The following is a 91033-nucleotide window of genomic DNA, read 5'->3' as shown; positions in this document are numbered from 1 at the left end:
TCTCGGATCGGATACCTTCCTGCATCTCGAGGTGTCAGGTATCGGACCGATCACCGCCCGCACTGACGGCGAGTTCGAATGCAGGCATGGCGATACCGTGTTCATCACCCCCGACGAGACCAAGATACACAGGTTTGATGAGAAGGGTATCGCAATATGACGGGAAGACTGGAGGGCAAATCCGCGCTGATAACCGGCTCGGCGCGCGGCATCGGCCGCGCCTTCGCTGAAGCCTATCTGCGCGAGGGTGCGACGGTCGCCATCGCCGATATCGATTTCGAGCGGGCGAGCAAGACCGCCCGCGAGATCGGCGAGAACGCCTATGCCGTCGAACTCGATGTGACCAAACAGCATTCCATCGACACCGCCATCCGCACCGTGGAAGGCCAGGCAGGCGGGCTCGATATCCTCATCAACAATGCCGCACTCTTTGACCTCGCACCGATTGTCGAGATCAAACGCGAGAGCTACGAGCGGCTGTTTTCGATTAACGTATCCGGCACGCTGTTCATGATGCAGGCCGCCGCAAAAACAATGATTGCTCGGGGAAAAGGCGGCAAGATCATCAACATGGCAAGCCAGGCGGGCCGGCGCGGTGAGGCCTTGGTGGCGGTTTATTGCGCCACCAAGGCCGCCGTCATCAGCCTCACGCAATCGGCCGGTCTCGACCTCATCAAACACGGCATCAACGTCAATGCCATCGCGCCCGGTGTGGTCGATGGCGAGCACTGGGACGGTGTGGATGCGCTGTTTGCGAAATATGAAAACCGCCCGGCCGGCGAAAAGAAGCGGCTGGTCGGCGAGGCGGTACCTTTCGGCCGTATGGGCCGTGCCGAAGACCTGACCGGCATGGCGGTCTTCCTTGCTTCTGATGAAGCCGAATACATCGTCGCCCAGACCTATAATGTCGATGGCGGCAACTGGATGAGCTGACCACCGGGGTTTCCCGGTGACCGGCACGAACAACGTTTCCCCTTTCGAGGATCGTGACATGACATGCAAACTCTCCCTCGCAACGCTTGACGAAGCCCAAAAAACGGCGGCGATTCCGGCCTATTCCCGTGCTGATCTCTCCGCCGGCATCGTGCATTTCGGCGTTGGTAATTTCCACCGCGCCCATCAGGCGGTCTATCTGGATGATCTGTTCAATACGGGCACGGACCATGACTTCGCCATCATCGGTGCGGGCGTGCTGCCGTCGGATGCGGTGATGCGCGAAAAGCTTGCGGCGCAGGATTTCCTGACCACCGTCGTGGAACAGGACAATAATCGCACCGGTGCGCGCGTTACCGGGCCGATGATCGACATTCTGCAGGTCGGCGACACAAAGACGATTATCAATACCCTTGCCGATCCGAAGATCCGCATCGTCTCGATGACGATTACCGAGGGCGGTTATTTCATCGATGCCTCCGGTTCCTTTAACCCGCAGCATCCGGCCATTGCCGACGACGGCAAGAACCCGGCTTCGCCGAAAACCGTGTTCGGCTTCATCGTCGCCGGGCTGAAGGCGCGGCGGGACAAAGGGCTGCAACCCTTTACCATCATGTCCTGCGACAACATTCCGCATAATGGCAAGGTCACGAAAAATGCCGTGGTTGGGCTCGCAGCCTTGTCGGATCCGGCCTTCGCCAACTGGATCGGCGAAAATGTCGCTTTCCCCAATTCCATGGTTGACCGCATTACGCCTGCTACCGGCGAGCGCGAACGCACTATCGCCCGCGACGATTTCGGCATCGAGGACAACTGGCCGGTCTTCTGCGAAGAGTTCAAGCAATGGGTGATGGAGGATAATTTCCCTGCAGGTCGCCCGGCGCTGGAAAAGGCCGGCGTGCAGTTCGTTTCTGATGTCGCGCCCTATGAGCACATGAAAATCCGCATCCTCAATGGCGGCCATGCGGCAATTGCCTATCCGGCGGCACTGCTCGATATTCATTTTGTGCATGAGGCGATGGAGCATCCGCTGATCCGGGCGTTTCTGGCAAAGCTTGAAAATGAAGAGATCATTCCGGTCATTCCACCCGTTCCCGACACAAATCTTGCCGACTATTTCGCACTCATCGAACGGCGTTTCCTCAATCCGAAAATCGGCGACACCATTCCACGTCTGGCGCAGGACGGCTCCAACCGCCAGCCGAAATTCATCCTGCCCTCCACCGCCGACCGGTTGGCGCGCGGCGAGGATATCGTCGGCCTTTCGCTGGTGTCTGCCCTGTGGTGCCGCTATTTTTACGGCACGTCCGACAGCGGCAAGGAAATCACCTTCAACGATGCGAGCGCCGAACGTTTGCAGGCGGCCGCCATCAATGCCAAGGATGATCCTGCGGCTTTCCTCGTCTTCGACGATATTTTCGGGGAGGTTGCCGAATCGGAACTTTTCCGTAAACGCTTTGCCCATGCATTGAAGACGCTTTGGCAAGAAGGTACGGCGAAGACCTTGCAGCTTTATCTGGATGACAAGTTGGCTGAAAAGTGACGTGAAATGGAAGACCGGACCGGGCCTCTGCTGATTTTCGATTGCGACGGCGTTCTCGTCGACAGCGAGCCGGTCTCGGTCTCGGTGCTCCTCGACATGCTCTCCCATCTCGGCGTGACGATGGAAGAGGAAGAGGCCTATGAGCGTTTTCTCGGCCGCAGCGTCGCCAGCATGACGGCGACGCTGTTTGAGGATTACGGCGTCGAAACCGACATTGATTTTCTCGATCATATGCGGGCGACGCTGTTCGAGCGCTTCCGCACCGAGCTTCGGCCGATCGACGGCATTGCGCAAACGCTGGACCGGCTTGTGCCCCTCAGACGCTGCGTGGCCTCTTCCAGCCAGCCGGAGCGCATTCGTTATTCGCTGGGGCTGACCGGCCTGATCGACCGCTTCGAGCCGCATGTGTTCAGCGCCACGATGGTGAAGAATGGCAAGCCGGCGCCTGATCTTTTCCTGCATGCGGCACAGGCGATGGGCGTTGAGCCGCGTCACTGCATCGTGATCGAAGACAGCCCGGCCGGTATTGCCGCGGCAAAAGCGGCCGGCATGGGCGTTTTTGCCTTCACGGGCGGTACGCATGCGCGCTTTCCCGCATTCCGCGAAAAGATCGCCGGGCTTGGGGCGGATGCCGTGTTTGACGCGATGCCGGATTTGGTCCAACTTGTCGGCAACTATGTGGGGAAGGGCGGTTTTGACGGCCAAGTGGAACGTGACGCAGGCTGAAGCGTATTTTGCCTGTCGTCGTCGGGTCGTTGCGCAAGGGATGGAATTACAGTCTTGATGCGTCAAAATCTCGTCGCTGTCGATGTCGGTACAGCCAGCGCGCGGGCTGGCATTTTCGATCCGACCGGCAGGCTTCTCGCCCGCTCCACCCACCCGATCCTGATGCAGCGGCCGCGTGAAAACCACGCCGAGCACGATTCCACCGATATATGGAATGCTGTCTGCATTGCCGTGAAAGCAGCCCTTGCCGATGCCGGCGTTCTGCCGCAAAGCATCGCCGCCATCGGTTTTGACGCCACCTGCTCGCTTGTCATTCGCGGTGCGCGGGGAGAGCCGGTTTCAGTTTCGGTGACGGGTGAGGACAGGTTCGATACCATTGTCTGGCTCGACCACCGTGCGATCTCGGAGGCCGACCGGCTGACGGCCTCGGGCCATCGGGTGCTGGATTTTGCCGGCAACAGCGTGTCGCCGGAAATGCAGATGCCGAAGCTGATGTGGTTGAAGACGCATATGCCGGTAAGCTGGGGACGCATGTCCTTCGCCTTTGATCTGGCGGATTTTCTGACATGGAAAGCAACCGGTTCAACCAAGCGCTCAAATTGCACGCAGACGGCGAAGTGGAATTTTCTGGCGCAGGAAAATCCCGGCTGGCAGGCGGATTATCTGGAGCTGGCGGGGCTTGCCGATCTGAAAGAGCGCGCCAGCCTTCCGGAAACCACTGTTATGCCGGGGGAAAGCATCGGCCCGCTTTCGCCCGAGGCGGCGATGGAACTCGGTCTCGACACCGGCTGCCAGGTGGCGGCGGGCATGATCGATGCCTATGCCGGAGCGCTCGGTGCGCTGGGCGGTTGCCTTTCGGACGATGTCGGTCGGCATGTGGCGCTGATCGCCGGCACTTCCAGCTGCCTCGTTGCCATGTCCGAGCGGCAGATGCCCGGCCACAGCCTCTGGGGTCCCTATTGGCAGGCGATCCTGCCCGGTCATTGGCTGGTGGAGGGTGGACAATCAGCCACCGGCGCGCTGCTTGATCATATCGTGCGCATGCATGCGGCGGGCGGTGAGCCGGATACGGCGTTGCATGCCCGCATCGTTGCCCGCGTCACTGAATTGCGCGCGCTTGAGGGGGAGGCCTTTGCCGAGCGGCTGCATGTGCTGCCGGATTTCCACGGCAACCGCTCGCCGCTCGCCGATCCGCATGCGGTTGGTGTCATCAGCGGGCTGACGCTGGATACGTCCTTCGACAGTCTTTGCCGCCTGTACTGGCGCACCGCCGTGGCGATTGCGCTCGGCGCGCGCCATGTGCTCGATGCCATGAAGCGCTTCGGTTATTCGGTCGAAAGCCTGCACGTCACCGGCGGTCATGTGAAGAACCCGCTTTTGATGGAGCTTTACGCCGATGTGACAGGCAAGCGCATCGTGATTCCCGCCACCGCCGATGCCGTGTTGCTCGGCACGGCGATGACGGCGGCCGCGGCCGGTGGGGTGCATGCGAGTATTGTGGCGGCTGGCGCGGCCATGTATCCGGGCAATGCGGAAATTTCCGGAAATCCGGAGCTCACACCCCGTTATCAGCGGGACTACCGCCGTTTTCTCGCCATGTACCGCCATCGCCAGGAACTGGAGAGCCTCTGATTTTTGCCGGCAAATGGCGGGGGCAAAATCAGGAGTGGGTGAACACAGCTTGTTTCTTCTCCCCGCCGGGGAGAAGGTGGCCCGAAGGGTCGGATGATGGGCAACGCTGCCGAATATCTCTACCGTCGCCCCCTCATCCCGCTGCCGCGGACTTCTCCCCGGCGGGGAGAAGAAACAAGCGGGAAGCGCTCGCTCGCTCTAGGCCCTGTTCAGAGCATGCTCCCAATCAGATGCCCAGCGAACGCTTCAGGCCTAAGAGGTTTTTCATCCGCGTTTTGCGCGTTTCATTGGCCTCCGCCATCAGGCTGCAGAGGGTAAATTCCATCAGGGAGACGAGCTGCAGCAGACCCTGGCCGCCATTATGGGCTTGAGGCAGCGCAAGACAGATGTCAGCGCTTTCAGGACCCCATTCGTAAAACCGGGTGGTGATCAACAGGGTTTTGTAGCCGCTTTTGCGTGCGGTTGCCGACAGGTGCTGCAGGGGTGAGAGGCTGCCGCCGCAATCCATGATGACGAGAAGCGTCTGTACCGGTTCGAAATCCCACAGGGCGACATAGGCGGCACTGTCGCTGCCGAGATAATGGACGTGGCCGCGACATTCCAGAAGCCGTCCGTGGAAGTGACGCGTGGCGCCAAGACCTTCCGGCGATGTTGCCAGGAAAACATCGGTTGCCGAGGTGATTTCGGTCATAGCCAGACGCCACATTGGCTGGGCGGTCATGTCGAATGCGGTCTGGATGGCCTGTATCTGCTGCGAGAGGAGTTGAGAAAACGGGTTGGACTGGCGCTCTCCGCTTTCGATCACCGTGGGCTGGTCCGGGCCAGCCGTCTGTTCCGCATGGCGCAGATCGGCGCGGATGTCGCTGAACTGCCGATATCCGAGCGAACGCAAGAAACGGCCGACCGTCATCGGGCTGAGGCCGAGCTTGGCAGCCAGCGTCTGCGCCGTTTCGAAAGGTAGCTCGTCCAGATGCTCGATCAGATATTTGGCGATCTTGCGCTCGGAAGGTGTGCCGGCCTTCATGGCACGGGTAAGATTCAACAGCAGCTTTTCCACCAACGCCTCATTTTTTATCATTATTGAACGATGATGCATCCGCGCGCCGAAAAGGGCGTGCGAACCACGATTTGACGGTGGGGGTAAGCTTTCCCGGCCTTGCCCTCCACCGGACAGGAATGCGAAATATTATAGATGGATTATTATATTTTAGAGATACCTTTTATTCAAGGGAAATTCCATCTCCGGTTTAATTTCAGACGTTTGGCGGCTTTCACCCTGTCTTGCAGAGCGCAGGCCCAGTTCTTATCTGTCGTCTGGTTAGAGAATTTCAACGCGAGAGGCCCCCGGGGAGTTCCGAATGATTCTTGATGCAGCGAGGCTGGCATTCCAAAATCTCTTTGCGACCGAGACCCGGTCGGTGTTCTGGAAGGTTTTGGGGCTCACGCTTCTCGTGCTGGCGGCACTGTGGTTCGCCATCCGCTCCATCTTTATCTATTTCGCCCTGCCATGGGTGGATACGCTTATCCCCGGCATACCCGATTGGGCGGGGTGGCTGACCTTCGTTTTCGCCATTTTTGCCGGCATAGGGCTGGCGCTGGCGTTGGCATTGCTGATTTCGCCGGTCACCGCCGTCATTGCCGGCCTGTTTCTCGATGATGTCGCCGAAGTGGTGGAGAAAAAGACCTATCCCGATGACCCGCCGGGCAAGGCAATGCCCATCGGCGAGGCCGTGCTGTCGTCGATCAAGTTCTTCGGTGTCGTTATTGCCGGCAACCTCATTGCGCTTTTGCTGCTCCTGGTGCCGGGCGTCAACCTCATCGCGTTTTTCCTGGTGAACGGTTATCTGCTCGGCCGAGAATTCTTCGAGTTTGCGGCAATGCGTTTCCGCTCCCCCGCCGAGGCACGGTTGTTCCGCTCCAAACACCGTACGACGGTGTTCATGGCCGGTCTGGTGATCGCCGCTTTCCTGGCCATCCCGTTCCTCAACCTTTTGACGCCGCTCTTCGCCGCCTCGATGATGGTCCATCTGCACAAGGCCGTCAGCCGGCGTGACCCCTCATTCGCCGCCGGCCGCACCGAACAGCTGCGCGGGTAGCTCCACCAGCGGGGCTGGAATGTCGAAGGTCTTTTCCGGCGACTTGCAGATATCGGCGATCACGCAGCGCTCGCATTCCGGCTTGCGCGCCTTGCAGCAATAACGTCCGTGCAGGATCAGCCAGTGATGGGCATGGAACAGATATTGCTCGGGAATGATGCGGACGAGCCGGTCTTCCACTTCGTCCGGGGTTTTCCCCGGCGCAAGACAGAGCCGGTTGGCGATGCGGAACACATGCGTGTCCACGGCAAGCGTGGGCACGCCGAAGGCCATCGACATCACCACATTGGCCGTCTTGCGGCCGACGCCGGGTAACATCACCAGCTCCTCGCGGGTCTTTGGCACTTCGCCGCCGAAGTTGTCGATCAACATCTGCGACAAGGCGATGACGTTTTTCGCCTTGTTGCGGTAAAGGCCGATGGTCTTGATATGGCCAATCAGTTGCTCTTCGCCGAGCGCCAGCATCTTTTCCGGCGTGTCGGCCACCTTGAACAGCGCTCGTGTCGCCCGGTTCACGCCGACATCGGTCGCCTGCGCCGAAAGCGCCACCGCGACCAGGAGGGTGAAGGGATTGGTGTGTTCCAGCTCGCCTTTCGGCTCCGGCCGCTGAATGGAAAAACGCCGAAAGATCTCGGTCAGCTCGTCCTTCGAATAGGCCGTCTTCACCCGCGCTGGCTTACGCGCGGATGCCGGATTTGACTTTTTCAAGGTTTGGGTGCTGGATCGTTTTTTGGCGACTGTCATGGTCTATCTATAGCCAGCCCGCCCGAAGGAAAGCAACGTGGATACGCTTAACGACCAACCGATTTTCGCGGCGGAACTTGTTCCGCACCGTTCGCTTGGAAGAAGGGGTTTCCGGCTGCTTCTTGCCCTGTCGGGGCTCGCCTGCCTAATCTATGGCGGCTTTTTCCTCGCCACCGGGGCGTGGCCGGTCGGCCTGTTCTTCGGGTTGGATTTTCTGCTGCTCTACTTCGCTTTTCGCGCCAATTATCGCGCCGCAAAAGCTCGGGAAGAGGTTCGCATCTCCCGCACCAGCCTGTCGATCCGCAAATTCTCTCCGGCCGGGCGCATGGTGGAACATCGCTTTAATCCCTTCTGGGCGCGCTTCAAGGTGCGGCGGCACGACGAGATCGGCATCGTTTCCATGCATGTGACGGGTGAGGGGCGGGCGACCGATGTCGGTTCGTTTCTCAACCCCGATGATCGGGAGAGTTTCGCCAAGGCTTTCGGCGGCGCGCTCGCTACCGTGCGACGACGGACGTGACAGCGCGGTGCCTCTCATTTTCCCTTATGCCCGTGACAAGCGCTGGGATGGCGTTGCATAGGGGGCGGGGCGGGGAATCTACCCGCAAATGAAATCGGTGTTTCGCTCGCTCCGTGGTCGGCCCTTCAGCCTTTGCTGCCCGTAAGTTTCAAGCTGCCGTCGTCGTTGATGCTGACATCCAGTTCACCATAACTGCCAATGGAAAGATGCGCCGTTTCGATGGGATGGGAATGGGTGGCGTTGATGACGACCACTGTCGCGCCCATGCTTTCTCCGGCCTGAATACCAGCGGGCGCGTCTTCAAAGACAACACAGCGTTCCGGCGAGACGCCGAGCTTTTCCGCCGCCTTTTTATATCCTTCCGGATCCGGCTTGCCGTTCACCACGTCTTCGGCGCAGATCATAATTGCGGGTGGTGTGAGGCCCGCCGCTGCCAGCCGGCGTTCGGCAAGCGCGCGGGCGGCCGACGTGACGATGGCCCATTTGCCGGCCGGCAACTTTGCGAGAAACACTGCCGCTTCGGGAATTTGAAGAATGCCGTCGACATCGTCCATTTCCTTCTGCAGCAGCATATCGGCCTCTGCCTGGACATCGAGACCTGGAACGGCCTCGCGGCGCACCACTTCCGAAGCGCGCATGCCGTGAATGCGCTGCAGGAAGGCGTTGGGCTCTATGCCATTATCCACGGCCCATTCGCGCCAGACCCGCTCCACCACAGCAATGGAATTGAGCAGCGTTCCATCCATGTCGAACAGGAAAGCGGCATAGTCTTGCGAAAATGTCTGGTTCTGCGGTGGGACTTTGCTGTGCATTTCATTCTTCCGTTGAAGGTGCCGGGCTTGCCCCTCGTGTCTATAGCATCGGACGGCATAACGAAATCGCTTTTTCCCGCTTGAAGCCCATGACAGGGACCTGGCTGACGGCGGATAGTGTCCCGGAATCGGACGGTTCGCGTCTTACCGACTCGGGCAAGATGGGTTAGGGATGCTGGCGATGGATGCGGCCTCACGGAGCGTCAGGTTGCAGCAAGGCTCAGTCGCTATCATGAGTTTTCACAAGCGACGGAAATACGCAAAATCAAAAGCTAATGGATGTTTTTGAATGTTTTGCATGAGATTTTTCCTGACGAAAATTTCTTAACGAAACCGTCGCCTGGAAGGCGTCGTTAACCATTTGTTAACCATATTCGAGGTACCTAATTGTCAACGATTTGTTTACCAAGATGACCAAAGTGCTAACAGACCAGCGTTCGATCCGTATCAAAGGCCGCTCCTTCCTCGCGGTCGTCCTGTCCCCCGAATCTCCGGTCGATCAATGGCTGGAGCGGCTTGATGATCTCGCCGCCCGCTCGGCCGGCTTCTTCCTGTCGCGTCCGGTTGTTCTAGATGTGTCGGAACTGTCACTCGACAAGGCGGGACTGAAGTCGCTTCTCTCGGCGCTGACGGAGCGCAATGTCGGCATCATGGGCATCGAGGGCGTTCGCCCTTCGATGATCGAGCCGGGCATGCCGCCGTCGCTGAAGGGCGGGAAGCCCGCTTCCGATGTCGAGGTGGAGCCGGTTGCGGTTGCTGCCGAATTGCCGGAAGAAAAGCCGCGTGCTGCGGGCGAGATCCGGGCCGTGGTGCAGTCGCTGATCATCAACGAGCCGGTTCGCTCCGGCCAGTCGATCATGTTTCCCGAAGGGGATGTAACCGTTATCGGTTCGGTCGCCTCGGGTGCGGAAATCATCGCCGGCGGTTCGGTGCATATCTACGGCGCCCTGCGTGGGCGTGCCATGGCCGGTTCGCTCGGCAACGTCTCGGCGCGCATCTTCTGCCGCAAGCTCGAGGCGGAGCTTCTGGCCATCGATGGCGTCTACAAGGTTGCCGAAGACATCGACGAAAAGCTGCGCGGCCAGCCGGTTCAGCTGTGGCTGGAAAACGATACGATCAGGGCCGAAAAACTTGGCTGATAAAACAGAGAAACAACTATTGGAACAGGAGAGCCATATGGGGAAGGTAGTCGTTGTTACTTCCGGCAAGGGCGGGGTTGGCAAGACCACCTCGACTGCAGCGCTTGGCGCCGCGCTGGCGCAGAACAAGCAGAAGGTCGTGGTCGTCGATTTTGATGTCGGCCTGCGTAACCTCGATCTCGTCATGGGTGCTGAACGCCGGGTGGTTTACGATCTCGTCAACGTCATTCAGGGCGATGCCAAGCTGACGCAGGCGCTGATCCGCGACAAGCGCCTCGAGACGCTGTTCCTGCTGCCTGCCTCGCAGACGCGCGACAAGGACAATCTTACGCCGGAAGGTGTCGAATGGGTCATCAACGAGTTGAAGAAACATTTCGACTGGGTGATCTGCGACAGTCCGGCCGGCATCGAACGCGGCGCGACGCTGGCCATGCGCCATGCGGATGTGGCCGTTGTCGTCACCAACCCGGAAGTCTCCTCGGTACGCGACAGCGACCGCATCATCGGCCTCCTGGATTCCAAGACGCTGAAGGCTGAACGCGGCGAGCGGATGGAAAAGCATCTGCTGCTGACGCGTTACGATTCCGCCCGCGCCGAACGCGGCGACATGCTGAAGGTGGATGACGTTCTGGAAATCCTCTCCATTCCACTGCTCGGCATCATTCCGGAAAGCACGGACGTGCTGCGTGCTTCCAACGTTGGCGCTCCGGTAACGCTGGCAGATGCCCGCTGCGCCCCGGCCATGGCCTATTTCGACGCCGCTCGCCGCCTCTCCGGCGAGGACATTCCGGTCGTCATCCCCGGCGAGAAGCGTGGCATCTTCTCCAAGATCTTTGCAAGGAGGGCTGCATGAGCATCTTCAGTCTCTTCCGCAAACAGAAGTCGGCACCGCTTGCGCGTGAACGGCTGCAGGTGTTGCTGGCCCACGAGCGGGCATCGTCGGGAACCGATCTCGTCGCTGTCCTGCGGGAAGAAATTCTTGCCGTGATTGCCAAGCATGTGCAGATCGACAGCGATAGGGTGCATGTGAAGATGGATCGCGACGAGCATGTCTCCATCTTGGAGATCGATGTCGAGATACCGTTGAGTGCGGACCTGCGCGCTGCATAAGATATTTTGCGAAAGACGCCGCCCTTCAACGGGCGGCGTTTTCATTTGTCTGTCGTCGTGTCGAAGGGCCTTCGGAATATCTCGGCCAGATCGCCGGGCATTGGGCGCTTCAGGTTGATGCCGTTCGGCGGGATTGGCGCATTGAACCACTTTTCGTAGATTTTTTCGATTTCGCCACTCTTGTAGATTTGCCCCAACGCTTCATTGACAGCATCCCGGAAACCGGTATCCCCGTGGCGGAGCATCAGGCCATAGGGCTGCGGCGGGGCGAGATATTCGTTGGATATGGAATAGTCGTCGGGCTTGCCTGTCTCGGCGACGAAGGACCTCAGAAGAATATCGTCCATGACAAAGGCGGAGGCACGGTTTTCCGTCACCATCTCGAAACCGCCTGCGGTGCTGTCATTCTGCAGAACGGCGATATTCAGGCCCAGCTTGCGGTTCAGCACATTCAACTGGCTGATGTTGATGGTTCCGGTCGTCACCACCACGGTGCGGCCAGCGAGATCGGCAACCGTGTTCAAGCGGCTGGATTTCAGCGCCACATAACGCGTGCCGGTGATGAAATGGCTGTAGGAAAACCACACCGCCTTGCGCCTTTCCTCCGTATTGGTACTCGCCACGCACTCAATGTCGATCGTGCCGTCATTGAGAAGCGTAATGCGGTTGCTGGGGGTGCGTTTGACGAAGTCGATCTTCAGGTCCGGCAAGCCCAGTTTCGTTTTGATGGAATCCGCCACCCTAAGGCAAAGCTCGATGCTGTAGCCGATCGGTTCTGCGCCGGTGCCGAGATAAGAAAAGGGAATATTGTGATCGGCATAACCCAGCCGGATGGTGCCGGTCCTCGCAATGGTTTCGAGGGTCGGCGGCTGGCTGTCTTCACTTGCCGCCTGGGTGGATAAAAGACTTAAAATTCCGAATGCAAGCCCCAATGTCGATCTCTGCATCGCGCATCTCCAGCTAAAATGATCTGTCAAAACATGTCTTCATAAAATGCAGGCGGGAGGGGGCGCCCTCAGTCACGATATTCACTCGGATGTTCGTAGGCCTGTTTCAAACTTGCCGCCATCGGCAGGTTCAGGTTCATGCCGTTGGGCGGAATGGGCTTGGTGAACCATTTTTCATAGAGGTCGTGAATGGCAGGACCGTCGAAAATCTGCTTGAGACTTTCATTGACCGCCGCCTTGAAGGCCGGGTCGTCGCGCCGGAAAACCAGCCCATAAGGTTCAGGTGCGCTCAGCGTTTCCTGTGAAAGCGCATAAAGGTTCGGATTTTCGGATGTGGCAGCCAGGGCGGCCAGCAGGATGCCGTCCATGACGAAGGCGGAAGCCTTGCCGGAAACGACGAGCGCGAAGGCTTCCTCATTGGTTTTCGTCGGCATGACCGAGATATTGAGGTTCTTTTCCCGGTTTATGGCATTCAGCTGTTCGATATTGACGGTACCAGAAGCGGAGGTGACGGAGCGGCCAGCCAGATCGGCAAGGTTTTTCAGATTGTCCTGTCTGCGCGATAGAAACTGCGTCGCGGTCATGAAGTTCGGATAGGAGAAATCGACGATTTTCCGGCGTTCGCTGTTGTTGGTCGTGGCGGCGCATTCGATATCGATCTGGCCGCTGCGGACAAGAATGAAGCGGGTGGCGGGCGTGGCCTTGACATATTCGAGCTCGAGCCTGTCGAGCTTCAGCTTCTTGCGGATATCCTCACTGATCGTCCGACAGAGATCGGTCGAGAAACCCGTCACCTCTCCATCCGGCAGCTGGTAGGAAAAAGGCGGCTCGGCTTCGCGGTAACCGATGCGGATTTTTGCGGTCCTGGCAATCTGCTGCAGCGTATCGCCTTCGCTGGCGGCCTGCAGCGGGGTGATGGGGGCAAAGCATGTGACGAAAAGGCAAAATACCGCAAGACGCATGTTATTTCCTTTTGGCCGGTGGCCGGTTTCTCATATCGCTTTTTGTGGCGGGTTATAGGTTTCCTGCATTGGACGCCCGGTGTCGCGCAGCGACTGGTCGCCTCCGCTGCCAAACCCGTCTTTCCCGGCCGGCGTGATGATGGCGCGATTTTTGAGGATATGCGCAAGTGGCGCCGGTTCAGCGAAATAATAACCCTGAGCCTCGTCGCAGCCGCAAAGTTTCAGTGCGGCAACCTGTTCGCTGTTTTCCACGCCCTCGGCGGTCACCTTCAGGCCGATCTGATCAGCCATGTCGATGATGGTGTTGACGATCGCCGAGCACATGGGATTGGCGGGCAGGCCGGAGACGAATTCGCGGTCGATCTTGATCTTGTCGAAGGCCACGTGGGTCAGCGTGCTCAAACCGGCATAGCCGGTGCCGAAATCGTCAAGGGCGAGACGGACGCCTCTTTCTTTCAACAGCTTCAGAGCTCTTGCGCTGCTGTCGCGTTCCAGCATTGCCGTTTCCGTCACTTCCAGCTCCAGCCGTTCCGCCAGGAAGCCGGAGGTTTCAAGGGCGCGATCGACAACGGGGACGATGTCGTCATTGCCGAGCTGGACAGCGGAGAGGTTGACGGCCAGCCTGATGTCCTTTGGCCAGGCCATGGCATCCATGCAGGCCTGCGCCAGAACCCATTCGCCGAGCGGCTTGATGAAGTTGTTTTCTTCGGCAATGGCGATGAAGCGGTCCGGCGTGATGAGGCCAAGCTTGCTGTGCCGCCAGCGGGCCAGCGCTTCATAGGCGACGATGCGGCCGCTCTGCAGGTTGACCACGGGCTGGTAATGCAGCTCGAATTCGTGGTTTTCGAGGGCGGATTTCATGTCTATTTCCAGCGCGTGCTTGTGCTGCGCGGCCATGTCCATGCCGGGCTCGTAAAATACGAAAAGGCCGCAGCCCATGGATTTCGCCCGGTAAAGTCCGAGATCGGCCTGCTGCAGAAGCTGGGTGGCGGAGGTGCCGTGGTCCGGTGCGCAGGCGATGCCGATGCTGGTATCGACGCTGATGTCGCTGCCTTCGAGATTGAAGCTGCGTGAGACCGCGTGCACCACCCGTTTTGCCAACAGGGCTGCATCTGTCCGGTAGTCGTTGCTTCCCGCCTGAATGATGGCGAATTCGTCGCCACCGAGCCGGCTCACCATGTCGTTTTCACCGAGCACGGCGGAAATCCGTGAAGCGACGGCCACCAGCAAAGCATCGCCGGCGGCGTGGCCCAGCGTATCGTTGACGGCCTTGAAGCGGTCGAGATCAAGCAGCATGACGTTGAATGGCTGGCCGGATACGGCAAGATGTTCGAGACGGTTCTCCAGCGTCTTCATCAGCAATACGCGGTTGGGAAGACCGGTCAGCGCATCGTGATGCGCCATATGTTCCAGCTGTTCGGCCATATCCCGTATCTGCCTGAGGCGCCCGCGTTCCAGAACCGCCTCCCGCAGCGTTTCGATGGCGGTTGCCATGTCGCCGATCTCGTCTCTGCGTTCCTGAAACGGCGTGACAATATCGGTTTCCTCGCGGGCGATCCGCAGCGTCGCCTGCACCAGGGCCGGAACGGGCTTCAGGAAATGCCTCGCGATCACCGTAACGAGCACGCCCGTGACCGTCAGCACCACGATCAGGGCGGCGAGCGAATTGTAGATCAGCTTGCGCTGCGCGCCGTAAAGTGCATCCGAACCGCCGATACTGACAGCGACCGCACCGATCGGTTTTTTTGTTTCCGTGCTGATGATCGGCAGTAGGCCAATATAATGGCTGGACTCACCAATGGTCGCAAAGCCGGTGGCAAAACGCGCCGCCACACCATCCTTCGCGAAAATGGGATCCGTCGCGAGCGGCTTTTCGGCGTCATCGGTGGCGTTGTCGAAGGCTGCCGCGATCTGCCTGAAGCCGGAATCGGTTTCGTCATAGCGGAAAAGCCAGACAGCATTTTTGGTCTGCGCGCCGATGAGGGCGAGAACATCGCTGGGATTGAAGCCGGTAACGAGGATGGATTCGTCGTCGCCGATCGGCTTGTCGGTCAATATGCCGTTGACCTGACCGCTCTCGTCGGCGGTAACGCTGACATAGGTGTAGATGCTGCGCAGCGTCGCGCTGGCGATCTGCGAATTGACGCGGGCCTGATTGAGCCATTGCTCGCTGGCGGCGGCAACGAACATGTACCAGCCAACGAGCGCACCGATGCTGTAGGAAAAGATCACGCCGCCCAGAAATATCAGGGTTATCTTGCTGGCAAGCGAACGGCGGCGCGAAAACCGTGCATTTTCCGGCTGCGTCGTTGAGTCAAGCGTGTGGCCGGGTTCAGTCTGTCTATCTATCCCCCGATAGGCAGTCTCTTCCATTCGCGATATTCCCCCGCGATGTCGCGTTATGATTGTTTTATGGAATTTTATAGGGCATGCATTTCAATGCTGTCTGCTAAATAATTCAACAAAGTTTAGATGCGATTAAGAATTAATCCGTCTTTTTATAGTCGTCGCTTATATAAGATGTTGCTTGCCTGCGCCCTGAGTTGAAAAAACCGGGTGCTGGTGATTATATTCTGGAGCGACACCACCAAGACTTTATGACACGCTTTACGTGTTCTTCAAGGTGGATTACCGGCTGCAGGGGGACGAGAATTGACCTTGCCAAGCAGCGGAGAAACGGCATGTTGTGCGCAACATGCCGGTTTCAGGGAAGATATCATGGCTCATAGGGGCAAAAACATCGCGCAACTTTCCGTTCTCATCCAGAGCGGCCATCTCGACCCGCGTAGTTTGGTGGAGGAGACGCTCGATGCGATTGGTCACGACGACGACCAGGCGATTTTTATCGGCCTGACGGCCGAGCGCGCCATGGCGGAGGCGGAAGCGGCATCGAAACGCATTCGCGACGGCCGTTCCTGTGGTGTACTTGATGGTATTCCGGTGGCTTGGAAGGACCTTTTCGATCTCGAGGGCATGGCGACCACGGCCGGATCGACAGTGCTTGCGGAGAGCACAACGGCGTCCCGCGATGCAGATGTGGTAACGGCGCTGAAACAGGCGGGCATGATCTCAATCGGCCGCACCAATATGAGCGAGTTTGCCTTTTCCGGTCTCGGCATCAATCCGCATTATGGCACGCCGCGTAACCCCGCCTCGCAGGATGGCCACCGTTTGCCCGGCGGTTCCTCCTCCGGCGCGGGTGCGGCTGTGGCCGCCGGTCTGGTGCCGGTGGCGATCGGTACGGATACCGGCGGATCCGTGCGCATTCCCGCCGCCTTCAACGGCGTGGTGGGCTACAAGGCAAGCCGCGGCCGTTATTCGATGCGCGGCGTCTATCCCCTGGCGAAAAGCCTTGATTCACTCGGGCCGCTCACCCGCACCGTGCAGGATGCCGTCTGGGTGGACGCGGCCATGCGCGGCAAGGCCACGGCTGATGTGGCGCACACACCTCTTTCCCGCCTGTCGCTGGTGGTGCCGGAGACAGTGTTTTTCGATGGCATCGAGGATGATGTTGCGGCCGCCTTCGAGCAGGCGGTGGAGCGGCTGGTGCGTGCCGGCGCTTCGGTGCGGTGGCAGGCATTCCCGATTTTCTCGGAACTGTTCGATCTTATCAGGCAAAAAGGCGCGCTGGTAACGGCGGAAGCCTTTGCCCTGCATAAAGCCCGGCTGGAAGGTGCGGATGCCGCGCGTATGGATCCGCGCGTCGTTGCCCGAACGAAGCTTGGTGCGAATATCTCCATGCCTAACTATATCGCCATTCTTGAGGCGCGCGAACGCATGACGGTGGCGTTTTCCGGCATGGTCGGCAGGCACGAGCTTCTAGTCTCGCCAACATTGCCGCATGTCGCGGCAAAGGTCGCGCCGCTCATCGATGATGACGATGCCTTTTTCTCCATGAATGCGAAAACCCTGCGCAACACCCAGATCGGTAATTTCTTCGATCTCTGTGGTGTTTCGATCCCCTGCGGAACAGGCGAGGCAGAAATGCCGGTCGGCCTGCTGCTTTCCGGCCTGCATGGGACGGATGATCACCTGCTGGGTGTGGCGATGGCTGCGGAAGAGATTGTTCGGGGCTAAAAGAGGGCTGTGGCTCACCCTACCAGTTTGTGAGCCTCTCCTCCGTCATCCTCGTGCCTGTCCCGAGGATCTGCGCCGGTCCATTTTGCGATATGTGATTGGATCCTCGGGACAGGCCCGAGGATGACGCCGAATGGGTGGATGGGGCAGGATGTATTTCGGCGCTTTGTAAGGCCGCTGCTCGAAAACCTTACCGAGCCGCCCAGTTGGCACCGCGGCGGAACATGGTTTTCATCTGCGGCACGGAAAATTCCTTGGCCTGATGGCCGAGCGCCGAATAGAAAACCCGGCCCTTGCCGTATTTGCGTTTCCACACCACCGGCATCACTACGCCGTCGATCCACCAGGCATGGTCGCCGGTGAATTTTGTCGTCGCCAGCACCTCGTTGGAGGGGTCGACATGCATGTAATATTGCTCCGACGTGTAGGGGAAATCGGAAATACCCTCCATCAGCGGGTCATCGGGGCGGGTGATGTTGACGTGATAGTCGATGATGTTGCCGGGATGGGCGACCCACTGGCCGCCAATCATGAACTGGTATTCGACGCATTCGCGGAAACTGTCGCCCGCGCCGCCATGGAAACCTGCAATGCCGACGCCGTTTTCGACGGCGGCCGTGAGGTTCTTGATCTCTTCCTTCTCGATCTTCGACATGGTGACGATGGGCACGACGAGGCTGAGATCATGTACCGAAGGATCGGCGAAGGCCTCGGTTGAATGCTCCACATAGACCTTGAAACCGTCCTCCTCCAGCATGTCCTTGACGATGGTGGCGCATTCCTGCGGCTCGTGGCCGCTCCAGCCGCCCCAGACGATGAGTGCTTCACGCATTTATTTTCTCCTCCGGATTATTTGCCGAGCTGGCCGTTGACCAGCGATGTTTCAAGCGGAGCAGGGCGCTCTGCCTTGGTGGTGATGGAAACGGTCGTGCCGCTGTCTGATGCCGTCTGGAAGGCTTCCATGACCTCCAGTACGTGCAAGGCCAGATCGCCATTGGCGCGGTGCGGGCGGTTCTCGCGGATCGCATGGGCCATGTCGGCGACGCCGATGGAACGGTAATTGCCGTCGGCATAGGGTGACCACAGCGCCTGCGGCTCGAACTGGCCGCCCTTTTTCAGCAATTGCACTTCGCCGCCGAAATGGTTGGGATCGGGCACGATCAACGTGCCTTCGGTGCCGTAGAGTTCCAGCGGCACGTGTTTGTGGCCCGCCACATCGAAGCTCATGCCCACCTGCACCACGGCGCCATTCTGGAACGCCAGCACGCCGGAGACATGGGTGGCAACATGAACGGGAATTTTTTCGCCGTTCTTCGGTTCGCTGGTGATGAGGCGTTCATTACGCGGGGCGATGGCGAAACCCGCAACCTTGGCGACCGGGCCGAACAGGTTGACGAGATCGGTGATGTAATAGGGGCCCATATCCAGCATCGGCCCGCCGCCGACCTCGTAATAAAAGGCGGGGTTGGGGTGCCAGCGCTCATGACCGGGGCACATGAAGGTGGCCGTGCCGCCAACCGGTTGGCCCAGCACACCCTCATCGATTAGCCGACGTGCGGTCTGGTGCCCGCCGCCGAGGAAGGTATCCGGGGCCGAGCCGATGCGCAGGCCCTTTGCCTTTGCCGCATCCGCAAGCCGTTTGCCCTCGGCGAAATTGATGCCGAGCGGCTTTTCGGAATAGGCATGTTTGCCGGCGTCAAGCGCGCGCAGCCCCACCTCCACATGTGCCTTGGGGATCGTCAGGTTGACGATGATCTCCACGGAAGGATCGGCGAGAAGCGCGTCGATGCTGGTTGCCTGAAGGCCGAATTCATCGGCGCGGGCTTTCGCCACCGCCTCGTTCATATCCGCAAGACCGCGAATGTCGAGAATGGGAAACGACGCCATGGCCTTGAGATAGGCGCTGGAGATGTTGCCGCAGCCGATGATGCCGATACCGACCCTGTTCATGTGATTTCCTCCCGTAAATCAGAAATTCTTAAAGCCTGCCGCTCTGCCCTTATGGCTAAAGCGCCGGCCCCGTCGTGTTCCATGGCGATTCGTAAAGTTCGTAGAGTGCTACGGCTGCAGCCCCCTGCGCCCACAACTCATCGCTCGCAATGTCGAAAACCAGCTCCGCGACGCCGGCCAGCGAAGGCGGCACGGCAGCGTTGTAGCTGTCGCGGATGCTGGTGATGAAGGGTTCGCCGAGCTCGAGGCTGGAGCCGGTGATGATGACCCGTGGCGGAGCAAACAGCGTGACGATATTGGCAAGTGTCAGGCCCAGCGCCGCGCCGGCGCGCAGGGCTGCGGCAATGAGATCGTGATCTTCAGCCGCAATCAGCGCATGGGCATGCTGCATGCCGCGACCGAGCCGGATCGCCTCGGCAAATCGCCCATCCACCGGGCGTGAGCCCAAAATGGCATTTTCGCCGGCCTGACTTGCCAGCCGCACTGTGCCTTCATTGGCAAGACCGATGACGAGGTCGCCGAGATTGTGGCTGAGGCCGCCGGCACCGCGAAACAGCTGGTTCTGGTGCAAAACGCCAAGCCCGAGCGTCTGTTCAAGCGAAATCAGCACCATGTCTTCCAGATCGCGCGCATGGCCGAACCAGTGGTGGGCAAGGGTAATGGCGTGAGCGTCGCTTTCGATGATGGTCGGCGAGCTCAGCCGCGCCGTCATTTCCTCGGCGAAATTGACGTTCACTTCGCGCAAAATCGGGCTGCTGCGGATTTTCCCGGTGCGATGCTCGATGACGCCGGGAAGGCCGAGACAGACCATGTCGACATCTTCCAGCGACAGCCCGGCATCGACCACGCAGCGGCGAACCCCGTCCTCCACCAGATCGGCGATGACGCCAATCGGCTGGCGGTCGACACGGATCGGCAGGGCGAGGGTGGAAAGCACATTACCGCAGAAATCGGTGACAACGAAAACCATGCGGCTTGCGGCGATCTTGGCGCCCACCACGCGGGCGGCATCCGGGTTCAGCTCCAGCATCACCCGCGGCCTGCCGCGTGCGCCTTCGGTGCGGATATCACCGAGATGACGGGTCAGTATAAGCCCGTCATCAAGCAGCGAGGCGGTAATCGCCGAAACGGTGGTGGTGGAAAGCTGCGTTCTTTCGCTGATTTCCACCCGCGAGATCGGCCCGTGGCGGCGGATGCTATCCAGCACGCTTAGCCTGTTGATCGCGCGCATCAATTCTGGGTCTGCGGTCTTCATGGTGTCCTGCTGCGATCAATGCCGGTTCGAGAACCGATTTATGTCGGGTTGCGGATTAAATAACGGTCTAGGGGAGGGGTGTGTCAAGCGGTTCGCGCAAAAAATCGGCATAGCGCCTTGACATTATGCGAGGGCTAATGTGAATTAATCCGCATTGGGGAATAAATGAGGAAATCCCCGAGGGAGGATCACCATCATGACGATTTGGCACGCAGGCGCAAGCCTGAGCGGCAGGCTGACAGGCTTTGCCACAAAGACAAGCATTGCTCTCATGCTCGGCACCGCCAGCGCCTCGGCCGCGACGGTGGTTAAATGGATGCATGTGGAACTGGACCCGAAAGCCGTGGCCGTCTGGGAGGAGATTGCCAAGGATTTCGAGGCCAAGCACCCTGATGTGGATGTGCAGCTGCAATTCCTGGAAAACGAAGCCTTCAAGGCGAAGTTGCCGACTTTGCTGCAATCCAATGACGTTCCGGATTTTTTCTATAGCTGGGGCGGCGGCGTTCTTGAGGAACAGTCCAAAACCGGCGCACTGAAGGATCTGACCGAGGTTTTCGACGCCGATGGCGGCAAGCTGCGGCAGGCCTATAATGCTTCGGCGATCGACGGATTGTCTTTCGATGGCAAGGTCTGGGCCGTGCCTTACAAGGTCAGTCTCGTCAGCTTCTTTTATAACAAGGAGCTGTTTGCCAAGGCCGGCGTGAAGGCGGAAGACATCAAGAGCTGGGATGATCTTGGCACAACGGTCAAAAAGATCAAGGAAGCCGGCATCGTGCCGATTGCCGGTGGCGGCGGTGAAAAATGGCCGATCCATTTCTACTGGAGCTACCTCGTCATGCGCAATGGCGGGCAGGCCGTGTTCGATGCCGCCCGCAAGGGCGAAGGTGAAGGTTTCATGGATCCGGCCATCATCAAGGCCGGCGAGCAGCTGGCCGCATTCGGCAAGCTGGAACCCTTCCAGCCCGGCTATCTCGGCTCCACCTGGCCGCAGGCGCTCGGCGTCTTCGGTGATGGCAAGGCGGCGATGATCCTCGGTTTCGACAATACCGAAGCCAACCAGCGCAAGAATGCCGGTGATGGCAAAGGACTTGCCGCCGACAATATTGGCCGCTTCGCATTCCCTGCTGTCGAAGGCGGTGCCGGTAAGGCAACCGATACGCTGGGCGGCCTGAATGGCTGGGCAGTCACGAAAAACGCTTCCAAGGAAGCGATCGATTTCGCGACATTCCTGACGAGCAAGGAAAGCGAAGAGAAGATGGCGGCCGCCGGCATGATCCTGCCCGTTGCGACGGGTGCTGACGGTGCGGTGAAAAACCCGCTGTTGGCGGATTCGGCCAAGCAGCTTGCCGGTTCCACCTGGCACCAGAACTTCTTCGACCAGACGCTGGGTGCTGCCGTCGGCCGCGTCGTCAATGATGTCTCCGTCGAGATCGTCTCCGGCCAGATGAGCGCGGAAGAGGGTGCCAAGCAAATTCAGGACGCTTTCGAGCTTCGCTGATTGTCACCTGCATTGCGGCCGCCGCACTAAAACGCGGCGCCGCGATATCTGCATAAAAGAAAGCGGATAGAGATGACGGATATTTCCATGACTTCTGCGTCCATACCGGCGCGCGGTGCGGCAAAGGCGAAGCGCAAGCAAAGTTCGGTTGCGCATGATCGGGCGCTGACCCTTCTGGTGTTTCTGCCGCCGGCATTGTTGCTCTTTACCCTGTTCGTCATCCTGCCCATGGGCGAGGCGGCGTGGTACAGCCTTTATCGCTGGAACGGCTATGGCACGCCGACGGATTTCGTCGGCTTAAGGAATTTTCAGGTCCTGTTCGGCAATGCCGCCTTCTCGCAGGCCCTGCTGAATAACGGCCTCATCATCCTGATTTCCATTCTGATCCAGATTCCATTGGCCATCTGGCTCGCCACGATGCTGGCGCACCGCATTCCGGGCGTCGTTGCCTTCCGGCTGGTGTTCTTTCTGCCCTATGTGCTGGCGGATGTGGCCGCGGGTCTGATCTGGCGTTTCGTTTATGACGGCGATTATGGCCTGTTTGCCGCCATTTCCAATTTCTTCGGCTTTGCCAACCCTTACGTGCTGGCCGACAAGGATGTGGCGATCTATGCCGTGCTCGGCGTCATCGTCTGGAAATATTTCGGTTTCCACATGATGCTGTTCATCGCCGGCCTTCAGTCCGTCGACAAGAACGTGCTGGAAGCTGCCGAAATCGATGGCGCTTCCGGCTGGCAGAAGTTCCGTTATGTCACCTTGCCGATGCTCGGCTCCACCGTTCGCTTGTCCGTCTTCTTCGCGGTTATCGGCTCATTGCAGCTGTTCGACATGATCATGCCGCTCACCGGTGGCGGTCCGTCCAACTCCACGCAGACCATGGTCACGTTCCTCTACACCTACGGCGTCATGCGCATGCAGGTGGGGCTTGGCAGTGCGGTCGGCGTCGTTCTTTTCGTCATCTGCGTGACGCTCGCCTTCGGTTACAAAAGGATTTTCATGCGCCATGACTGACACATCCACCTCCGTCCGCATGCCGCTGCAAACCAAGCTCTATCTTTATATATCGCTGAGCCTGATCGCGGCCATCGTGCTCATCCCGTTGCTCACCACCGCACTTGGCGGCTTCAAGACGCTGGGAGACCTGCGCGTCAACCCGTTCGGCATTCCGGCGGAATGGCAATGGGCCAATTACGGCGATATTCTCTTCGGCAAACGTTACTGGCTGCAGATTTTCAATTCGCTGGTCATCGCGCTGTTGACGGTGTTCCTGACGCTCACCGTTTCGGCCATGGCGGCCTTCACCTTCGCGCATGTGAAGTTCTTCGGCTCGTCCTTCCTGCTCAATTATTTCCTGCTGGGGCTGATGTTCCCGGCGGCCACCGCCATCCTGCCGCTGTTCATCCGCATCCGGGATCTCGGCCTGCTCGACACCTATTGGGGTGTGGTGCTGCCGCAGGTGGCCTTCGGGCTTGGCATGAGCATTCTTCTGTTTCGCAACTATTTCCGCAATCTGCCGGAGGAATTGTTTCAGGCCGCCTTCGTGGATGGCTGCGGGTATCTGCGCTTCTTCTGGCACATTTCCCTGCCGCTTTCGCGACCCATCGTCGCCACCGTGGGCATCGTTTCCTTCGTTGGCAGCTGGAACAGCTATATCCTGCCGCTGATCATGCTGAATTCGGAATCGAAATATCCCTGGCCGCTGGGCATCATGGTTTATCGTGGCGAATTCGGCACCGAGTGGCAGCTGGTGCTCGCCTTCATCACGCTGACGATCCTGCCGACCGTCATCGTCTTCTTCCTCGCACAGAAACACATCATCGCGGGCCTGACGGCCGGTGCCGTCAAATCGTGACCTGAAAGGAGCAAAACATGGCTTCCGTCGAACTTAAGGATATCACCAAGTCCTATGCCTCGCTCGATGTCATCCACGGCATCTCGCTTGATATAGCGGATGGTGAATTCATCGCGCTGGTCGGCCCTTCCGGTTGCGGCAAGTCCACGCTGCTGCGCATGATCGCCGGGCTGGAGGAAATCACTGGCGGGGATATCCTCATCGGCGACAGGGTGGTCAACGGCATGACGCCGCGCGAGCGCAACATCGCCATGGTGTTCCAGTCCTACGCGCTTTATCCGCATATGACGGTGGCCGAAAATATGGGCTTCAATCTGAAGCTCGCCGGCCAGCCGAAAAACGTCATAGAGGAACGCGTGGCGGAAGCCGCTCGCATGCTCGATCTCGGCAAGCTTCTGGATCGCAAGCCCTCGCAGCTTTCCGGTGGCCAGCGCCAGCGCGTCGCCATGGGCCGCGCCGTGGTGCGTAACCCGGCGGTCTTCCTGTTTGATGAGCCGCTCTCCAATCTGGACGCCAAGCTGCGCGTGCAGATGCGCAGCGAAATAAAGGCGCTGCATCAGAAAGTTGGCACGACGTCGATCTACGTCACCCATGACCAGATCGAGGCCATGACGCTGGCGGACCGGGTAGTGGTGCTTAATCACGGCCGCATCGAACAGCAGGGCACGCCGCTGGAACTTTACAAGACGCCCGCTAATCTCTTCGTTGCCGCCTTCATCGGCTCACCGGCCATGAACCTGATTGAAGGTGTGGTCGATGGCGAGGGCGACCAGCCCGCCGCCCGGCTGAAGGACGGCACCGCGATCCGCATTGCCGCGACACGCAAGGTCAAGCGCGGCCAGCCGGTGACGATCGGGCTTCGCCCCGAACATATCGGCTCGACCATTGGCGGTGATATCTCGCTTTCCGGCCGCACCGTACTGGTGGAACCAACCGGTGCGCAGACCCATGTGGTCTTTGAACTGGCGGGTGATCAGGTGACGGCCGTGGTGGATGGCGAGCAGCTGGTGAAGGTCAACGCACCCTTTGCCGCCACCGTGCATCATGAGCGCGTGCATGTGTTCGACAGGGCCAGCGGGCTGGCGCTTTAAACCTACTTCGCTTTTTTAGTGAAATAGCGAAATTCTCTCGCCCCTCCGCTTTTGGGGCTTGTCTGAAAATTACGAGCGGTTAGCTTGGCGCTGGGAGTCAAAGCGGTTTTACCGCTCAACTGTATCGATACAGGGAGGTTATTTTATGAGAACGATCAAGGGACCGGGTCTTTTTCTCGGCCAGTTTGCCGGTGATGCTGCCCCCTTCAATAGCTGGGATGGCATTACCAAATGGGCGGCGGAAAAGGGTTATGCCGGCGTGCAGGTGCCGACATGGGCCGGGCAATTGATCGATCTCAAAAAAGCGGCGGAATCGAAGGATTATTGCGATGAGTTCGCCGGCGTGGCGCGCCAGAACGGTGTTGAGGTAACCGAACTTTCCACCCATCTGCAGGGCCAGCTGGTTGCCGTTCACCCCGCTTATGACGAGGCCTTCGATGGCTTTGCAGCGCCTGAAGTGCGCGGCAACCCGAAGGCCCGGCAACAATGGGCCGTCGAACAGGTGAAGCTTGCGCTGAAAGCCTCGAAAAACCTCGGCATCAAGGCACATGCCACATTCTCCGGTGCGCTTGCCTGGCCGTTCGTTTATCCGTGGCCGCAGCGCCCGGCCGGGCTGGTGGAAGCCGCCTTTGACGAGCTGGCAAAACGCTGGACGCCTATCCTTGATTATGCCGATGAGCAGGGCGTGGATGTCTGCTACGAAATCCATCCGGGCGAAGACCTGCATGATGGCGTGACCTTCGAGATGTTCCTGGAACGCGTAAAAAACCACAGTCGCGCCAACATGCTCTACGATCCGTCGCATTACGTGCTGCAATGCCTCGATTATCTCGACAATATCGACATCTACAAAGACCGTATCAAGATGTTCCACGTCAAGGATGCGGAGTTCAACCCGACCGGCCGGCAGGGCGTTTATGGCGGTTATCAGGGCTGGGTGGAGCGCGCCGGTCGCTTCCGTTCGCTGGGCGACGGGCAGGTGGATTTCGGTGCGGTCTTCTCGAAAATGGCGGCCAATGATTTCGACGGCTGGGCCGTGGTCGAATGGGAATGCGCGCTGAAACATCCCGAAGACGGTGCCCGCGAAGGGGCGGAATTCGTCAAGGCGCATATCATCCGCGTCACGGACAAAGCCTTTGACGATTTCGCATCTGGTGGCACCGACGATGCGGCCAACCGCCGTATGCTTGGGCTTTGAAAGCATTTCAGGGGAGCTATTATGGCTATTGAAGGAAAGACAACCGACAAGGCGAACAAGCGGATTCGTCTTGGTATGGTGGGTGGCGGTTCGGGCGCATTTATCGGCGGTGTCCATCGTATGGCGGCAAGGCTGGACAATCGTTTCGATCTTGTGGCGGGGGCCCTGTCCTCCACGCCGGAAAAATCCCTCGCATCCGGCCGCGAGCTGGGGCTCGATCCCGAGCGTTGCTATGGCTCCTTCGAGGAAATGGCCGAGAAGGAAGCGCTGCGCGAGGATGGTATCGAGGCGGTGGCGATCGTCACGCCCAATCATGTGCATTATCCGGCCGCGAAAGCCTTTCTCGAGCGCGGCATCCATGTCATCTGCGACAAGCCGCTGACCTCCAATCTGGAAGACGCCAAAAAGCTGAAGGACGTGGCCGACAAGGCGGATGCACTGTTCATCCTCACCCATAACTATACCGGTTATCCGATGGTGCGGCATGCCCGGGAACTGGTACAGGCCGGTGCACTCGGCACAATCCGTCTGGTGCAGATGGAATATCCCCAGGACTGGCTGACGGAAGCGGTGGAACAGACCGGCGCGAAACAGGCCGTCTGGCGCACCGATCCGGCCCAATCCGGCGTCGGCGGCTCCACCGGCGATATCGGCACCCATGCCTATAATCTCGGTTGCTTCATTTCCGGTCTGGAAGCCGATGAACTGGCAGCGGATGTACATACATTCGTCGAAGGCCGTCGGCTGGATGACAATGCCCATGTAATGCTGCGGTTCAAGGCCAAGGACGGCAAGCAGGCCGCCAAGGGTTTGCTCTGGTGCAGCCAGGTTGCGGTCGGCCATGAAAACGGTCTGAAGATCCGTGTTTATGGTGACAAGGCGGGCATCGAGTGGACGCAGGCCGATCCGAACTATCTGTGGTTTACGAAGCTGGGCGAGCCGAAACAGCTGATCACCCGCGGTGGTGCTGGCGCCGGGGCCGCCGCCGCACGCGTCACCCGCATTCCGTCAGGCCATCCGGAAGGATATCTGGAAGCCTTCGCCACCATCTATACCGAGGCAGCCCATGCCATCGAGGCCCGCCGCACCGGCACAGCGCTGGACAAGGCGGTGATCTATCCGACCGTTGATGATGGGGTAAAGGGCGTTGCCTTCGTTACTGCCTGCATCGAATCCGGCAAAAACAATGGCGGCTGGGTGAAGCTGTAAGACTGGATATGACGTTACCGCGCCATCTTCTCTCCGCCCGGGGCAGGAAATGGCGCGGGGTCGATCAATAAACCGACCATATGTCCGTCGCCGATGGTTTACCGTCCCAGATGCTGCTCGCCGCGCTTTTTCGCCAGCTCGATCTGCTGCTGGCGATCACGGAAACGCTGGCGGTCCTCTTCCGTGCGGTCGTCGAAACAGCTCGGGCAGGAAACGCCTTCCTCGAATTTGGGTGACAGGCGTACTTCCGGCGTTATCGGGTTGCGGCAGGCATGGCAAAGCTGGTGGTTGCCTTCGGCAAGGCCGTGCACCACCGAAACGCGCTCGTCGAAGACGAAACAGGCGCCTTCCCAGAGGCTTTCTTCTTCCGGCACCTCTTCCAGATATTTCAGGATGCCGCCCTTGAGGTGATAGACCTCATCAAAACCCTGTTCTTTCATGAAGGCGGTGGCCTTCTCGCAGCGGATGCCGCCGGTGCAATACATGGCGATCTTCGGCTTGTTGTGCAGGCCGGGATTGTTCTTCACCCAGTCGGGAAACTCGCGGAAGGTCTTGGTCTTCGGATCGACCGCGCCCTTGAAGAGGCCGATGGCGGTCTCGTAGTCGTTGCGCGTATCGATGAGGATGGTGTCCGGATCGGAAATCAGCGCATTCCAGTCCTGTGGCTCGACATAGGTGCCGACGATGCGGTTCGGATCGATGTCAGGCACGCCCATGGTGACGATCTCTTTCTTGAGCTTCACCTTCAGCCGCACGAAAGGCATGTGCGAAGCGCGGCTTTCCTTGTGCTCCAGCGCGGCAAATTCCGGCTGGGCGCGCAGGAAGGCAAGCACCGTGTGAATGCCCGCATCCGGCCCGGCAATCGTGCCGTTGATACCTTCGGCGGCCAGCAGCAATGTGCCCTTGACGCCGTTTTTCTGGCAGAGCTCGAACAGCTGTTCGCGCAGGCTCTCGAACCGCGGCAGGCGGGCAAAATGGTAAAGTGCGGCCACAAGGAAATCACCAGAGACTTCCGGGCGGGGGAGAATGGTCGTGTCGGTCATGGGCGCTGAAATACAGCGACGGCGGCCGCAAAGCAATATTTATCCGCTGCGGCGAGCATTTTGAAAATCGTCAAATATCCAGGGGAAAGAGGCGAATGGCAGGCGGTTGGTGCCTCAAATCCGGCATGGGCGAGAGGATAAGACCTCGCTTCCGTCATGCTTGGGTTTGCCCCAAGGATCTAAGCACGGAGCATAAACCGACAGGTTGCAGATACTCGGGACAAGCCCGAGGATGACGCCGAATGTGGTGTGACGCCTTTTCCCAACATCGCCGTCGCCGGCCTATTTCGCCGCCTGCCGCCACAAAAGACCAACGATACGGCTTTCGGTACGGGGGGACTCGGAAAAGACTTCGTCCGCCAGTTCAAGACCTTCCGCGCGCAATGCCTGCTGCCTTACGATGATCGCATCGAGAAGAAGCGCCAGCCGCTCGCCATTGCCGAAACGGTCCGGCTCCCGGTCGGCAACGGCGGCGAGGACCGAAAGGTCATGCTCATGGCCGAGAATATCGACCAGCCGCTTGGTATCGGCACGCTTGGCGCGCATGGCGGAGGGCCAGAGGCGGCGCATGAGGCCAAGATGCATCCAGTGGGTCTGCCCCGCTTTGCGCAATTCGTGAAAATGTTCGACATCCGCCTGGTCGCGACAATCCGAGAGCGCTTTTCGTGCCTTCGCCCGTTGTTTTGCCCAGCTGCTTCTCACCAGCCTGACTGTCTTTTTCAGGTCATCCGGCAGGGAGAGAGATTCAAGCCTTTCGTGTCCCGCTTCGCAGCCGGCGATCGCCGCCGCTATGGCGTCGTCAAGATCCACCTCGTGGTTGAGGGCATCGTCGCGACGTTCGCGCAGCATTGCCGTGATCGATCGCAACGCCTCACCCTGCGCATCGGAGAGCGCAAAAGCCTCGAGATATTCCGCCGTTTCCACAAGCGCCGTCGCATCCCGCGCGAAGGCCAGTGAACGGGCGATATCGCGGAAACGGGCATTCTCCTCGCGGCTGAAATCGGGCGCCGCCTTGCGGATCAGGCGGTAGAGCGCCCGCAGCCGCTTGAAGCGCTTGCGCGCATCGTGCACCGCCTCGTGCGACCCGGAGGGCTGGTCGCGCAGAATGGTGATAGCATCCTCGATCAGTTCCAGCCCGGCGCGGCGGATCTCGTCGCCGAAGGGCTTTTTCGGATCAATCCTGAAGGGCATCCGGCAAGTCTCCACTCGAACAGTCCATGGCGAGCGACTGGTTGGAAAAGCGACGGTCACCCGTCACTTCTTTCCCGAGCCAAGCGGGCAGGTCCGGGTTGGCGTTCTCATCGTTCATTTCGACTTCGGCGACGACCAACCCCTGATACTGGCCTTCGAAAACATCGATTTCCCAGGTGAAGCCGCCATGATCAACGGTGTGCCGCGTCTTTTCTATCACCACACCCGGTGCGCTTGCCATCAGCTCTTCTGCGTCCTTGAGGGGAATGGAATATTCATATTCGTCCCGGACAAGTGCACTTGCGCCGATCTTGATGGTCAGTGTCGCATCACGCCCATTGACGATCCTGACCCGGACCGAGCGATTTTCCAGCGAAGCGACATATGCCTGCCGGAAAGCCATGCTATGCGTCACCTCATCGCGCCATTCACCGCCTGCAACAAGAAACTTCCGTTCAATTTCCTTGGCCATGCTGTCTCCGCAAACTGGTGCGCCAGATTATCGCAAGATGACGTCGCGAAGAAGCGAATTGATTGAAGTATCTGGATAAAAAATGGCCCTGCCATGCCTCGACATCATAGCCGGGGCAGGCTAATCGGTAAACGGGATTTCAATCGTTTCAATCGCGCAAGGGAGGCTCATCGTGGCCCAGGACTCCGAAAAACTTCTTTCCATCCTCAAACTTCAGCCGGTCGTGCCGGTGCTGATCGTGGATGATGCCGCTTCCGCCGTGCCGCTCGCGCGCGCTTTGGTCGCAGGCGGCCTGAAGGCAATCGAGATCACCATGCGCACACCGGCGGCACTGGATGCCATCCGCGCGGTTGCGGCGGAAGTGGAAGGCGCCAATGTCGGTGCCGGTACCATTCTCAACGCCCGGGATTTTGAAGCCGCTGCCGAAGCAGGCTCCACCTTCATCGTCAGCCCCGGCATCAATAAAAGCGTGCTGGAGGCGGCGCGCGGCTCCAACGTGCCGTTGCTTCCGGGCGCAGCCACCGCCAGCGAAGTCATGGCGCTGCGGGATGAGGGTTACAAGGTCCTGAAATTCTTCCCCGCCGAACAGGCTGGCGGTGCGCCTTACCTCAAGGCGCTGTCGTCGCCGCTCGCCGGCACGGTGTTCTGCCCGACCGGCAGCGTTTCGCTGAAGAATGCCAATGACTATCTGTCTCTGCCGAACGTCGTCTGCGTCGGCGGCTCCTGGGTTGCACCACGCGAACTGGTGGCGACCGGCGACTGGGCTGGCATCACCAAGCTCGCCGCTGAAGCAGCAGCACTGCGCGGCTGATTGACATTGCTTCAAACCCGTTCACGAAGGCGTGAGCGGGTTTGTCATTTATATTCGCGCCGCGGCTTCCTATCTCACCTGTAGATTTTGACCTCTACAGGAGATTTTGATGTTCGACGCCAAGAAGCTTCTTGAACAATTCCTCGGCTCGCAGGTGCCGGGCCTTTCGGGAAGCGTCCGTGACAGAGCCGGGCAGGCCGCCGATATCGCCAAGAACAATCCCCTCAAGGCTGGTGCTCTCGCCGCCGCCATTCTGGGCACCAAGACCGGCCGCAAGCTCGCCGGCAATGTTGCCACCATCGGCGGCGTCGCCGCCATCGCCGGCCTCGGTTATCTCGCCTACAAGAATTACAAGTCCGGTCAGGCGCCCGAAGTCGCGCCGAAACCCGAGCCGGAGCTGCTTGCTCCCCCCGCCGATTCCGCCTTCCATCCGCAATCGCCCGCTCTCTCCAATGATTTTGCCCTGAAACTCATCCAGGCGATGATCGCTGCCGCCAAGGCAGACGGTCATATCGATGAGAAGGAGCGCGCCAATATCATGGACAAGGTACAGGTCTCCGGCCTCGATACCGAGGCAGAGCGGTTCCTGGAAAAGGAACTGGCCGATCCGCTGGACATCGATGCACTGGTGGCTGCCGCTCGCACCGAAGAGCAGAAAGTGGAGCTTTATACCGCCTCGCGGCTTGCCATCGAGGCCGATACGCGTGCGGAGCGGGGTTATCTCGATCTTCTTGCCGGGCGGCTGGGGTTGCCGGATGCGCTCGTGGATCACATAGAGGCGACCGTGGTGGCGGCGAAGGTCTAGGTCGAAGTTGGGGCTCACCCCCTCTGCCCTGCCGGGCATCTCCCCCTCAAGGGGGGAGATCGACCCGAGGCGGCCTTTCGGCTATTTTCAACGTTGCGAGTGGGTGAGCGTTGCCTTCTGGCTGATCTCCCCCCTGAGGGGAGATGCCCGGCAGGGCAAAGGGGGGTGAACCACACCCACCAAAGCGGAAACGCGACCACTGCCGACATGTCCCACTTCCCGGTTGTCATCCCATCCCGCTTGCCCTAATCCTTGTCCCAGACAATGGGGAAGAGAATGCGCGATCTGAGTGATTTCAAGGGATGTCCGGCGCCAAAGCCGGTGGTGTTGAAGGGCCGTTACGTGACGGCGGAGCCGTTTGATCGTGGCAGCCATCTGACAAAGCTCTGGGCCGCACTTGGCGGTGAGGGCGTGAATGCACTTCTCAAATATTTCCCGCAAAACGCTTTTCCCGATGCCGACGCCTTTGGCGACTGGCTGATCGGCGCGGGGCAAAAACTCAACTGGGTGACGCTGGTCTTCGTGGAAAATGCCAGCGGTGATGTGGTCGGCATGGCGAGCTATATGCGGCCTGATCCTGCCAATGGCGTGGTCGAGGTCGGTTCCGTCGCCCATGGCGGCAAGATGAAGCGCTCGCCTTTGTCCACTGAGGCGCATTACCTGATGGCGAAACATGTTTTCGAGGATCTGGGTTACCGCCGCTATGAGTGGAAATGCCACAACGAAAACGAGCCCTCCAAGATCACCGCGAAACGTTATGGTTTCACCTTCGAGGGCGTTTTCCGTCAACATATGATCTCGAAAGGTGAGAACCGCGATACCGCGTGGTTTTCCATGATCGACGGCGAATGGCCGCTGATCGGCAAGGCCTTTGAAATCTGGCTTTCGCCGGAGAATTTTGCAGATGACGGAGCGCAGAAGCGTAAGCTTGAAGATATACGTGCGGAGCTTGCCAATGGCTGAGAAGAAGGATTGGTCGCCGGCTATAGCCGCCGCCCTCATCATCATCGGCTTCGGGCTGGTATTCTTCGTCATGCCGAAAATCATGCTGTGGCTGGGTGATTATTCGCCCTGGCTTGCGGCTGCATTCGGCACAGTGGCGGTGCTCTGTTTCTTCCTGCTGTTCTGGCTGCGCGCGCGTTACCAGCGCCGCCGCGACGGTTAGAGCACGCAGGTGCTCTAACTCTTTTGTTTTAAGGCATTTCCAGAACGTAAGCCGCGAAGCATTTTTACTGGAAACGCCCTAGAGACGAAGCGAAGCGCCGAGCAATAACAGCCCCATGATCAAAACGAACAGCGCACCGGCGATTTCGATCGCGTGGCTGATGCCGGCTGCCTTGCGGCTGCCGGGGCCGGCGAAACGCACCGCAAGCCCTTTGGCCGATACCGCCATGATGGCGAGAGCGGACACCATGATGGCGGTGCCGAGCGACATGGCCAGCACGGACAGCACACCGCCGAGATAAAGCCCGTTCAGAAGCGCGAAGCTCATGACGATGATGGCACCCGAGCAGGGCCGCAGCCCGACCGCAATGATGGCCGACCAGGCCTCATGCAGGCTGAAATTCTTGCTTTTCAAAAGCATGGGATCGGGTGCGTGGGATTTGCCGCAGGCCGAGCAGAGGTCGCCCGTGCCATCATGGTCGTGATCGGCAAAGACCGGCTTGCCCTGGAACCGCAGCCCTGTGCCCATGCCGCTCGTTCTGCCCGCCGATGTTTCGCCTGCCGTAGCGAAGACGGCGACGGGTTCACGCTTTATGCGCAGCGACCAGAGTTTGCGCACCAGAAGCCAGGCGCCGAACAGCGCCACCATGGCGAAACTGGCGATCTCCATCGCCTGTGTCGCCTTGGTCATGGTGATCGAGGTGCCGCGCAGCACGAGCCAGGCCGCGCCGACGAGGCCGATGGCGACTGCGCCCTGAATGAGCGCCGAGACGAAGGAAATCAGAATGCCGCGTCTCAGCTGTGTTTCATTGGCGATCATGTAGGACGAAATGACGGCCTTGCCATGGCCGGGCCCGGCGGCATGGAAAACGCCATAAGCAAAGGAGAGGCCGATCAGCGAGCCAAGCGCCCAGCCATCCTCGCGCATGGCTTTCAAAGCGCCGGTCAGCGCCCGGTAGAACATCTGCTGATGCACATTGATCCATTGCATTAACGGCGCAAATGGCCCGCCGACGGAAAAGGACGGTTCGGCCGAACCGATGCCAAGTGGCGATTGCGCATGTGCCGCGCCGGCAACGACAAGCAGGCCGATGGCCGCAATGGCCAGGGGGCCGGCCAGACGGCCGCTGCGGCTCAGCATGTCACCTCCAGCCGGGTGGCGAAGAGTTTCGTCATGTCGGTGCCGGTTGGATCATTGAAGAACGCATCGGTAAGCGAACTCTGGTTTTGCGAGATCACCTCGTCGGGATCAGGGCGAACGACATGGTGCTTGCAGGCATTCAGATCCTTGCCCTCGGTGGCAATATCGGCGTCCTTGGCAAAATCGATCGCCGTATACATGGTCGGATCCCAGGCGCCGAAACTCAGCTTGCCTTTCACCGCAAGCGGCTTGGCGGGTTTTACGGAAAAGAACATCAGGATCTGCTGATCCTTGTAATCCACGTGAATGGCGTCCGGTTTGGCAAACTCTACCGGTTTTCCGTTGGCGGTGATGAAGGTGTAATAGGAATATTCGGCAAGCGACTCCAGCACGGTTGTGCCGATTTCAGCCAGCTCGTCCTTGTCCAGCTTCAGATCGCTGTTCTTGTCGTAGTCCATCACCACGCTTGCCGAAAACATCTCGTCAAAACGCCAGATATTGCGCACTTCCTGAACGGTGCCGTTCGGCCCCTCGACAATTTCCATGCGCGCTTCGGCGAAGATATGTGGATGCGCCGATGCCGCGACGGGAATACAGGCAAGGCCAGCCGCGAGAAGCAAAAATCGTCTGTTCATTATCCGGTCTGTCCTGCCTTCGAATCTCGAAGGCCAGAGTCTAGCAGAAATTGGGACCGAATTTCGACCCGGGGCCGACCGACGGGATATTTCAGAAGGTGCCGGTGAAACGTGAGGTGACGCTGGAGCCGCTATAAGAGAAGTCGGTGTCGCGCTCGCCATGCAGAAGGCGGTTGAATTCCACTTCAAGCTTGCTGCTCTTGCCGGTATCGATTGACAATGTGGCCACAAGCCTGCGTTCGCTGGTGTCGTAGTTGTAGTAAATCCAGTCCTTGTGAACGCGTTGCAGGGCAAGGTTGAGCCCCACCTTGTCGGTGAGCTTGCTCTTCATGACCAACTGCCAGCGCCGATGGAATTCGGCAATCGGGTCATCAGGGTCGAAAAGCGCATAGTCCTGCGAAAAACCGGCGCCGAAGGTGATGCGGTCAGTGGCTTTTACCTCGGCCTCCGTTCGCAGATAGGGGCGGGTGCGTTTCACCTTGTCGCTGATCTCATCGCCGGAAATGGTTGTGAGGCCCGCCTCCGCCAGAACCGCGAAACGATCGGAGAACCTGTAACCATAGCCAAGCGAACCGCGCAGCGTATTGGCCTCGAACCGCTCGTATTTTTCCTGTTGGCTTTCCGGCACGATGATGCGGTCATAAGCGAGTGTCAGTCCGGCTTCGCCGCCGGCCAGCGGTCGTTCATGCTCAGCCTTGAAGGATAAAAGTGCCTCATTGGCCTCCAGCCGGGTGGGCAGGAAATAGGCCGGCCTGAAACGCGCCTTGCCTTTCATCAGGCTGGCGAGGCCTGCCGTCAGCGTGTTCTTGCCGCCCAAAGCGAGGATGCCGAGCTGGGAAGAGGCCTCCAGCTTGTGGTCCAGCCGCCGATAACCGATGTCTTCTTCTGGCAGGTGCACGAAGATATCACCGGCATCGCTGCGCGTGCCACGCAACTCGATCGCCCATTCCAGTTTTTCGGAAAACCGCCTGGTCAACCCCAAGGAGGCAATGGTGTTGTGTTCATTGGCAAAACCATACCGGGGGAGACGGACCTCTTCATGCTCGAGCGCATAACGCAATTCCGCCCCTTCCAGCGCGACCTTGCCGTTGAGCCCGAAGCCGGCGCGCAGCGAAATCGCGCTTAGACGATTGGTATCGGCAAAATAATTTGTGTCATAGGCGACGCCCGACTTATAGGTGACAGCGTGCTCATCCGCACTTTCACCCGCCTGTGCGCCGGAGCCACAGGCAAGCCCAAGAACAAGCGCGATACATCCCCCCAGTCGCATTCGCATCTCCGGTCTCTAATTAAGCAATATCTTATATTTAGATGGTTAATAAAGTTTCCGGGGATTTTTTACTGACGCAGCGGCAAATGATTACTCGCAGCAATCAGGTTCAGCGCGATGTGCGCAGCGCAAGATAGATAAAACCTTATTAAATTCACAAGTATTAGTGTTAATTGTTTATTGTAATATTAGCCTTTGCTTGAATTAGAATCCTCTAAATATACAGTTCAGTTACGCCAGATGGCGTGATCAAACATAAGAGGAGAGAGAAATGATTGCTAAATTTGCTTGCGTAGCCGCTATTCTTACTGTCGCTTCCGTTGGTCAGGCCAATGCCGGCGGTCTTCTGGGCGGTATCCTTTCCGGAAACAGCAACAAGGGTGGCGCGCTCGTTGTGGTGTCGCCAAGCATCGATCTGGGGCTCAACGGCATCCTGTCCAACAACGGGATCCTGAACGGCAACAAGACCGGTATCCTGAGCGGTATCCTGAACGGCAACAAGACCTCTGTCGACGTCATCGACAACAAGAATGACGGCGGCAAGAAGCGCCGGCACTAAAAGACTAGACCGAAGATCGACAGGGATTTTCGACGAACGATGCGCGCAGGACATAAGCCGGGAACGATCCGAGTTGCGTCTGTATGACGCATGGCGCTTCCGGCAACAACAAACGGCGCATCGCACAACTGAAAGGGGGCCTCGTGGCCCCCTTTTTTGTTCAGATTTTCTCGATCATACTTTCACAACATTGCATTCTGAACGCTACTTATGATGGATTTTGTAGATTGGACTTAGTCGTTATCGCTTAACTATGATCGCCCGGATTTATGTGTCAATTATCTAATTTATATATTGGAAAGTCTCGAAATATTAACGGATTTATATCGTTCATACTTATCTTTTCTTAAATTTTCACACGATGTTAACCTTGTTGAGCTTCAATCATAAGGTGCGTTCACCTTGTTAATTACGTTGTGTTTCGTGGCGGATTTGTTCGCGCCCCGCAGCGTGGTGGGTGAAGTTGTTTTTCAAGGAGCTATCGCATGTTGAAACAATCATTTCTGGCACTCGTCACTCTCGGCGTGTTTTCGGGTGCTGCCGTTGCCGCCGATGCGGTCAATGACATTCCGGCTGCACCGTATGTCAATGACGCCGCGCCTTCCTTTTCCTGGGACGGTTTTTACGCCGGTGCTTCGGCTGGCTACGGCTGGAACCGTGTGAAGTCGACCACTTTTGGCGTCACCACGAAGCATGAATTCGATGGCGCGCGTTTTTCCGGTTTTGCCGGTTATAATTTCGAGGTGGCACCATCCGTCGTTCTCGGCGTCGAGGGTGATCTTGGTTATGCCTGGGGCGACAAAACCATTGTTACCAGCAAGGTTTCCGCAGGCCTGAACGGCTCTGCACGTCTGCGTGCCGGTTATGCCATCGATCGTGCCCTGATCTATACCGCCGGCGGCTACACCGCGACCGACAGCGAAGTGGATGCACCGTTCGGCAAGGACAGCAAGGTGCTGCACGGCTGGACGGTTGGCGCCGGTATCGATTACGCTTTCACCAACAATTTGTTCGGCCGTGTCGAATATCGCTACAATGATTTTGGTAAGGCGACCTATAGAACGGGTGCGATCTCGTCTGTGGGCGATGTCAATGAACATGTCGTCAAGGTTGGTCTCGGCGTGAAGTTCTGACCAGGGGGGCTTCCGCTCTTCGGACAGAACGGAGTCGCTGATAGCGCCAACACCATGGGCAACCATGGATCATTTTATCCATCTTTACCGGCCCGGCGGGAGATGCTCTGCCGGGCCGAGCTATGCTTGCCGAGCGAAAAGAAAAAGCTGGCATAGTTCCGTTCGAAACCAAAAACGTGCGGTTCCTGACTTACGAGCTTGAACCGCGGTCGGTTTTGGTGAGATGGTGCAATCCTGTCCTATCTCCCAGCATCCAGTCGATTCCCCATGCTACAGAAAAGCACTTCGCCGGGCGCTTTTGATCGTCAGGCCTATATGATCGCGCTGCTGGTCTTCGTTGCCGGCGGCACCAATGCGGCTGTTGTGCCGTTTATCGGATTTTACATTATTCAGGTGCTCGGCCACGCGCCTGCGACACTTGGCATTTACAGTGTTACGGCAATGGTCGCCTCGATTATAGCCAGTCGTATGTATGGCGAACGTGTCGATGCTGGTGTGCGCATACGGCCCCTGCTGCTTCTTTCCGTTGCCGGGGCTTTTGTTGCGGCGGCGGCGGCGACGTTCGGTCATCTGGCGCTGCTGGTGGCGGTCACGGCCACCGGCATGGGGCTTTCCAACGCCGCCAGTACGCTCGTTTTCAGTTATGGTCGATATCACGGCCGGGTGCAGGCGCTCGATACGACCTCCTACAACGCTTTCCTGCGGATGATGGTATCGCTGGCATGGATGCTGCTTCCGGCCGCCGCCTATCTGATCGTTGATCTCGCCGGTGCAAAAGCCGTGTTCATGAACGCCATGCTGATGGCAGCCATCTGGGGTGGGCTGGCCTTGGCCATAGTGCCGCGTGGCCAGACTTGCCCTATGGAACGGCGACAGGACGGCGAGACCGATGAAGGGCGCAACCTGCCGCTGCTTATGGCGGCGGCGGCCAGTTTCTGCATGTCTTTCGCCCATTCCCTGTGCGCGTCGGCTCTGCCGGTGTTTCTTGTGCGCGAGGTTGGGTTGCCGGATTACGCGCCGGGCCTGTCGCTCAGCATCAAATGCGCCATGGAGGTTCTGCTGATCCTGCTTGCGCCGAGGATCATGCGGCGGGTCAGCGCCCGCCTGTTGTTGAGCGGGGCGGCGGTAACGGCGATTATAGCCTTCAACATCATCGCCTCGGTCACGACATTGCCCGCCATGCTATTCGGCGCAGCCATGGAGGGAGCTTATTATGGCCTTTTCGCGGGCACGAGCCTGACCTTCATTCAGGGCTTTGCGCGCGGGCGCACGGCGCGGGCGACTGCGCTTTATATGAATTCCATCTTCCTTGCCGCACTGTTTGCAGTGCCCTTGATGGGGTTCGTGGCGCAATATTCCAGCTTCGGTGTGTCGATCCGGCTTGCCTCGGTGGGCGCCGGCGCTGCCCTGCTGTTATTGTTCCTGACGCGGCGTCAGGTGAGCGAATAGACGGATTTTCGGCTTCATTCCCGTGATAGGCGCAGGGATGAGGAGAATAGGGCCAGTACATTGTCTGGCCCGTCGCCGCCTTAGGCCGAGATATCGATAATGCCGCAGTCGCCCGCTTCCGAGGCGAAGGCGAGCAGTTTGCCGGTGGCGCTCCAGTCCATGCTGGTAATGGCGCCCTTGCCGGGGCGGCGCAGCAGGGCTTCCTTGCCATCCGCCAGACGCACACCGAGGATCATGCCGTCGATGAAGCCGATGGCAAGCACGTCTTCCACCGGGTGGAAGGCGACATTGGTGACCATGATGTTGGCGCGGCTGCCGAGTTCTTCCGGTGCCTTGCCCATCGGGCCGTCCTTGCCGGCAAATGGCCAGACGATGGCGGCCGGCGCGCCGGAAGAGGCAAGCCATTTCCCCTTTGCCGACCAGGAAATGGATTTGACCTTTGCAGGATAGCCCGTCATGCGCATGTGGCGGGCTTCCATGCCGCCCTTGGTTGCTTCCATCTTCCAGCCGTGCAGGGCGTTTTCCTGCATGGTGGTGACGAGAAACTTGCCGTCGGGCGAGAATGCGACGCCGGTATGCGCGCCCTTCCATTCCAGATCGATCGGATCACCCGCGCTCGCCACCCAATGCAGCGTCACGCCGTTATAACGTGCGGCTGCGATGCGCAGGCCCTTGGGCGCAAAGGCAATCGCCTCCACCGTGCGCTCTTCCTTGAATTCCTTGACCGTGCCGTCTGACAGCCGCACGAAGCTGGACTTGCCGACACCGTAAGCGACCGCCTTCTGCGGCCCGCCGGCCACGACGCCCACCCATTTGCGCGGTACGTTGGCGATTTCGCTGATGCTGCCGTCATGGCCGATACGCAGCACACGCCCGTCTTCGCCACCAGAAAGCAGCGTGGCGCTGTAGGGATCGCGAATGCAGGTCAGAAGCCCCTCATGCGCCTCGGTTACCTTTTCGCCGCCATCCAGCCGGTGAATGGTGCCGGCGGCGGTGGCAAACAGGGGAATGTCGCCGAGAAAATGGGTCGAGACCACGTGGCCTTCGATATCAAGCGGGGCAACAGTCGGCATGGGGCATCGGTCTTTCGTCTATGTGTCTGATGGCGGGGCGTCATTCCCGCCGGCTGGCATGGTTCTAGAGCATTTTCGGCTAAAGCGGAACCGCTTTACATCCCCTCAGCCTCATTCCTGTGCTTGTCACAGGAATCCAGCCAACGCGCGTCTGCGCGGCGGGGACAGTCCTTTCAGCCCAGGGACTTGGGCTGGATCTCTGTGACGGGCATAGAGATGAGGAAGGAAGCGACGAAACCCCGGCTCGAGGCCGGGGTAACGGAAACAAAACGATCAGGCGGTCGCGAGGCAGGCGTTGAAGCTCTTTTCCAGCTTTTCGCGGTCCAGTTCGCGGCCGATGAAGACGAGGCGGCTTTCGCGCTTTTCGTCTTCCTTCCACGGGCGCTGGTGATCACCCTCGATGATCATGTGCACGCCCTGCACCACGTAACGCTCCGCATCGCCCTTGAAAGCGATGATGCCTTTCAGGCGCAGGATGTTCGGGCCGTCCGTCTGGGTAACCTTCTGGATCCACGGGAAGAACCGCTCGGGGTTCATCTCGCCGCCGCGCAGCGAGACCGACTGCACGGTCACATCATGGATCGGCGAAACCGCACCATGGTGGTGGTGATCGTGGCCATGGTCATGATCGTGGTGATGATGCCCGTGATCATGGTCATGGTCGTGATGATCATGATGATGATGCCCGTGATCGTGATTGTGGTTGCAATCAGGGCCGCAGACATGATCCTCATGGCCGTGTTCGAGGAAATGCGGATCGTTTTCCAGCGCGCGTTCCAGATTGAAGGCGCCTTGATCGAGAACCCGGGCGAGATCGACGCCAGAGCGGGTGGTCTTGTAGATGCGGGCGGAAGGATTGATGGCGCGCACGATATCCTCGATGCGGGCGACTTCCTCGGGCGAAACAAGATCGGTCTTGTTGACGACGACGACATCGGCAAAGGCGATCTGGTCTTCGGCCTCGCGGCTGTCCTTCAGGCGCAGCGGCAGGTGCTTGGCGTCAACCAGGGCAACGACGGCGTCAAGCTCGGTCTTGGCGCGCACGTCGTCATCCATGAAGAAGGTCTGGGCGACGGGAACCGGGTCGGCAAGACCTGTCGTCTCGACGATGATGCCGTCGAAACGGCCGGGCCGGCGCATCAGGCCTTCCACGACGCGGATCAGGTCGCCGCGCACCGTGCAGCACACGCAGCCATTGTTCATTTCGTAGATTTCTTCATCGGACTCGACGATCAGATCGTTGTCGATGCCGATCTCGCCGAATTCATTGACGATGACAGCGTATTTCTTGCCGTGGTTCTCGGAGAGAATGCGGTTGAGAAGCGTCGTCTTGCCGGCGCCGAGATATCCCGTCAGGACGGTGACTGGAATGGGCTTGGCTGGTGCTGTTTCGGTCATGGAAAACCCCGCGTGGAGACAAGGCCCGTAAAGGCCTGAAGGAAGAAGTGTCGACGTCCATATAGGCGCGACGTCCGGGCAGTTCAAAGAGATTTTGGCCTAAACCGGCCAAGTGGCTCAAATTTTGTTATGAAATAACGTTATGTCAAAAGCGTGGACATCTTCAAGCAGCTCGACAAGGCCTTTGACGGCGTGGGAGATGAGCCTCTCACCCTTTTCGGCCGTGGCCGCTGCGGCGTTTCCGGCAACACCATCGGGGTTGAGGTCGCTCATCAGCCAGCCGAAGGCGTGCGGGCCATAGGCGCGCAGATGCCGGAAGCGGCTGGCAAAATCCCTCTGGCGCGAGGGGAAGTCGGCTGCCTTTTCCACTCTCACCCGGTCCGGGCAGAGCGCCAGCATGACGGAGGTTTCGATATCGCCGCCATGAATGTCGACCGCCTTGTCTTCCGGCTTCACGATATCGGCGGGCACGCCGAAACGGGTCCAGCTTGTGGCGACCGCCAGCATGCCGAAACGGGCGCGGGCCTCGGTGGCGACGATGGTCATCAGCGGTGAATTGCCGCCATGGGCGTTCAGCATCACGAATTTGCGCACGCCTTTTTCATATTCGGCTTCAGCAATGCCGAGCCAGCGCTCAACGGCCTCGTCGTAACGCAGTGTCTTCGTGCCCGGCACATCCATGTGTTCGATGGAATATCCAACGGGTTCCACCGGCAGGAAAGAGACCGGCAGATGGGAGGGTAGGGCGGCAGCAAGACGGGCAACGATACCCTCGGCAATCAGCGTATCTGTCTCGAACGGCAGATGCGGACCGTGCTGTTCATGGGCACCCAGCGGCAGCACGGAAATTGCACCTGTTGCGCGAAGATGAGGGTCTGTTACGTTTTCGTCGTGATAATGCGTGTATGAGTTTGGCATCTGGCAGTCCGCGCGTGCATTCGGTAAGGATTTCCAGCAACATATATCGGTTCCGCCACAGGGTAAAAGGCACTCGCATATGAGCAAGGACAAAACTGGGCATAAGGACAAGGGCGCCAAGAAAGAAAAGGGCGGCAAGAAAATAAAGGACGCCAAAAAAAGGGATGAGAATTTCAACCCTGAAGAACTGGCGCAATCCATCACCCAGGCCGCCCGTTCCATGCGCACGGCACTAAGCCACAGCCTTGCCGAAAGCGGGCTTTATGCCGGCCAGGATGGCGTTATTCTGGCGCTGGCGCAGGAAGGCAGCCTCACACCGGGGCAGATCGCCCAGAAGCTCGGCGTCAAGGCGCCGACCATGACGCGCACCATCGGCCGCATGGAAGCCCAGGGTTTCGTGGAGCGCAGCGGCGACGACGAGGATGGCCGCGTGACACTGGTGAAGCTGACGGAGGCGGGCCTGAAAAGCGTCGAGCACATCAACATCTCGATAGCCGATTGTGGCGCAAGGGCCATAGAGGGGCTTTCCGCCAAGGATGTGCGCACCGTGGTTAAACTTCTCAAGGCAATCGATACCAATCTTCAATAATTTGTTGAAATTTTTAAAAATAAAACTCTGTTTTGTGGATATCTCTTAAACGGGTTGCGGATTTTGTTTAAATTGTTTAATTGCAATTTAAACAGGGACATCCGTCGCTGACATGCGTTTGGGAGGAATGCTGTGGCTCAAAAGGTCAAACTGTCCACGATTGCCGAAAGTCTTGGTCTTTCGACCGCCACCATTTCCCTTGCATTGCGTGACAGCCCGCTGGTTGCTTCCGATACACGCGACAAGATCAAGGAACAGGCGCGGGCGCTGGGTTATATTTACAACCGTCGCGCCGCCAGCCTGCGCACCTCGCGCTCGGGCATTGTTGGCGTGGTGTTCCACGATGTGATGAATCCGTTTTACGGTGAAATTCTCAAAGCCATCGAAAGCGAGCTGGATCGCAGCCGCCAGACCTTCATTCTTTCCAACCATTACGATTCGGTGGAAAAACAGCGCACCTTCATCGAAACGCTGCTGCAGCTCGGTTCCGACGGCATCATCATGTCGCCGGCCATCGGCACGCCGATCGAGGATATGACGCTGGCCGAAGAAAACGGCATGCCCGCAATTCTGGTGGCCCGCTCCATGGACGGCGTCGACATGCCGACCTATCGTGGCGATGACAGCTACGGCATTTCGCTTGCCACCAATCATCTGATCAGTCTCGGCCACCGCACCATCGCCATGGTTGGGGGCACCGATCAAACATCGACGGGGCGCGACCGTTATCAGGGTTACGTCAATGCGCTGCGCAAGGCGGGCATCGAGGTCGATCCGAACCTGCGCATTCCCGGCCCGCGCTCCAAGCAGGGCGGTTTCGAGGCGGCCGTGCATTTCCTGTCGCTGCCGCAGAAGCCGACTGCCGCCGTCTGCTGGAACGATCTCGTCGCCATCGGTCTCATGAACGGCATTTCGCGCGCCGGTCTGGTGCCGGGTGTGGATATTTCCGTCACCGGCTACGACGATCTGGAGGAAGCGGCGATTGCTACCCCGGCTCTGACCACGGTTTCCAACGGTCAGGCGGAGGTGGGGCGCCTGGCGGCGCGTGCGCTGCTGGACAGGCTGGCGGGCAGCCATGAGCCTGATGGCATTCACCTCATCAAGCCGGAAATGCGCATCCGGCAATCGACCGGGCCGGTGCGGCCGCGGGTGTGAGTACATCGCCCGGAAGTATGGATGCGGCAGGCTGCATGTTTCTGGTTGTTCGCGATATTTCCTTCTTCCGTCATTCCGGCCTTGAGCCGGAATCCAGCCACCGATGTCTACGCGGTGAAAAGACTCTCCCAGCCCAAGTCCTTGGGCTGACTGAATGCCGGATCAAGTCCGGCATGACGGTGATGGGCGCTTAAAAAAATCGACATGAAACTTCCGTCTGCCCCCATAGCATCCCCTTATTGCCCTTTTCACGGCCGCCTTTGTTTGAAAGGATCGCCGTCCAGGGGAGTGGTATGGCGAGCGGTTCGCCTGAAACCCGCTCCGGCTATTGGAATGTTATCAGGAGGAATATCCACTCATGTCTGACAAAAAGGCCGTCGTTCTCGTTCCCGGCAAGATAAACCCGCGCGTTCTCGAACGCCTCGAAGGCAAGGTCGAGATCGTGGCCGTGCCTGCCGGCGCCGAGCCGGTGCTGCCTGATGGTGCGGCGGAGCGCGTCAATGCCATCGCCGTTTCCGGCGTCGTCAACGCCAAATGGATCGATGCGCTGCCGAAGCTCGAGATCATCGCCAATTTCGGCGTGGGTTATGACGGCGTTGACGCCAAACATGCCGCCAAGCGCGGCATTGTGGTGACGAATACGCCTGATGTGCTGAACGACGAGGTGGCCGATACGACGATTGCGCTTTTGATAAACACCGTGCGCCGGCTTTATCAGGCCGAGACTTGGCTGCGTGACGGCAAATGGGTTGGCGAAGGCCCGTTCGCGCTGTCGCCGTTTTCGCTGCGCGGCCGCAAGGTGGGTCTCTTCGGCATGGGACGCATCGGCCAGGAAATCGCCAAGCGTCTGGAGCCCTTCAAGGTGGAGATTGGATACCAGACCCGCAGCAAGCGGGATGGCCTCTCCTACACCTATTACGGCTCGTTGAAGGAGATGGCGGAAGCCGTCGATATACTGATCTGCATCGTGCCCGGTACGCCGGAAACGCACAAGGCGATCAATGCCGAAATCCTGACGGCGCTTGGGGCTCAGGGCGTGTTCATCAATGTGGGCCGCGGTTCCAGCGTCGATGAGGATGCGCTGCTTGAGACGCTCAAGAGCGGCGCCTTGGGTGCTGCCGGTCTGGATGTGTTCTATGCCGAGCCGAAAGTGCCGGAAGCCTTCCTGTCGCTGCCGAACGTCTCCCTGCTGCCGCATGTCGCCTCCGCCTCGGTTCCGACGCGCAACGCCATGGCCGATCTGGTGGCCGACAATATTCTCGGCTGGTTCAGGGACGGCAAGGTGCTGACGCCGGTTCCGGAGACGCCGGTCAAGGGGTGAGGCCTGTTGGCAAGCCCTGACCAATATCCCCTGGTGAGGCGAATGGCTTTGTCCGCTCACAAATCCCGCGCACCGTCACCCCGGACTTGATCCGGGGTCCAGCGCGATCAAGTCTTTGATCGCAAAAGAATTGTTTCTCACGGCGCAGACGCGCGGTGGCTGGATGCCGGATCAAGTCCGGCATGACGGAAGATACGCTTCGCCCTTTGTCGGCGTCCTATTCCGCAATCTCCGAGCTTCCCACCCAACGCCCTTCGGCAAATGACCGGGCCATGGCGTGGATGCTGCGCTCGATCTTCAGGCCTTCCTCGAAATCGATGATATGCGCCTTTTTCCCCTCGATTGCCGCGATCAGTTCCCGGCATTCGATCACCTTCAGATCGTTGAAGCCGAGGCCGTGGCCGGGGGCGGGGATGAAGCGGTCATAGGGCTTGTGATGCGGTGCCGTGAGGATGGTTCTGAAACCCTGCTCTTCCGGGCGTCCATCCGTGGTGTAAAGCTGGAACTCGTTCATCCGCTCCTGATCGAACAGGATCGAGCCCGTGGAGCCATAAATCTGGATGGCAATGCGGCCCTTGCGGCCCCAGGCGGAGCGGTTGGCGATGAGCACGGCGGAAATGCCGCCTTCGAGCTTCAGCAGAACGCTGGCAAGATCGTGCGTCTCAACCGCGCGCTCGCCGCCGCCGGCAAGCGGGCGGGTCTCGTACGGTTTCACCATGTCGGTGATGGCGCTTTCGGCATGGCCGAACAGGGCATAGAGCAGTGACAACGGGTGCACGGCGAAATCATCTAGCGCGCCGTAACCGGAAGACGCCTCGCTCTTCCAGTAGAAGGGCTGAGTGGCATCGGCCATGAAGTCCTCGTCCATTTCGGCGCGGACGTGATAGACGTTGCCAATCGCGCCTTCGTCGATCAGGCGGCGGATGTGGCGGATGACGGGGTTCTGAATGTAATTATAACCCATCGCCGCGGCCTTGCCGGACCGGCGGGCGGCATCGCGCATCTTCACCGCGTCGGCAAAGGCGGGCGCCATCGGCTTTTCGCACCAGACATGTTTGCCGGCCTCAAGGGCGGCAATCGCCATTTCCGGATGGAAAGCATTCGGTGTGGTGACCGAGATGACGTCGATCTCGGGATTGGAAAGCAGGTCGCGCCAGTTGGCCGTCGAGCGGGCAAAACCGAACTCCGCCGCTTTCTTCGCGGCAAGCTCGGGGTTTACTTCCGCGAGCGTCACGAGGCGGGGGCGTTCCACATCGCCGAAGACGCTCGTGACGTTATTCCACGCCAGCGCGTGGCATTTGCCCATGTAACCGGTGCCGATAAGGCCCACGCCAAGAGCGGCCATGCTATTCTCCTCCCGAAATTATTTGAATCAATTCAATTCGTTAATTGCGTTTGTTGCGTGCCAAGACAGTCTCAAGACGTATCTTCGCGCGCTCCCCCATTCCTGTGCCTGTCACAGGAAACCAGCCGACGCGGCTCTCGCGCGACGGAAAGACACCCTTTCAGCCCAAGGACTTGGGCTGGCTGGATCCCTGTGACGAGCACAGGGATGAGGCGGCGGCGGTGTTTGCCTGAACTGCTTACGGATTATCCCGCTTGAAAATCCAGTCATGATCCGGGTGGTTCTTGAAGCGCCATTTGCGCATCGGCCCGGCCATCACGTTCAGATAATACATCTCATAACCATAGGGCGAGCCGCAGGGGTGGTGGCCCTTGGGAACCAGCACGACATCGCCGTCGGATACAGCCATGGTCTCATCCAGCGAACCGTCTTCGGTAAACACGCGCTGGAAACCGAAACCCTGCGCCGGGTTGAGCCGGTGATAATAGGTCTCCTCCAGATAGGTCATGTCGGGGTAGTTATCCTCATCATGCCGGTGCGGCGGATAGGACGACCAGTTGCCCGACGGCGTGAAGACTTCCGTCACCAGCAGGCTGTCGGCCACATCGCGCTCTTCCATGGCGATGGGGAAGATATAACGCGTATTGGCGCCCTTGCCGCGTTCGGTCAGCTGCACGCCGTTCGGACCGATCTGCTGCGCCTCGCGGCTGCCTTTTTCGCCGGGTGCGGTGCAGACGCCGACGGTGCAATCTGTCGTGGCGGTCAGCGACCATTCGGAGCCTGCGGGCACGTAGACGCAGTGCGGCGGCTTGCGCTCGAACACATTCATGCGGTCGCCGAGTTCACCGAAGTCCTTGCTGCCCGCGGAGATCGTCGCCTTACCTTCGACCAGCACGAGGATGACTTCCGTATCGCCGGTGTTTTCCGCCGCCGTTTCGCCCGGCTTCAGGCGGTAAAGGCCGAAACCGACATAACCCCAATCCGCGCTTTGGGGCGTGATATCGTGCACCTTGCCGCTGGTCGCGACCGGTTTGCGCAGAAGTGAGGTCATGGTGGTGTTCCTTTTTGGTCAGTCGTTCGTCGGTTCTTGCCGTCTCGTTACCCCGGCCTGAGCCGGGGTCTAGCCGACGCGCGTCCGCGCGGCGGGGACAACTCTTTTCAGCCCAGGGATTTGGGCTGGCTGGATACCGGCTTAAGGCCGGCATGACGGGCGGGATAGCCGCCCGCTACCCGCTCAGCTCAAGCAGCCTCGGCCTTGTCCAGCCCCGCCTCGCGCGCAAAAGCCTTCAGCGATTTCAGCCCAAGGCTCTGATATTCGAACGGGTTGCGCACGTCAGGGTCCTGCTCGGCCTCGATCACCAGCCAGCCGCTGTAACCATGCTCCGCCGCCACCTTCAGCACCGGCGGAAAGTTCACGCCGCCTTCGCTGTCGCCGGGAACGGTGAAGACGCCGCGGCGCACGCCTTCGAGGAAGGAGAGCCGCTCACCCCGAACCTGATCGGCAATGGCAGGGCGCACATTCTTGGCATGGATATGGCCGACGCGGCCCATATATTTCTGCGCAACGCGCACGGGATCGCCGCCGCCGAACAGGCAATGGCCGGTATCGAGCAGCAGATGCGTCTTCGGGCCGGTGTGTTGCATCAGGAGGTCGATTTCCTCTTCATTTTCGACCACCGTGCCCATGTGGTGGTGATAAACGAGGGTGATGCCCTGTTCTGCGGCAAAAGCGGCCAGCGCTTCGACACCCGCACCGAACTTCGCCCAGTCCTCGGCAGCAAGGCGCGGACGGTCAACCAGCGCCGTGTCATCGGCTCCATGGATGGCGTTGGAGGTTTCGCAGACGATGATGACCTTCGAGCCCATGGCCTTCAAGAGATCAAGCGCCGGCTGCATCGCCTTCTTTTCGGATTCGATGTCATCGGTCAGAAGGTTCAGCGAATGCCAGCCGGAGACGAAGGAGAGGCCGCGCGGCGAAAGCACGCCCTTCAGGCCTTCCGGCTCCGTTGGGAACTTGTGGCCTTTTTCGATGCCGTCGAAACCGATCTTGGCGGTTTCATCGAGGCATTGTTCCAGGCTGATATGCGCGCCCAGCGTGCGGTCGTCGTCGTTGGACCAGGCAATCGGGTTGGTACCGTAACGGATCATCTTACTGTCTTTCCTTGAGATGGTTTTCATAACGAGCGCGCGCGCCGGCAATTTCGCCGCGCTCGGAAATTTCAGGCACTGCGACATCCCACCAGTGACCGCCGGCCTGCGGCGTCGGGTAAGGATCGGTATCGATGACGATGACGGTGGTGCGGCTGGAGGCACGGGCCGCCGCAAGCGCCTCTTCCAGCTCGGTTATGGTGGAAACCTTGCGTGCATCCGCACCCATCGAGCCGGCATGGGCCACGAAATCGATGGCAATCGGGTTGACGTTGGTGTGGGCGTAGAGGTTGTTGAACTCGGCGCCGCCGGTTTCCATCTGCAGGCGGTTGATGCAGCCGTAGCCCCTGTTGTCGGTGATGACGAGCGTGATCTTCACGCCCATGGCAACCGATGTCGCAAGCTCGGAATTCATCATCATGTAGGAGCCGTCGCCGACCATGACGATCACGTCCCGGTCTGGTTCCGCCATCTTGATGCCGAGACCGCCGGCAACCTCGTAACCCATGCAGGAGAAGCCGTATTCCATGTGATAGGAGAGCGGCAGCTTGGATTTCCACAGCTGATGCAACTCACCCGGCATGGTGCCGGCCGCGCACATGACAACGGTATTGTCACGCGACTGGCGCTGCACCGCGCCGATGACCTGCATGTCTGTCGGCAGGCTGTTCACATGCTCCTCGCCGGGTGCTGCCGTATCCGCATCGGCCTTTTCGAACCATGCCGCCTTGAGGCCAGCATCCGGTGCCGCAAAACGGTGGCTGCCGAGGGCGGCGGAGAGTTTTTCAAGCCCGATCTTGGCATCCGCCGTCAGGCTGATCGCATCATGCTTGGCGCTGTCATAGGGCTGGACGTTGAGCGCCAGGATCTTGCGGTTCGGGTTCTTGAATAGCGCCCAGGAACCGGTGGTGAAATCCTGAAAACGGGTGCCGACGCCGAAGACGAGATCGGCCTTTTCGCTGACGATATTGGCGCTTTCAGCACCAGTGACACCGACGGGACCGAAATTCAGATCATGATCCCAGGCGAGGGCCGATTTACCGGCCTGCGTTTCGACGACGGGAATGGAGTGGGTTTCGGCAAAGCGCTTCAGTGTCTCGGTCGCGCCGGCAAAATGCACGCCGCCGCCGGCGACGATAACAGGGTTCTTCGCTGCCTTGAGCGCAGCGACCGCCTCTTCGAATTCTACCACGTCCGGCTCAGGACGACGCTGGCGCCAGACCCGCTTTTCGAAGAAACTCTCGGGGTAATCATAGGCTTCCGCCTGCACATCCTGGCAGAAGGCGAGCGTGACCGGGCCGCAATCGGCCGGGTCCGTCATGGTGCGCATGGCGCGGGGGAGCGCTGTCAGCAATTGTTCCGGCCGCATGATGCGGTCGAAATAACGGCTGACCGGGCGGAAGCAGTCATTCACCGTCATGGTGCCGTCGCCGAAATCTTCCAGCTGCTGCAGCACCGGGTCCGGGCCGCGATTGGCGAAGACATCGCCGGGGATCAGCAGAACCGGCAGGCGGTTGACATGCGCCAGCGCTGCCGCCGTCACCATGTTTGCCGCACCCGGGCCGATGGAGGAGGTGACCGCCATGGCGCGGCGGCGGCGTAGCTGCTTCGAATAGGCAATGGCCGCATGGGCCATGGATTGCTCGTTCTGGCCGCGATAGGTTGGCAGTTCGTCGCGGATGCCATAAAGCGCCTCGCCGATGCCGGCGACATTGCCATGGCCGAAAATGGCCCACATGCCGGCGATATAGGTTTCGCCGTGTTCATTCATCTGCGCTGCCAGGTAACGAACCATGGCCTGCGCAGCCGTCATTCTGATTGTCTTCACGCTGCCTCTCCCTTTTTGGCGCGCGCCTCATCCCAAATGCGGCACAGGCTGGTATAACGCTGCGCCATGTCCTTTACCGCTTCCTCATCGGTCATCCTGCCACCGAGCCAGTTGCGGGCGGCATCCGCGAAAATCGTGCGGCCAACGGCGAAACCTTTGACCAGATCGAAGCCGGCAGCAAGGCGGAAGCTTTCTTCCAACTCGCTTTGCGGCGCGTCGAGACCGAGAACGACGATGCCCCGCACATAAGGATCGTTGCGATGCACGGCGTCGCAGGCGTTTTTCCACGCAGCACGGCTCTTCATCGGCTCCAGCTTCCACCAGTCGGGATAAACGCCGATCTCGTAGAAGCGCTCGATGATACGGGCGGCGGTAAGATCATCGGTTGGACCGACCTTGGAGGGAATGACCTCCAGCAGCATTTCCAGCCGGTTGCGGCGTGCGGCTTCAAACAGCCGTATCACGGTCTCTTCCTGCGCGGCGCGCATCTCATCTGTGTCGTCAGGGTGATAGAAACACAGAACCTTGACGACATTCTCAAGCGGCCATTCAGAAAGTCCGCCGAAATCCTTGCCGAGTTCGGGCTCCAGCGTCAACGGGCGCGAGCCGGGCCATTCCACCGGACGGCTGATCCAGAGGCCGGAGCCGCTGGCGGCAAAAAGCGCATCGCGGCCCAGACGACCATCGCAGAGAATGCCATAACCCGCCTCACCACCGGCCACCTGCTGCGCGGCCTGAAGGCAGAGCTTCTTGAAAGCGCCGATCTGCTCGTGCTTGACGCCAAGCTCGTCGGCGATGGCCTCCAGCTGCATGCGATGGTCAAAGGCGAAGACACGCATCGTGTCCCAGTCGCCCTTGCGGTTGGTGGACCAATGCACCTGTTCCAGCGCCTCGTCCTTGCGCAGCGCCTTGTTGCGAATGCCGGCCTTGAAGAAGTATTGCAGCTCTTCCCAGCTCGGATAGGCGGGTGTGCAGCCGTGGCGGGAGACGGCGAAGGCGCCGCAGGCATTGGCGTATTTCAGCGTCGTCGGCCAGTCTTCACCGCGCAGCCAGCCACGGAACAGCCCGGCCATGAAGCCGTCGCCGGCACCCAGAACGTTGAAGACCTCGATCGGAAAACCTTCGCCCGTCTCGCCATCATCGAGGCTGGCAGGAATATCACCGGCGAAAACCGAAGCACCCATCGGCCCGCGCTTGCACACCAGCGTCGCGTTCGAAACCTTGCGCACGGCCTTCAACGCGGTCAGCGTATCGGTGGAGCCACCTGCGATGTGGAACTCTTCCTCGGTACCGACGATCAGGTCGAACAGATGCAGGGTGGATTGCAGCTTGGCGGTGACCTTCTGCGATTCGACAAAACGGCTTTCGCCATCGCCATGGCCGGCCACACCCCAGAGGTTGGGCCGGTAATCGATATCGAGCGCGGTCTTCGCGCCATTTTCGCGGGCGAGTTTCAGCGCCTTCAGCACCGCCGCTTCCGTCTTCGGATGCGACAGATGTGTGCCGGTGGCGCAGACACAGCCGGCTTCGGCAATGAAGGCGGGATCGATGTCATCTTCGCTGAGCGCCATGTCGGCACAGTTTTCGCGATAGAAGATCAGTGGGAACTGGTTCTGGTCGCGAATGCCGAGCAGCACTAGCGCGGTCAGTCGCTCCGGATCGGTTTTTACGCCGCGCACGTCAACGCCTTCGCGCACCAGCTGCTCGCGGATGAAGCGGCCCATATGTTCATCGCCAACGCGGGTAATGACGGCGCTGTTGAGACCCAGCCGGGCAGCGCCGGCGGCGATGTTGGTGGGAGAGCCGCCAATATATTTGGCAAAGGAGGCCATGTCCTCCAGACGGCCGCCGACCTGCGAACCATACAGGTCGACAGACGAGCGCCCGATCGTGATAAGATCAAGTTTTTTCAAAAGGTTCCTCCTTCGGGCCGCCCGTTGCGGCGGCCTGCCTCACATGTTTGGAGCGATATCGGGCAAAGCTGCCCGCACCTTTCGCCATCCCGTTCCGGCAGGCCTCCTCCGCCCGCTGTCATCCGTCACGAGACGGACGAATATGGAATGCCCGTTTCATGGATTTGGATCATAAATTCTATTTTTTCCATTTTCAATAAAAATATTCAGGCTGTTTTGCGGGTTCCCACAGCCACGGCCAGCGTAATCGCCAGACAGAGCGTGGCGGAAAGTGAGCGGAACGCACCGAAATCGATCTCCGTGACCGTCAGAAGCGTTGCACCGGATTTGCGTAGCGGATTGACGGCAGAATCAGAGAGCGCAACTACGGGAATGCCATTGGCCCGGGCCGTTTCCGCCAGTTCCAGCGTCTCAGTGGAATAGGGGGAAAAGGTGATGGCGATCAGCGCGTCATCGCTCGAGATGGCGCTGATATTGCCAAGCCCGCCGACGGCGCTGTGCAGAACCGCCGGAACCTTCATTTTCTCGAAGGCATAGGCAAGGTAACTTGCGATGGGGAAAGAACGCCGCAAACCGACAATGTGGACGGTGCGCGCGCCGGCCAGCGCCAAAACGGCCTCGTCAAGCTGCCGTGTATCGACGGATTTCAGCAGCATTTCCAGCGAGGAACGGCCGGCTTCGACAAATTCCGCAAGCAGGCTGGAGGCACTTTCATCGCCCTTTTCACGCAGATGGTCGAGCCGTGTGGTGTAATCCGGCCAGCCACCGACATAGGAATCGCGAAACAGGCGCTGCATTTCCGAAAACCCGGAAAAGCCCATGATCTGGCAAAACCGCATGAAGGCCGAAGGCTGCACGCCAGCACCCTCTGCCATTTCGGCGACGGTGGAAACGGCGATGCGGTCCTGATTGGAGGCGACATAATCGGCGCATTGCCGCAATCGTTTCGGCAGCCCCTCCGCAACCTGGAGCAATCGCTCCTCAAAAGCCTTCACCGATTCTGGCGCCTCGATTGCCGTCATTGTCGTTCCCTTATGCAGACTGAAATCGTGTGCACTTTAACTCCAGTGGAATTTTTATTCCATTGGGTTTTTTGAGGAAGGGCAAATGAGACGGCGGGGGCTTTGTGTGATCGGTCACCCTCCGTCATTGCGGCCTTGAGCCGAAATCCAGTCGGCGCGCGTCTGCGCGGCGCTAAGAGTCTTTTCACCCCATGGACTTGGGGTGGCTGGATACCGGCTCAAGGCCGGTATGACGGAGATTATATATGAATGCGCAACCGCGATGTGTTGGCTCAGTGCAGCCCACCAACCCCGAGATGTGTATCGACAATATCCGGGTTCTCCGCAAGCTCGCTGGATGGCCCTTCCCAGACGATGCGGCCGCGTTCCATGATGATGGCGTGGTCGGCGAAGTCGATGGCCATCTGGATGCGTTGTTCGACGAGAAGAATGGTCATTTCGCCCGATTGGGCGAGTTTGGAGAAGGCCGCCATCAGTTCTTCGCAGATGACGGGTGCGAGGCCTTCGAGCGGTTCGTCGAGCAGCAGCACGCGCGGCTGGCCGAGAATGGTGCGGGCGGTGGAGAGCATCTGCTGTTCGCCGCCGGAGAGTTGCGAGCCGAGATTGCGGCGGCGCTCCTTCAGGCGAGGAAACAGCGTGTAAGCCTCCTCGATGGCCGATTTCGGCCGGGTCTTGAGGCCGACGAACAGGTTCTCCTCAACGGTGAGCGTCGGGAACACATCCCGTGTCTGCGGCACGTAACCGAGGCCGGCTTTGGCACGGGCGGCACTCGGCAGGGCGGCAATGTCCTCTCCGCCGAGGCGGATATCGCCGGCGAAACGTTTTGTTTGGCCGGCCAGCGTGGCGAAGAGGCTGGTCTTGCCGACGCCGTTACGGCCGAGAACGGCAAAACGCGAACCTGATGGCACCGAAAGCGACAGGCCTTCGATGACGCGGGTCGGGCCGTAACCGGCGGTCAGGTTGACGATTTCAAGCGGCGCTGCGGGCATCGGCGTAACTTCCCAGATAGGCTTGGCGGACTTCCGCATTGCTGGTGACATCATCAGGCGAACCGTCGAAGATGACGGCGCCGGCTGCCAGAACCACGACACGTTTGGCGAAGCGGAAAACCAGATCCATGTCGTGCTCGATCATCAATATGGCGAGATCGGCGGGCAGCCGGTCGAGCGCCTGTTCGATGCGCGCGGTTTCCGTGGAAGGCACGCCGGCGGCCGGTTCATCGAGCAGCAGGATTTTCGGGTGAAGCGCCATGGCAAGCGCGATCTCGATCAACCGCTGCTGGCCATAGGCGATTTCACGCACCCTTGTTTCGGCAAGCGCGAGAAGGCCGAGCGTACCGAGAATATCGCGTGCTTCGCTCATCACCGATGGCATGGCGCGGTAACGGCCGAAAATCCGGCCGGTCTTTCCTTCCCGCTGGAGAATGGCGAGCGCCACATGTTCTTCGGGCGTCATGTCCTGAAACAGCCGTGTGACCTGAAACGAGCGGACGAGGCCGCGTTTCACCCGCTGGCTGGCGCTGAGGCCTGTCACGTCCTCGCCGGCGATACGCACCGTGCCGGCCGAAGGTTTGATGTTGCCGGTGACGAGATTGACGAAGGTCGTCTTGCCGGCGCCATTGGGGCCGATCAGCACCGTGCGGTCTCCCGGCGATAGCGACAGCGAGACATTGTTGGTGACGACGAGGCCACCGAAATTTTTCTGCAGGCCGGATACTTCAAAAATGGCGCTCATTTGCGATCTCCCCGCAGGCGCGCAATGATCTGCTCACCTGCGCCGTAAAGCCCGCGTGGTGCAAAGAGCACGACGGCAATCAGCAGCAGGCCGACGATCGTCAGCCAATGGAACGGATTGGCGGCCGAAACGACATCTTCGAACCACATGAAGGTGACGGTGCCGATCAGCGCACCATAAAGCGAACCCGCGCCGCCCAGCACCAGCATGACCAGCGCTTCGGCCGAAAGCGTGAAGCTGAGGCTATCGAGGCCGACGACCTGGGTTGAAATGGCGTTGAGCGCACCGCCAATGCCGGCGACGACGCCCGATATGACGAACATCTTCAAAATCGTGCCGTTGACGGAGCCGCCCATGGCCTGAATGCGGATGCTGTCCTGCTTGACGCCCCGACACAGCATGCCGAAGGGTGAATGGACGATGACCCTGAGGGCGACGAAAACGAGGAGCAGCAGACAGACGCCATAGATATAAGCGGTGCGGCCGAAAAGATCGAATTCAAAGGTGCCGAACAGGGCATCCGGCGAGACGCCGGCAAGGCCGTCGCTGCCGCCGGTCCAGTTCGACGCCTTGTTGGCCGCCTCGTGGAACAGATGGATGACGGCGATGGAAAGCACCAGCTGCGGCAAGCCGTGGGCACGCAGCAGAACCGTGCCGGAGAGCAGCCCTGCGACGCCGCCGGCTGCGGCGCCGATGGCGGTCATGAGCAGCGGATCGGTGATCTCGAAATGGGCGGCGGCAATGCCGGCGGCATAGGCGCCGGCACCAAAGAGCGCCGCATGGCCAAGCGTTGCGACGCCGCAATAACCCGTGACGAGATCAATCGACAGCACGAGCAGCGCAATGGCGATGATACGGGTCAGAAGCGCCAGATTATCCGGAAACAGAAAGTAGCCGATGATGGCGGCGGCGATGATGATGAGCGGCCCGGCGACAGCGCGCAGCGGCGAGCGTGTCTTCGGGATCTCTGCCGTTTCAGTTACATCGTTCATAAGCACCGCCATCTCATTTCGCCCTTCCGAGAAGGCCGCGCGGGAACAAGGTGATAATCACGATGACCGCCAGATAAAAGAAGAATTCGCCATATTCGGGAGCGAGATACCGCCCGGTCGTATCGATGGCGCCGAGCAGCAGGCAGGCGATCAGCGCGCCCGGAATGGAGCCCGCGCCACCGACCGAGACCACCACGAGGAAGGTGACCATGTAACGCAGCGCATAATAGGGTTCGACCGGCAGCAGTTCCGCGCCGATGACGCCACCCATGGCGGCAAGGCCGACGGCGATGGCAAAGCTGACGGCGTAGATAACCTCGGTGCGCACGCCGAGCGCCGCGGCCATCGCGGCATTGTCGACCGCCGCCCGCAGCTTGATACCGAAGGCAGTCTTTTCGAAGGTGAACCACAGCGCGCCGGCCACGGCCAGACCGCAGGCGATGGCGAAGATGCGATGGGTGGCGATGGTGCGGAAACCGAGATCGGTGGGGCCGGCCAGCTGTTGCGGCAAGGGAATGGTTTTGAGTGTCGGCCCGAACACAAAATTGGCGATGCCGATGATGCAAAACGTGATGCCGATGGTCATCAGCACCTGCGTCAGTTCAGGTGCGCCATAAATCCGCCGGTAAAGGAAACGTTCGAGCGGTATGGCAATAATGATGGTGCCGACTATGGCAACGAGGATCGCCGCCGCATAACCGAGACCGAGGCCGTGGGCGGCATAAGAGGCGAGGTAACCGCCGATCATGGCGAAAGCGCCATGCGCCAGATTGACCACGCGCATCAGCCCCATTGTCACCGATAGACCGATGGAAATGATGAACAGGACCATGCCATAGGCAAGCGCATCGATGAGGATGCTAAAGACCGTCTGCATGTTGAAAAAACTCCTCCCGGTGCTGTAACGCCCGTCCGGGCCGGAACCGAACCGCCATAGGGGCGGTTCGACCGTTTCAAGAATGCCGCCATTGTCGCGGCGAGGCCTGTGTTGCCGGTTATTTCGCGGCGGCGAGACCCGGATCGCCCTGTTTTTCGAAAGTCTGGACTTCCTTGTTGTAATAGCTGCCGTCATCGGCCTTGGCGACTTCGCGCAGATAGATGTTCTGCGTGATGTGGCGGCTTTCCGGATCGATGCTGACAGGGCCGCGCGGGCTTGTCCAGGAAAGACCCTTCACCGCCTCGACTGCCTTTTCCGCATCCTGCTTGCCGCCCGTGGCCTCGATCATCTTGCTGATGACATACATGCCGTCAAACGCGCTAACGGCGGGGAAGGACAGTTCCTTCGGATTGCCGATCGCCTTGGTGGCGGCTTCCACGAATGTCTTATTCTCCGGTGAATCATGCGAGACGGCGTAATGGAAGGTCGTCTGCATGCCGAGAGCGGCCTCGCCCAGTGCCGGCAGGTCGGATTCCTGCGTCAGGTCGCCCGGTGCGAAGAGCTTCACGCCTGCGGATTTCAGGCCGTTATCGTTGAAGGCCTTGACGAAGCCGAGCGTGGTCGGGCCTGACGGCAGGAAGGCGAAAACGCCTTGAGCACCGGAGTCCTTCACGCGCTGCATGATCGGGCTGAAATCATTGGTGGAAAGCGGCATGCGGATGGTTTCCACCACCTCGCCACCGGCGGCGGTAAATGCCGCCTTGAAGGCGTTTTCGGCATCGACGCCCGGGCCGTAATCGCTGACCAGCGAAATGACCTTCTTCACACCGCCATCAAATGCCACCTTGGCGATGGGGGTGGAGGTCTGCCAGGTGGTGAACGAGGTACGCACCACATAGGGGCTTTTCGTCACGATGGCTGAGGTGGCGGCATTCATGATGACCATCGGCACATTGCCCTGCTTCAGAAGCGGCGTGACGGCCATGGCATCAGGGGTGAAATAGAAGCCGGCGAGATATTGCACGCGTTCCTTCACCACCAGTTCCTGCGCCAGCGCCTTGGACTGCGCCGGATCGGCCTGCGGCACATCGCGATAAACGACCTCGACCGTGTCATCGCCGACCTTGTTGCCGTGCAGCGCAAACCAGGCATCGATGCCGGCCTTGAAGTTCTTGCCCTGCAACGCAAATGGGCCGGAGAACGGACCGACCACGCCGACCTTGATCGTCTCGGCATAAGCAGCAGAACTGAAGCAGATGGCCGCGATTGCGGCGGTGATCCGTAATTTCATTGATTTCCTCCCAATTAATCCGTGGCTCCCATCCACCGATCCAGGCTGCCAGATTGATGAGTGTGGTGACCAAAGTAAAATGAAATAAGGGGGGTAATAAATAACCTGACGGTTATCAATCCCGCCCTCATCTGCTTCCGTCTGCAGTGGGCTCACACAATAGGCATCGCCGGGCGATTCTCAATATGAGCCCGTCGGCGACCATTCCGAGCGGCCCGTCTGCGAGTATCCACGTCCGGATGTCCCGTTATCAAACCGGCTGCGGCCGGGTAACGGGAGAACATGAATTTCATGCGCGTAAAATGATATGCCTTAACCAGTTCTAAGGGGATTGTTCGTAGTCTCGCGAAGCATATTTTGAAATTTATTTGGTGTCTGATGGGCGAATATCAAAATAAGGCTGTTGAGCTGATGCGAAATCGCGTCGGAGAAAGTATACTCAACAACAAGATCGAGCGCCGCGAGGCGTTTCTGCGTAAGGCGCTGGCTCTGTATCACGTCATGGGTGGTACGGCGGAGGGGGTTCAGGCGGCAACGAAGGATGTTGCAACCTTGCCGGTGCCGCCTGTCGATGTGGCGGTCGGCGATGTCATGTACAAGCTCGCCGCAATCGGCCATGTCGCCGATATCGATATCATTCAGGCTGGTTATAACAAGCTCGACGCCGCGAACCTGCATATCCTCAGCAAAGGCAAGAAGCTGTTGCAGAAACAGCGGGAAAACAAGCTTGCCGCCACCACGACGCCGGCAAAATAAGCCGCCCAGTGAGGGCGGCCCAGTGAGGGCGGCTATGATATCAGGCCACTTCCCCGACCAGAATCTCCTGCCAGGCATCATAGGCCGATAGAACCGTTTCCATCTGCGCGGTATGGCCGGTGATGAAATCGTCGCCATAGATTGTTTCATCGGGATATTCGGTGATTAGCGTCATCGGTACGGTGTGGCGGTCGTCGATGGAGGACAGGCACGGGAAGCCGTTGATGATGCGGAAACCGGTTTCGCCGGCGTGGATTTCATAAAGCGCTATCTGGCGGTTGTTATAGTCCAGAAGTCCCGGAATGGCGCCGAGATGGCGGGTCACCCGGTCGAGCAGGGCTTCGGCCTGATTTTCCCAGTCCGCATGGTGGCGGATGATGAGGAAGAAACCCTTCGGCAGCGTCCACATGGCGAAATTGCGCGGCACATAACCGGATAGAGGCCGGGTCCACTCGTGAGAGGGATAACCGTGCAGGTTCACATGCAGGCTCGCGCCACTCATTTCCTGCGCCTTGAAGCGGATTTCCTTCTCGTTGAGATGCGCGCCCGAATTTTCCGGGGTGCGATATTCGAGGTCATCGCCAAGAGCAGTGTAACGCGCGGCATGGTGCATATGGTGCGGATTGTCGACGCGCAGCCGCTGGTGCAGGGCGTAACCGTCGGGATTTTCGAGTGGCGAGATGGTGAAATGCGCGCTCTTGCGCTCCGCGAGTTTGCGGGCGGCGCGGATGGCGCCGACGATGCCTGTCGTCTCGTTGGGGTGCTGGCCGCCGCTGATCATGACGGCAGCATCGCTGCCGGCGACATAACGGGCGGCAAGAATTCGGCCGGAACGGGAGCGGGCCTCGAAGGCCTCGCCGCCGATCTCTTCAAGCAGTTTCGCGAGCTGGCCTGCGGTAACCGGTTCGCTGGCCGTATCGATCTGCTGTTCACGGCCATCGAGAAAGGCTGTGGTGAGCGTGCGGGCCTCGATGCGGACGGAGACTTCGCCTTGGCTTTTCACGATTTCCGGCACGATCTGGCCGGGTTTCAGGCCCCGGTCACCCAGCGGGCGGCCGGATTTCTTCTGGAAGAACTCCAGGAGCGAGAAATAGAAATCTTCATGCAGCGCTTCACGCAGGCTGACGACCTCATCGCCGACGGAGAGGGTCAAATCTTCGGCCGGATGCGCCACGCGTATGTTCAATTCTTCGAAATAGGGCTCCCCATCGCCCCAGCCGTGGTTGGCGACGGCATGGATCGCCGCTTCGAAAAGCCGCTCGTAATCCGTCTCCAGCTGCTCGCCGGAGGCGTCACCGGCAGGCCGGAACCAGCCGGTCGGCGAGACATTGGTTTCGCCGACGATATCGGTATGAACCCGGTTTGGGGCCAGAACCTTCAGGGTTTCCTGCTTGCCAACACGGCTCAGCGTAACGTCATAATGGAAGGCGTCGTCGTCGCGGGCGATGAAATCGATCTTCGCATCGCCCACCAGAGCCGCCAGCGGATAGGCCTCCAGCCGGAAACGGTTGGCGGGGGCGTTGGCGTGCACGGGGTAACGCACCTCGATGGTGTCGACGCCATCCAGATTGATCTCTTCCAGAAAGGTGAAGAGAAGCGGTTTATAGGCGCTACGGATGCGGGCGCTGACGCCCTTTTTCTTCAGCCTCTCTTCGGCCTCGCGGCGGCTTTTGGCGTCATCAAAGGTCCATGCCTCGAAGGACTGGCCGGGTGTCGCGCGGCTGACGAGGGCATCCAGAGTGCGTTCGAAAGTCTGGTCGAAAATCTGGCTCATCTGGATTACCTCGAGGTTCTGCCTGTTGGGTCGAGGCTGTCGCGCAGCCAGTCGCCGAGAAGGTTGAGGCCAAGCACTGTCAGCAAGATGGCAAGGCCGGGGAAAACGCTGACCCACCAAGCGGTCTGCAGATAGGTGCGGCCATCCGCCAGCATGCCGCCCCAGCTCGGGATGGTCGGATCAACGCCGAGGCCGAGGAAGGTGAGGCTGCTTTCCAGCAGGATGTTGTTGGCGACATTCAGCGTCATCAGCACGATGACCGGCCCGATGAGATTCGGCAGCAGGTGCTGGAGAATGATGCGCCAGTCCTTCACGCCGATGGCGCGGGCGGAAAGGATGAATTCCCGCTCCCGAAGCGTCAGCACCGAGCCGCGCACGAGGCGGGCATATTGCACCCATTGCGATATGATCAGCAGGATGATGGTGTTGGTGAGGCTGCCGCCGACAATGGCGATGAAGGTGATGGCCAAGAGAATGAAGGGCATGGCGAGCTGGATATCGGCAAAGCGCATGACCAGCATGTCCCAGAAGCCGCGATAATAACCGGCGACCAGACCGACCGCGACGCCGAAGATGACCGCGCCGATAACGGATGTGAAACCGACCAGCAGCGAAATCTTGCCGCCGGCGACGACACGGGCGAGCACGTCACGGCCGAGCGGATCGGTGCCGAGCGGATGGGCGGCATTGGCGAAGGGCTTGGCAAGGCGGGCCATCAGGTCGATCTTGTCCGCACCGCCCGGAAACAGCACGTCGGAAAAGACGACGGCAAGGCAGATGACTGTCGTGAGGAACGCGCCGAGGACGAATTCGAGATTGGTGAAGCGCGCGAGACGCGAGGTTTTGGCAGCCATCGTCACTTACTCCGTGCGGATGCGCGGATCGACAAGCCCGTAGGCGATATCGACCAGAAGGTTGATGCCGACGATCATCAGCGACAGCACGGTGATGACGGCCTGAAGCACGGGATAATCACGCGCGCCGACCGCATCGAAGGCCAGCGTGCCGAGGCCCGGCCAGTTGAAGACACGCTCGATGACGACGATGCCGCCGAGGAGCCCGCCAAATTGCAGGCCGAAATAGGTGATGAGCGGAATGGCGCAGTTGCGCAGCGCGTGTTTGTAGAGAACCTTGCTTTCGCTGAGGCCCTTGGCGCGCGCCACCATGACATATTGCGAGCGCAGCGTATCGAGCATGGCGGTGCGCACGAGGCGCACATTGGTTGCCGTCAGGATCACACCCATCGTCACTGATGGCATGATGTAGCTGGCAAAACCGCCCATGCCGCTGGGCGGCAGCCAGCCGAGCGTGATGGAGAACAACAGCACCAGCATCGTCGCCAGCCAGAAATTCGGGAAGGACAGGCCGATGAGCGAGAAGATACGGATCACCTGATCGGCCGTCTTGCCGCGCGAGGTTGCCGCCTTGATGCCGAGCGGGATGGAAAGTGCGATCGACACCGCCATGGAGATGAAGGCGAGCAAAAGCGTGGCGGGCAGGGCATCGGCGATGAGGCGCGAGACCGGCGTGCTGCCGGTGAAGCTGCGGCCGAAATCGAGTGTCACGAGGCCCTTGAGGAAACTGAAATATTGCACGAAGAACGGCCGGTCGGTGCCCAGCGCCGCGCGAATGCGCGCCAGATCGTCTTCCGTCATGCTGCCGCCGCCCTGGAACATGGTGACAGCCGGATCGCCGGTGAGGCGAATGGCGAAGGAAACGAGAAGGGTGATGGCGATGACGACAAAAATCGCCTGCAGCAATCGCTTGATGAGGAAACCGGCCACGTTTTTTACCTTGAAGAGAGACCCGGCCTTGCCCGCATTGCGGCGGGCAAGGTGTGTTGATCAGAAAACCAGCCTGATTACTCGACGGTGACGTCGGTCAGCTTCAGGCGGTTATCCGGCGGTGCGACGAAACCCTTGACCCGCTTGTTGATGCCGTAAATGGCATTGGTGTTGTAAAGCGGGATTTCCAGCGCGCGTTCGGCGGTATAGCTGCCGATTTCCTTGAGGATCTTTTCGCGCTCGGCACGGTCGGTCAGCGGACGCTGGGATTCAAGCAGCTTGTCCAGCTTTTCGTCCTTGTCGTAAGGGTTCCACTTTTCACCCGAGTGATACATGGAATAGGCCGTGTTGTCGTAATCGAAGGTCCAGCCGCCCCATTTTTGCTGGAACATCGCGCCGGTCTTGCCCTGCGGGATGATGTCGTTCAGCAGAACGTTGGTTTCATAGGGCTTGATGGTGGCGGTGATGCCGACCATGGAGAGGTAGCTGGAAATAACCTGCGCCACCTCGTTCATCGTCGCGTCATTGCCGCGGATATCGATCTGCAGCGCCGCGCCTGCCTTGACGCCGGCTTCCGCGAGCAGCTTTTTCGCGCCTTCCGGATCGTAAGGCAGCGGCTTCAGTTCCGGGTCATAACCGAAGGACAGCGCGCTCTGGAAGCTTGCGATTTCCGATGCCTGACCGGCGAGGATCGACTTGACGATGGTGCCGCGATCGACGGCCATGATGATCGCCTTGCGCACCTTCGGATCGGCGGTAATGCCGTCACGGGTGTTGAAACGCAGTGCATCGACGGTCGGGCCGGGAACGCTGACGATCTCAAGCTTGGAATCGCCTTCGATGACCGGGATCATGCCGATCGGGATGGTGGGCGGAATGACGAGATCGACGCGGCCGGCCTGCAATTCGGCAACGGCGGTCGCCGGCTCGGCGATGAAGCGATATTCAAGCTCGGAAAGTTTTGGTGCACCGCCCCAGTAATCGGGGTTGGCTTCCAGCTTGATATTGGTCTTCGGCGCGTAGGAAACGAATTTGAATGCGCCGGTGCCGACTGGGTTGAGGTTGAAATTGTCCTCGCCCTTTTCCTTGATGTAGGCAGGCGGAACGATCATGCCGCCATAACCGGCAAGCTTGGTCAGCAGCACGGGATCCGGCGCCTTCAGCTTCATGTCGACGGTGTAATCGTCGATGACATCGACGCTTTCGATAGCGACATAGTTGGAGCGCTGCGGTCCCTTGGCACCCTGTTCGCCGAGAAGGCGCTCGAAGGTGAACTTGACGGCGGCGGCGTTGAAGGGTTCTCCATTGTGGAACTTGACGTTCTGGCGCAGCTTGAAGCGGATGCGCTTGCCCTCATCCAGCTCTTCCCAGGATTCGGCAAGGCCGGGCACAACCTTCAGGTCCGGGCCGCGATAGGTGAGGCCATCGAAGATGTTGGTGGCGACGGCCGCCCACTGCACGAGGAAGGTGTCGATCGGATCCCAGCTGCCCGGGTCCTGCGGGCTGGAAATGGTCATCTTGCCGGCGGCAAGAGCCGGTGCGGCGGTGAAGGCCGTGGCGGCCATGGCAAGTGCGACGAACGTTGTCGTCATCCCCTTCTTTATCATTGTCATCTACCTGTTCCTCTTCAGATGGTTGCGGTTCTGGTTGTTATTCAGGCGCTCTTCGCGATGAAGTGGCCCGGATTGATTTCCTCATGGGCGAGAATGGCCGGCTCGTCGCCGACACGGCGCACGGGATTGGGTATTTCGCCCTCGATCATGGCGATGCGGCGCTCGATGGTCGGATCGGCAACCGGCACGGCCGACAGCAGGCGGCGGGTATAATCATGCGTCGGCGTTTCGAACACCTGCCGGCGGCTGCCCATTTCCATGATCTGGCCAAGATAAAGCACGGCAACGCGGTGGCTCATCTTTTCCACGACAGCCATGTCATGGCTGATGAAGAGATAAGCGAGGCCACGCTCGGCCTGCAAATCCATGAACAGATTGATGATCTGCGCCTGAATGGAGACATCGAGCGCCGAGAGCGCCTCATCGGCGATGATGAGCTTCGGATCGGAAGCCAACGCGCGGGCAATGCAGACGCGCTGGCGCTGACCGCCGGAAAACTCGTGCGGATAACGCGCGGCATGTTCGGAGCTGAGGCCCACACGCTCCAGCAATTCATCCACCCGCCGACGTACCGCCTTTTGATCATTGATCAAACTGTGGGTGTTGATCGGCTCGGCAATCGAAAAACCGACCGTCTTGCGCGGATCGAGCGAGGCGAAGGGATCCTGGAAGATATATTGCACTTCCTGGCGCATGCGGAAGCGCTCCCCAGCCGACATCTGCGAGTAGCTGCGGCCATTAAAGGCAATTTCACCTGACACGGCTGTCTGGAGCTGCTGGATGGTGCGGCCGATGGTGGATTTGCCCGACCCGGATTCGCCCACCAGCGCCAGCGTTTCGCCGGCGTGAATATCGAAGCTGACCTTCTGTACGGCGCTGCAACGGTGCGTCGCCTTGCCGAACAGGTTCTTGCGAATATCGAAACGCACGAACAGGTCCTTGACCGACAGAAGCGGCTTGGCGTCATATTTTGCGGTGTTTTGCACGCGCTCCTCGCCGATCACCACCGGCTGGCCATCCTGCAGCACGGTAAGCGGCAGGCGCTTGGGAAACTCTTCGCCGGTCATGCTGCCGAGGCGCGGCACGGCGGAAAGCAGGGCGCGCGTGTAAGGGTGCTGCGGGTTGGCGAAGATGTCTTTTACAGGACCTTCCTCGACCTTCTTGCCTTTCCACATGACAACGACGTCATCGGCCATTTCCGCCACCACGCCCATATCATGGGTGATGAAGACCATGCCCATGCCGAGCTTCTTCTGCAGATCGCGCATGATGTTGAGGATCTGCGCCTGAATGGTAACGTCGAGCGCCGTCGTCGGCTCGTCGGCGATCAAAAGCTTCGGCCGGCAGGCGAGCGCCATGGCGATCATCACTCGCTGGCGCATACCGCCGGAAAGCTGGTGTGGGTAGCGTTTCAGAAGCTCGGCCGCATCGGGCAGTCGCACCATTTCGAGAAGTTCGCGGGCCTGCGCCATGGCAGCCGTCTTGCCCAGCTTTTCATGTAGCATCAGCACTTCGCAGATCTGATCACCGATGGTGAAGACCGGATTGAGCGAGGTCATCGGCTCCTGGAAGATCATGGCGATCTCCTTGCCGCGGATCGACCGCATCTCTTTCTGCGATGCCTTCAGCAAATCCCGGCCTTCAAAGAGGATACGGCCAGTGGGGTAAGTCGCGCCCATCATGTCTGCAAGACGCATGGTCGAAAGCGAGGTGACCGATTTTCCCGATCCGGATTCGCCGACGATCGCCACGGTCTTGCCGGCTTCCACGGAAAAGGAGATGTCGTCCACGACGCGGCTGTCGCCGAACTCGACGCTCAGGCCTTCGACCGAGAGGAGGGCGTTGCGGTTTGCGGCAGTCATGTCAGCGTCTCCGGCTTGGCGTGCGCGGCAATTCTGGCGCGGCCATCTGAATTATGGAAGGGCAAAAGGGCGTCGGACAGGCGCGAGCATCAAGCGTGGCGCGAAAGAAGGCGAATGTCGCGGAAAAGCGCATGGTGGCTCACGCCGCCTCAAGGGCGCAATGCGCATCGGATGAGGCCGGCAGGCGCGGATATTGCGATCTTGCCCCGGCTCTGAAAGCCACCGCGTCGGTGCCGGCAAAATGCCCGGCATCGGCCCCGGAATCGATGTTGCGCATGAAACTGTATTCCCCACCCTTGTTTTACAAAAAAGCTAACAAAAGCCGACAATCATGTCCAGAGTGTTGAACAATTTTTGTGTAATGCTCTACAAATGCGCAGGTGCATTTATTTTGGGCGCGGGTGTCCCTGATTGATCGGAGCGCGTGCCACGCTTCGTCAGGGTTTATTTTCGGGAAAGACTGTCGCCGGTCGGCGAGTGTCGGAGATCGGTGACAACTCCGATATGTTCGACCTCATCCTCGGGCTTGACCCGAGGCTCCATAACCCGTTGAAGTCGATGGATGCTCGGGTCAAGCCCGAGTATGACGGAGGAAGCATCGCGAGCAAAATTTTCGCGATGTCGCAGTGGTAGACGATTGTATCGTTGCCTGTGTCACAGGCGGATAAACAGTAATGCAACAGGGATACCAACATGACGAATAGAACGGGCGCTGTCAGATTATCGGGTTTCCTGCGTTGCGCATCGGTGGAGGATATCCGGGTTGTGGAAACCCATCTTGCCGAACACCTTCGTCTGACCAGAGCGGAACCCGGCTGTGTTTCCTTTGACGTCACCCAGACCGACAATCCTCTGGTCTGGCGGGTAGAGGAACTGTTTGCCGATCGCGCCGCCTTTGATTTCCATCAGCAGCGCACGCGGGCATCGGAGTGGTTTACGGCCACCTCCGCCATTCCACGGGATTATGAGATAACGACACTGGCTTGAATGCGGGTTGGCCGCAGCGACGTTCCTGCCGGCTGCGGCCTGATCGTATCGTGACGATGCCTATTCCCTCGGCATGCCGACCGGTGGGGCAAGGCGCCGTTGCGCGGCAATGCGGAAAGGCGCGTTCATGGCGCCATAGCCTGCATAGGCGCCACGCCGCTCGATGATCTCGAAGAAGAAACCTTCACCGAAGGTGCGGCTGTAGATCTGGAAATATTCGCCGTTGTCGTCGCGGTCATAAAGAATGCTTGCTTCTCGCAGGGCATCGGAAAATTCCGGTTCCAGACCAAAGCGGGCTTCCAGATCGTCGTAATAATTGCGCGAGATCGGCAGGGCGTGGAAACCGCGCACCTGCATGGCCTTGGCTGTCGCGAAAATATCATCGGTGGCAAATGCGATGTGCTGGATGCTGGTGCCGAAACCCTCGGCCAGAAATTTGCCGGCGAAGGTCTTGCGGTTATCCGCACCGTTCATGGTCAGGCGGAAATGCGGTGCCGGCACGCTTTCGATCGCCTGACTGCGCACTAGCCCGCCGGGATCGACCACATCAACCATCGGTGTGCGGCGGGTGGAAAACAGCGAGGTGTAAAACAGAAGCCAGGTCAGCATTTCATCATAATGCGTTGTTTGCGCGAGGTGATCGATGCGTTTCAGGCCGGCATTCTCGGCTGCTTTCTGTCCCTGCGTCGGCACAAATTCATTGTCCCAGATGGAGGCGAGCGCCGGCGAAGCATCGAGAAAATAGATGACGCCGTTGCCCACGCCCTGGATGGCGGGAACGGCGACTTCACCCGTCTTGCGCGGTTCCGTGAAGGTCGGCGCGCCGAGCGCTTCGGCCCGGGCAAGGGCTGCCTGCGCATCATCCACCTTCAGGCCAAAGGCATAGGCATTGGTGCCGTGGATGGAATAGGACGCGCCAGCGAAACTGTCGCCTTCATCGCTGGTGTTGATGACAATGCGGATATCGCCCTGCGTATAAAGATCGACATCGCGATTGCGATGCTTGCCGGTTCTTTCGAAGCCAAGCGTGGCGAGCAATGTCTCCAGATGGGCCTTTTCCTCCGGTGCCGTAGTGAATTCGACGAATTCCACCCCTTGCGTTTGCACCCGTTCCGGCATGGCCGGCACATCGATGCGAATATCAGGCTCTAGACGGCGCACCTGATCCATGAGGTTGATGAGCGAACGATGACCGTCTTCGGCGAGCAGGCGGGCTGAGCCACCGCGGAACTGATCGTTGAAGATTTCCAGCGACAGTGGGCCGCTATAGCCGGTGGCGGCGACGGCGCGCATGAAATCCACGACAGGCAGGTCGCCTTCACCCGGCATGTTGCGGAAATGGCGGCTCCAGTAGAGCAGGTCCATGTCGATCAGCGGCGCATCGGCCAGCTGCACGATGAAAATCTTGTCGCCGGGAATGGAGCGGATCGAATTGGGGTCGATCTTGCGCGACAGCGTGTGGAAGCTGTCGAGAATGATGCCGACATTGGCGTGATCGGCGCGGCGCACCACCTCCCAGGCATCGCGGTGATCGCTGATATGGCGGCCCCAGGCCAGCGCCTCGTAGCCGACGCGCACGCCATGTTTGGCCGCAAGCTCGCCCAGTTGATGGAAATCGGCGGCGGCGCGGTCGATGCCGCCGAGCGACACGGGTGACACGTTGGAGCAGATCAGCATCAGATCGGTGCCGAGTTCGCCCATGATGTCAAATTTCCGCTGCGCGCGCTCAAAGGCGCGGGTGCGGTGCGGCTCCGGCATGCCCTCGAAATCGCGGAATGGCTGGAAAAGCGTGATGTCCAGCCCATGATCGGCGGCAAGCGCCTTCACCTCGCGCGGGGAGGCGTCATAGGTCAGGAAATCGTTTTCGAAAATCTCCACGCCGCTGAAGCCCGCCTTGGCGATGGCCGCCAGTTTTTCGGGGAATTCGCCGCTGATCGATACGGTTGCAATGGATGTGCGCATTGGCATGCCGTGTCTGCCTGTGTCATAGCTCGCCATATTGCCTTCCTTTTCAGCCTTATGTACTGATTGGTTAATAATCAGGGCGTGACCGCAGGCCGCTGCCCCACCGATGGAATGGATGATGACCAAAAGCGCAATTTCGAACGGAACCCGAGACAGCCGGCAGGCGAAGCGCGATCCGGAAGGGGTTCGCCGTGACATTCTTTCGGTGGCCATGGAAGAGTTTTCGCAGAACGGTCTCTCCGGCGCCCGCATTGATGAAATTGCGGCCCGCACGCGCACGTCCAAGCGCATGATCTATTATTATTTCAGCGACAAGGAGAGCCTTTATCAGCGTGTGCTGGAAGAGGCCTATGCCAAGGTGCGCGGCGGTGAGAGCGATCTGGAGCTGGACGACCTGGAGCCGGCGGCGGCGCTCGACAAGCTCTGTCGGTTCACCTTTGATCACCACCGGCGCAATCCGGCCTTCATTCGCATGGTGATGATCGAGAACATCCATCACGGCCGTCACATGCAATCGTCCGAAACGATCCGTCAGCTCAACCGACCGGCCATCGATGCGCTGGAAAGCGTGCTGCTGCGTGGCCAGAAAGGCGGCATCTTCCGCGATGGCATTGATGCGCTGGAACTGCACTGGCAGATCAGCGCGCTGTCTTTCTTCAACGTTTCGAACGCCGAGACCTTTTCGTTCATCTTCGGCGATAGCCTGTTTACCGAAAAGGGTCAGGAGACATTGTCGCGGCATGTCAGCGACATGGTGCTGCGTTATGTGCTGACGCCCGGCCATATCACGACGATCGGGAAAAACGGTTGATGAGATGGCGAAGCGCCACCTCGTAACCTTCGATGCCGAGACCGGCGATTACGCCTTCGGCGCGGGTCGAGACGTAGGAATGGTGGCGGAAAACCTCGCGTTTGTGGATGTTGGAAATATGAACCTCGATGACAGGTGCTTCGAAGGCATTCAGCGCATCGAGGATCGCCACTGACGTGTGGGTGAAGGCCCCAGGATTGATGACGATGCCTGATGACTTGCCCCGCGCTTCGTGAATCCAGTCAATCAGCTCATATTCGCGGTTGCTCTGGGCAAAGAACAGCTCATGGCCGGCAGCATCGGCCACCTTGCGGCAGTTGGCCTCCACATCGGCCATGGTCTCATGGCCGTAAATTTCCGGCTGGCGCTGGCCGAGCAGGTTGAGATTCGGTCCGTTCAAAACAGTAAAAAGGCTCATGCTACGCCCTCCGCCATGCAAAGCTCGGCGAAATGCGCCGTCATGCGCTCAGCATCCGGCTCGCGGCCGCAAAAGAGACGGAACGCGCCGACGGCTTGAAACACGGTCATGCCGCCGCCGGGCAGGGTGCGACAGCCTTTTTTCGCTGCCGTCGCCAGAAGTTCGGTGACGAGCGGCATATAGACGATATCGGCCACCCAGTGCCGCTGTTCGATGAGATCTGCCGCAACCGGCATGCCGGGATGCGCGGGCATGCCCATCGGCGTCGCATGGATGAGACCATCGGCGAAGGGCAGTGAGGAAGCCGGGTCTTTGACGGCAAAGGCGCGGCCCTCGCCGAAACGGGCGTTCAGCTCGTCGGCCAACCTTTCCGCCCGAGGGAAATCGCGGTCGAAAATATCGAGACGGGTGATGTCGAGCTTCAGTGCGGCATGGGCCACCGCCACACCCGCCCCGCCAGCGCCAACCAGCAGCGCCCGGCCACGTTTCGCATCCGGCAGGCCGCGCACGAAACTTTCATAAAAGCCGTACCAGTCGGTATTGTGGCCGATGCGGCGGCCATCCTTGAAGACAACGGTGTTGACCGCGCCAAGCATGCGAGCGTCGTCGGAGAGTTCATCCAGATGCGGAATAACCGCCTGTTTGAACGGATGGGTGATGTTGGTACCGGCAAAACCGCGCCTTTCCAGCTCGTCGAGCAGATCGGGAAGGGCGCTTGCCGGCAATTGGCGGGCGGTGACATCCACCAGCTCATAGGAATAGTCGAGTCTATGGGCCGCCCCTTCGCGCATGTGCAGCGCGGGCGATTTGGAAAGCTGGATATCGGCGCCTATCAGGCCGACCTTGAAGGATTTTGTTTCTGTCATGATCGGGTCGTTCGTCGTTTCGGGGCAGGCTCCGCCTGCCTTCAGGTTGCTGGCGAGGTATTGAGACCTCTCCTTCGTCACCTCCCCGGGCTTGACCCGAGGATCCATAGCCCGTGGAAATCAGTGGCTCCTCGGGTCAAGCCCGAGGATGACGTTGCGTATGCCGTGAGGTCGCCCCAAGTCTGAGGGCAGATGGACGAACCTCAGTGGTGAGCGAGAATTTCGCCGAGGAAGGTGCGGGTGCGCTGGTGCTTGGGGTCGCGGAAGAACTCGTCCGGCGGGCCTTCCTCGATGATCTCGCCTTCCGACATGAAGATCACGCGGTCTGCCACCTGCCGGGCGAAACCCATTTCATGGGTGACGCAGATCATCGTCATGCCATCACGGGCAAGGCCGATCATGGTGTCGAGCACCTCTTTCACCATTTCCGGGTCGAGCGCCGAGGTCGGCTCGTCGAACAACATGGCTTTCGGCTCCATGCACAACGCCCGGGCAATCGCTGCGCGCTGCTGCTGGCCGCCGGAAAGCTGGGCCGGGTATTTATCGGCCTGATTGAGAATGCGCACGCGCTCCAGATATTTGCGCGCCGTCGCTTCCGCATCGGCTTTCGACAGGCCCTTCACCCGCATGGGGGCCAGCGTGCAGTTTTCCATGATGGTCTTGTGCGGGAAGAGGTTGAAGCTCTGGAACACCATGCCCACCTCGCGGCGAACCGCATCGATGGCGCGGCTGGAATCCGAAAGCGTGGTCCCCTCGACCGTGATCTTGCCCTCCTGGATTTCCTCCAGATGGTTGATGCAGCGGATGAGGGTGGATTTTCCCGAACCGGACGGGCCGCAAAGGACGATTTTTTCGCCCTTGCGAACCGTCATGTTGACATTTTTAAGCGCATGGAAGGCTCCATACCACTTTCCAACCCCTTGAAGGGCGATAAGCGGAACCTCGGCAGTGGCGGATTGCGGCATGGAAACCTCCTGCTTACTTCACGGTGAACGGGATGTCGGGCAGGCTGTCCGGGAAGGCCGGAACTTCGCGCTTCATCCACTTATCGTAGATCTTGGCCAGCTGGCCATCGGACTTGATCTTGTCGAGGAAGGCGTTGACGGTCTCGTTCCAGTCCTTTTCACCGGGGCGGGTGCCGGCGCCGTTATAAAGCGTCGTCAGATCGAACTTCGGCTCGTATTTGCCTTCGGCCGCCTTGTTCAGCCTGTCACCATAAAACTGGTTGCCGCCGACAACCTCGACCTGGCCGGAGATCAGCGCCTGAATATTGGCGGCGTCATCGTCGAAGCGCAGGATATTGGCCTTCGAGCCAGCGCCTGCCGTGATCGAAGTGTCCATCGCGCTCGACTTCGGCACGCCGACGGAAACGCCGGTCAGGTCGTCATAACCGGCGATCTTCTTGTCTTTCGGGCCATAGACGGACAGCACGTTGCCAGCATAGGGCTTGGAATATTGAATGGTCTTGGCGCGTTCGGCGGTCATGCCCATGGTTGCGAACAGCAGGTCGACCTTGCCGGTCAGAAGTGCCGGAATACGGTTGGCCACGGCAAGCGGCACGAATTCGACCTTGACGCCGAGATAATCGGCAAAGGCCTTGCCGATATCGGCATCGAGACCGTCCTGCACGCCGCTGGAATTGACGAAGCCCCATGGCGAATTGTCGCCCTGGATGCCAATGACGACCTTGTCCTTGGCTTTTGCCTCTTCCACCGTGCCGGCGAAAGCATCGACCGGGGCGACAAAGGGCAGGGCAACCGTTGCCGCGGCAAGCGCGAGCAGGGCGCGGCGTGAGAATTTCATGCTGGTGGTTTTCATCTTTTGCTCCTCCTTACAAAGCTGATGAGATGGTTATGGTTATTAACGGGAATTGGCCTGCATCCGTCTCTCCACGCCCGCGCCCCACAAGGAAAGCGGCCAGCAGATCAGGAAATAGATGATGCCGACGATGGCAAAGACGGTGAGCGGGCGGAACGTCTGGTTGGAGACGATCTGGCCGGCGCGCGACAGCTCGACGAAGCCGACGATGGCCGCAAGCGAGGTGCCCTTGATGAGCTGCACGAGGAAACCGATGGTCGCCGGCAGCGAAATCTTGAAGGCCTGCGGCAGAACCACGTCCTTCATGCGGGAGATATAATGCAGGCCAAGCGCATTGGCGGCCTCCGTCTGGCCCTTCGGCACCGCCTGGATGCCGCCACGCCAGATTTCACCCAGAAAGGCGCTGGCATGCAGGGTGAAGGCGATGGCGACAGCAATCCAGGCATCGACATTAAGGCCGGCAAGCGCCACGCCGTAATAAACCACGAAAAGCTGCATCAGGAGCGGCGTGCCCTGGAAGACGGCGATATAACCGGTGCTGGCGCGCTGGATCGCCGGGCTTTCGGCAACACGGGCAAGCGCCACGCAAAGACCGAATATGCCGCCGCCGATAAAGCCGATGACCGTCAGCGCCAGCGTCCATTTCAGGCCTTGCATCAGGAAGAAGAGTTCGTTGGGACCGATGGATTCCATTGTCTTTTCCTCACTTGACCGGATAACTGAAGGATGCGCGGGAGATGAGCGAGAAGATGCCCATCATCAGCGAGGAAATGACCAGATAGAGCAGCGTGATTGAGAAATAGACCTCGAACGACCGGAAGGTGTCCGCCTCGATCTTCTGGGCCACGGATGTCAGTTCGTAAGCGGCGATCGAGGTGCAGACCGAGGTGGTCAGCGTCAGCATGATGAACTGGCTGGTGAGCGACGGATAGACCGCCCGCAGCGCCGGCTTCAGAATGATGTGGCGGAATATCTGTGACCGGTGCAGGCCGAGCGCCAGCCCCGCCTCCACCTGGCCCTTGGGAATGGAATCCACGCCGCCGCGAATGATTTCAATGGCATAGGCGCCGCCGTTGAGAGCCAACGCAATGATGGCGGTAACGGTGGGGTTAAGCTTGATGCCAACCTGCGGCAAAGCGAAGAAGATGAAGAATATCTGCACCAGAAACGGCGTGTTGCGGATGGCTTCAACGAAGCCAATGACCAGACCGCGCAGCAGTTTGAACCGCGAACGACGGGCGACCACGCCGAGAACCCCGATGACGGTGGCAAGCGACATGCCGGCAATGGCAAGGCCGATCGTTGCCAGACAGGCCAAAAGCAGCTCGGGCAGGCGGTCCACGACCACCGAAAAATCGAGACTGTAAGACATTCTTCCTCCCAACCCCTTCGGGCCCGGACAGGCGTTTCGCCTTGTCCTTATCGCTTTAGGAACCTTTCGGCACCAAAGCCCTCCATTCGTCTGACCATGTCGAGAAGGTTCTTTTCCTCACCTGCGGCATGGCTTCAACATGATTGTTTGTACCAGTTAGTTCATTTTTGTGTCAAGCGCTTCAGCCTGTTAAAAAGCAGCGGAAAAGCCGTTTTTTCTACATTCGATATTTTTAAGAAAATCGTGTGTTATCAATGGCTAATGCGCAAAGGCGCAAGCGTTTTCAACGCGCGAAAACCCTGCCGCCAATGAGGTGGCGTGAGGGGTAGGATAAGCTGATTTTAAGCAAAAACCCGTGGGCCTTGCAGCTAGCCGTCTTCCGCGCCCAGCCTGTCTATCTGTCCTGCGAGCCGTTCGGCGATCAGCAGGGACGCCCCCGTTGCCGTCACCATTTGCGGCAGTGTCATCCATTCCAGCATCCAGCCCGCGCCCGACCTTTCCTGTTCATGGACAAGCGACTGGTGCAACGCGGAAATCTGCACGGCATTGAAGCGTGCCAGCGTCACCAGCGTTTCGGCATTGACCGGGTTCTGCTTGTGCGGCATGGCCGAGGAGCCGCCGCCGCCGGAGAGGCGGATTTCCGCAACGAGTTCAGCCATCAGCGCGATATCCTGGCCGAACTTGCCGAGCGCGCCGGTGATGAGGGACAGCAGATTGGCGAATTCGGCAATGCCGTCGCGCTGGCTCTGCCATTGCGGCCTGTCGGCCAGGCCAAGGCGTTTTGCAAGATCGGCGCGGACCGCGCCGGCATTGTCGCCAAGTTTTTCCAGCGTGCCGGCCGCGCCGCCGAACTGAAGGGCAAAGCCGTTTCGGGAAAAGGTTTCAAGCCGCAACAGGTGGCGCTCCAGCGGCGCGATCCAGCTCGCCGCCCGGTCGGCGACGGTGATGCCGATGGCGGCCTGCATGCGGGTATAACCCGTCAACGGGTTATGGCCGTCGCGGGAGGCGAGGTCACCGAGCGTATCGATGAGGTGGCCGAGGCGGGTCGTGATGATTTCCACCGCCACCTTCAGCCGCAGCATCAGGCTGGTATCGATGACATCCTGACTGGTCGCGCCGAAATGCACCTTGTCCGCCGCCTTGCCGGCGACTGCCGCCCGCATCTGCCGCACCAGTTCTGGCACCACCACGCCATCCTTTGCGACGCCATGGCGAAGCGCCGTCATATCGGCGGCAAAGCTCGAAAGTCCCGAAACGATGGCTTCCGCCACCTCGTCCGTAATGTTTCCGGCCTCCGCTTCCGCCTCAGCCAGCGCCATTTCGAAGCGGACCATTGCGTCGATATCCGCCTTTGCCGAAAACAGTTCGACGATCTCGCTATCACCGAAAAGGCCTGACAGAAACGGATGTTCGAAGGGGGAAAGGCTCATTTCACTCGTCCGTTGGGCTCAGATATCGAAAAACACGGTTTCGCCTTCGCCCTGAAGGCGGATATCGAAACGATAGATATTCCCCTCTTCCTTTTTGGCGACAAGCGTGGCGATGCGGCTTTTCTGTTCGACGCGGGCCAGAACCGGGTCGGCCGCATTGGCCTCCTGTTCTTCCGGGAAATACATGCGGGTCTGCAGGCCGATATTGATGCCGCGCGCCACGATCCAGAAGGTGATGTGCGGCGCCATCGGCCGGCCGTCGCGGAACGGCACCGTGCCCGGCTTGATGGTTTCGAAGATGAATTCGCCGGTATCCATGTCGCCCGGCGAACGGCCCCAGCCGATGAAATTCGGATCGGCCTTGCCGCGTGTTTCGCTCGGGCTGTTGTAATAACCGTCCGTATCCGCCTGCCAGATTTCGATCAGGGCGTCCTTCAGCGGCATTCCTGCGCCGTCATAGACCGTGCCGCGCACACTGATGCGCTCACCGCGCGCCTTGTCGTTATAAAGCGGACCGGAACCGAGATCCTTTTCGAACACGCCTTCGATGCCGACGAAATTGGGCGTGCAGCCGATATGCACATAGGGTCCCGCCGTCTGCGAGGCGGTTTCCTTGAAATAGTTGAGCGGCTGAACCATGGTCAGTTGCCCTCCATGCGGTTTTCGAAAAGGGTCGAGCGGCGACCGCGCAGGACGATATCGAACTTATAGGCCAGCATGTCCATCGGCAGCGTCGCATTCATGTCCAGCGGCGCGATCAGCCGTTTGATGGCATCCTCATCCGGAATGGTCTTGACGATGGGACATTTCCAGATCAGCGGATCGCCCTCGAAATACATCTGGGTGATCAGCCGCTGGGCAAAGCCGTGACCGAAGACCGAGAAATGGATATGGGCCGGCCGCCAGTCATTGACGCCGTTCGGCCAAGGGTAAGCACCCGGCTGGATGGTCTTGAACCAGTAATAACCATTCTCATCGGTGATCGTGCGGCCAACGCCGCCGAAATTCGGATCGATGGCGGCGAGGTAACTTTCCTTCTTGTGGCGGTAACGACCGCCGGCATTGGCCTGCCAGAACTCCACCAGCGCGCCATCCACGCCGCGGCCGCGTTCGTCCAGCACCCGGCCATGCACCAGAATGCGCGGGCCAACCGGCATTTCGCCGGGGCGGGCATAGTTGAGGATGAGGTCGTTATCCAGCGGGTTCAGCATGCCATGGCCGAAGACGGGGCCGGTGATCTCGCTCTTGGTGCCTTCCAGCGAAATCAGCGCGCGCTGCGGCGAGCGCAGGATCGAAGTCTTGTAGCCGGGCGCATAGGCGAGCGGATGAATATCGCGGTTACGTGCGAAGAACGGCCCGGTCTCGGGCGGCTGGTTGCTCATTTCGTCTCCTCCCCATCGCCAGAATTATCAAGGGAACTATCGGCCTTCATGCTGGCGAGGGCAAGCTTGGCGATCTTGAAAGCATGGTTGGCGGCGGGCACGCCGGCATAGATCGCCACATGCAGCAGCGCCTCGCGGATATCGGCTTCGGTGGCGCCGGTATTGGCGGTGGCGCGCACATGCATGGCCAGTTCCTCATCCTGCCCGAGTGCTGCAAGCAGGGCGATAGTCACCATCGAGCGCTCGCGCTTTGTCCAGTGATTGCCGGACCACACCGTGCCCCAGGCGGCTTCGGTGATGAGCTGCTGGAAGGGCTGGTCGAAGCCGGATGTCATGGTCTGCGCCCGGTCGACATGGGCGTCGCCCAGCACCGAGCGGCGGGTCTTCATGCCCTGTTCGAAACGTTCATTCTTGTCGATATGGTCCGCCATCGGTCAATGCTCCGGCAAGGTATTGAGAAAAATGCACGCCGCCTGCGCATAGGTGAGCGGCTGTTCAAGGCAGGGAATATGGCCGCAGCCGGCAATGGTGACGAAGCGGCTTGCGGGAATGAGACCTGCCAGCGACTGCACCAGTTCCGGCGGTGTCGAGCCGTCCTGATCACCCGCGACGCAGAGTGTGGGCACGGCGATGCGGCCCGCTTCATCGGTAAAATCGGCATCGCGAATGGCGGCGCAGGTGCCGCTGTAACCGGCTTCCGGCTGCTGCGAAAGCATGTTGCGCGCACCGGCATAGGCAGCATTGTCAGGCTGGCGAAACGCTGGCGTGAACCAGCGTTCCATGACGGGATCGACCAGCGATACGAGGCCATCAGCGGCGATCTTGTCGATGCGGGCGTTCCACATCTCGGCCGTGCCGATCCTGTGGGCGGTGTTGCTGAGCACGAGTGCGCGCACCAGATCGGGACGGCGGGCATAAAGCCCCTGTGCAATCAGTCCACCGACCGACAGGCCCCAGATGATGGCGCTTTTGACGCCGAGATGATCGAGAAGCGCGATCAGGTCACCGGCATGATCGTCGATGGAATAGGGAGCGCGTCCGACATCGGAAAGCCCGTGGCCGCGCTTGTCGTGCAGCACATAGGCATAATCATCGCCAAGCGCTTCGGTGACCGCATCCCAGATGCGGAAATCGGTGCCGAGCGAATTGATGAAGGCGATGACCGGCTTGCCGCTGTCCAATCCTTTGGTGCGATAATGGATCACGGTCTCGCCGCAGCGCAGAAAATGCATGATGTGCTCCTCCTGCCGGGGATATTGCAAGCCGGTTCCGGTTAAGTAAAATGACATTATCGATGAAAATCATAACCTATGGATTATATGAGCGATGGTCGACCAGCGTATCAAGTTCCGCCACCTGCAGACTTTCGTGGAGGTGGCGCGCCAGAAAAGCGTCATCCGCGCCGCCGAAATACTGCATGTCAGCCAGCCGGCGGTGACGAAGACCATCCGCGAACTGGAAGAGATTCTTGGCGTGTCATTGTTCGACCGGGAGGGGCGCGGCATCCGCATCAGCCGTTATGGCGAGGTGTTTCTGCGCCACGCCGGTGCGACGATGACGGCGCTGCGACAGGCGGTCGATTCGGTCTCGCAGGAGGCGGCACGGGCCGGTCCGCCGGTGCGGGTCGGCGCCCTGCCCACGGTTTCGGTGCGGATCATGCCGCAGGCAATGGCCGGTTTTCTGGCGGAAAAGACCGGCAGCCCGGTGAAGATCGTGACGGGCGAAAACGCCGTGCTTCTGGAGCAGCTGCGTGTCGGCGATCTTGACCTCGTCGTTGGGCGTCTCGCCGCGCCGCAGAAAATGGCGGGCTTTTCCTTCGAACATCTCTATTCTGAAAAGGTGCGCTTCGTGGTGCGCGCCGGCCACCCATTGCTGTCACCCGGCCTTTCGGTGTTCGATCACCTGCATGAATATCCGGTACTGATGCCGACACGGCAATCGGTGATTGGCCCTGTCGTCGAGCAGTTCCTGATCGCCAACGGCGTGCCGGCTCTGCCGATCCGCATCGAAACAGTATCCGACGCCTTCGGCCGCGCCTTCCTGCGCACCAGCGATGCGATCTGGATCATCTCCGAAGGCGTCGTGGCGGCGGATGTGACGGACGGCATTCTGGCGATCCTGCCGGTTGAAACCGGCGATACCAGCGGCCCGGTGGGACTGACGGTGAGGGCCGATACGCAGCCCTCGCTGCCGTTGTCGCTGTTGATGCAGGCTATTCGCGAGGCGGCGGGTGAGTTGCTGGATGGGAGGGCGGAGGCGGGTTCTTGAGATGAGGATCGGGGTGCGTCGGAGCATTTCTCCTCCCGTCATTCCGGCCTTGAGCCGGAAGCCAGCCACGGCGCGTCTGCGCCGTAAGAAGAGTGTCTTTTGCGATCAAAGACTTGATCGCGCTGGACCCCGGATCGGGTCCGGGGTGACGGGTGTGAAACTGGTGCGGATGAACACGCCGCTTGTCTCGTGCTATTTGTCCCGGTGCCCCTAATATGGAAGTCCGACATAATTCTCCGCAAGCGCGGTGGAAGCGGCGCGCGATTGCACGAGGTAATCCAGTTCCGCTTCCTGAATGCGCTGGCCGAAATCCCCCGTATCGGGAAAACGATGCATCATCGTCGTCATCCACCACGAGAAGCGGACGGCCTTCCAGACGCGGGAAAGCGCCTTCTGCGAATAGGCATCGATGCCGGCTTCAGATTTTTCGCGATAAAATTCGATCAGCGCCTCGCTCAGATAATGCACATCGCTGGCTGCAAGGTTCAGGCCCTTGGCGCCGGTCGGCGGCACGATATGGGCGGCGTCTCCGGCCAGAAATAGCCGTCCGAATCGCATGGGTTCACTAACGAAGGACCGGAGCGGCGCGATGGATTTTTCGAAGGACGCGCCGGTCACCATTTCATCCGCATGGTTTTCCGGCAGGCGGCGGCGGATTTCATCCCAGAAGCGCTCGTCGCTCCAGTCCTCCGGCCGGTCCTCCAGCGAACATTGGATGTAATAGCGGCTGCGCGTGTTTGAGCGCATGGAGCAGAGGGCAAAACCGCGCGGGTGGTTGGCATAGATGAGTTCGTGGTTGACCGGCGGCACATCGGCGAGAATGCCGAGCCAGCCGAAGGGGTAGACATTCTCGAATTCCTTGATCGCGCCTTGCGGCACGGATTTGCGGCTGATGCCGTGGAAACCGTCGCAGCCGGCGATAAAATCGCAATCGATCCGGTGGGTTACGCCGTCTTTCTGATAGGTGACATAGGGGCTTGCGCCATCGAAATCATGCGGCTCGACATTTCCGGCGTCGTAGATGGTGACGAGGTTTGCCGCTTCGCGCACATCCATCAGATCATGCGTCACTTCGGTCTGGCCATAGACCATGACGCGTTTGCCGCCTGTCAGATCGAACAGATCGATGCGGTGGTCCCGGCCGTCGAAGGTCAACGAAAAACCGTCATGCGGCAGGCCCTCGCGGCGCAGGCGCTTGTCCGCACCGACCGTTTCCATCAGCTGCACGGTGCCTTCTTCCAGCACGCCGGCGCGAACACGGCCGAGGATGTAATCCTTGCTCACCCGATCGAGAATGACGGTCTCGACGCCGGCTCCCGCCAGAAGCTGGCCAAGCAGCAGCCCCGATGGGCCGGAGCCGATGATGACGACCTGTGTACGCATTGTTTCCTCCCGAACTTGTCTCTGGTCAAGAAATTGACCAAGGCGGGTCACAAGCTCAATGGACTTTCCGGTCCGTAAATTGCACAATCCGACCATCAGGCGCAGGAGTGGAGTGAGATGCGGGCGACTGCCAATGAAGGCCTTTATGGCGAAGAGGCCTTGCAAGGCACCGATTTTCGCTTCCATTGCGAGACACTTTTTTCACGAAGCAGCCTGCACCGCTTTGAAATCGGCCTGCACCGTCATGTCGCCTTTCTGCAAATCTTGTACATTTTTGGCGGGGAGGGTGATGCGTTGCTGGATGGCCGCATCGAACCTATCCGCCCGCCGGTCGCCATCATCGTGCCGCCGGGCTTCGAACATGGCTTCCGCTTCTCACGCGATATTGGCGGGATGATCGTCACCATGCTGCCGGGGTCGCTGCCGGCATCGGTGCAGGCGTTGTTGTTGCGAAATTTCCAGCAGCCGGTGCTTTTGCCCTTGTGGGATTTTGCCGAGAAAGACTATCTGCGCAGCGGTTTTGAACGGATTTCCGTGGAATATGAGGCGCGCGAGATCGGTCGCGATGCGATGATCGAAGGCCAGCTCGCCACCGTGGTTGCGTTTCTTTCACGGGCGGCGCGACCGCTTTTGGAAACAAGCGGCGAGGGCCTTGCCGAGCAGCGTTTCGAACGGTTGCTGTCGCTGATTGCCCGCCATATCCGCGAGCCGCAAAAAGCCGGGTTTTACGCGAAGAAACTCGGCCTTTCAGAAACCCATCTCAACCGGCTCGTCCGTTCGGTTTCCGGCCTCAGCCTGCAGCGGTTGATCGCTAAGCGGCAGATCGAGATCGCCCAGCAGGAGCTGATCTTCACGGTTTCCAGCGTGCAGATGATCGCCGAAGGGCTGGGTTTTGCCGATCCCGCTTATTTCAACCGCTTCTTCAGGCGGGAGACCGGCATGACGCCGCGCGCCTGGCGGCTGGAGGAGCAGCGCAAAATGGGTGATATGGGCGCGCGGCTGACACCGTCTCAGTCTCAGACCAGCATTCGCGCCAGTTCCCGCTGAACGGAGAGAAGCGCCGGCAGGTAACGCTCCACCAGATCTTCCATTGAGGCGACTGAAGCGGCAAGCCCGACATTGAGCGCGGCAACCGTCTGGCCGCGCACGCTTTTCAGCGGCACGGCGATGGAGCGAAGACCAATCTCCACTTCCTGATCGATCAGCGCATAACCGCGATGGCCGGTCACCTCTATTTCGGTGAGCAGGGCCTGAATATCGGTGATCGTCTTTTCCGTGCGGGCAACCAGCCGGGAAGCTCCGAGAATGTCGCGTTGCCGCTCGGGTGTTTGTGCGGAAAGCAGAACGCGACCCATCGACGTGCAATAGGCGGGCAGGCGCGAGCCCGGCATCAGCGCAATCGACATGACCCGCTGTTGCGCGGCGCGGGCGACATAAACGATTTCGGTCTCGTCCAGAATCGAAACCGAGGTGCTCTGGCCGATCTCCTCTGAGAGACGGTCGATGAGCGGCTGGACGATCTTCGGCAGCGGCATGGTGGCCAGACAGCCGGTGCCAAGCCGCAGCACTTTCGGCGTGACGGTGAAGAACTTGCCGTCGTAAGCGGCATAACCAAGCTCCGAAAGGGTCAGCAGACAGCGGCGTGTGGTGGCGCGGTCCAGCCCGGCAATCTCGGCAGCGTCGGAGATGGACAGGCGCGGCCGCTCGGCGCTGAAAGCCTCGATCACCCGCAATCCCTTGGCGAGACCGCCCATCATGTCTCTTTCGCTGACAGCCATGCCCAAGCTCCATTTGTGCGATATACGAACAAAAATCATATAACGCACAAAATCCTTGCCGTCGAGGCGATTTCGGCCTTACCTCATGGCAACGCAGCCTTGCCGGTTCCATCCGCTCGGCTGGATGGAGGTTTTGAGAATGGACAAGACAATCAAGAGCGCCGAAGAGGCGCTTGCCGGCATCGGTGACGGTGCGACGATCATGATCGGCGGTTTCGGCGGCTCCGGTGCGCCCATCGAGCTGATCCACGCGCTGATCGACAGAGGACCAAAGAACCTGACCGTCATCAACAACAATGCCGGCAATGGCCGTATCGGCATCGCCGCGATGATCGATGCCGGCATGGTCAGGAAGATGATCTGCTCCTTCCCGCGCTCTTCCGATCCGCGTGCCTTTACAGACCGGTATCTGGCCGGTGAAATCGAGCTGGAACTGGTGCCGCAGGGCACGCTTGCCGAGCGCATCCGCGCCGGCGGTGCGGGCATTCCGGCCTTCTACACCCCGACCGGTTTCGGCACGGAACTGGCTGAAGGCAAGGTTATCGCGGAATTCGACGGCCGCTCTTACGTTCAGGAACGCTGGCTGAAGGCGGATTTCGCCATCGTGAAAGCCGAGCTTGGCGATACCTATGGCAACCTCACCTACAACAAGGCGGGCCGCAATTTTAACCCGCTGATGTGCATGGCCGCGAAGACCACCATCGCGCAGGTCTCGAAGATCGTCGCCGCCGGTGAAATCGACCCGGAGCATGTTGTGACGCCAGGCATTTTCGTGAACGGCGTCGTGGAAATCCCCGATCCGCAACAGGAAGAAGTCCTCATTCGCGCCGGAGTAGCCTACGCATGACCCAGACCATCGACACCCGCGAAGATATCAAGCTTTCCAACGCCCAGATCGCATGGCGCGCGGCGCAGGACATCGAAGACGGTGCTTACGTTAATCTCGGCATCGGCTTTCCGGAAATGGTGGCGCGTTACCAGCCGCCCGGTCGACAGGCGATTTTCCATACCGAAAACGGTATTCTCAATTTTGGTGAGGCGCCGCCGGAAGGTGAAGAGGACTGGAACCTCATCAATGCCGGCAAGAAGGCCGTGACGCTGAAACCCGGTGCCGCCTTTTTCCACCATGCCGACAGCTTCGCCATGGTGCGCGGCGGGCATCTGGATGTGGCGATCCTCGGCGCCTATCAGGTGGCGCAGAATGGCGATCTTGCCAACTGGCGCGTTGGCTCCAAGGGCGTGCCGGCCGTCGGCGGCGCCATGGATCTGGTGCATGGCGCCAAGCAAGTCTTCGTCATCACCGAACATGTGACCAAGAACGGCGAACCGAAGCTCGTTGAGAAATGCGCTTTCCCACTGACCGGCGTTGGCTGCATCACCCGCATCTATACCAGCCATGCTGTCATCGACGTGGTGGATGGCCGTTTCGTGCTGCGCGAGAAACTGCCGGCGATGACGTTCGATGAATTGCAGGCCATGACCGGTGCGCCTTTGATGGTCGATGGCGAGGTCACCGATCTCGTCGCCCCGGAACTTTAAGGAAAAAGCGATGACCGACGCATTCATCTGCGATTATATCCGCACCCCCATCGGCCGCTTCGGCGGTGCGCTTTCTTCCGTCAGGGCCGACGATCTCGGCGCGGTGCCGCTGAAGGCGCTTGTCGAGCGCAACCCGTCCGTCGACTGGGAAGCGGTCGAGGACGTGATCTTCGGCTGCGCCAATCAGGCGGGCGAGGATAACCGCAACGTCGCACGCATGTCGTTGCTGCTTGCCGGCCTGCCGGTTTCCGTAACCGGAACGACGATCAACCGGCTGTGCGGCTCCGGCATGGATGCCGTCATTGCAGCCGCCCGCGCCGTCAAATCGGGCGAAGCGGAACTGATGATCGCCGGCGGTGTGGAAAGCATGAGCCGCGCGCCCTTCGTTCTGCCGAAAGCCGAAAGCGCCTTTTCGCGCAATGCCGAAATCTATGACACCACCATTGGCTGGCGTTTCGTCAACCCGCTGATGAAGGCGCAATATGGCGTCGATTCCATGCCGGAAACCGGTGATAACGTCGCGATTGATTATCAGGTCTCCCGCGAGGATCAGGACGCTTTCGCCGTGCGCAGCCAGCAGAAGGCGGCGGATGCGCAGGCCAATGGCCGTCTCGACAAGGAAATCGTCTCGGTGACGATCCCGCAGCGCAAGGGCGATCCGCTTGTTGTCTCTAGAGACGAACATCCGCGTGCGACCAGTCTTGAGGCGCTGGCGAAGCTGAAGCCGGTCAACAGGCGCGATGGCGCGACGGTGACGGCGGGTAATGCGTCTGGTGTCAATGATGGTGCCGCCGCGCTCATTATCGCTTCAGCGGAAGCGGCGAAGAAATACGGTCTGACGCCGATTGCCCGCATTCTCGGCGGTGCCGCCGCCGGCGTGCCGCCGCGCGTCATGGGCATCGGCCCGGCCCCGGCCTCGGCCAAGCTCCTGGCGCGGCTCGGGTTGAAGCAGGAACAGCTTGACGTGATCGAACTCAACGAGGCCTTTGCCAGCCAGGGCCTTGCGACGTTGCGCCAGCTTGGTATTGCCGATGACGATGCGCGGGTGAATGCCAATGGTGGCGCGATTGCGCTTGGTCATCCGCTCGGCATGTCGGGTGCGCGCATTGCCGGCACGGCGGCGCTCGAACTCTCGCTGACCGGCAAGCGGCTTGCGCTCGCCACCATGTGCATCGGCGTCGGGCAGGGTATTGCCGTGGCGCTGGAGCGGGTCTGACGGGACAAGCGGCTTCGGTATCGGGATACAGGCGAGTGCTGTCGTGATAAGACGCAGCCTCAGCATTTTTCCCATGACGCTCGCCGCCATATCCCTTCACCATGTTGGATTCCATCATCATCCGTGACATGTTTTGCGAGATATGACGGAAATCTTTCCGCCTGCGGGAGCCAACATGAAGCGTCCAACCATCACCGATGTTGCAAAAGCCGCCGGCGTCAGCGTTGCCACCGTCGACCGGGTGCTGAACGGCCGCCTGCCGGTGCGAGAGGAGACCGCGCGGCGGGTGTTTGAGGCGGCGGAGAAGATCGGTTTTCATGCCACCAACATCATTCGCCAGCGCATGCTGGCTGATATGCCGTCCTATAGTCTCGGCATCATCCTGCGCAAGGAACGGCATGCCTTTTACCAGACCTTCGCCGACGAGCTGGAGCTTGCGGCGCGTAACGTCAGGGATCGTCATCTCAATCTGCGCATCGAATTCGCCCAGTCGGGCGAGCCGGGCGAGCTTGCGGCGCTGCTGACCGGCATGAAGGGCCGCGTGCAGGCGGTTGCCGCCACGGGGCCGGACCATCACGATGTCACGGCCGCTGTCGAGGGGTTGAAAGCCAAAGGCATTCCCACTTTTTCGCTGTTGTCTGATTTTGCTCAAGGCGTGCGGGAGGCCTATCTCGGCGCCAACAACATGAAGGTGGGGCGCACGGCGGCCTGGATGATCTCGCAGCTGGCGCGCAGCAAGGGCAAGGTACTTCTGCTGCTGGGCGGGCACCGTTTCCACGGCCATTCGCTGCGCGAAACCGGCTTTCGCAGCTACATGCGGGAATATGCGCCGGAATTTGAGGTGATGGATGCCCTCATCACGCTGGAAACGCGTCGCCTGACCTATGAGCTTGTGATGGACACCATCGCCAAGCACCGCGATCTCGTCGGCATCTATTGCATCGGCGGTGGCATGGAAGGGGTGATCGAGGCGCTGCAGCAGGAAAGCCGGCAGGAAAACATCGTCTGCCTCGTGAATGAACTGACGCCCGAATCCCGTCAGGCGCTGCTGGAAAGGCGCATCAGCGGCGTTTTCCAGACACCGTTACGCGATCTATGCGCCGACCTTCTGGCCACGATGGTTCACACCATTGAACACGGCATGGCGGAAACGCCGGGACAGCGTTTTGTGCCTGCACATCTGTGGGTTCCTGAGAGCCTTTGATGGTTTGATGGATTCCATCATAAATCCGATGCCCGTTTCTATCAGGCTTGATGGTTTCAGGGGTCTCTGACGCGTTGACGCCGGGACCGGACTAGGAAATCTTGGCCGCCGGTGGAACGGGCAGGAGGCCGGACCCACACGACATTAGATTATTTCAAGGCTGTTTGACGCTGCGGGTTTTTCTTCGCGGCGAAGGCCAACTTTTGCCGGAAGGCGGTGGCGGCGCGATGCGCTCAGGCCGGCTCGACCGGTTCTTTTCAAAGGGGTTTGGAGGAGAACGACATGAAAAGACATTTCGCAATTGCAACTTTCGCTGTCATGTTGGCAACGGGCGCATCGGCGCAGACCGTCGGGGTTTCGATGGCCCTGTTCGACGATAATTTCCTGACCGTGCTGCGCAACGGCATGATCGATTATTCCAAGGGCATGAGCGGTGTGTCGCTGCAGGTCGAGGATGCGCAGAACGATGTAGGCAAGCAGCTGAGCCAGGTGCAGAACTTCGTCGCTGCCGGCGTCGATGCCATCATCGTCAATCCTGTCGATACGGACGCGACCGTGGCGCTTTCGCAGGCCGCTGCCGCCGCCGGAATTCCGCTGGTCTACGTCAACCGCCAGCCGGTCAATCTCGACAGCCTGCCGGACAAACAGGCCTTTGTCGCCTCGGATGAAAAACAGTCGGGCACGCTGCAGACGCAGGAAGTCTGCCGGCTTTTGAAGGAAGCGGGCAAGACGGAAGCCAAGGCGGTGGTGATGATGGGCGAGCTTTCCAACCAGGCGGCGCGCATGCGCACGCAGGATATCAAGGATGTGGTCGCTACGCCCGAATGCAGCTTCATCAAGCTAGTCGAGGAACAGTCCGCCAACTGGTCGCGCACGCAGGGCTCGGACCTGATGACCAACTGGCTTTCAGCCGGCGTTGAATTCGATGCCGTCATTTCCAACAATGACGAGATGGCCATCGGCGCCATCCAGTCGCTGAAGGCGGCAGGCCGGTCGATGGACAGCGTCATCATCGCCGGCATCGACGCCACGCAGGATGCGCTGGCCGCCATGGCGGCGGGCGATCTGGATGTGAGCGTTTTCCAGAACGCCGCAGGCCAGGGCAAGGGTGCGCTGGATGCGGCGCTGAAACTCGCCAAGGGCGATGCGGTGGACAAGAAGGTCTTCGTGCCCTTCGAACTCGTCACGCCTGACAACCTCAAGAACTATCAGGCCAAGAACTGAGTCATCCAAGAATTGAGCCATGGCCTTGCCCAGGCGGCTTCTCCGCTCCCGGGGAGTGCCGCCGGGCAGGCCGAACGCGCCGGAGCCGGCAGGATGGCCGGCTCCGGCGACACGACATGAAGCAACCAGCAGCGATTTCCGTGGGAGGAAACCTTGAAAAAACTATTGATGGCGACGGCACTCTGCATCTTCGCGACACCGGCCTTTGCCGAGACCCGTATCGCTGTGTCCATGACGTCTTTCGACAATCCGTTTCTGACGATCCTGCTCAACGGCATCAGGGCCGAGGCCGGGCGCGATAAAAACATCGAGCTTCTGGTTGAGGATGCCCAGCTTGATCCGTCGAAGCAGCTTAATCAGGTGCAGAATTTCATCGCCAATGGTGTCGACGCGATCATCGTCAATGCCGTGGATGGCGACGCCACCGCCGCAATCACCAAGGCCGCATCAGCCGCAAAAATTCCGCTGGTTTATGTCAACCATCCGCCGGCCGAACTGGAAACCGGGCTGCCTGATGGGACGGCCTTTGTCGGTTCCAACGAACTCGATTCCGGCACCATGGAAGCTGAAGCCGCCTGCAAGCTGATGGGCGGCAACGGCAAGGCCGTCATCCTGATGGGACCATTGGAAAATCACGCGGCGCTGGTGCGCACCAAGGATGTCGAAACGGTATTTTCCAAACCGGACTGCAAGATCGAAATCCTCGAAAAGCAGACAGCGAACTGGAGCCGTACGCAGGCGCAGGACCTTGTCTCCTCCTGGCTGACGGCGGGCATCCAGTTCGATGCCGTGATCGCCAATAATGATGAAATGGCGATCGGCGCCGCGCAGGCCCTCAAGGCAGCGGGCGTTTCCATGAAGGATGTCGTCATTGCCGGCATCGACGCCACGCCGGACGGTCTTGCCGCCATGCAGGCCGGCGATCTCGATATCACCGTTTACCAGAATGCGACGAAGCAGGGCGAGGTCTCGGTTCAGACGGCGGTGAAGGCCGCCGCCGGGCAAGGCACTGAGAAGACGCTCTGGGTGCCCTTCGAACTCGTCACCCCGGAAAACATGTCCGCCTACGCCAAATAGCCGGGGCTTCTGCCCCGGTCCATCTATCACTCCACTGGAAACAGCCATGAAACATACGCTCGATCCCCACATGTTCCGGCACCTCTCCCTGGCCGAAACCTGCCGCAAGGTCGCAGACCTCGGTTATGAATACGTCGAACTTTCGCCGCGTCCGGATTTTCTCTCCTGGTGGACGAGGCCGAAGGTCTATCCCGAACGGGTCGCCGAATTCAAAAAGGCGTTGAAGGACCATGGTGTCGGCCTCGCCACGCTGCAGCCGATGTATCGCTGGGCAAGCCCCTATCCGGACGAATGGGAGGTGGCGATCGACAACTGGAAACGCGCCATCGAGATTGCCGTCGAGATGGAATGCCCGATGTTCGTTTCGGAATTCGGCCGTGGCGGCTCGCCGGAGCGCAGCCTTAACGACCGTTCCGGTCTCCACCGCCCGGAGACCTGCGAGGCGCAGTTCTTCCGCGCCATGGATATTCTGGTGCCGATCCTCGAGCGGGAAGGGCTGGTGCTGTCGCTGGAGGCGCATCCCGAAGACTGGCTCGAGGAGATCGCCCCGGCCATCGACATCATCAAGACCATCAATTCCAAGGCGGTGAAGGCCTCCTTCATCGCGCCGCATACGTTCTTTTACGGGCCGGACATGGTGGCGAACCTGCGCGCGACCGAGGGCCATCTGGTGCATGTGCGCCTTGCCGATACCTATGACCACAACAAGTCGTCGCAGCTGCGTTACATCGTCAATCCCCCCGGCTCGAAGGTCAGGGTGCACCAGCACACCGATTTCGGCCAGGGGGAGATCGACTGGGAAACCTTCTTTGCGACGCTCGCCGACATGAAATTCGATGGCGTGCTGTCGAACTGCGTCTTTGCCTGGGAAGACCGCGTCGATGAAAGCGCGCGGTTCATGCTCAGCGAAACCCGGCGATACGTCGCCAAATACTGGAAATGAGGTTTTTCAGATGACTGTGAGAATTGGTGTCGTCGGCACCGGCGCAATCGGGCGTGATCATGCCCGCCGTATCAATCAAGTTCTGGGCGGCGCGAAGATCGTTGCGCTGAGCGACGTCAACCGCGCCTCGGCCGAGGCGGTCAAAAACGACATCGCCCCGGATGCCGTCGTGTTCGCCACCGGCGAAGAGCTGATCGCATCGCCTGACGTGGATGCCGTGCTCGTCACGTCATGGGGCGCAACCCATGAGCAATATGTGCTGGCGGCCATTGCCGCTGGCAAGCCGTGCTTCTGCGAAAAGCCGCTTGCGACAACGGCCGAAGGCGCAAGACGCATCGTCGACGCCGAGGTAGCGCATGGCAAACGGCTGGTTCAGGTGGGCTTCATGCGCCGTTATGATGCCGGTTACGTGGCGCTGAAACAGGCGGTGGATAACAGGATCGGCGCGCCGATCATGGTGCATGCCGCCCACCGCAACCCGACGGTCCCGGAGCAATATGTCACCCCGATGGCGATCCACGACACGATGATCCACGAGATCGACGTGCTGCGCTGGCTGCTTGACGATGACTATGTTTCGGCTCGCGTTCTCTTTCCCCGCTCCGCCGCCCGCAGCCATGCCAAGCTGAAGGACCCGCAGATCGTCATTCTGGAAACGGCCAAGGGCACGATCATCGACGTCGAAATCTTCGTCAATTGCCACTACGGCTATGATATCCAGTGCCAGGTGGTGGGTGAAGACGGCATTGCCAGCCTGCCGGAGCCGATGTCGGTGCAGACGCGCCTTGGCGCCAAGCTGCAGAACGATATCCTCACCGACTGGAAGGATCGCTTCATCGCCAGCTACGATGTCGAATTGCAGGATTTCATCCATGCGGCGGCAAAGGGCATGGCGTCCGGACCGAACTCCTGGGACGGCTACGTGGCCGCCATTACCTCCGATGCCTGCGTGGCCGCGCAGGAAACGGATGGGGCAGCCGTCACAATTGAGC

At 59.8% G+C, this 91033-nt stretch carries 88 protein-coding genes and 1 pseudogene; 40 read left to right on the top strand and 49 right to left on the bottom strand.

What is annotated here, in order from left to right:
* The 5 genes and pseudogenes from PL640_RS23565 to PL640_RS23545 all read left to right on the top strand — a co-directional run.
* Positions 1-160, top strand: a pseudogene (locus tag PL640_RS23565) (sugar ABC transporter ATP-binding protein); the annotation flags it as partial.
* The gene (locus PL640_RS23560; protein ID WP_135399306.1) at positions 157-933 is read left to right on the top strand and encodes an L-iditol 2-dehydrogenase; all 777 of its coding nucleotides are present in this window, start codon (positions 157-159) and stop codon (positions 931-933) included. The pseudogene PL640_RS23565 and the gene PL640_RS23560, both read left to right, overlap by 4 nt.
* Positions 934-991: 58 nt before the next feature.
* Positions 992-2476 carry a mannitol dehydrogenase family protein gene (locus PL640_RS23555; RefSeq protein WP_271363754.1) on the top strand — a complete coding sequence of 495 codons (1485 nt, stop codon included), beginning with the start codon at positions 992-994 and terminating at the stop codon, positions 2474-2476.
* 6 nt (positions 2477-2482) lie between these two features.
* Positions 2483-3202 (top strand): HAD family hydrolase, encoded by a 720-nt coding sequence (locus PL640_RS23550; protein ID WP_271363753.1) that lies wholly within the window; start codon positions 2483-2485, stop codon positions 3200-3202.
* A 57-nt stretch (positions 3203-3259) separates the two neighbouring features.
* A complete protein-coding gene (locus PL640_RS23545) occupies positions 3260-4834 on the top strand; it encodes an FGGY-family carbohydrate kinase (protein ID WP_271363752.1) in 1575 nt (524 codons plus the stop codon).
* Positions 4835-5060: 226 nt separating this feature from the next.
* Here the strand turns inward: PL640_RS23545 and PL640_RS23540 are convergent, their stop codons facing one another.
* A complete protein-coding gene (locus PL640_RS23540) occupies positions 5061-5894 on the bottom strand; it encodes a MurR/RpiR family transcriptional regulator (protein ID WP_271363757.1) in 834 nt (277 codons plus the stop codon).
* A 298-nt stretch (positions 5895-6192) separates the two neighbouring features.
* On the opposite strand from PL640_RS23540, the gene PL640_RS23535 reads away from it, so the two are divergent.
* Positions 6193-6930: a sulfate transporter family protein gene (locus tag PL640_RS23535; RefSeq protein ID WP_271363751.1), complete on the top strand. Its 738-nt coding sequence runs from the start codon at positions 6193-6195 to the stop codon at positions 6928-6930.
* Here PL640_RS23535 and nth read toward each other — a convergent pair.
* A complete protein-coding gene (gene nth / locus PL640_RS23530; protein ID WP_046802079.1) occupies positions 6892-7674 on the bottom strand; it encodes an endonuclease III in 783 nt (260 codons plus the stop codon). The genes PL640_RS23535 and nth overlap by 39 nt on opposite strands.
* Positions 7675-7711: 37 nt before the next feature.
* Here nth and PL640_RS23525 point away from each other — a divergent pair, with 37 nt between their 5' ends.
* The gene (locus PL640_RS23525; protein WP_142841791.1) at positions 7712-8194 is read left to right on the top strand and encodes a DUF2244 domain-containing protein; all 483 of its coding nucleotides are present in this window, start codon (positions 7712-7714) and stop codon (positions 8192-8194) included.
* Between the two features lie 125 nt (positions 8195-8319).
* On the opposite strand, the gene PL640_RS23520 is transcribed toward PL640_RS23525, so the two are convergent.
* Positions 8320-9006, bottom strand: a complete 687-nt coding sequence (locus PL640_RS23520; protein WP_271363749.1) for an HAD family hydrolase — start codon at positions 9004-9006, stop codon at positions 8320-8322.
* A 410-nt stretch (positions 9007-9416) separates the two neighbouring features.
* Between PL640_RS23520 and minC the strand changes: the two genes are divergently transcribed.
* The 3 genes from minC to minE are packed head-to-tail and all read left to right on the top strand — an operon-like array spanning position 9417 to position 11255.
* Entirely contained in the window at positions 9417-10145 is a 729-nt protein-coding gene (minC, locus tag PL640_RS23515; RefSeq protein ID WP_271363748.1) for a septum site-determining protein MinC, read from the top strand.
* Between the two features lie 37 nt (positions 10146-10182).
* The gene (minD, locus tag PL640_RS23510) at positions 10183-10998 is read left to right on the top strand and encodes a septum site-determining protein MinD (protein ID WP_046802075.1); all 816 of its coding nucleotides are present in this window, start codon (positions 10183-10185) and stop codon (positions 10996-10998) included.
* A complete protein-coding gene (minE, locus tag PL640_RS23505) occupies positions 10995-11255 on the top strand; it encodes a cell division topological specificity factor MinE (protein ID WP_046802074.1) in 261 nt (86 codons plus the stop codon). Before minD ends, minE begins: the two co-directional genes overlap by 4 nt.
* 41 nt (positions 11256-11296) lie before the next feature.
* Here the strand turns inward: minE and PL640_RS23500 are convergent, their stop codons facing one another.
* From PL640_RS23500 to PL640_RS23490, 3 genes are all read right to left on the bottom strand, one after another.
* Positions 11297-12202, bottom strand: a complete 906-nt coding sequence (locus PL640_RS23500; RefSeq protein WP_271363747.1) for an amino acid ABC transporter substrate-binding protein — start codon at positions 12200-12202, stop codon at positions 11297-11299.
* Between the two features lie 68 nt (positions 12203-12270).
* On the bottom strand, positions 12271-13164 hold the full coding sequence (locus PL640_RS23495) for an amino acid ABC transporter substrate-binding protein (protein ID WP_142841794.1): 894 nt from the start codon (positions 13162-13164) through the stop codon (positions 12271-12273).
* Between the two features lie 30 nt (positions 13165-13194).
* Positions 13195-15537, bottom strand: a complete 2343-nt coding sequence (locus PL640_RS23490) for an EAL domain-containing protein (RefSeq protein ID WP_271363746.1) — start codon at positions 15535-15537, stop codon at positions 13195-13197.
* Positions 15538-15882: 345 nt separating this feature from the next.
* Here PL640_RS23490 and PL640_RS23485 point away from each other — a divergent pair, with 345 nt between their 5' ends.
* The gene (locus PL640_RS23485; RefSeq protein WP_271363745.1) at positions 15883-17241 is read left to right on the top strand and encodes an amidase; all 1359 of its coding nucleotides are present in this window, start codon (positions 15883-15885) and stop codon (positions 17239-17241) included.
* A gap of 190 nt (positions 17242-17431) precedes the next feature.
* On the opposite strand, the gene PL640_RS23480 is transcribed toward PL640_RS23485, so the two are convergent.
* Genes PL640_RS23480 through PL640_RS23470 form a run of 3 tightly spaced genes read right to left on the bottom strand, consistent with a single transcriptional unit; the run spans position 17432 to position 20446 of the window.
* Complete coding sequence (locus PL640_RS23480) at positions 17432-18073, bottom strand: ThuA domain-containing protein (RefSeq protein ID WP_003523774.1); 642 nt, start codon at positions 18071-18073, stop codon at positions 17432-17434.
* Between the two features lie 17 nt (positions 18074-18090).
* On the bottom strand, positions 18091-19191 hold the full coding sequence (locus PL640_RS23475; RefSeq protein WP_271363744.1) for a Gfo/Idh/MocA family protein: 1101 nt from the start codon (positions 19189-19191) through the stop codon (positions 18091-18093).
* A gap of 55 nt (positions 19192-19246) precedes the next feature.
* Complete coding sequence (locus PL640_RS23470) at positions 19247-20446, bottom strand: ROK family transcriptional regulator (protein ID WP_271363742.1); 1200 nt, start codon at positions 20444-20446, stop codon at positions 19247-19249.
* A 196-nt stretch (positions 20447-20642) separates the two neighbouring features.
* On the opposite strand from PL640_RS23470, the gene PL640_RS23465 reads away from it, so the two are divergent.
* The 6 genes from PL640_RS23465 to PL640_RS23440 all read left to right on the top strand — a co-directional run bounded on the left by PL640_RS23465 (position 20643) and on the right by PL640_RS23440 (position 27294).
* Positions 20643-21944, top strand: a complete 1302-nt coding sequence (locus tag PL640_RS23465) for an ABC transporter substrate-binding protein (protein WP_271363741.1) — start codon at positions 20643-20645, stop codon at positions 21942-21944.
* Between the two features lie 72 nt (positions 21945-22016).
* Positions 22017-22955: a carbohydrate ABC transporter permease gene (locus tag PL640_RS23460; protein WP_065117675.1), complete on the top strand. Its 939-nt coding sequence runs from the start codon at positions 22017-22019 to the stop codon at positions 22953-22955.
* Positions 22948-23796, top strand: coding sequence for a carbohydrate ABC transporter permease (locus PL640_RS23455; protein ID WP_035220775.1), 849 nt, complete (start codon positions 22948-22950; stop codon positions 23794-23796). Before PL640_RS23460 ends, PL640_RS23455 begins: the two co-directional genes overlap by 8 nt.
* A 17-nt stretch (positions 23797-23813) precedes the next feature.
* Positions 23814-24887, top strand: a complete 1074-nt coding sequence (locus PL640_RS23450) for an ABC transporter ATP-binding protein (protein WP_174031052.1) — start codon at positions 23814-23816, stop codon at positions 24885-24887.
* 145 nt (positions 24888-25032) lie between these two features.
* The gene (locus PL640_RS23445) at positions 25033-26085 is read left to right on the top strand and encodes a sugar phosphate isomerase/epimerase family protein (RefSeq protein WP_142841801.1); all 1053 of its coding nucleotides are present in this window, start codon (positions 25033-25035) and stop codon (positions 26083-26085) included.
* 21 nt (positions 26086-26106) lie between these two features.
* Positions 26107-27294, top strand: coding sequence for a Gfo/Idh/MocA family protein (locus tag PL640_RS23440; protein WP_271363740.1), 1188 nt, complete (start codon positions 26107-26109; stop codon positions 27292-27294).
* Between the two features lie 98 nt (positions 27295-27392).
* On the opposite strand, the gene trhO is transcribed toward PL640_RS23440, so the two are convergent.
* The 3 genes from trhO to PL640_RS23425 all read right to left on the bottom strand — a co-directional run bounded on the left by trhO (position 27393) and on the right by PL640_RS23425 (position 30000).
* A complete protein-coding gene (gene trhO, locus PL640_RS23435) occupies positions 27393-28337 on the bottom strand; it encodes an oxygen-dependent tRNA uridine(34) hydroxylase TrhO (RefSeq protein ID WP_271363739.1) in 945 nt (314 codons plus the stop codon).
* A 282-nt stretch (positions 28338-28619) separates the two neighbouring features.
* Positions 28620-29528, bottom strand: a complete 909-nt coding sequence (locus tag PL640_RS23430) for a CHAD domain-containing protein (protein WP_271363738.1) — start codon at positions 29526-29528, stop codon at positions 28620-28622.
* Positions 29512-30000 (bottom strand): CYTH domain-containing protein, encoded by a 489-nt coding sequence (locus PL640_RS23425; protein WP_142841805.1) that lies wholly within the window; start codon positions 29998-30000, stop codon positions 29512-29514. Before PL640_RS23425 ends, PL640_RS23430 begins: the two co-directional genes overlap by 17 nt.
* Positions 30001-30172: 172 nt before the next feature.
* Between PL640_RS23425 and PL640_RS23420 the strand changes: the two genes are divergently transcribed.
* The 4 genes from PL640_RS23420 to PL640_RS23405 all read left to right on the top strand — a co-directional run bounded on the left by PL640_RS23420 (position 30173) and on the right by PL640_RS23405 (position 32781).
* Positions 30173-30811 (top strand): 2-dehydro-3-deoxy-phosphogluconate aldolase, encoded by a 639-nt coding sequence (locus PL640_RS23420; protein ID WP_052820675.1) that lies wholly within the window; start codon positions 30173-30175, stop codon positions 30809-30811.
* Positions 30812-30920: 109 nt separating this feature from the next.
* Entirely contained in the window at positions 30921-31616 is a 696-nt protein-coding gene (locus PL640_RS23415) for a tellurite resistance TerB family protein (RefSeq protein ID WP_046802057.1), read from the top strand.
* A gap of 276 nt (positions 31617-31892) precedes the next feature.
* Positions 31893-32579, top strand: a complete 687-nt coding sequence (locus tag PL640_RS23410; RefSeq protein WP_271363737.1) for a GNAT family N-acetyltransferase — start codon at positions 31893-31895, stop codon at positions 32577-32579.
* On the top strand, positions 32572-32781 hold the full coding sequence (locus PL640_RS23405; RefSeq protein ID WP_142841807.1) for a hypothetical protein: 210 nt from the start codon (positions 32572-32574) through the stop codon (positions 32779-32781). The genes PL640_RS23410 and PL640_RS23405 overlap by 8 nt, the downstream gene beginning before the upstream one ends.
* A 78-nt stretch (positions 32782-32859) precedes the next feature.
* Here PL640_RS23405 and PL640_RS23400 read toward each other — a convergent pair whose 3' ends face one another.
* The 3 genes from PL640_RS23400 to PL640_RS23390 form a co-directional block, all read right to left on the bottom strand.
* A complete protein-coding gene (locus PL640_RS23400; RefSeq protein ID WP_271363736.1) occupies positions 32860-33921 on the bottom strand; it encodes a nickel/cobalt transporter in 1062 nt (353 codons plus the stop codon).
* Positions 33915-34556 (bottom strand): DUF1007 family protein, encoded by a 642-nt coding sequence (locus PL640_RS23395; RefSeq protein WP_046802053.1) that lies wholly within the window; start codon positions 34554-34556, stop codon positions 33915-33917. The genes PL640_RS23400 and PL640_RS23395 overlap by 7 nt, the downstream gene beginning before the upstream one ends.
* 91 nt (positions 34557-34647) lie before the next feature.
* Positions 34648-35826 (bottom strand): hypothetical protein, encoded by a 1179-nt coding sequence (locus tag PL640_RS23390; RefSeq protein WP_271363735.1) that lies wholly within the window; start codon positions 35824-35826, stop codon positions 34648-34650.
* A 271-nt stretch (positions 35827-36097) separates the two neighbouring features.
* On the opposite strand from PL640_RS23390, the gene PL640_RS23385 reads away from it, so the two are divergent.
* The 3 genes from PL640_RS23385 to PL640_RS23375 all read left to right on the top strand — a co-directional run bounded on the left by PL640_RS23385 (position 36098) and on the right by PL640_RS23375 (position 38967).
* The gene (locus PL640_RS23385; RefSeq protein WP_142841810.1) at positions 36098-36385 is read left to right on the top strand and encodes a hypothetical protein; all 288 of its coding nucleotides are present in this window, start codon (positions 36098-36100) and stop codon (positions 36383-36385) included.
* 485 nt (positions 36386-36870) lie between these two features.
* Positions 36871-37518, top strand: a complete 648-nt coding sequence (locus PL640_RS23380; protein ID WP_142841811.1) for an outer membrane protein — start codon at positions 36871-36873, stop codon at positions 37516-37518.
* Between the two features lie 267 nt (positions 37519-37785).
* Positions 37786-38967 (top strand): MFS transporter, encoded by a 1182-nt coding sequence (locus PL640_RS23375; protein WP_271363734.1) that lies wholly within the window; start codon positions 37786-37788, stop codon positions 38965-38967.
* Positions 38968-39047: 80 nt separating this feature from the next.
* Here PL640_RS23375 and PL640_RS23370 read toward each other — a convergent pair whose 3' ends face one another.
* From PL640_RS23370 to PL640_RS23360, 3 genes are all read right to left on the bottom strand, one after another.
* The gene (locus PL640_RS23370) at positions 39048-40040 is read right to left on the bottom strand and encodes a WD40 repeat domain-containing protein (RefSeq protein WP_271363733.1); all 993 of its coding nucleotides are present in this window, start codon (positions 40038-40040) and stop codon (positions 39048-39050) included.
* A gap of 273 nt (positions 40041-40313) precedes the next feature.
* Complete coding sequence (locus tag PL640_RS23365) at positions 40314-41438, bottom strand: CobW family GTP-binding protein (protein WP_271363732.1); 1125 nt, start codon at positions 41436-41438, stop codon at positions 40314-40316.
* 117 nt (positions 41439-41555) lie between these two features.
* On the bottom strand, positions 41556-42356 hold the full coding sequence (locus PL640_RS23360) for a creatininase family protein (protein WP_271363731.1): 801 nt from the start codon (positions 42354-42356) through the stop codon (positions 41556-41558).
* A 79-nt stretch (positions 42357-42435) separates the two neighbouring features.
* Here PL640_RS23360 and PL640_RS23355 point away from each other — a divergent pair, with 79 nt between their 5' ends.
* The 3 genes from PL640_RS23355 to PL640_RS23345 all read left to right on the top strand — a co-directional run bounded on the left by PL640_RS23355 (position 42436) and on the right by PL640_RS23345 (position 45421).
* A complete protein-coding gene (locus PL640_RS23355) occupies positions 42436-42945 on the top strand; it encodes a MarR family winged helix-turn-helix transcriptional regulator (RefSeq protein WP_046802044.1) in 510 nt (169 codons plus the stop codon).
* Between the two features lie 132 nt (positions 42946-43077).
* Positions 43078-44100, top strand: coding sequence for a LacI family DNA-binding transcriptional regulator (locus PL640_RS23350; protein ID WP_004433466.1), 1023 nt, complete (start codon positions 43078-43080; stop codon positions 44098-44100).
* Between the two features lie 358 nt (positions 44101-44458).
* Positions 44459-45421, top strand: a complete 963-nt coding sequence (locus PL640_RS23345; protein ID WP_271363730.1) for a 2-hydroxyacid dehydrogenase — start codon at positions 44459-44461, stop codon at positions 45419-45421.
* Positions 45422-45638: 217 nt separating this feature from the next.
* Here PL640_RS23345 and PL640_RS23340 read toward each other — a convergent pair whose 3' ends face one another.
* The 11 genes from PL640_RS23340 to PL640_RS23290 form a co-directional block, all read right to left on the bottom strand.
* Positions 45639-46766 carry a Gfo/Idh/MocA family protein gene (locus PL640_RS23340; protein ID WP_271363729.1) on the bottom strand — a complete coding sequence of 376 codons (1128 nt, stop codon included), beginning with the start codon at positions 46764-46766 and terminating at the stop codon, positions 45639-45641.
* A gap of 238 nt (positions 46767-47004) precedes the next feature.
* Entirely contained in the window at positions 47005-47817 is an 813-nt protein-coding gene (gene iolB / locus PL640_RS23335) for a 5-deoxy-glucuronate isomerase (RefSeq protein ID WP_271363728.1), read from the bottom strand.
* A gap of 188 nt (positions 47818-48005) precedes the next feature.
* A complete protein-coding gene (gene iolE, locus PL640_RS23330) occupies positions 48006-48914 on the bottom strand; it encodes a myo-inosose-2 dehydratase (protein WP_271363727.1) in 909 nt (302 codons plus the stop codon).
* A 1-nt stretch (position 48915) separates the two neighbouring features.
* Entirely contained in the window at positions 48916-50742 is a 1827-nt protein-coding gene (gene iolD / locus PL640_RS23325) for a 3D-(3,5/4)-trihydroxycyclohexane-1,2-dione acylhydrolase (decyclizing) (protein WP_271363726.1), read from the bottom strand.
* Entirely contained in the window at positions 50739-52655 is a 1917-nt protein-coding gene (locus tag PL640_RS23320) for a bifunctional 5-dehydro-2-deoxygluconokinase/5-dehydro-2-deoxyphosphogluconate aldolase (RefSeq protein WP_271363725.1), read from the bottom strand. Before PL640_RS23320 ends, iolD begins: the two co-directional genes overlap by 4 nt.
* Before the next feature lie 206 nt (positions 52656-52861).
* Positions 52862-53677, bottom strand: a complete 816-nt coding sequence (locus tag PL640_RS23315) for a MurR/RpiR family transcriptional regulator (protein WP_271363724.1) — start codon at positions 53675-53677, stop codon at positions 52862-52864.
* 272 nt (positions 53678-53949) lie between these two features.
* Entirely contained in the window at positions 53950-54666 is a 717-nt protein-coding gene (locus PL640_RS23310) for an ABC transporter ATP-binding protein (protein WP_271363723.1), read from the bottom strand.
* A complete protein-coding gene (locus tag PL640_RS23305; protein ID WP_271363722.1) occupies positions 54647-55411 on the bottom strand; it encodes an ABC transporter ATP-binding protein in 765 nt (254 codons plus the stop codon). The genes PL640_RS23310 and PL640_RS23305 overlap by 20 nt, the downstream gene beginning before the upstream one ends.
* Positions 55408-56415 carry a branched-chain amino acid ABC transporter permease gene (locus PL640_RS23300; protein ID WP_269699871.1) on the bottom strand — a complete coding sequence of 336 codons (1008 nt, stop codon included), beginning with the start codon at positions 56413-56415 and terminating at the stop codon, positions 55408-55410. The genes PL640_RS23305 and PL640_RS23300 overlap by 4 nt, the downstream gene beginning before the upstream one ends.
* Position 56416: 1 nt before the next feature.
* Positions 56417-57280 carry a branched-chain amino acid ABC transporter permease gene (locus PL640_RS23295; protein ID WP_142841826.1) on the bottom strand — a complete coding sequence of 288 codons (864 nt, stop codon included), beginning with the start codon at positions 57278-57280 and terminating at the stop codon, positions 56417-56419.
* 118 nt (positions 57281-57398) lie between these two features.
* Positions 57399-58571, bottom strand: coding sequence for an ABC transporter substrate-binding protein (locus tag PL640_RS23290; RefSeq protein WP_052820656.1), 1173 nt, complete (start codon positions 58569-58571; stop codon positions 57399-57401).
* Positions 58572-58949: 378 nt separating this feature from the next.
* Here PL640_RS23290 and PL640_RS23285 point away from each other — a divergent pair, with 378 nt between their 5' ends.
* Positions 58950-59327 carry a hypothetical protein gene (locus PL640_RS23285; protein WP_142842077.1) on the top strand — a complete coding sequence of 126 codons (378 nt, stop codon included), beginning with the start codon at positions 58950-58952 and terminating at the stop codon, positions 59325-59327.
* A 40-nt stretch (positions 59328-59367) separates the two neighbouring features.
* Here PL640_RS23285 and PL640_RS23280 read toward each other — a convergent pair whose 3' ends face one another.
* From PL640_RS23280 to PL640_RS23255, 6 genes are all read right to left on the bottom strand, one after another.
* On the bottom strand, positions 59368-61101 hold the full coding sequence (locus tag PL640_RS23280) for a M14 family metallopeptidase (protein WP_271363721.1): 1734 nt from the start codon (positions 61099-61101) through the stop codon (positions 59368-59370).
* A gap of 5 nt (positions 61102-61106) precedes the next feature.
* Positions 61107-61955 carry an ABC transporter permease gene (locus PL640_RS23275; protein WP_127758263.1) on the bottom strand — a complete coding sequence of 283 codons (849 nt, stop codon included), beginning with the start codon at positions 61953-61955 and terminating at the stop codon, positions 61107-61109.
* A 6-nt stretch (positions 61956-61961) separates the two neighbouring features.
* On the bottom strand, positions 61962-62885 hold the full coding sequence (locus PL640_RS23270; RefSeq protein WP_006316568.1) for an ABC transporter permease: 924 nt from the start codon (positions 62883-62885) through the stop codon (positions 61962-61964).
* A 77-nt stretch (positions 62886-62962) separates the two neighbouring features.
* On the bottom strand, positions 62963-64498 hold the full coding sequence (locus tag PL640_RS23265; protein ID WP_142841829.1) for an ABC transporter substrate-binding protein: 1536 nt from the start codon (positions 64496-64498) through the stop codon (positions 62963-62965).
* A 41-nt stretch (positions 64499-64539) separates the two neighbouring features.
* Positions 64540-66360: an ABC transporter ATP-binding protein gene (locus PL640_RS23260; RefSeq protein ID WP_271363720.1), complete on the bottom strand. Its 1821-nt coding sequence runs from the start codon at positions 66358-66360 to the stop codon at positions 64540-64542.
* Positions 66361-66499: 139 nt separating this feature from the next.
* Entirely contained in the window at positions 66500-66637 is a 138-nt protein-coding gene (locus PL640_RS23255; protein ID WP_271363718.1) for a hypothetical protein, read from the bottom strand.
* Between the two features lie 416 nt (positions 66638-67053).
* Here PL640_RS23255 and PL640_RS23250 point away from each other — a divergent pair, with 416 nt between their 5' ends.
* Entirely contained in the window at positions 67054-67347 is a 294-nt protein-coding gene (locus PL640_RS23250; RefSeq protein WP_271363717.1) for a putative quinol monooxygenase, read from the top strand.
* 60 nt (positions 67348-67407) lie between these two features.
* Here the strand turns inward: PL640_RS23250 and PL640_RS23245 are convergent, their stop codons facing one another.
* Positions 67408-69309, bottom strand: coding sequence for a bifunctional sugar phosphate isomerase/epimerase/4-hydroxyphenylpyruvate dioxygenase family protein (locus tag PL640_RS23245; protein WP_271363756.1), 1902 nt, complete (start codon positions 69307-69309; stop codon positions 67408-67410).
* A gap of 121 nt (positions 69310-69430) precedes the next feature.
* Between PL640_RS23245 and PL640_RS23240 the strand changes: the two genes are divergently transcribed.
* On the top strand, positions 69431-70123 hold the full coding sequence (locus PL640_RS23240) for a TetR/AcrR family transcriptional regulator (RefSeq protein WP_271363716.1): 693 nt from the start codon (positions 69431-69433) through the stop codon (positions 70121-70123).
* Here the strand turns inward: PL640_RS23240 and aroQ are convergent.
* The 11 genes from aroQ to pcaD all read right to left on the bottom strand — a co-directional run bounded on the left by aroQ (position 70098) and on the right by pcaD (position 78641).
* Positions 70098-70541 (bottom strand): type II 3-dehydroquinate dehydratase, encoded by a 444-nt coding sequence (aroQ, locus tag PL640_RS23235; protein ID WP_271363715.1) that lies wholly within the window; start codon positions 70539-70541, stop codon positions 70098-70100. The genes PL640_RS23240 and aroQ overlap by 26 nt on opposite strands.
* Positions 70538-71407, bottom strand: a complete 870-nt coding sequence (locus PL640_RS23230; RefSeq protein WP_271363714.1) for a shikimate dehydrogenase — start codon at positions 71405-71407, stop codon at positions 70538-70540. Before PL640_RS23230 ends, aroQ begins: the two co-directional genes overlap by 4 nt.
* Before the next feature lie 203 nt (positions 71408-71610).
* The gene (locus PL640_RS23225) at positions 71611-72372 is read right to left on the bottom strand and encodes an amino acid ABC transporter ATP-binding protein (protein WP_271363713.1); all 762 of its coding nucleotides are present in this window, start codon (positions 72370-72372) and stop codon (positions 71611-71613) included.
* Between the two features lie 13 nt (positions 72373-72385).
* Entirely contained in the window at positions 72386-73225 is an 840-nt protein-coding gene (locus PL640_RS23220; RefSeq protein ID WP_271363712.1) for a transporter substrate-binding domain-containing protein, read from the bottom strand.
* Between the two features lie 42 nt (positions 73226-73267).
* Complete coding sequence (locus PL640_RS23215) at positions 73268-73918, bottom strand: amino acid ABC transporter permease (protein ID WP_142841837.1); 651 nt, start codon at positions 73916-73918, stop codon at positions 73268-73270.
* 10 nt (positions 73919-73928) lie between these two features.
* Positions 73929-74597 (bottom strand): amino acid ABC transporter permease, encoded by a 669-nt coding sequence (locus PL640_RS23210; protein WP_271363711.1) that lies wholly within the window; start codon positions 74595-74597, stop codon positions 73929-73931.
* 368 nt (positions 74598-74965) lie between these two features.
* Positions 74966-76027 carry a 3-carboxy-cis,cis-muconate cycloisomerase gene (locus PL640_RS23205; protein ID WP_271363710.1) on the bottom strand — a complete coding sequence of 354 codons (1062 nt, stop codon included), beginning with the start codon at positions 76025-76027 and terminating at the stop codon, positions 74966-74968.
* A gap of 18 nt (positions 76028-76045) precedes the next feature.
* Positions 76046-76666: a protocatechuate 3,4-dioxygenase subunit alpha gene (pcaG, locus tag PL640_RS23200; protein ID WP_271363709.1), complete on the bottom strand. Its 621-nt coding sequence runs from the start codon at positions 76664-76666 to the stop codon at positions 76046-76048.
* A gap of 2 nt (positions 76667-76668) precedes the next feature.
* Positions 76669-77409 (bottom strand): protocatechuate 3,4-dioxygenase subunit beta, encoded by a 741-nt coding sequence (pcaH, locus tag PL640_RS23195; protein ID WP_077984025.1) that lies wholly within the window; start codon positions 77407-77409, stop codon positions 76669-76671.
* Positions 77406-77840, bottom strand: a complete 435-nt coding sequence (pcaC, locus tag PL640_RS23190; RefSeq protein WP_271363708.1) for a 4-carboxymuconolactone decarboxylase — start codon at positions 77838-77840, stop codon at positions 77406-77408. The genes pcaH and pcaC overlap by 4 nt, the downstream gene beginning before the upstream one ends.
* A gap of 3 nt (positions 77841-77843) precedes the next feature.
* The gene (gene pcaD / locus PL640_RS23185) at positions 77844-78641 is read right to left on the bottom strand and encodes a 3-oxoadipate enol-lactonase (RefSeq protein ID WP_271363707.1); all 798 of its coding nucleotides are present in this window, start codon (positions 78639-78641) and stop codon (positions 77844-77846) included.
* A gap of 94 nt (positions 78642-78735) precedes the next feature.
* Here pcaD and pcaQ point away from each other — a divergent pair, with 94 nt between their 5' ends.
* Complete coding sequence (pcaQ, locus tag PL640_RS23180) at positions 78736-79677, top strand: pca operon transcription factor PcaQ (protein ID WP_065116973.1); 942 nt, start codon at positions 78736-78738, stop codon at positions 79675-79677.
* A 210-nt stretch (positions 79678-79887) separates the two neighbouring features.
* On the opposite strand, the gene pobA is transcribed toward pcaQ, so the two are convergent.
* Positions 79888-81060: a 4-hydroxybenzoate 3-monooxygenase gene (pobA, locus tag PL640_RS23175; protein WP_271363706.1), complete on the bottom strand. Its 1173-nt coding sequence runs from the start codon at positions 81058-81060 to the stop codon at positions 79888-79890.
* Positions 81061-81177: 117 nt separating this feature from the next.
* Here pobA and PL640_RS23170 point away from each other — a divergent pair, with 117 nt between their 5' ends.
* A complete protein-coding gene (locus tag PL640_RS23170; RefSeq protein ID WP_271363705.1) occupies positions 81178-82107 on the top strand; it encodes a helix-turn-helix domain-containing protein in 930 nt (309 codons plus the stop codon).
* On the opposite strand, the gene PL640_RS23165 is transcribed toward PL640_RS23170, so the two are convergent.
* Positions 82077-82838 (bottom strand): IclR family transcriptional regulator, encoded by a 762-nt coding sequence (locus tag PL640_RS23165; RefSeq protein WP_271363704.1) that lies wholly within the window; start codon positions 82836-82838, stop codon positions 82077-82079. The genes PL640_RS23170 and PL640_RS23165 overlap by 31 nt on opposite strands.
* 139 nt (positions 82839-82977) lie before the next feature.
* Here PL640_RS23165 and PL640_RS23160 point away from each other — a divergent pair, with 139 nt between their 5' ends.
* The 8 genes from PL640_RS23160 to PL640_RS23125 all read left to right on the top strand — a co-directional run.
* Positions 82978-83685, top strand: coding sequence for a 3-oxoacid CoA-transferase subunit A (locus PL640_RS23160; protein ID WP_271363703.1), 708 nt, complete (start codon positions 82978-82980; stop codon positions 83683-83685).
* On the top strand, positions 83682-84377 hold the full coding sequence (locus PL640_RS23155) for a CoA transferase subunit B (RefSeq protein ID WP_142841847.1): 696 nt from the start codon (positions 83682-83684) through the stop codon (positions 84375-84377). Before PL640_RS23160 ends, PL640_RS23155 begins: the two co-directional genes overlap by 4 nt.
* Before the next feature lie 10 nt (positions 84378-84387).
* Positions 84388-85593 carry a 3-oxoadipyl-CoA thiolase gene (gene pcaF / locus PL640_RS23150; RefSeq protein WP_271363702.1) on the top strand — a complete coding sequence of 402 codons (1206 nt, stop codon included), beginning with the start codon at positions 84388-84390 and terminating at the stop codon, positions 85591-85593.
* Positions 85594-85768: 175 nt separating this feature from the next.
* Entirely contained in the window at positions 85769-86797 is a 1029-nt protein-coding gene (locus tag PL640_RS23145) for a LacI family DNA-binding transcriptional regulator (RefSeq protein ID WP_271363701.1), read from the top strand.
* 282 nt (positions 86798-87079) lie between these two features.
* A complete protein-coding gene (locus PL640_RS23140) occupies positions 87080-88021 on the top strand; it encodes a sugar ABC transporter substrate-binding protein (RefSeq protein ID WP_271363700.1) in 942 nt (313 codons plus the stop codon).
* A gap of 168 nt (positions 88022-88189) precedes the next feature.
* Positions 88190-89098, top strand: coding sequence for a substrate-binding domain-containing protein (locus PL640_RS23135; protein WP_271363755.1), 909 nt, complete (start codon positions 88190-88192; stop codon positions 89096-89098).
* Positions 89099-89144: 46 nt separating this feature from the next.
* Positions 89145-90041: a sugar phosphate isomerase/epimerase family protein gene (locus tag PL640_RS23130; RefSeq protein WP_065116962.1), complete on the top strand. Its 897-nt coding sequence runs from the start codon at positions 89145-89147 to the stop codon at positions 90039-90041.
* Between the two features lie 10 nt (positions 90042-90051).
* A partial coding sequence (locus tag PL640_RS23125; RefSeq protein WP_271363699.1) for a Gfo/Idh/MocA family protein occupies positions 90052-91033 on the top strand: 982 nt, incomplete at its 3' end.

The organism is Agrobacterium sp. ST15.16.024, assembly GCF_027956545.1.
In the GTDB taxonomy this organism is placed as follows: Bacteria; Pseudomonadota; Alphaproteobacteria; order Rhizobiales; family Rhizobiaceae; genus Agrobacterium; species Agrobacterium cucumeris.
This window is presented reverse-complemented; position numbering and strand designations above follow the sequence as displayed.

Excerpts from the sequence above, each read along its gene's own strand:
- PL640_RS23210 (WP_271363711.1), bottom strand. The coding sequence starts at position 74,597 with ATGTCTTACAGTCTCGATTTTTCGGTGGTCGTGGACCGCCTGCCCGAG.
- PL640_RS23460 (WP_065117675.1), top strand. The coding sequence starts at position 22,017 with ATGACGGATATTTCCATGACTTCTGCGTCCATACCGGCGCGCGGTGCG.
- PL640_RS23205 (WP_271363710.1), bottom strand. The coding sequence starts at position 76,027 with ATGAGCCTTTCCCCCTTCGAACATCCGTTTCTGTCAGGCCTTTTCGGT.
- PL640_RS23300 (WP_269699871.1), bottom strand. The coding sequence starts at position 56,415 with ATGGCGGTGCTTATGAACGATGTAACTGAAACGGCAGAGATCCCGAAG.
- PL640_RS23375 (WP_271363734.1), top strand. The coding sequence starts at position 37,786 with ATGCTACAGAAAAGCACTTCGCCGGGCGCTTTTGATCGTCAGGCCTAT.
- PL640_RS23520 (WP_271363749.1), bottom strand. The coding sequence starts at position 9,006 with ATGCACAGCAAAGTCCCACCGCAGAACCAGACATTTTCGCAAGACTAT.
- PL640_RS23275 (WP_127758263.1), bottom strand. The coding sequence starts at position 61,955 with ATGGCTGCCAAAACCTCGCGTCTCGCGCGCTTCACCAATCTCGAATTC.
- pcaC (WP_271363708.1), bottom strand. The coding sequence starts at position 77,840 with ATGGCGGACCATATCGACAAGAATGAACGTTTCGAACAGGGCATGAAG.
- PL640_RS23305 (WP_271363722.1), bottom strand. The coding sequence starts at position 55,411 with ATGAGCGCCATTTTTGAAGTATCCGGCCTGCAGAAAAATTTCGGTGGC.
- PL640_RS23310 (WP_271363723.1), bottom strand. The coding sequence starts at position 54,666 with ATGCCCGCAGCGCCGCTTGAAATCGTCAACCTGACCGCCGGTTACGGC.
- pobA (WP_271363706.1), bottom strand. The coding sequence starts at position 81,060 with ATGCGTACACAGGTCGTCATCATCGGCTCCGGCCCATCGGGGCTGCTG.
- PL640_RS23265 (WP_142841829.1), bottom strand. The coding sequence starts at position 64,498 with ATGACAATGATAAAGAAGGGGATGACGACAACGTTCGTCGCACTTGCC.
- PL640_RS23395 (WP_046802053.1), bottom strand. The coding sequence starts at position 34,556 with ATGAACAGACGATTTTTGCTTCTCGCGGCTGGCCTTGCCTGTATTCCC.
- PL640_RS23440 (WP_271363740.1), top strand. The coding sequence starts at position 26,107 with ATGGCTATTGAAGGAAAGACAACCGACAAGGCGAACAAGCGGATTCGT.
- PL640_RS23455 (WP_035220775.1), top strand. The coding sequence starts at position 22,948 with ATGACTGACACATCCACCTCCGTCCGCATGCCGCTGCAAACCAAGCTC.
- PL640_RS23550 (WP_271363753.1), top strand. The coding sequence starts at position 2,483 with ATGGAAGACCGGACCGGGCCTCTGCTGATTTTCGATTGCGACGGCGTT.
- PL640_RS23250 (WP_271363717.1), top strand. The coding sequence starts at position 67,054 with ATGACGAATAGAACGGGCGCTGTCAGATTATCGGGTTTCCTGCGTTGC.
- PL640_RS23560 (WP_135399306.1), top strand. The coding sequence starts at position 157 with ATGACGGGAAGACTGGAGGGCAAATCCGCGCTGATAACCGGCTCGGCG.
- minE (WP_046802074.1), top strand. The coding sequence starts at position 10,995 with ATGAGCATCTTCAGTCTCTTCCGCAAACAGAAGTCGGCACCGCTTGCG.
- aroQ (WP_271363715.1), bottom strand. The coding sequence starts at position 70,541 with ATGAGCCTTTTTACTGTTTTGAACGGACCGAATCTCAACCTGCTCGGC.
- PL640_RS23260 (WP_271363720.1), bottom strand. The coding sequence starts at position 66,360 with ATGACTGCCGCAAACCGCAACGCCCTCCTCTCGGTCGAAGGCCTGAGC.
- PL640_RS23155 (WP_142841847.1), top strand. The coding sequence starts at position 83,682 with ATGACCCAGACCATCGACACCCGCGAAGATATCAAGCTTTCCAACGCC.
- PL640_RS23220 (WP_271363712.1), bottom strand. The coding sequence starts at position 73,225 with ATGAAAACCACCAGCATGAAATTCTCACGCCGCGCCCTGCTCGCGCTT.
- PL640_RS23380 (WP_142841811.1), top strand. The coding sequence starts at position 36,871 with ATGTTGAAACAATCATTTCTGGCACTCGTCACTCTCGGCGTGTTTTCG.
- PL640_RS23215 (WP_142841837.1), bottom strand. The coding sequence starts at position 73,918 with ATGGAATCCATCGGTCCCAACGAACTCTTCTTCCTGATGCAAGGCCTG.
- PL640_RS23315 (WP_271363724.1), bottom strand. The coding sequence starts at position 53,677 with ATGACGGCAATCGAGGCGCCAGAATCGGTGAAGGCTTTTGAGGAGCGA.
- iolB (WP_271363728.1), bottom strand. The coding sequence starts at position 47,817 with ATGACCTCACTTCTGCGCAAACCGGTCGCGACCAGCGGCAAGGTGCAC.
- minC (WP_271363748.1), top strand. The coding sequence starts at position 9,417 with ATGACCAAAGTGCTAACAGACCAGCGTTCGATCCGTATCAAAGGCCGC.
- PL640_RS23280 (WP_271363721.1), bottom strand. The coding sequence starts at position 61,101 with ATGAGCCAGATTTTCGACCAGACTTTCGAACGCACTCTGGATGCCCTC.
- PL640_RS23360 (WP_271363731.1), bottom strand. The coding sequence starts at position 42,356 with ATGCCAAACTCATACACGCATTATCACGACGAAAACGTAACAGACCCT.
- PL640_RS23145 (WP_271363701.1), top strand. The coding sequence starts at position 85,769 with ATGAAGCGTCCAACCATCACCGATGTTGCAAAAGCCGCCGGCGTCAGC.
- PL640_RS23490 (WP_271363746.1), bottom strand. The coding sequence starts at position 15,537 with ATGGAAGAGACTGCCTATCGGGGGATAGATAGACAGACTGAACCCGGC.
- PL640_RS23290 (WP_052820656.1), bottom strand. The coding sequence starts at position 58,571 with ATGAAATTACGGATCACCGCCGCAATCGCGGCCATCTGCTTCAGTTCT.
- PL640_RS23390 (WP_271363735.1), bottom strand. The coding sequence starts at position 35,826 with ATGCGACTGGGGGGATGTATCGCGCTTGTTCTTGGGCTTGCCTGTGGC.
- PL640_RS23340 (WP_271363729.1), bottom strand. The coding sequence starts at position 46,766 with ATGGCCGCTCTTGGCGTGGGCCTTATCGGCACCGGTTACATGGGCAAA.
- PL640_RS23355 (WP_046802044.1), top strand. The coding sequence starts at position 42,436 with ATGAGCAAGGACAAAACTGGGCATAAGGACAAGGGCGCCAAGAAAGAA.
- trhO (WP_271363739.1), bottom strand. The coding sequence starts at position 28,337 with ATGACCGACACGACCATTCTCCCCCGCCCGGAAGTCTCTGGTGATTTC.
- PL640_RS23415 (WP_046802057.1), top strand. The coding sequence starts at position 30,921 with ATGTTCGACGCCAAGAAGCTTCTTGAACAATTCCTCGGCTCGCAGGTG.
- PL640_RS23295 (WP_142841826.1), bottom strand. The coding sequence starts at position 57,280 with ATGCAGACGGTCTTTAGCATCCTCATCGATGCGCTTGCCTATGGCATG.
- PL640_RS23170 (WP_271363705.1), top strand. The coding sequence starts at position 81,178 with ATGCGGGCGACTGCCAATGAAGGCCTTTATGGCGAAGAGGCCTTGCAA.
- PL640_RS23410 (WP_271363737.1), top strand. The coding sequence starts at position 31,893 with ATGCGCGATCTGAGTGATTTCAAGGGATGTCCGGCGCCAAAGCCGGTG.
- PL640_RS23160 (WP_271363703.1), top strand. The coding sequence starts at position 82,978 with ATGGACAAGACAATCAAGAGCGCCGAAGAGGCGCTTGCCGGCATCGGT.
- PL640_RS23130 (WP_065116962.1), top strand. The coding sequence starts at position 89,145 with ATGAAACATACGCTCGATCCCCACATGTTCCGGCACCTCTCCCTGGCC.
- PL640_RS23475 (WP_271363744.1), bottom strand. The coding sequence starts at position 19,191 with ATGAACAGGGTCGGTATCGGCATCATCGGCTGCGGCAACATCTCCAGC.
- PL640_RS23405 (WP_142841807.1), top strand. The coding sequence starts at position 32,572 with ATGGCTGAGAAGAAGGATTGGTCGCCGGCTATAGCCGCCGCCCTCATC.
- PL640_RS23165 (WP_271363704.1), bottom strand. The coding sequence starts at position 82,838 with ATGGCTGTCAGCGAAAGAGACATGATGGGCGGTCTCGCCAAGGGATTG.
- iolE (WP_271363727.1), bottom strand. The coding sequence starts at position 48,914 with ATGATCCGTTACGGTACCAACCCGATTGCCTGGTCCAACGACGACGAC.
- PL640_RS23535 (WP_271363751.1), top strand. The coding sequence starts at position 6,193 with ATGATTCTTGATGCAGCGAGGCTGGCATTCCAAAATCTCTTTGCGACC.
- pcaG (WP_271363709.1), bottom strand. The coding sequence starts at position 76,666 with ATGGTTCAGCCGCTCAACTATTTCAAGGAAACCGCCTCGCAGACGGCG.
- pcaQ (WP_065116973.1), top strand. The coding sequence starts at position 78,736 with ATGGTCGACCAGCGTATCAAGTTCCGCCACCTGCAGACTTTCGTGGAG.
- pcaH (WP_077984025.1), bottom strand. The coding sequence starts at position 77,409 with ATGAGCAACCAGCCGCCCGAGACCGGGCCGTTCTTCGCACGTAACCGC.
- PL640_RS23545 (WP_271363752.1), top strand. The coding sequence starts at position 3,260 with ATGCGTCAAAATCTCGTCGCTGTCGATGTCGGTACAGCCAGCGCGCGG.
- PL640_RS23345 (WP_271363730.1), top strand. The coding sequence starts at position 44,459 with ATGTCTGACAAAAAGGCCGTCGTTCTCGTTCCCGGCAAGATAAACCCG.
- PL640_RS23465 (WP_271363741.1), top strand. The coding sequence starts at position 20,643 with ATGACGATTTGGCACGCAGGCGCAAGCCTGAGCGGCAGGCTGACAGGC.
- PL640_RS23495 (WP_142841794.1), bottom strand. The coding sequence starts at position 13,164 with ATGCGTCTTGCGGTATTTTGCCTTTTCGTCACATGCTTTGCCCCCATC.
- PL640_RS23485 (WP_271363745.1), top strand. The coding sequence starts at position 15,883 with ATGGCTCATAGGGGCAAAAACATCGCGCAACTTTCCGTTCTCATCCAG.
- PL640_RS23370 (WP_271363733.1), bottom strand. The coding sequence starts at position 40,040 with ATGCCGACTGTTGCCCCGCTTGATATCGAAGGCCACGTGGTCTCGACC.
- PL640_RS23400 (WP_271363736.1), bottom strand. The coding sequence starts at position 33,921 with ATGCTGAGCCGCAGCGGCCGTCTGGCCGGCCCCCTGGCCATTGCGGCC.
- PL640_RS23230 (WP_271363714.1), bottom strand. The coding sequence starts at position 71,407 with ATGACAGAAACAAAATCCTTCAAGGTCGGCCTGATAGGCGCCGATATC.
- pcaF (WP_271363702.1), top strand. The coding sequence starts at position 84,388 with ATGACCGACGCATTCATCTGCGATTATATCCGCACCCCCATCGGCCGC.
- PL640_RS23480 (WP_003523774.1), bottom strand. The coding sequence starts at position 18,073 with ATGCGTGAAGCACTCATCGTCTGGGGCGGCTGGAGCGGCCACGAGCCG.
- pcaD (WP_271363707.1), bottom strand. The coding sequence starts at position 78,641 with ATGCATTTTCTGCGCTGCGGCGAGACCGTGATCCATTATCGCACCAAA.
- PL640_RS23500 (WP_271363747.1), bottom strand. The coding sequence starts at position 12,202 with ATGCAGAGATCGACATTGGGGCTTGCATTCGGAATTTTAAGTCTTTTA.
- PL640_RS23240 (WP_271363716.1), top strand. The coding sequence starts at position 69,431 with ATGACCAAAAGCGCAATTTCGAACGGAACCCGAGACAGCCGGCAGGCG.
- PL640_RS23445 (WP_142841801.1), top strand. The coding sequence starts at position 25,033 with ATGAGAACGATCAAGGGACCGGGTCTTTTTCTCGGCCAGTTTGCCGGT.
- PL640_RS23245 (WP_271363756.1), bottom strand. The coding sequence starts at position 69,309 with ATGCGCACATCCATTGCAACCGTATCGATCAGCGGCGAATTCCCCGAA.
- PL640_RS23365 (WP_271363732.1), bottom strand. The coding sequence starts at position 41,438 with ATGACCGAAACAGCACCAGCCAAGCCCATTCCAGTCACCGTCCTGACG.
- nth (WP_046802079.1), bottom strand. The coding sequence starts at position 7,674 with ATGACAGTCGCCAAAAAACGATCCAGCACCCAAACCTTGAAAAAGTCA.
- PL640_RS23225 (WP_271363713.1), bottom strand. The coding sequence starts at position 72,372 with ATGCCGCAATCCGCCACTGCCGAGGTTCCGCTTATCGCCCTTCAAGGG.
- PL640_RS23140 (WP_271363700.1), top strand. The coding sequence starts at position 87,080 with ATGAAAAGACATTTCGCAATTGCAACTTTCGCTGTCATGTTGGCAACG.
- PL640_RS23425 (WP_142841805.1), bottom strand. The coding sequence starts at position 30,000 with ATGGCCAAGGAAATTGAACGGAAGTTTCTTGTTGCAGGCGGTGAATGG.
- PL640_RS23135 (WP_271363755.1), top strand. The coding sequence starts at position 88,190 with ATGGCGACGGCACTCTGCATCTTCGCGACACCGGCCTTTGCCGAGACC.
- PL640_RS23470 (WP_271363742.1), bottom strand. The coding sequence starts at position 20,446 with ATGAAGACCGCAGACCCAGAATTGATGCGCGCGATCAACAGGCTAAGC.
- PL640_RS23430 (WP_271363738.1), bottom strand. The coding sequence starts at position 29,528 with ATGCCCTTCAGGATTGATCCGAAAAAGCCCTTCGGCGACGAGATCCGC.
- PL640_RS23450 (WP_174031052.1), top strand. The coding sequence starts at position 23,814 with ATGGCTTCCGTCGAACTTAAGGATATCACCAAGTCCTATGCCTCGCTC.
- PL640_RS23255 (WP_271363718.1), bottom strand. The coding sequence starts at position 66,637 with ATGCGCAACATCGATTCCGGGGCCGATGCCGGGCATTTTGCCGGCACC.
- minD (WP_046802075.1), top strand. The coding sequence starts at position 10,183 with ATGGGGAAGGTAGTCGTTGTTACTTCCGGCAAGGGCGGGGTTGGCAAG.
- PL640_RS23385 (WP_142841810.1), top strand. The coding sequence starts at position 36,098 with ATGATTGCTAAATTTGCTTGCGTAGCCGCTATTCTTACTGTCGCTTCC.
- PL640_RS23555 (WP_271363754.1), top strand. The coding sequence starts at position 992 with ATGACATGCAAACTCTCCCTCGCAACGCTTGACGAAGCCCAAAAAACG.
- PL640_RS23285 (WP_142842077.1), top strand. The coding sequence starts at position 58,950 with ATGGGCGAATATCAAAATAAGGCTGTTGAGCTGATGCGAAATCGCGTC.